This is a genomic window from Aquabacterium sp. (genome assembly GCF_049274795.1).
In the GTDB taxonomy this organism is placed as follows: Bacteria; Pseudomonadota; Gammaproteobacteria; order Burkholderiales; family Burkholderiaceae_C; genus Aquabacterium.
Genome location: NZ_JBASTH010000084.1, coordinates 1 through 84,480 on the forward strand (window position 1 = coordinate 1; position 84,480 = coordinate 84,480).

Below are 84,480 nucleotides of genomic sequence, written 5' to 3' on the forward strand. Positions count from 1 at the left end.
GAGCTACCGGCTCAAGGAGGCCGCCGCGCGGCTGGCCATCACGCCCGACCCCGCATAATCACCCCGTCCTGCCTGGAGCAGTTTGACTGGCCAACAGTGGAGCAGTTTGGGGTGGCCATCGGGGGCTTATTAAGCTAGGTAAGTTCAGTGAATCATGGGGGGCACTTCAAGATTGCTTGGACTACCTCAGCACCGTTCGACGCTTCTCTGAAATCGACATCTGCGCCTTCGAAGATCAACTCGTTGAGCTGGAAAAAACCTACCCCTACAACATCTTCTTAAGCGCGGGGCTCATCGTCGATGCTTACGAATGCACCCTATGCGGGCAGGACATCAACAGTCTCGACTGCATTCACAGGATGGGACACCTGTACCGCGGTCAGGTAGCACAAGCCAAGCCTCGAAAAATCCTTCAGTTAGACCACGTCGCCTTCGTTGAGCAGCCCCAAGACAGACGGTGTGTCCTGACGTACGAGGACTCTGATCGGGCGTTCAAGTGCATTCGCATGCTCGGCCAAGCCCTAAAAGCGAGGCAACTGAAGGTCTCTGACTTTGGAGTTCTTCGGTTCTCCCAACGCCAAATACCCAACCCTCACTATCGCAAGATGGGACGCAACGATCCCTGCTTTTGTGCAAGCGAGAAGAAGTTCAAGCACTGCTGCATCGACCAGCTAACCGTTCAAGGCGAGCACGTTGATATATGCGCGAGGCCGATGCTGGCCGAGCAGGCAGTCCTATAGCCTCTTAACTTTCCTCCTGCGAGAGGTCGACCACAAGGCCAAGAATGTGGCCCCGCTTCTCTGCGGGTATCAAGGCGCTGAAGATTTCCGCCATTTCCTGCGCCGACCTAGGCTTGCCCCCATCTGGCGCCCTCTTAGCGCCCTGTCCAGACCACAGAACGACATATAGGCCGATCCCTTCTGAGGCTGGGTTTCCCATGTAGCGCTTCTCCAGCTGATCTCGCCAAGCAGTCCACACTTGCGGATGACTGCTCTTTTTGACCTCCACGGGCACAATGATGCGCCCGCTTTTGAGCACCTTGCCTCCCTGCATGTCCGCGCGGCGCTCACCTCCATGATGGACTTCTTTGTCCACTGCGACGCCACGAGCCTCCATCTTGTCCCGTATGTAGCGCAAAAGAAGGTCTCGGCACCTGTTCTCCGGCTTAAGTACAGACATTCCATCGGCTCCGCGATCGTAGAAGTCAGCTAGCCCGTTGGTGTCGTCGTATCGAATCTTCTTGGCTGCAACCGCAAGCTGGTCACGGATGAGCTCCCCCATATCTTTGGCACTTACGGGTTCACCGTTGGCAAGCAGCTTGGCAACTGCCGTGGACGCAGCAGGGACGTAGCCAGCATTTCGGGCCAGTTCGGCCTGCTCATAGGTAAGAGCAAAAAGCGTAGATTCGATGTGAGTGCCCGCAAGCACACGGTTGAGGCGAGCGAAGACGTGGCTCGTCTCAACCGAAGGATTTTTCACCAACGCACGCGCCAGCTTGTATGAGCTATCCCTGAACCATCGCGTAGAGGAGCCATCCTCGAGCCGTTCTGAGCCAGAAGGCTCTGGAATACTGGCAAGTGCCTCGATGAAGCGGCCTGCGCACGTTGGCTGCTGAGCTAGCGCCTGGAAGGTCTCAAAGTCTTCATGAGCCAACGCCCTCTCCATTGCGCTAACAAGCGTTGGATCCCTGTCAATTAAGTCAACGAGCGCCGCACAGTGCTTAGCGGGTTCTAGCCTACATGCCCCGACATGAAGGGAAACAGCCAGTTTGTCACTGGTCCCCAACTGCAAAAGCTTCTCTTTCACAAGCTCATGAGCATACTCTTTGGGAAGGAACTCTAAGATGGCTGGAATAAGGACATGGTCAACAGCTCTAATCTGGGCATCGCTGGGCTCACTGGGCAAGGCCCGCAAAATAGCTGGCAACACCAACTCGGCAAGCTGCCTAGACATCAATCCTGATTTTGAGCTGAGCCACTTGTACCAATGTGGTTCCGGCAGTTGCTTCAACTGCGATATGCAAATAGGCACAAGCATGCCTGCAAGCAAACCCGGATTTTTCTTCAGCAACTCGGTGTACCACTGCGGAGTCTCTGCTCCACTGATGTATTGAAACCCGACTAACGTCTGCCTGAGTTCATCGGACCAACTTTCCCACACACGGGAGTTCTCTTCGAAAGCCAGCTGCGCTCCGAGGAGCGCGGGCCCCGCTAGATAGAACTCTTTTCTTTTCTGGTCATAGAGTTCAAGCACCTCTTGCGGCTTAGGCATATCCGCTCGAAACAGAACGAGCTTAAACCCCTCAATGGCCAAACGCGCATCTTCATCATCGACGACCAGATAGCTTTTTACCCGCTCGAGTGGGGTCTCACCTTCAATGTTGGAGAAGCGTTTTTGATAGGCCAAGACAACATCACTATGAAGCGATGGAGGGCCAATCCCGTCAAATAGGCGTGGCAGTTGGGGCGCGATTCCTCGTTGCCGCTCCATAGTTTGGACAGCATATTTCGCGTTTCTCTCTTTGACATTCGCATGGTGTCGCGCCTGAGGATCATCCAGTGAACAAGAGGTGATCTCACGCTTCCAGCTCTCTGCTGCAGGCCATTTCTGAGAGTTCTCATGAACCCACCGCTCTATTTCATCTAGCGTGATATCGAATCCGGCAGAGAGATGCATGGCTGTTCTTGTAGCTTCTTCAAAGCAATACCGTGCTATATCCTGCTCCTCGGTTGCAGCAGCCACACTCAAAAGCCAGACGTACCAATCTTGAGGAATTTTTGCGCGCAAGAGGCGCTCTTTAACCGTCCAGAAGCTACGGGCGCCAAATCTAGGATCCACGTCTAGGTGGTTTATGCCATATAGGTACAGTTCCTTCATTTTTTCAGGTCGACGCGAAAGCCACCGACGAACGATGGCCTCCTTGCCTGCCTCCAAGTGCTGAAATCCGTGTCTATCCAAGGCAATTCCAAGCCATCGATGCAGTTGCTCAACTGACACCTTGGCTCCGGCGCTAAGCACCGCTCTGGCCAACACCTCGGCAAGGAAGCTCTGCGTCTCGTAAGCATGCTCATCAGGCGGAATGTCTTCATCAATGTTTGTGTTGAAGGTTCTCCGCTCAACAATCAGGTCTGCAACACGAGGAAGACTTTCAAGCTCTGTTCTACGGCAGAACTCCAGCATCCAGAAAACGTACATCGCCCCTAAGAGCGAAGAATTTTTCCTTGGTCGCAGGTCTAAAAGGACCTCATCGACAGTCAGATGCTCCGGGTACAGGTGCCCCAGAAGCGTGCCGCATAGTTCATCTTCATCATCGATGACAGTGCCCCGCCGGATTCTGCCCAATATCAGCTTGGCTTCAGCTACACCTAGCAGGCTCTTCTCCAAGAGAAGGTTCAGCGCAGAAACTCGGATGTGGTCTCTGTACGTCCCATCGTGCACAACCCCCTCTATTGACACTCGAAGTTCAGGCATTGCCTGCCCATACCGAATCGCGTCAAGGATGCACAACAGCAAGAACTGGTGACTGGAGTCCCTCAATGGGCTCTCTAGGACTTCAGCAAAGGTATCGCGCATGTCTGGTGTCCCCAAGGCTCCAAACGCATGCGTCTCCCACTCACTGTTCTTGGTCCAGCGCACATGCTCACCGTCAATGCGCAGGCGTTCGAGCAGGAGAACTTTCTCACTTGAACTGAACTCGGAAACATCGCCATAGAGGACAAGCGCTACGGGATCCAACTCAATCAGAATAGATCTATGCGTTCTGCAGTAGATCGCCATCCATGCATAGAGGCCACGAAGGGAGTCCACGACTCTTCCATCGTGACCAGTCATTAAAGTAAGAACTCGACTCAATGGAAGGCCATCCTCCTCGATGAGTCGAGCCACCGCCTTCGCGGCAAGAAACTCTGCGATGGTCCGGTGGCGCGGACTGTATCGTTCACCCTCGACTGCGAACAGCTTGGACAGCGCCGCAACTTGGACAGCCTGGTTGAGTTGACTCAGGATCGCATCCCCGTCCTGCCAGTACATAACATCAGGCCCTGCTTCTGAAGGATCAAGCGTGAACGCTTGCCTGTCCGAAAGCAGCAGCAAAGCATCGATCAGGCCGGCCGCATGAAGTACTTGTGTCAAGGGCTGACCAATTCTCTCAACACTGCGATGCACCTTGTTGTGCTCTTGCGCCATCGACTGACATGCAAGTTCATACGTGGCTTTTCGGCTATCTGGCCAGCTGTCTCGATGAACGGCTTCGACCAGAAGCCGAAGCAGTAGCGGGTTTCCCAACAAAGCCGTCAGCCGCCTTTGCCGCACCTCCTCGAGAAAGCCTTCTGCGTCTTCAACCAAGCTGGGTGTCCAGTGGTCGATCATCTTGCGGACATCGCGCTCGGTCAATGAGTCCAGCCATAGCGCATCGACAGTTTCAGTTGGAGATGCGGCACGAAGGTCTTCGACCCCAGTGGCAGCCCAGTCGGCCTCACGGCACGACAAACGAAAACACGGGCGGCCAAGCTCAATGAGCTTTTTATGTACAGCCTCCAGGGATGCCCCAACACTGTTCGACGACGCGCGATGCTCATCCAGAGCGTCAATGAACAACACCTTCGACTTGTCCCATCCGGCTGGTGCACCGGAAAGCAAAAAGCTCTTAACCGTTACATAAGAAGCCCCGCCCCCCATGGCTGTCGCTTCTTCGGTGAAGGCTGTTGTCTTGCCACTGCCCGGCTCACCAAGCAACACATATGCAGGCGATTGCCGCCAGTCCCTAAGTGGGCGCGAGAACGTCGACTCTCCGCCCATTTTCCGCGTCGCGGAGCGTTCTAGGTAGATCCCTGCTGTGTCCATTCTTTTAGCCTCCACTAGAACGCCAAATCCTAGCAGCCAGCCACGCTCGCTTCACTGGAGCTAGCTGGAGCAAGAGTCCTCGATGAATCAAGCGCCACGTGTTGGTCCAAGCAAGGCTTGCTAACGACACCTCAAAAAATCAAGGACTTAGCGTATTCGGCAAGACTGCTTCCAGCTCCTCGTTGTTAACCTCGCTCGGAGTTCCAAGCTAATTCTGCAACGAGTTTTTGGACAAGAATCCCGGAAGTCTGTCTATACCAGCCCCGTCGCGACCACCCAGGCCGTTCGCCGAAATCTTCGCAGCCTTCTAGCAAAGCGTCAGCGTTGGGCCTCAGGCCCTGCGCTGGCCAGCAGGCCGGGTGCGAGTCCAGTGGGCGCAGTTGCCCAGAGGGCTTGCTCTGAGTTTTCTAGAAGTGCACTAGCTCCTGCAAGTCGTCCAGACGCATCTCAGACCTTCGAGGTACTGGAGGCAACGGCGCGCAAACGAGCTTCGGCAGAGGCTTGTGCCCTAGCTCTCCCGAGTTCAACGGCCTCACGCACATTCAGCTCGAGCGCTCCTTGGTCGTTTTCTGGTGCGGCCAACTGGCCGAGTGCACCATCACGCTGGATGAGCCACAACGCGCTGGCCATGATGCAGATGCTTACGCCCGGGTCCCCCCGATTCCAGCCGCTGCAGCGTAGAGACCGTGACGCCGAGGCGCTTAGCCCACGTGCGTAGGGATTCCTTTCTGCGCAGACGAGCGACGGCAAGGTCCGCACCGAGTTTCTCGATGACTGCTAGTGTGCTGGGCGGGAGTTGCCATATGGCTTGGGCGGCTTTCGGCATGCTGATAGATTGCCACAAAGCAGCCATGTTTGTACTGTTTTATTAGTACACCATGAGCATGCAGACGCGGTCAGCCGCCGCGGTGAATCTGAGTCGATGCTTGCTGCCTGCCGGGCTCAGGTCTTTGGCCGTCAAGCCAAAGGGGATACGCGAGCACGCCAAAAGACATGCGTGTGCGGGCGAGGGCAGCTGCGCCCCGGGCAAAGCCTGCTGCAACCCGGAAAGCCTTACGGTCCACAGCCGAGTTCCAGGACCCAGCACCAGTTGCTCAGCGTGGCCTACCCGCCGCCGCTCGGTCGAAACTAGCAACTCACTCCACGGGAGAACCTCGTTGGCAGGTTTAACTTGGGCCGTTGGCAACCTCAGCCTGGGCCAACATCCGCCTCTGTCCGGTCTAGTAGGTGATGCATTGGCCAGCAATGCATAAAGCAGGTTGCTAGACGTCCTATCAGGTCAACTGAACTAAGGACTAGCACCATGCCATTGAACAAAGAAGTACCTCACCAGCTCACCACTGAAGAAGTGTCCCAACTCGCCCCAGGCTTCCGCGCACTCGCAGATGACTACATCAAGCATGCCAAATCCATTGCTACGACCTCAACCTACGCCCAGTCGATGTTCCTCTTGGCCATGAGTTTCTCGGGACCGTTTCCGGAACTTGAAGGCAGCACGGCCCCCGTGTTGTTTGTCCAGTTGCCGGCAGAGGCTGCACACGAGGTATCGAACTTCCTAGCGTCTCGTCCTTACGCCCAAACACATGAGTCGGAGGACCAAAAGGCATTCGCATCCTGCTTGGTGTTTCCAGGTGAAAGTCAGGACTTGCTGGTGTGGGCGGGGCATTGGCACATGCCCCCCGCCATGATGTATGCACTCAGGCGTGATTGGCTGCTGATGGTTGTGCAGGCGGGTGACAGCTACTGGGCTCACATCCTGTCCGAGAAGTCCGGATTCGACGGAGAGTTCTTTGAGCTTCTGAGCGAGTCCATCGGGTTTGCTGAGCGGCGTTACAGCTACACCGAGGGGGCACGCCCCTTCTATCCGGCGGCGTCCCGTCCGTGCCCGGTCGGCCCAAACAAAGGCCGGATGCATTGGATAGCCAACCCTACGAGCCTTGGCCAATCCGCTGGGGAGGACATCACCGCATAAAGGCTGCCTCAGGCTTTTTTGATTTAGAAGCGCCACCCGTTCTGTACGGAGTGGCGTTTTCTTTGACACCAACGCATTGTCCGAAATTGCGCTTATTTCAGTGGCAAGTTATACAGATTTGTCTAACTTGTCTAACGACTGGCTCTTGGGGGAAGATCATCTGTCGCTACCCCGGTGAGCCGCCTGCGACAAGCCGGTCGGCAAGAACTGCCGCTGGTGCAGCCACGTGCGGTACATCAATCAGAGAGTTGCTACAAATGTCAACAATTAAAAATAGTTGTCATTTTTGGACGATCTATCCTTAGAAATACCAACAATCGTTGTCATCTCATGGCCTCTAGGCAGGCACGGCATACGGCACCCGCACTGATTGATGACACGCCACGTCCTATAAGGCAAACTTTTTTGTTGATTCCCCTAGCGCCTCGGTTGAAGCACCAAACAATTGTCACTAATGTCCTCAACAAAAAATAATTGTCACTTCATAGATCTACCGGGCTGAAAATGTCCTCAATCATTGTCATCCAATGAAAGCTGTTCTTTGCCATTAATGTCTGAGACAACAGGCAGAGAGACGACATCTCAACTAACCGCAAGCCACGCGCATCAAAGTCTGAGACAACTACTGCTCCAACAACCCAACTTGATCTGCTTCGCGCAATAAAGTCTGAGACGAGCCTCCTGAGGCCACAAAGCATTTTACGGAGTTCAAGTGTTGCCTCGAATCTCGCCGCCTTACTTTAGTGATTCACTGCCAACTACGTTCCTCGTCCTCAACAAGTCGACTCATAGCTGTGATGTCGGGAGTCTTTGCAGCGATCCTACGTGCCTCCACGAGTTCTGAAGACATCTGGGCCTTTGCCTTATCACTCCAACATTCACCTAGCGCCACCTGGAACTCTCGTTCGTTAGCTCTACCAAACAAGATGCTCTTGCCACCGTCATCGACGAGCATTACCCGAATCGGGTTTAGCCGCAGCAGGTTTCGCCACCGTGCGTCAAGAGATACAAAGTATGGAATGAAGAAGGAGCCAAGCGTACTTTGACTAGCCATTTTCTCCAAGATCCGCAAGTGAGCCATGTCCCAGGCCATCCCTTTGATCTCCGCCAGCATGGTCTTGGACTTGCCTGTGATGGGCCCGAAAAACGGTGCAGGATCCTTTGTAGACATGCCGCACCAAATAAGGGCCAGTTCGGTCATTGGCAGGGAACCCAATTCAAAAATGCAGAAATCGACAAGTTCACTCCACATACGCGCTTTGTCTCGCTTGTGTGCATGCCATAGCGTGGCAAAACGCAGCAAGAGTGCTTGCACTCCCAGCACACGTGCTTCATGTCTCGCAATTTCCTCTGTAGCGTATTGTTCCTTCAGGAATTGCTCCTCTTTTGGCATGAGTGACTTTTTGAGGATGTCGGCGTCTCCGTTGAGAACCAACTTCGTTGGGTCTGCGCGAAAGGCATCCCAATTCAGATGATCAAGCATGCGAAAGGCAACTAGGGTATTCAACGGGCGTTTGTTCTTATCGTTATCACGGGCTAGTCGAACGTTCTCGAATAGAAATGGCATGCAATCAAATTGCACCTTTTGGTTGTTCGCCTTCAACTTGAGTACCGACATCACCCTGTCTCTATCAGCTGGTTGAATGGACTCGCCATTCATTAACGCTCTCAGCTTTTCGGCAAAGTTTGAATCAAAGCCAATTGAGTAGTCGATCATCACATTCGACTTGCCGCCGGTAAGTCTCGATTGGACGATGGTGTGCCTAGAAATGAAATGTCCTCGCGGCCCCTCGAAGATTGGAGTGACGTACTCACAAGAGCTCAAGCCAAGATTGAGATCAAGATCGATATCTTCTGGATTCAAGGTGCACAGCAGCATACGCACATCTGCGACTTCGGCTGCTCGGCTCCCTTCGATCTTTGTCAGCGAATCGAAGTCACCATTGAGGATTGCCTCAAGTAGGGCATCTATGATGGGGCGTTGAGTCATGTTATGAATATGTAGTTACAAACAAGGGGGGCGGATGCGTGATCCGTTAGAGAACATTGTTATTGGCAACTTCCTCTACGGGCTTGGACTCAGCATGGGCACCCGAGCCGGGGAAAGCGCCCCTCGCGGCTGCGTCAACCTACTGCAACAGACTCCCTTGGACAGACCGCTTGGCGACGTCATGATTCGCTATCCCGGCACAGTTGTTCGTCTCTACGAGTTCAAACGCCAATCAGCCGACATAACCAAGGAAAAACGCAAACTGACCGTGCTGCAAGCCGCAATCCGACGGCGACAGGACCTGCGAGCAATCTCGCAAGAGATTCATTGGTATGTTGAGACAAAGAAGGGGCATCCTGATTTCAGCTTTGAAGCAAGGCCGTATCTGGACATGCTAGATCGCTCCCACGCGCATGTAGGACTTACAGAAACCATCGATCAAGTGGTGAGCCATGCGCTCAATGCGGAGCCCAAACATGACATGGCACTCGTTCAGGAGTATCTCGATGCAGTATCACTGTTCGCAGGCAAGCGGGGCGGCACGTCTTCCGGAATGCTGGTGACCGTCGACTCGAAAGGTGGCGTTAGCTATGTTGGTGTCGAAGACATACGAGACCTTCGTGAAACACCACATCACTTACTTGAGCGCACGAGGTTAGAAGGCATACGAGAGCGATCTATTCAGCTCGAACTAGAACGCGCGCAAAAACCAAGTAGAGGGCGCGGGCTCACGCTTGGCTAAATAAATCACTTTGAAGACAGGGGGCGAATGTGGGAACTGCAAACCAAGAAGCTGAACGCATGGCTGACATGCTGTCTGATGTAGCTGAACAGGCGATTCGATTACAGGAGCAGGCGCAGACAGCGGTACAAGCACTTCAAAAAAGCATTAGTACATTGGACACCACCTCGGCAAAAGCAGTTCTGGGGCTTAATTCCGTGGCGCAAGCTTTACCCAGCCGGATCGAAGGTGCACTGGAAACTCAACTCAGCTCAGCAGCAAGAGGTGCTGCGCAGACGATGACTGAGCATTGGGGCAAGGCAAATAGAGCGGCGGACCGTGCTACACAGGCATATAAAGCAAGCCTCAATCAGGTATTTTTGTTGTCAGGCATAGCGCTTGGTAGCGGGGTAATTTTGGGCTCTTTGCTCACCGCATGGTTGCTTGGCCGACTCTGAGTACATTAGCGCAGGCACACAGCAAGCGGAGCTCATGCAGTGCGGCGTCAAGCAGAACAGTTCTCACTGCGCATGTCTGGCCCATATCCTCTGCCGGAGTGGCTCCCCGATGAGACGTTTTTCAGCTGGGCAAGCCGCCACCATCGAATTTCTGGCGCCAGGCTTCCTGCGCAAACCTGCTTGGCGCTGTTTGGACGGCCAAGGCAGGGATATCAGCACGACTTCCCTTCTCCATTGAGCGCATTCGTCGAGGCAACACAAGGCGGCTTCGGGAACGCTAGGCTCATCGCACAAACAAGAACAGTTCTGCCCTTCTACCTTGTTCACCGAGATCAGGCCACAGCCGAGGACGCCTATTCAGCCATTGCCGAGCCAAATACGGGCATGCTCAAGTACCGGCTTGGCATCCTGACCAGCAGATTTCGCGCAAACCATCCGCTCAAGGCCTGCCCCCAATGCATGTCAGAAGATGAACACCGACACGGTACACCCTACTGGCACTTGCGGCATCAACTGCCAGGAGTTTGGGTATGCCCTCGCCACGGGCTATCGCTACTGACCTGCATCACCAAATCGACAGGTCTTGGGCGCTTCTCCTGGGTGCTCCCCAAGAAAGACCAATTGGTCTCACCGCATGACCAGGGGGTGGCCATCAGCTCGCGTCAAGCACTATGGCGCCTGGCAAACCTATGCACGGCATGGTCATCCATGTCTGAGGCCAGCTTCAATGATGCGGCACTCGCCATAACCTATCGCGCTCAACTCACTCGAGCCCATGGACTCAAAAATCGAACAGCCGCTGCCCATGCCTACTGTGCGTCGGTCGCACCGCTACAGAGCATAGATGAGCTTCATGCCCTGATCACATCGCCGACGCAGGCATCTCACGTTCTGAACAGGTGGGTTTTCGCGCCACGTGGAAGCACGCACCCATTGCGACATCTGTCCCTGATTCATTGGCTCTTTGAAGATTGGGGGAGCTTTCTGTCCAGCTATCGGTCAGCGACTGAGCAACAAGACGAGGACACCACTTATGAGTCAGCTGATGTTTGCTCAGGCCATCGACTTGACCCACGCAAAGAAGAGGCGCTCGCCAGACTGCGCTCACTTGAAGCCCCCACCAGCATTGCCAAGAATTTGCATCTGGCCACCCAAACCGTGATCGCATGGGGTGCAGCAGCGGGAATCAGAACATCGCGACGCCCCAAACAGCTTAAGGGTGAGACCCACCCGCAGCTCGTGGAAGCTTTGCGAGGTGGAATCAGCAAGGCAGATGCGGCCGGCCGATTCGGGATATCCATTCAATCGGTGACCCGTATCCTGCGCTCGGAAATTGGACTGTCCGGTGCATGGCATCAAGCGAGATTCGAGGCCACCCAGCTGGCGGCAAGATCGACTTGGGGTGCCTTGGTCACAAAGCATGGTGGCCTGGGCATCAAGCACCTGCGCCAACACGAGCCATCGGTCTACGCATGGCTCTACCGTAACGACCGAGTCTGGCTGAAGGACGAATGCCAACGAGCAGAGTCCGTACGAACCAACAACAGCCGCGTCCTTTGGGATGAGCGGGACAGGCAACTGTCGTACATGGTGCATCAGGTCATCTTGACGCTCTCAGAGCAAGGCCACAAACGTCTACGTCTCGTGGACTTGCTTGCAGCCATTCCTGAATTGAAGGCCAAGCTGGGGACCTTGGACCGTCTTCCATTGACGGCTAAGGCGATCAATCAGGCAATCACCCCTCGAAAAAGTAGCAGGCGCCACAACACACTCCTCTGAAGATCTGCATTTTTCATGCATACTTTATGCATGAGTGATTTGAGCGACTTCAACACCGAGGCAAAGCTTGCAGCCGCTCAGGCCAGACAGCGTGGACTCACTCAAGAACATATAGCCCAAGCCATCGGCGCCAGCCAGTCTCAAGTCAGTCGCGTGCTTTCAGGCCGTTCAAAGCGGCGATCCAAGCTACTGGACTCAGTATGCAAATATGTGTTTTCTAGTGGCAGATCAAGCAAGAAAAGTGCGCCACCTGCAGAACTCACTCAGGCTCTGCGCGCGGTATGGGATGGCACACCGGAACACGCCCACGCACTGGCGCTGGTGATCCGAAGTCTCGGCGCGCTGGGCGCCAACCCACCGGATGGCTACGTCGCCTCCAATAGGGAACGAAAGTGATACACGCCCCTAGCCTCTTGCCTGATGAAGACGCGCGGGGATATTGGGGCAGGGTCATGCGACTGAATGGTGTGCCTGTTGCACCTCACAACGAAGCCACGTTCACATCGGCCACCCGCAATAGGCTAGTCACAGACCACGGCGTCAAGCCAGGCATGGCAGAAGTTCTATGCGCTGTTGCCAGCATCCCGATGACCACCCTCGTCCATGCACACACCCTCATTCCATTTAGCGGCGCCATCCTGGCCGTGGTGAACGGAGATTGGTGTGGCAACAGCCATACCTCCAAGGAGTTGCGGCGTGTGGCAACGCACCCAAATGCAAGGAGCCGATCCCTATGCCGAGAGTGCGTGGGTGAGGATCTCGATTTCTGGGGATTCTCATACTGGCGCAGATCGCATCAACTTCACGGCGTTGTTTGGTGCACCAAGCACGGCTGCGCACTGCTTCGCGCTCAAGCACATGACACCTGGCAAACCATGCCGAGCGAGGCACTACCAAACGCCCAATCGGTGTCGGATGCCGTTGTGGAACAAGCCTTGGCTCATCCTGTGCTTCTACGCTATGCAGAGACGTGCAACGAACTGTTGAACTTGAAACGGCCACTCTCAACGTTTCAGGTGGTCCGTGCCATGACAAGGCGAGCACGTTCTCTGGGACTGATGCACGAGACTGAGACAACTGGTGGAAAGCTGAGCGAATATGCTGCCAGCTGCATTTCGGGCCCATGGCAGCGCGAGTTCTGGAGCAATGCGCCGGGTGCCCCGCTAGACAGTTGCTTTCACGCGCTTGACGCGACATTGTCCAGGCTACTTGGCACATGCGAAGCCGATGCGTACGCTCTTGCGATTGCTTTGCTGTACGACTCTGTGGACGACGCGCTCAATGAGCTGAGCACGCCGTTACCACTGCTCAGCGAATTTCTACCGTTGGCAAACGAAGAAGCCGATAAACGGCTACCCCACGAGCACCCTTGTGATGGGCAAGCCAATCTGCTGCGGCGAGCAAGGCTTCAGCAGTCGATCGAGCTGGTACTCAATGGACACCCACTGCACGACTCCGCTCGCATGCATGGCTGGTCGGTGCCGACATTGGAGAGAATGATGCATAGCTGCCTTACCCATAGCCAGTCCCGTGTTGATCAGTTGCTCCATCTCTGCTGACCAAGTTGACAGGGCACACGCTTACATTGCACGTCAGACGGGTAACGACTCGTTGCCGGCATTCGTGGTGCCAAGCCAAGCGTTCAGCAGCGGTTGCGTCAACCAAAGAAACTGTACTCATCGCCCGGTTGAAGGGCGGCAAACGGTCATGCGAAAACAATGGCCTTCATTAGATGAATCGCCATCCATAGGTGGCACTCTTCTCCACCGCATCACAACGTCACTCTCCACTGTCGACCTCTTGCGAGTGGTCCCTCACGACCTTTCAAAGAACGCCTAGCTGCCGGCAAGCGTCGAGAAACGGCATTCTGAGGAAATTGCAGTCCGCATACGGTCGGCTCTGTGCCTGCTGGGCACGCATAGCCAGGATGTCAGCGGGCTGCTTGTCATATGCCTTGCATTCATCCAGAACCTGCGTCAACCAGTACTTGCCGTCATTTTCCCCGCAGAGTTTGGCTTTGTAGCGTTCTTCAATGCCGTACACATCCTTCCAGGTGTCAATCTCCTGCGCGATCGCTACCGGGCCAAATTGGAGTGCGATATCGGCCGGGGTCAGCGTGGCAATGTCGGAATGCCGTAGGTCTATTTGAAGCTCAATGGTATGCGCAGCCCTTTTGTAAGGATAGAAAACAGCACGACGGTGAACAGCTCTGGCGGGATCTTTGGGTGTGTAGCTTGGATCCTTGCTGGTTTTGTAGCTGCTGTTGCAGTGATGACAGGCTGGGACAAGGTTGCAGAAGTTGATTGAATTGAATGGGTACAGTGCCTTGGGCAGGTAGTGGTCGTAGGCCTCGCGCTTGCTGTGATACTCGCCCAGCAAATCATTGATGCCACAGAACGGGCACTTTCCGGACTTGTTGGTCTGCACAAAGGTCTGGTAGTGATCGTCGATGTCGCCGCACTTTTTCCTCAGAGCGGCAACGTCCACATGCGAATACAACCCTTTGAAGAAGGACGCCAGCTGATCACGCAGGTCTTTAAGCTCCATGGGAAAGTCAGCGTATCGCTTCAGCGACATGGCGTAGTCGTTGGCACATACGCGCTCCACATCATTGTTCGCCCGGTACCACAGACGAAGCTGCTCAACCTGGCAAGCACTCAACGGCGCGAAGAGCCGATAGATACGTTGCACGTGCCCTGCGAAAAACTCAGCCCCTTTGCTGTCATCGTAGTGAAACGCCGTCATCACCTCAAACAGTTCAGGATTTGAAGCGAACAGCTCTAGACGGTAGGGACGCTTTAACGGTGCCTGGCACCACACCGCATAGAAGATGAAGTCGATGAAGGTCTGCATCTTCTCCATTTGATGCGGCACGTAGATGTACGGAAACAGCATCAGCCCTGCACCTCCCCATTGCCTGGCTGGTCACCGCCCAGGATGGCCTTGATCAACAGCAGCTTCTCCACCGAGTCACCAAGCTGCTGATGAATCTCCGTGATCAGGGCTTCCTTGTCTTCGATGCCCTGTTCAAAACGGGCACGTAACCCTTCAAGCAAGGCCTGCGCATGGCCGCCGATGGTTTCGCGCTTGCCGAAGGTGCTCATGGTGATCTTGTTGATCGAAGCGCCCAGCGTGTTGTAGTCCGGGTGGCTGATGCTGACCTTACCGCTGGCTTTGTCCTTGGCAAACACCAGCACCTTGTCCGGCTTGCTGTCGGAGATCAGAAATGGTGTGTGGGTAGTGATCAGCATTTCCTGCGCGAATTCACCTTCGCCCGGCAGGCATTGGCGCAAGCGGCTGATGAAGTTTGCGCGCCAGTCCGGGTTGAAGTGCGTTTCGGGCTCGTCGAGCAGGAACAGGCTGTTGGTGTCCCGAAACAGCAAACACAGCCCAAGGCTGTGAAGCAATTGATGCTCGCCGTCCGACAACTCTTTGAGAAGCATCGGTTTCTCAACGCCCTGCTTCGTGAAGTAGAAGTTTTTGATGCGCATGGCGCGCTCATCGGACGCCAAGGTCGGTACTGTTTCGCTGACGTAGTGACTGGTCGAAGTGTAGAGCTCCGACTTTTGCACCTCACTGACCGAGTACAGATTCAGTGTCAGAAGAACTTGCAGCGCTTGGAACAAGACAATGGGCTTGTCATCAAAGTTGGTGCGAAAGGCTTGCTTGGTCTGCTCATTGACCCAGTAATCTAAGGTTAGGGTGTCCGATGCCTCATCATGGAAATGCAGCGTGGCGCAACGCTTGAGCTTCTCGATGATCGAGGTGTGCTCATCGCCTTCCAGACCTCGCAGAAGCTTGAGCCGATAGTCTCCCGTGTCTGGATCCAGATAGATCGCACCAGTATCCACAAAGCGCCCATCCTCTGCCTCGGTGGGCAAGATGTAATCACCCGACGTGAACGCGGCCACCTGATGACGCGTGACGGGAATACTCCGCCGCATGATGATGCGAAATTCCTTCAATTCTCCTATACCCATGTCCTCACGGAAAGGCAGCAAGGTGGCCTTGTCCTGAAACAGGAGATTGCATAGCAAGATGGCCTGACTGAAGCCGTTGTCGAGATAAGCCAATCGAGTTTCAGGGTAGCCTGGATAACGGGACTGCTTGACGAGCGCGTTCCAGTACTCGTCGAACTGAACAAAACGCATCTTGAAAAAGGGGAGGCTCAGGATTTCGTTTTCGCCTGATGAGTAACCCAACACCTGCGGAATTAGATGATCAATGACTATCGTATTGAGCGCGTCATAGGGTTGATCTTTTGAGTCAAATACCCACCAAGTTATTTCCTTTGCGTCTGGCCTTTTATATACCTGCACCTTGAACCATGGGGAGGATCCAATGTGGGTGTACATGACTGGAACCTTGATTAAGTATTCCAACTCAAAACCGGATGGTGACGCCTGCAAATTGTCGTCCTGCAAGGCTTCGGGCAGAAAGCTACGGCGCACGCGAAGCACTTCCAGCTGAAAGAAAATTGCTGCCAGCGCTTCGAGCAGGTTGGATTTACCACTGCCATTGGGCCCAGCGCAAACGAAGGGCGCAAAGTCGTTCGCTTGTGCTAGCTCGTCCTGCAAGCTCCACTCGGTGCGGAAGTGGTGCTCGAAGCCACAGGGCAGGCTGCGAAAGCCGTCTGGGTCGGTGATCCTCAGGCGTAGCAGCTTCATCGTTGAACGTGCCTCCTGGCACGCAACAAAATCTGATTGCCGAACTGCCGCCTGCCATCGATAAAAATTATGTCTCGTGTTTGCTTGAGCTTTCGATTTTGAATTTCATCGAACACCCAGGCCTTGATCGCTTCGTAGTCGCTGGCACTAAGTGCGAAATCATTGTCCGGGTGCAGTTCCGCCAGCCGGGTTTGCGCGGCGGCGATGAAGCGTTCGAGGGAGAAGGCCGCACTTCCCAGCTGCGTGCAGTAGGCCTCCAGCCAGAAACGCAGCAACTGCGCAAGCTGTGTGCGGTCTTGCAGTGCGGGCAGCAGTAAATCTGTTTCGGGCAGCTCGATCACCCGCGTGGTAATGATGGGCGCGGGAACGGCAGCGGCCACAGCTGTTTCTCCTTCAATGCGGGCGGCGGGCAGGGCCACCCGCGACAAATCCAACTCGCCCTTGAAGGCCTGCTGGCTCAGGGCACCGTAGAAGGCTTCGAGGTCGGTAAGGCTTTGCAGGTAGCGGGATCTGAGGGCTTCGACTTTCTCGACGATGGTGGCAAATTCACTTTGAAGTTCAATGGGCGGCTTGGGAACTGAGAGCGCACGAAGAATTTCGAGGTTGATGTTTTTCTGTGCCGCAGCCGGTGCGTTTTTCTCCAGGATGGCTTGGAAAAACCAAAACAGGCCGAGTACGTATAGGGTGTTGCACTCGCCCTCGTGAGCAAGGAATCCGACCACGCTGTCAGGGAAGCATGCATCGAACGTCAGAATGCCAGTTTGCGCGATGTTGGCCGCGATGGTGATGCAGAGCGTTCCAGCAGGCCATCGCTTGCTTTGGGCAAATCCCAAGTCGGAGTACGTCTGCGTGTACGTCGTGATGTAGGTTCCGGCGTTTGATACTTCGCCGGTCTGGATGAGCGGATGCGGGCCATCAAGTAGTTTGGGATCGTTCCGTGGGCGATGTTTGGAGACGCCACGATTGATTGAGCCCAGTTGCCCAAGCGGTGCTGGCGTCCACCCCTTCTCATTCCGCACCGGGTCGCCAAACATCTCCAAAAACACGCTCTTGAGCAGGTCGTCGAGTTGTTGCAGGTGTTGTTTGCGCTGGGCGATCAGCCCTTCCACTTTGCCGAGCAGATGGGCAATGCGGATTTGGTCGTCGAAATCTGGGGCTCCGTCTTTGAAAGGGATTGGTATCTCAACCTCTTTGAGGAACTTGAAATGCCTGCTGTAACCCGCCTCCTTGATCTGAATGGAACGCAGGTAGTAATAAACATACCGAGCACTTGCCAAATCTGAATTAACCCATAGCGCTTTAGCACCATCGGCGCCAAGTGCAATTGGCTCGTCTACATACTTCAAGGCGCGCGTGTGGTCACCAAAAACCACGACCGGAAGCAAGTGTCCGTTGACGAGATTGGCGTCGTCTGTGTACCCAGCAACTGGCCCTTTGCCTTGGTCAATGATTTTGTATTGACCTTGTCCTTGATAGTCGGATGCTTTGATTTTCGTGAACTTGGCGGTAACGTCAATAACGACCTCGGAAAAGGGGAGCGATTTCATCCCACCATCCCCTTCAACTCCAGCAGCTCGCGCAGGATGCCACTTCGCACCTGGGCGAGATCCGCTTCATTCACATCGCCCACCTCGGCCTGAATCAGCCGATCCAGAATCACGCCCGGCGCGTCGTAGTGGACTTCCTCGAAGACATCCTGCTTGTAGCGCGAGAGCGAAAGGTCATAGTTGTTCTTCTCGTCGGCAATCTCGGTGCGCGGCACCATGAAGCACTTGGCGGTGCGGTCGATGTCAGAGGCGGCATCTCGGGCGTGATATCTGCCAATGATGTCTTGCAGGTCGCCGTAGCCTTCCTTCTTGCTGCGCTTGTCGTCCAGCGAATAGCCGTCGGCGGCCATTTCGTAAAACCATACGTATTCGGTAGCGGCTTTGCTGACCGTGTCTTTCGGCCCCCAGGCCTTTGTGAACAGCAGAATGGCGGTGCTGACGCCAGCATAGGGTTTGAACACGCCGCTGGGCAGGGTGATCACGGCCTTGAGGTCGCAACGTTCCACCAGCATCTGGCGCAGCGTCTTGAACGCCCCACCAGAGCCGAACAGCACGCCCTGCGGCACGATCACGCAGGCGGTGCCACCCTTCTTGAGCAGGCGGTAGATGTTCTCTACAAACAGCAACTCGGTCTTCGTGGTGGCCAGTTGCAGGTGCTCGTTGATGTCACCCTTGTCGATGCTGCCGGTGAAGGGCGGGTTCGCCATCACGATGTCGTATTCGGCTTCCTCGGTGTAGCTCTTGCTAAGGGTGTCTTTGTAGTCAATGTGCGGCTCGTCGATGCCATGCATCATCAGGTTCATCAGCCCCAGGCGCACCATGGTCTGGTCGATGTCGTAGCCCCATAGCGAGCTGGCCAGAATGGCCTGCGCCTTTTCGGTGAGCGCAGCGGCCACGGAGGTGCGGGTGAAGCCGTCTTCATCGGGCTTGAGATCTTGGGCGCCTGATTTTCTCGCCAGTTCGGTGACGATGTACTGATACGCGCCGAGCAGAAAGCCGCCTGAACCGCAGGCTGGGTCGGCAATCTTGTGGCCCAGTTGCGGCTGCACCAGATCGGCCATCAGCTTGATGATGTGGCGCGGAGTGCGGAACTGGCCGTTCTTGCCGGCGGTGGCGATCTCGGACAGCAGGAACTCGTAGACATCGCCCTGGATGTCCTGGAAGGACTGGCCTTTCTCCTTCGAGTCCTTCTCCATCACCTCGAAGAGGTCGTCGATGGTCTTCACCGCTTCCACCAGCAGGGCGGGCTTGGGGATGATGAAGACCGCGTTCTTCATGTGGTGGGTGAAGTTGGATTCGGCGCCGTTCAGGTCCTTGAGAAAAGGGAACACCTTGCCCTGCACGTGCTGCAGCATCTCTTCGGCCTGCATGCGCTTGAATTCGCTCCAGCGCAGGCTGCGCCTATCGATGGCGAATTTCTCTGGCTCCGACTGGCCGCGGTATTCGGGCGGAATCCACGTGCCCGTGAATTTGGATATGTAGTTCTCGCCGGTCCACTCGGCGTCGGCCTGGCGCTTCTGATCCAGCTCATCCAGCCGCTTCATGAACAGCAGGTAGGTAATCTGCTCGATGGCGGTGAGCGGGTTGCTGATGCCCCCGCTCCAGAATTTGTTCCAGAGCTGGTCGATCTTGCTTTTGAGTTCGGGGTTGTTTTGCAGCATGGTGTGCTCTGATATTTAGGCTGCCAACCGTTCGGTCAGCTGCAGGATCTCGTTGATTTCAAGTGGGCTGAACACGCCACGGATGCCTTGCGGATGGATGACCGTGAAGGGGGCATTGATCAGGTCTTTCTTCTCCACCTTTTCGCGCTCGATGATGAAGCCCTTCAGCAGACTGAGGAATTCCATCTGGCGGCTGCTGAGCGTGGTGTGGGCGCGGATGAATTGGTCAAAGGCGGCGCTGACCTCGTCCGGGAAGCTCCTGAGCACTTCAATGCCCAGGATGTGGCGGATGAACTGGATGAAGCGCGCCTTGCGGTTCTTGTAGACCTGACGCAGCAGGTCTTCGGTGATGTGCGGGTGCTCTTCGTGCAGCAGTTCGGCCAGTTCGTTGGCCTCTTCGCTGCTCACTGCCTCGCCGTTCTTGATCTTCTGCAGCACCAGGTTGTGCGCGGTGAGTTCAGCAATCAGGTTTTCCACCATTTCGCGGTAGCGGGTGATGCTGACCGCCTCGTGCTGTGGGCCGAACTCCACCCATTCCTTTTTGTGCAGTTCATCGGCCAGATCGAGGTGTGTTTGTTCCTGGCCGGTGGATCGCTCGCGGAACTTCATCAGCGGGCCGAGTTTGGCGACCAGTTCGTCGAAGGCATCTTCATCCGCCTTGGCCCAGTAGTGGCTGGTTTGCGCGGCGCGGATCAGGGCCTCTTCCTGCTTGACGAAGCTGACGGAGAGCGGCAGTTCGCTGATCTGCTCGACGATGCCTTCCTTGAGGGTATCGGCTTGTTCCTTTTCTTCGCTCAAAACGGCCAGCGAGTACTCCAGCAGGTCGCGCTCGAAGCGCATGGCCTTGAAGTCGGCCGCGGACACGGTGCGGAACAGCGGCTTGATCTCTGCGCGCAGGAACTCCAGCCGGTCGTGGCTGAGGCTGATCCAGAAGTTGTCGTCGTCCAGCCGCGCCAGGGCAGCGGCGGCTTCCTTGATCACCACCGACTCTTTGGGTAGCGCCACAATCTGCAGGCGGAGCTTGACGATTTCCCGCTCAGCGATGTCTGCATGGCCGCTGTCCCTGACCTTTTCGATCTTGTCGAGGCGCAGGCCCACCAGCCGCACCGGCAGCGGCAACTGGGCTTTCAGCTCCTTGCCCTTGGGGTTGAGCTTGAAGTATTCGAAGTTGTCCCAGCAGTCGAGGATCAGGAACACATCCTTCTCAAGACACCAGGGCTTGGGCTTGCTGGTTTCCAGCAGGCGTGTGCCGCGACCGACCATCTGCCAGAACTTGGTGTACGAGTAGACTGGCTTGGCGAACACGAGGTTGACGATTTCGCGCACGTCGATGCCGGTGTCGAGCATGTCCACGCTGATGGCGATGCGAGGCATGTCGTTGTTTGTGAATTGATCCAGCAGCCCACCTTTGCCGTAAACGCGCGGGTCATCCGACACCAGCACCTTGGCCAGCTCACCGTGGTGTTGCGGGTAGAGCTTGTCGAAGATTTCTTCCATGCGCCGGGCGTGGGCCTTGGTGGCGCAAAAGAAGATGGTCTTGCCTGGCAGCACACCGTTGGCGTCCTTAATGGCCTCTTCCATGAATTCGCGGACGATCAGGGTGTTGGTGCCCTTGTTGATCACCTGCTTTTCAAGCTGGGTGCCCTCGAAGTTGATGTCTTCAACTTCCTTGCCCTGGAGGATCAGCTTCTTCTGGTCTTCCAGCGAAATGGTTCGCTTGCTGATGCCTTCGATCTGGAACTTGGTCTGAATCTTCATGACCTGGAAGTTGCAGAGGTAAGGAGGCACGTTGTTCACGGCTTCTTCATAGGTGTAGGCAAACGTGGGTATGCCGTCTTCGCAATGGAAAAGCTGGAAAGTATTGTGATCAATGATGTCGGTCGGCGTGGCCGTCAGGCCCAGCGTGATGGCTTTAAAGTAGTCCAGCACTTCGCCAAAGGCGTTGTAAATGGAGCGATGGCTCTCATCGACGACGATGAAATCAAAAAAGTGCGGTGATAGGTGCTGCGCTTCCTCCCGGATGATGTTCAGCATCGTCGGGTAGGTGGCGACGTACACACGGCGGTCCGTGGCAATCAGCTTTTCGCCCACGTTGGGCCAACGCGGCTCATTCGGCATGTGCTCCTTGAAGGCGGCCAGTGCTTGCTCGCGCAACGCAATCCGGTCAACCAGGAACAGCACCCTTTCTGCGTGTCCAGCACGCATGAGTGCATCGACCATGGCGATGCAGGTACGCGTCTTTCCGGTGCCGGTGGCCATCACCAGCAGGAAGTCTCGCTTCTTCTTTTCGATGCCTTCAAGCACTGAACGAATCGCGCGGATCTGATAGTCGCGGCCGGCGATCGAGGTGTTTATGAACTCCTGCGTCAAAGGTTTACGATTACGACGGATGTAGGCAAAGCGCTCCAGATCGTCTCGCGAGGGAAAACCGACTACCCTCCGTGGCGGTGCGTTTTCCAGATCCCAGAAGTAAAGCTCGTGGCCGTTTGTGTAGAAGCAGAACGGTAGTTCACAACCCAGCTGCTTCTGGATGTAGTAGCAATACTGCTTTGCTTGCTCGCGCCCAATGGCGGCATCACGGCTAGTCTTCTTGGCCTCAATTACCGCCAGAGGTTTGCGGTCCTTGCCGAGCAAGACGTAATCACTGAATTGGTGGCCCTCGTAGGGGGGACGCGGTTCGGCCACACCCTCGGGTAATGCCGTGATGATGTCGAACTCCTCGATGACCTGCATGGGATCCTTGACATCCCAGCCTGCCTGCGCCAGCTGTCGATCAATCAGCTCCGACCGAGTTTGAGCTTCGGATTTTGTCATGCGTGCGTCCCTGTTATGTGTTCTCGACTATCACGTTGTTCACGCGGGCCATAGGCCTGAGAAATCAAACGACAGTTGCCGGTGATGCCGAATGGACAGCAGGTACACCATCTCATTCATCACCGCATAAAGCATCAGGTAGTTGCCATCCAGGTACACGCGCAGGCTGTCTGCTGCGCCAGCTGGCAACTTACTTAGTTGCTCCAGCGCTTCGACAGACTGCGGCGGCTGGTTGAGATAGCGGCGCCCCATCAGCGGGAAGCGTACAAGGTTCGGCACCACGGTTGCGCGCAGGCCTGTCAGCAGGTCTTCAAAGGCGAACGAGGCATCGGCCTCCGCTAGGAAGGCTTCAATGGAGTCGAGTCGCACGATGAAGCTGTCAGTTAGCTCGACGCGATACAAGGCCTCAGCCACGGCTCTTCACAGGCTTGGTTGCTGGCCGCGCAGCGGCACGACGCTTCTGAATGGTCGCCAAGGCCTGGTCGGCATCTTGAGTGCGCCCCGCGACGATGTCTTCCAAGCCTCTGCGGGCGTCGTCGATCAGCAGCAGGTGAATGCGCTCGCGCTCCAGGCGGTGGTAGTAGTCAAGCCGGTCCGCGTCGATCAGTGCCACATAGCTCTCACCGTTCTTGGTGATGATCTTTTCGGCACCTGCTTTCACTTGATCGGCCAGCTCAGAAAGATTTGAGCGCGCCTGAGTAAATGGCACCACATCACGGGCAGAGATCGACATGAGTGGCTCCATAAAGCTGACAGAATTCTGTGCAGTTTACCGGAAGGCCGCTACTGCTCCGACAGCGGGCTGAGTTTCTGCTGTTCTAAGTCCGGAACCAGCCTGATGCCGCCCTCCCAACCCGCTCAAGATCCGTTCATGGTCGTATGCGTCAGTTCAGAGCTCCTACAGAGACGCCCTGTACCCGAACAGTCTGGCTTACGAACGCATGAAATCGGTGCGCAGCACCGTGCTAAGACACAATGCCCGCGCTATTCAAAGCTCCCTTGCGGCGTACGGATCGCGCCCATCAAGTCCTCATAAACTTGAAGTCGACGAGGATCATCGCTGAGCAATGCCTCAACTGCAGGCCTCAGCGGTCCCATCTCATGCATGCGGACGTGCTGAAAATCCTCGAAGGAAAGCCCGCTGGCGTTGCGCCGAATCGCTCGTCTGCTGGCGAGAATCCATGCCGTGACCGCCATCCGTGGAACCCCAGCACTCACATCAAATAGCAGCCGACGCAACTCGTCTGACGCAGGCAGCTTGTCCGGCAGCCATTGGTACTGGCAGATCACAGGAAAAAAACGCTTGCGAAAGAAGTCATCGTCTGCAGACCGCGCTTGCGGCAAGGTGTAGCTACCTGCTGTCAGCATGCGTTGTGCTGTACTCATCCTCGTGTTGAGTGCGGCCATGCCATCCGGTGTCGAGCAATACAGGGTCGGGATTTTGGCGAAGTTATTCAACGTCAGAAGGAATTTGAGCGCCTCGTCGTCGGCGATACGCAAATCGGGGCGTTGCCCGCTTTGGCGCCTCGACGCCACTGTTCTTTCTGCCTTGGTAGCAATCTTGAAAAGGTTCTGCAACTCGTCAAGCACCAGTATCCCCAGAAAGTTGCAGGAAATCGTCTGCAGCCAACGGTGAGCCAATGCTGATCCACTCGGGCGTCGTCCAGTGAACAGGTTTGCCGTATGTGCGCTTCCCAATGCAGCATCAGTCGCCCGCGATAGGTTGTCCACCAGATCGATGATTTTTCCGGAGGCTGGCGCGTCGACCTTCAACCAAACCAGTTGGGGACTGGGCCTTGCCAGGCCCGGCAGGTGCTCGTGCACCACAACCTGAGGATAGAGGTTCAACGCTCGCTCAATGGCAGTCGATTTGCCCGCTCCAGAAATTCCAGTCACCGTCGCCCCTAACTGGATTGGACTGAACCCAGCTTGAGCGCCTATCGTGCTGTAGATACGGCGCCAGGTCGATGGATCTTTTGGGTTGCGATGCACATAACCTTGGACAAGCATGTCGCCGATCGTCTCTGCGATCTCGATCCCCGTGGCCGTCGGAATGTGCATGCGTTGGACGTCGGCAAGCAAATGCTTCATCTCTCCGCGCGAAACGTCGATGGATTGATCGGGTTGAGGTGGCAGGTAGATCAGCCGCTTGCCGATTTCAACAAGCTCCAGTGGTTTGCCGCATGCGGTGATCAACACGTTGTCGCGGTGCGAAGCGAGAATGGGACTATCGATCTCTCGGAGGACAGTCTTCATGGTGCCTCCCGGCGATTCAAGGTGGCGAACACCTCATCCATCAGTGCGTCATATCCAACATCAGACTCGCCGGAAGACGTGCCGCAATCCTCTAACCCATCAGCAGGCAAGAGCATTGCGTTGCTCTTGGCCATGGTTTCCAGCAGCCGTGCCTCGCGCGAGTTGGGCTTGGGACCTTCGTATGCGGCGTCTGCTACCGCCGTGCGCTCTATTGCTTGCTTGCGAAGCAGCGATTGCGCCTCCATGGTCTGCAGAGCAGCTTGCAAGCGACGGTACTCCCGGTCATCCTTCTGCATCTTGTCGAACATGACCGCGTCACGCCATTCCTCCATGCTGACGTTACCCGAGGCACGCGCGCTGGTGCGCAAAGAGAACTCGTGCATGCCACCCAAAGGGTCCGGCCACCAAAAGCGCGACGTAGAGCCCGGGAAGCTGAAAACGGTGTGCTCCATGACGCCGAAGTTCCTGGCCTTCGCGGTCCACTCTTGCACATTGGCAATCTCAGATTCGTATTGCAACGATTCATGAAAGATGCCATCTCGCCGAGCAACTGCTGAACCCCGCTTCAAAAGTCCAGTGATGAGCTTGTCCTGTGAAAGGCTCTTGCGATAACCAATACCCGACTCATGCCCAAAGCGCCACAAGCCAGCTGGATTTGGCTCCACGCCCGCTCCCATCATTTCAATGGTCAGTCGATAGCTGCGATCGGCAAAGAGGTTGTATTGACAGAAGATGCCGTGCAAGTACTGAACGTACTCGCGCAGTGTCAAGGCAGACTCCTTGGCGCTTGGCTTGTTCTCGATCTCTTCGCGTCGAGCGTTGATCGCTCCGGGTAGAAAGGAATACTGCTTGTCCTTGGCAATGCGGTGGAGCACCTCGACCAATCCTTTCATATCAGGTCGATATGGCGGATCCACCGCGAAATTTATGCCGAGATACAAGCACGTTTCGCGCGCCCCCGCGCTGACGTACTCACCACGGTCAGTCCAAACCTGAAAGGGCAACGTTGGAGATGGATTGAGTACCTCGACGTACTCAAGTCCCCAGAGATCGGCCATCAGCCGAGGACCACAGCATGTTGAAAACAATGCCAACTTGGCCATCTCCCAAGACGGGCCGGACAGGCAAACATAAAAGCCCACAATCGCTGTTGACCATATGTCGACCACAAGGTAGACGATGGGTCGGCCAATCGGCCAAGCTGGATTGGCCGAACTGCGAAGGTGAATGTCTCCGATGGTGGCATCGATGGCATACGCATGACCCGGTCCCGCAACGCTGTCATAAGCCTTGCCACGAAGGCCTCGTAAATTGCGTTGATAGTGCCCCAGCGTGGTAGCCCGCAACACTCGCTCAAGCCGTTTGGTGCCGCTTTCAATGATGTGGCGAACCTGTCGTCTATTGGGAAAGCTGCCTTGTGGTGGCGCTATGCCTCGACGGCCCGTGTCCGTCTGCTCATATTGGGTAACGTAGACCCGCTGAATGATTTGGTCATACAGCTCGACAAAGGGCAGCCCGCCCCTAGCAAGGATGCGCGCATGCTGCAGAATCTTGATGCGATCCGATTCCGTGGATGCGCGCTGAGGATGTGCGATGGGCTCACCCCGTTGCTCACGCAAGGTCTTCGGCCCAACTTTCTTTTTCCCAGCTTGATGAGGCCTTAGCGCTCCAGGCGCTCCGCATCGATCAAACCTGGGATGCAGTGAACTGGTGTCGAAGCCGTTTTGACACAGCAAGCGCCAAAGGCGATAGACAGTGGCCCGCGTACCATCTCCTGCGGCCAGAGCCTGCCGAACCACAGGCCCGATCCCTGAGGTTTGCACCAGCGCATCGGCAACTACCTCGTGGTTGAGAAAGGGCTCCATCAACAGGCGCCGACGTTCCCATAGAGACTTCTCGTCCTCACCGAGATCATCAGAGGGAAGCAGCATCTTTCCCTCTGGGCGAAGATCGATAGCTGCCAGACGGCCATCACTTTCCATGGCCAGCAGCGTTCCCCGCGCAACTTGGGTCAAGGATCCAATGACACTCTCGTGACCAGCGTCGCCGGGGCGCGCACTTGCGTCTGCCCATGGCCCGATATAGGCCAGCCATACGGTGGACGTTGCTAATGGCACAGCAACCACCCGAAAGAAGCCGTGAAGCCCTTCGCCATCGGCGCGCAGGACCTCATTGAAGATCAATGCGACCATGCTGTCCTCCTCGATGCAATGGGGTTTTGGCGCCAGAATTCCTCGAGCGTCAGCAATTCCAACGGCTCGTTCAATCGCAGCGGCCTAGACAGATTGATCGGCAAGCCACCACACCAGATGCACTGCCACATGACGCATTGCGCCGCGTGCCTGTCCATGCCGAACTTTTGTGACAGCAGGTTGAGAAACTGGAGAACGGTACGGCCTCTGATCTCATCGGCCATCGCCGAACAAGTGATCAGCACATCGGCTCTCACGTCTGGCTGGCCAACCGTCCAGGGCATGCCGATTCGGATGGCGTTGCCCACCAGTACCGTGTACAGCGTTGGCGTCAGCAACAACCAAAATACATCTTGACGACGCCAGTACTCACGCTCGATTCGCAGCAACTGCAGCTTGCGCTGGTCAGTGATTTCGTTGTCTCCCTTCACACTGATTGCCAGCAGCTCGGTTCGACCGATGCGGTTTTTGAGCGTCAAGAGGAGGTCAGTGGTCATCACCCACGGCTCGTGCACCTCCCCCTTTTTGACCGAAGGATGCCGATAGCCCAACTCGTCAGCAATTTGTTCTGTACCAGGAGCAAACCGCCCTGAATGATGAAGCTGATAGGTCGACAACTCAGGTTCATGCTCGTGATGCGCCAGCGGAAACTGCTCGCGCAGATCCACCAATCCTGGCAGCATGGAAGCAAAGCCAAAGGCCACCAATTCCTTGTCGGACAGTAGATGGTGCAAGCGCCCAAAGCGCCAGCTGATCAGATGAGATCGTCCGCGACTGCTGGGGTCGTCACGGGTAACCTGATGCCACGGTTGGTAGTCGGCACAGGTACCTGTACCCCGTCCGGTCTTATGCCACCTGGCCAGTTTGGCCGGTGTGAAGCGTTGGCCCTTGCGCATGGGCATTCCTTTCCGGCCACTTGATCGGTGGCCATCCATTGATCGGAAAGGAGATGCCCTTGACTCGTGCCAAAGGCACGAGTACAGTTCTTTTACCTGAGAAACCTGAGGCATCCCCTCAGTACAAAACGCCACCGGTTTGCCGACCTGTGGCGTTTTTGTTTGTGCGTTCGATAGCTATTCGATAGGCGGCCTCCTGGACTTCAGGTTCTTAGTCACGTGACGTCACGCTCTGTCTCTGTTGACTGATCCATATGGCCACGTCCCGAGCCAACGCGAAGCGGCCTCTGCGATTGGGAATCTGAAAGAGGGGGACAGGCACGGTTTCTCGCACCACGGCCTGGCGATAGGCCGCAGCCGACTTGTAGCCCAGCAACTTGACCAGGGTTTCTGAAGACAAGAGGGGGCCGAACTGCTGGACAAACTGTTCATTGAGTTCGCGCGCAAGTTCATCGGCAAGTGGCGGCATTAGGCTGTCCTTGTTCACGTCGCGTTCCGTCGCAGTTGGTCACTCAGATGCTAAGGTTCGCTCACGCGCCAGACAAGCCATACGATCTGGGCGAATCGTCACCCTATTTTTGCCCCACGGCCTCGGCTAAGTGATTGATTCAACGAACCAATCTCTCGCAGACTTTGTTTTCGCGTCCAAGACGCGAAAATTTACGACGGGCAAACAACGACACGTCACGGATGCATTTCGGACCGTTTGCTGGTTCCACTACCTGCGTCGGGCCACGGGTGCGAGGACGACGTACCAAATGGACACGCTTGTGGAGATCGCCGACGCTTCAGCCGCGCGTGATCCACAAGACAAGAAGAACAAATGGAGGGGCTATTCACATGGAAGGCACACGCCGTCACCACAGCTGGTTCAAGAGATTGATGGCAGGTTTCCCGAAGCTGCGCATCTGTTGAACCATCCCTTGTGGTCCGTGCTGCGAATGGATGGCAATACGGAGGAGCAAGTCAAAGCACTTCTGATTCAGGTGCATCCAGACGTCTTCGCCGTCATCCGCCCCAAGTCCTGGACTGGTCATACACCCTTAACACTCGACGGCTGGAACAAGCGCCGACTGCGAGGACTTGAGCAACAGGTGAGTCTGGACACATTGGCATCCCTTGTTCTTCTTCTCCGCTTGGCCGCCAACGCAAAAGAAAGCAAGCTGTCATTCGAATTCGGGGCTTCGGTGTGCAGAGTGCTACTCATGATGGGCCCCTGGCTGAAGGCACATGGTATCGCTCGGCCGTTGTCCGAGTACCTCACGGAGCACGTCTTGGTACTAGGCCACCACAACGGCCAGCATCACTGCTTCAGGGAAGAAGGTTTCGTCAGCGCTGCCCACCGACTGGCGTTGACGGCTTTGGTCGTTGAGAGCAATGAGAGCACGCCACTCACGGCACGAGAGAAAGCCAACCTGCTGCTAGATCTTTTAGACGACAAGTTCAGCGCGCCGTTCAGTGACTTGGTTGCCAGCCGTCCAGCTAACGCACCCATTGAGCCTGCGCTGAATAACTCCCAGCATCAGGTCACTTGATGGGATATCCGTGTTGCCTTGCAATGTGCCGGAGGTCTTGCACCTCATTGGCCGATGCCCCAGTTCCCAGCAGAGATTCGAGCGCATCCGCCATCGCCGCCAATTTGACGCCATGGCGAACGCTGGCCTCTTTCGGATCCTGCCCCGCTGACACCGGGAAGCTGAGGATCTCAGCCTCATCCATGGTGAAGAACCAGATTGCTCGGGCAGTTCGGTTCATCCCTTCAAACAGGTCACGATAGCTCGCAAGTGCAATCGCGTAGAACTGATGTTCCTCTGCTTCAGTCACTTTGCTTTTTCTCCTGCACGTTGCGCATGCCAAACAGTGTCGCCGATCGGCTAGCGGCGGCGCAAGAGCCCTTGGACCTTAGATAGAACCAGGCGATCATGTGGCCCGTTGAAGCTACGTGGGAACAGTTTGATCAAGCAATCAAACTGATGTCCAACGTCAGACAGGAAAGTGCAACCCTATATGTGCGCTTTCGACACGGAGCGGAAGCTTGGACGAAAGGTGAAGAGCCGCTGAGCAGCACGCGCCATATGGCGTTGTCTTCAGGTATCGATGGCGATGGGCGCACTGACGGGAGCGGCGATCATGTTAGCGATCGGCGTGTAGAGGTCGACGTCCGTTTCCGGCGTACGGATAGAGACGATCAGGCTGTACCAGGCAGGAAGGTTGTAGCGTTCCAGAGCGGGGCGTGTGCGCCACCAACCCTTCGATGGGTAGACGGCGATAAAGCCGCGATTTGCCAACTCGGCGGCGGTTCCGCGCCAGACATCCTGGTGCAGCGAACCGCGATGCCGCTGCCTGTCGCCAAGAATCCAATGCAGGTCCTTGGGATCAATAGGGACACCATCATCTTCCAACTCCGCTGCCGCGTTGATCCGAGCGACAAAGTCCGCTGTCGTCGCATCGAGCGGGCGCTGCACATCGAAGCGCAGCCGATGCGACGGGTAGTGGAACTTCGACGAGGTCCCCCGCGCGGATGGATTCGGCTCAATAAAGTATGACAAGGTGATGCACAACTCAACCTGGGTGTCCGGCGGCAATGCCAGTAGCTGTTCCTTCGGCCACGGCAGCGTATGCAAGTTCATGTCGCGGGTGACAATCCCTCGATCCTTCACTTTCTCGAATGGATGTATCTCATCTTCGACGATCAAGGTCAACGAATTGCCCGCACTCCAGAGTGCTTGGTCTAAATTCGGTACACCCCAGCCGCAATGGCGAATCAGGTTCACATAGTCAGACTTGGTTGGCGCGCCATGAGCTGGCAAGTAGCCTGCACGCATTGCTTCCGTCCACTCTGCTGAGTGCACGATGAGCGCTCGAATCGTTTCGGGTCGGAGCGACGGATATGCAGCCATTAACTGCGCGGCCATACGCGCTCCAAGCGCCGATGCAGCGCTGGTGGCGTTGGTCGTCGTGAAGAGACGCTCCTGAGGCAGGTTATGCGTGGTCAACAGGTGGAGACTGCTGATGCCGACGGAGCCAAGCGCGTTTCTCCCCGCATTGCCACCCTCGAAGACGACGTCGGGCTTCAGCGGCCAAGCTGAACTCCAGCCGTTCGAAGTCCGGGAATAAGGGCTGAGCCCGCCTTCTGGAGCAACGGGGACATAACCCTGGGCATCAGCTTCGGTGATGTTTACCTTTTCTGTATAGGCGCCTACCGTCAATGCATTCCACGCTTGACCGGGATCGCGAATCCCGCGCGTGCCCAAGCCCGCCGGATACGCGTCCCAGGTCTGCGCATCTTCCGTGTTGCCGGCACAAAGAACGAAAAGGCGCGGGAACTGACCATTACCATCGTAGTCGCTGGCAAGGCGATCGACGGTAGCGGACCAGGCCGAGGGCCGCCCCTTGTCGCGATCATCGCTAGAGGTGACAGCGGACGTGAACACGCGCGGGCGTGCGGGAGCCGCGACCTCCGGACGCGCCACGGCTTCGGCGAACAGGTAGCCGTGTTGCCGCGAATCGCCGGCATTTGCGCCCTGATGTGGCGTGAGCTTGACCGATTCCAGCCGATGTTCCACCTGCAATGGACCGTCCGACTCCAGGACCTTAGTCATGTCCCCCAAGGCGACAAGCCCGGCAAGGCCGGTCCCATGATTTGCCGTGTCGTCCACTCCCCAAGCAGGTTGGACCGCGTGCAAGTCGGCAGCTGCGATGAATGGCGATAGCAACGGGTGCCCTCGATTCACACCAGAATCGAGGAGACAAACGCGAGGGACAGAATCGTCCTCTGCCGCGACCGTCAGCCGGGCGAGCGTCTCGGCCGACCACTCCTGCTGTTCAGCTGGCGTCATGCCATCAAAGAACTCAGCCGTTTCCTTTGCGCGGCGAAGCTCGGCGACACAGTTGAGCGTCAAAACCGATGTCGCGAACTGCTGCTGAGATCCGTACATCAGAACGACGGACCGTTCCGGAAAGCTGATGTGGTGTTCGCTGACCTGACAATTGGCCAGAGCTGCGAGCTTGCGGAAATCCGCAAGCACCGCGTGTCGGTCGGCGCGAACGGGGAGCCAAACCTCCCACCAAATTGACTCCGCTGTGTCCTGAGGCAGAAGCGCCAGGTCGTCTGTCCACAGCGCACGAATCTCGGCGGTCCGAATGGCCAGGATCGTATCGATCAGTGCGCGATGGTCAAGCGCGTGACCATTGCTCTTCTTGCGTTCTGCAAGATAGTCGGCCACGTACTTCTCAAAGTGGGCCAGCTTCCCGTCGGGGACGAACACATTAGCGTAGGTCGTGTTGCCTTCGGTACGCACGCTGAGCACTTCGATCTTCTTGCGCGCGTCTTTCCCAAGCTCCGAGCCGAGGCTCTCGAAGGCCAGCGTAACGTCGGGTTGTCCGACGAATTGGACTTGTAGCCCAAGCCCACTTTCCAGCCCCTGCTCCTGCTGGACTTGACGCGCATGTTGGGCGACCGGCTTCAGCGCGTTCAGCTGAGCGCTGAGAGACGCCGAGTGTTGCGCGCGGTTCCGTTGCGGGACATCGTCATTTGACCCACCACCACCAGGCGCCGTGAACGCTTGAGGGGCTGAGGTATTCGATAGAACAAGGTGGGGGTACTTATCGTGGGTGTGATCCGACATGGTTGGACGAGTGCTTCGAGTTATTTGCCAGCTTTGCGTTGACTAGTCGGCGTTCCTCTAACGCCTTCCCCAGCTCAGCTAGTTGCACTTTCTCTTGGTCATGCAGGATCGCGTCCTTGATGGCAGCATCGACTGCACGACAAATCTCAGCATGGCTCAGCCCTTCGGCCTGCCCCCGAATTGCATCCTTTCGGAAAGGCTTGGGAGCAAAGCGGCCGAGACGTGACCGAATTAGTTCGCCGGCTTGCGTGGGCGACGGTAAGTGATATTCCACGACGTCGTCGAACCGGCGGAACAATGCGTAGTCCAGGATCTCAGCATGATTCGTTGCCGCAATGATTAGGCTGTTGGACGTATCCTGCTCAATCATTTGCAAGAAGCTGTTCAACACCCGGCGAATCTCCCCGACATCATTTGCCATGCCCCGCTGGGAGCCGATGGCATCAAACTCGTCGAAGAAGTAGACGCCACGGATATCAGTCACGGCGTCGAATACCTGCCGAAGCTTGGCTGCCGTTTCGCCCATGAACTTCGTAATGAGCGAATCCAAGCGGACTAGAAACAAGGGAATGCCCAGCTGTCCAGCCAGCGCAGCCGCTGTCATCGTCTTACCCGTACCCGGTGGTCCCACGAGCAGCAACTTCCGGCGAGGCGAGAGCCCATGCTCCTTTATGCGAGCAAGCTGTCGCTGTTCCTTGATCACTCGGAGTAGCTGAGTCGAAGCCACATCCTCCAACACCATATCCTCCAGCCGGTTCGCTGGATACGACACGGTGAGCAGATTGGCCAGTTCACTCTTCGGCTTAGCAGCACTGCCTATTGCGACCAGTTTGCCCGATTGGTCTTGGCTGACACGCGCCTTGGCCGCGTCAATCAGATCCCGCAGTTCCTCGGCCAACTTGACGCGCCCAAGCTTCGCCTCGTGTGCAGCCACCTGCATAGCGACCGACAAGAACTGTCCATCATCGCGACTGATGTGCGACTTAATGAGCGCCTTGAGTTGGTCAGAGCTAGCCACGGGGAAAGGTCCGATTGCGGTTACGGGTACGATTTTGGTCGATGCTACCGAGCATTGTGCATCCTAGGATGCCGTCGACAAGCGTGCTTCGGCCACTAGAAGAGTGAGTCATGGGCACGTTCCAGCGTATTGGCAACAAAAGGCCTGCTTCAGCGCCTACCCAATGCCGCCATCTTCAGCGATGTGCGCGATAACTGCGAGCTATTCACTGTAAAAGCGCCTGCGGGGAGTCCGGCCGCATCGTTCCAGGAAACTCCGAAAGTTCGTTCTTCACGCTAGGTGCCGACAGCGGCAGAAAGAGCAATGGGTCAATGCTGAACAAGGTCATTGACCGGCCAATCTGGTTGTCTCAGACTTTAATGCCATGTCTCAGACTTTAATGCGCTGTCTCAGACATTAATGGCAAAGAACAAAAGCGCGCCGTGGACTGAGCGGCTTACTCCACCGTCACGCTCTTGGCCAGATTCCGCGGCTTGTCCACATCCGTACCCCGCGCACACGCTGTGTGATACGCCAGCAACTGCAACGGCACCACGTGCAGGATGGATGACAGCGCGCCATAGTGCTCCGGCAGGCGGATCACGTGGATGCCCGGCTCGGCCTGGATGTGCGTGTCCGCATCGGCGCACACGTACAACTCGCCGCCGCGCGCACGCACTTCCTGCATGTTGCTTTTGAGCTTTTCCAGCAGCGTGTCATGCGGAGCCACCACCACCACCGGCATCTCGCTCGTCACCAGCGCCAGCGGGCCGTGCTTGAGCTCGCCGGCCGGGTAGGCCTCGGCGTGGATGTAGCTGATCTCTTTCAGCTTGAGCGCGCCTTCCAGCGCGATCGGGTAGTGCAGTCCACGGCCCAGGAACAGGGCATTGTCCTTGCGCGCGAAGGCCTCGGCCCAGGCCATCACCTGCGGCTCCAGCGCCAGCACGGATTGCAAAGCGGCGGGTAGATGGCGCATGGCCTTGAGGTGGCCGGCCTCCTGCTCTTCGCTCAGACGGCCCTTCACCTTGGCCAGGCTCAGCGTCAGCAGGAACAGGCCGGCCAGCTGCGTGGTGAAGGCCTTGGTGCTGGCCACGCCGATCTCCACGCCAGCGCGCGTCACGTAGGCCAGCTTGCACTCGCGCACCATGGCGCTGGTGGCCACGTTGCAGATGGTCAGTGTGTGCTGCATGCCCAGGCTGCGCGCGTGCTTGAGCGCAGCGATGGTGTCGGCCGTCTCGCCCGATTGGCTGATGGTGACGACCAGGGTGCTGGGCACGGGCACGCTGTCGCGGTAGCGGTACTCGCTGGCGATCTCGACCGTGGTGGGGATGCCGGCGATGGATTCGAGCCAGTAGCGCGCGGCGCTGCCCGAGTAGTAGCTGGTGCCGCAGGCCAGGATCAGCACGCGGTCGATCTGGCCGAACACGCTGGCGGCCTGCTCGCCGAACAGATCGGCGGTGATGCCCTGCACGCCTTCGAGCGTGTCGGCGATGGCGCGCGGTTGCTCGAAGATTTCCTTCTGCATATAGTGGCGGTAGGGCCCCAGTTCCACCGCGCCGCTATGGGCGGTGACAGTGCGCACCGGGCGTTCACCATCGGCCACGCGCTGATGCTGAGCACTGCCTTGCGCACGGTGCTCGATCCAGTGGTTGCCCGGTTGCAGATCGACCACGTCACCCTCTTCCAGGTAGACGATCTGGTCGGTCACGCCGGCCAGGGCCATGGCGTCCGACGCCAGGAAGCGCTCGGTCTGGTCCACACCACCCACGCCCAGCACCAGGGGCGAGCCCTGGCGGGCACCCACCACGCGCTGGGGTTCGTCGGCGCAGAACACGGCAATCGCGTAGGCGCCCGTCAGGCGCAGGGTGGCGGCCTTGACGGCGGCGAACAGGTCACCGTCGTACAGGTGCTCCACCAGGTGGGCGATCACCTCGGTGTCGGTCTGGCTCAGGAACTCATAGCCCTTGGCCTGCAGTTCGGCGCGCAGAGCCTCGTGGTTCTCAATGATGCCGTTGTGCACCAGGGCCACACGACCGGGACGGCTTTGGGACGCCCCGGTACCAGGGCCGTGCGAGAAGTGCGGGTGGGCGTTGTGCACGGCGGGCGCGCCATGCGTGGCCCAGCGGGTGTGGGCGATGCCCAGCGGGCTGTCCAGTCCATCGGTGGCGACCTGGGCCTGCAGTTCGGCCACGCGCGAGGTGCTGCGGGCGCGCAAGACCTGGCCCTGGCGCAGGATGGCCACGCCGCAGGAGTCATAGCCGCGGTATTCAAGCCGCTTCAGGCCCTCGACCAGGATGGGGGTGATGTTGCGCGAACCAACCGCGCCGACGATGCCGCACATGGACATTGCTCCTGTTGCCTCGCCACGCGGCGAGTGCAGCGGATCCTATCGCCTCACGAAAGAATAATTTCAGTCGATTTATTGCGCGATTTGATACAAAATTTCCACAAAACCATCAAATGAATAAAAGCCATCAAAAACAACAATCAAATGGAAATTGAATCCACCACTTTGGACGCCAGCGACCTGCGGCTGCTTGATCTGCTGCAGCGTGACGCCACCTTGTCCAACCAGGCACTGGCCGAGGCCGCGCACCTGTCGCCCGCCACCTGCCACCGGCGTGTCAAGCGTCTGCGCGAGGAAGGCTGGATCGAGCGCCAGGTGGCCATCGTGTCGGCCGACAAGCTGCGGCGCGCCAGGGCACCCGGCCTTCAGGCCTTGGTAGAGGTGTCACTGGACATCCAGACCGACGAAGCCATGACCCTGTTCGAGACCAGCGCCGTGGCCGATGCCGCCGTGCAGCAGTGTTGGCGGGTCTCGCCAGGGCCCGATTTCATGCTGGTGCTGGCCGTGGTCGACATGGACGACTACCAGCGGGTGGCCGCCCGCTTGTTCACCGCCACACTGGGGGTGCGCAATGTGCGGACCTTCTTCGCGGTCAAGCGCGCCAAGTTCGAGACGGCCCTGCCCCTTTGAGTCAAGGACGGGCGCCAGCAGCAGGCTCCGTGGCCAGCGGATCGACCAGATGGGTTTCCTGCCGCAAGCTCAGCGGGTTGCCATCAAGCACGTGGTTGCCCTGCGACGCCAGGCTGCCGGGCTGCCCCGGCATCGGGGGAGGCTCCGCCAGCAACTCCTCGTCGCTCATCGTCACCGATGTGGCCGCCGGTGCGCCCGTGGCGGGCAACCTGGCCGTGGTCGGTGATGCCGGTACGGCCCCCGCATGCTGCTGGCCACTGTAGTGCTGCGACAAGGTCTGCTCGGCCTCCATCTGCAGCAGCACCGCCCTCACCCACCAGATGCCGGCGATCAGCACGACCACGCCCATGCCACCCATCAACGGCAGCAGGCGCTTGCGGTTCATCCAGGGGTTGGGTATCACCGGCGGTGGGGGCTTCCAGTGCACATCCACGCGCGTGTCGTCGCGGTCAGCCTCGGCGGGCGGCTGCACGGGCGGGATGTTGTCGATGCCAGCGAAGCCCATGGTGGTGCGCCACAGGCTTTGAAAGCGCGAGGAGGCATGGCCTTCTGCGTCCTCGGGCGTCTGTTGCGCATCGCCCAGTTCGGCATCGTAGGCAGCACGGGTGTGCGGGTCGGTCAACACCTCATAGGCGGCATTCAGCGCCACCATGTCCGCATGCGCGGACTGTGATTGCGTGTGCCGATCAGGGTGGTATTTGGCCGCCAGCGCCCGGTAGGCTGCACGGATCACCTCCACCGGGGCGTCCGGGTTGACCTTCAATCGCTCGTAGTGGTTCACAACTGCATGGTCCAGGGGGCTTGATGCGGGTGCATTGATCTTACCGTCTTCCACCGCGTGTTCATCCCCCTACGTTGAGCATCACGTGGGTTGTTTGACCGGGCGTTTCCAGCCGGCCAGGCTAACTGGCTTGGTACGGGCGACGGTAAGCTGGCCTGCCGGCGCATCCTTCGATAGCGTGGAGCCGCCGCCGATGGTGGCACCTTCGCCCACCGTGATGGGCGCGATCAGCACGCAGTTGGAACCCACGTGCACGTCGTCACCGATCACGGTGCGGTGCTTGTTGGCACCATCGTAGTTGGCGGTGATGCTGCCGGCGCCGTAGTTCACGCGCTCGCCCACGGTGGCATCGCCCAGGTAGGCCAGGTGGTTGGCCTTGGCGCCACGGGCCAGGGTGGAGTTCTTGACCTCGACGAAGTTGCCGATGTGCACCTCGGGACCAAGTTGGGCACCGGGGCGCAGCCGGGCGAAAGGTCCGATCAGGGCGCACTCGCCCACAGTCGCGCCATCCTTGTCGCCATCGATGTGGGTGAAGGGGTGGATCACGGCGCCAGCCTTGATGCGGGCATTGCGGATCACACAGTTGGCGCCGATGCGGACCTCATCGCCCAGGCTCACATCGCCTTCGAAGATGCAGTTGACGTCGATGTCCACGTCGCGGCCGCAGGTGAGCGTGCCGCGCAGGTCGAAGCGGGCCGGATCGGCCAGGCGCACGCCCTGCTCCATCAGGCGCTCAGCCTGGGCACGTTGGTGGCGGCGCTCCAGGTCAGACAACTGCGCGGGGCTGTTAACGCCCAGCACCTCGGTCTCGTCACGCGGGTGGGCGGCCACCACGGGCACGCCGTCAAGCACGGCGCGGGCGACCACGTCGGTCAGGTAGTACTCGCCTTGCGCGTTGTCGTTGCGCAGGCCGGCCAGGGCCTGCTTGAGCCAGCGCGTGGGCGCGGCCATCATGCCGGTGTAGACCTCGCGGATGGCGCGCTGGGATTCGCTCGCGTCCTTGTGCTCGACGATGGCCTTGACGGTGGGCTGCGCATCCTCGGTGGCCTGGTCGCGCACGATGCGGCCGTAGCCGGTGGGGTCCTGCAGCACCACGGTGAGCAGGGCCAGGCGCTCGCCACCGCAGGCATCGACCAAAGCCTTGGCCGTGGCAGCCTCGATCAGGGGCACATCGCCATTGAGGATCAACGTGGTGCCTTCATCGGGCAACTGCGGCACGGCCTGCTGCACGGCGTGGCCGGTGCCCAGTTGCGGCTCCTGGCGGGCAAAGGCCAGCGGTGCCTGGACGAAGGCCTTGCGCATGGTCTGCTCCACCTCGTCCGCGCCGTGCCCGGTGATCACGATCAGCTTGTCTGCGCCCAGGGTCTGCGTGGTGCCGATCACGTGCGACAGCATGGGGCGCCCGGCCAGCTTGTGCAGCACCTTGGGCCGCGAGGACTTCATGCGGGTGCCTTTACCGGCGGCCATGATGACGATGGACAGGGTCATGGGATGCGATCGATGCGAACTTGAGAGGAAGACGGAAGTTACTTGACGGCAGCCGGGGCCGGTGCTGCGGGCGTTGCCGGCTTGGCCACCTCGGGGATGGGCACCGTCACCACGCGCGGACTGATGGCCTGGGCCGGGAAGTCCTTGAGCGCGGCGTCGAACATGGCCGGCATCAGGCTTTCCACCACGCCGCCGGCACGCCGGTGGGTGGCATGGGTTTCGTACAGCGTCTGGCTGGAGGCCTTGTCACGGATCAGCACGTCCACCTGCATCTGCGTGACAGGGGGCTCGAAGCTCATGCCGAAGCCGAGGCCGCCACGCCCGCCCCACAGGCCGCCGAAACCGCCGAAGAAGTGGCCATCCCAGCGGTCGAAGGGGTGGTAGCCCGAATACATGGTGCGGGCCTGGGCGGCCACCTGCACCAGCACATCGGCCTTCTGGGGGGAGTCGGCCTCGACGAAGCCCTTGCGTGTCAGCACGGGGCGGGCAGCGGCTTCGACGCGCGCCTGGAAATCAGGCTGGGTCTGCTGCGAGGGCAGGCGCTCGAAGGCGTAGCGCGGCAGCGGGCGTGTGGGCGGCCATTGGCCGAAGCTGGAGACATCGGCCGTGAGCGAGGTCATGGTGCCGCAACCGGCCAGGCTGAGGGTGACCGCAGCGGCCAGGCACAGGGATCCAAATTTCATCGCTGTCTCCTTTTGGGAATGATTGGATGGAGTCGATGTGAACAGGTCGATTCAATGAGCCGGCCTCGCCCGCCGAGGTTCTTGGCGCCGTGTTGGGTGCTTTCTGGCTCAGTCGTCCAACTGCTCGTCGTCCGTGCTGGGGCGCCGCTTGATCACCGAGACGGGGATGCTGGCCAGCGTGGACGACGAGGCGCCATCGGCCGGCGTGCCGCAGCCTTCGTCTTCATCGAAGGCGATGTCGCCGCCGGCTTCGGGGCGCCCGGAAGCTTTGATGGTCTGGAAGGGATAGAGGTTCCGGTCCATCAGGTGCGAGGGCACGATGCTCGACAGGGAGGTGAACAGGTTGTCGACGCGGCCGGGGAAGCGGCGATCCCAGTCGTTGATCATCTCGCGCATCTGCTGGCGTTGCAGGCCGTCCTGGCTGCCGCACAGGTTGCACGGGATGATGGGGAACTCGCGGTGCTCGGCGAAGGCGGCCAGGTCTTTCTCGGCGCAGTAGGCCATGGGGCGGATCACCACGTGCTCGCCGTTGTCGGTCACCAGTTTGGGCGGCATGCCCTTGAGCTTGGAGCCGAAGAACATGTTCATGAACAGGGTCTGCAGGATGTCGTCGCGGTGGTGGCCCAGGGCGATCTTGGTGCAGCCCAGCTCATTGGCCACGCGGTAGAGGATGCCCCGGCGCAGACGCGAGCACAGGCTGCAGGTGGTCTTGCCTTCGGGGATGACTTTCTTGACGACGCTGTAGGTGTCCTGCTCTTCGATGCGGAAGGGCACGCCGACCTTGGTGAGGTACTCGGGCAGCACGTGCTCGGGGAAGCCGGGCTGCTTCTGGTCCAGGTTGACGGCGACGATCTCGAACTTGATGGGCGCCCGCTTCTGCAAGTTCATCAGGATGTCGAGCATGCCGTAGCTGTCCTTGCCGCCGGACATGCAGACCATGACTTTGTCGCCGTCTTCGATCATGTTGAAGTCGGCGATGGCCTGGCCGACCTGGCGGTGCAGGCGCTTGCTGAGCTTGTTCATCTCGAAGGCGTGGCGTTTGGCCTGGGCGGCCAGCGCGGCTTCGTCTTCGGGGGTGGACAGGATCTGGGGGGAGACGGCGTCGTTCATCCCGTGATTTTCGCCGATCTGCCAGGAAAACGGGCGGCGAGGTGATTGCGCGGTGAAAACGGACCAGGAAGCAGGGGTACACGACTGCGCTCATGTCCTCCGTCCAGGCTACGCCTGGCCTCCCCCTTTACTTCGCTACGCCGTGCACCCCTGCTTCCTGTTCCTCGCACCGCGCGGTGTTGTGGCAAGAGGGGAATTGGCTGCGGCCAACGCCGCAGCCAATTCCCTGGCCTTCGCAAAGCGAAGGCACTGCCAGAGCGCGGCTAAGCCGCTTGCCTAGGGTGGCCGGCGGAGCGAAGTAAAGGGGGAGCCCAGGCAAAGCCTGGGCGGAGGACATGAGCGGCGCCGGCCACCCACACCAAGCGGCCCACTCAAGCGGCGGCAGCCCCAAAAAGAGCCCCAATCACCACTGCCCAGCCTCCATGCGAATAGCCACTTCGCAGTCCTCGAAGATCTCTAGCTTGGCGATCTTCACCCGAACCCCCTGCACCCCCGGCAGATCCATCAGCCGCTTGCTGACCTTCCCGATCAGCGTTTCCAGCAAGTTCACGTGCACCGCCGTGCACTCCTCGATGATGATCGCGCGCACCTTGCGGTAGTCCAGCACGTTCATGATCTCGTCGTCATGCGGCAGCAAGGGCTGGCTGCCCATGTTCAGTTCGGCATCGACCTGGATGGGCTGGGGGGCGTTGATTTCCTGGGCCAGCACGCCCAGGCTGGCATTGAAGCGCAGCCCGGTGAGGGTGAGGGTCTGATCGCCTTTGGTGAGGGACATGGTCGGGCTCCGGTGATGCCAACAGGCATCACATCATGGAAAAATCGCGGGGGAAACGATGCAGATGCTGGCCGCCATCGACCATCAAGGTGGTGCCCGTGATCGAGCGGTTGGCCAGCGCGAAAGCCACCGTCGTAGCCACATCCCCCGGCGTGGACGAGCGCCCCAGCGGCGAGGCCTTGTGCAACTGATCGAAGCGATCGCCCTGCAGCCAGTCGCTGGTCAGCGTCAGGCCGGGCGCCACGCCCACCACGCGCACGCGGGGCGCCAACGCCAGCGCCAACAGGCTGGTGGCCGATTCCAGCGCGGCCTTGGACAGCGTATAGCTCAGAAAATCCGGGTTGGGGTTCCACAGCTTCTGGTCAAGCAAATTGACCACCGCCGCGTCGACATCGTCGGGCAATGCCGCACCAGGGCCGGCCTGACCGGTGCCGGTGGGCGCCGCCAGCCCTTCGCGCGCGGCCACGTGGGCGGCCAGTGCCTGCGCCAGCACGATGGCCGGCGCGGTGTTGGCGCGCAGATGGTGCTCCAGCATCGCGTAAGTGAAGGTGGCCGCCGTGTCGTATTCGAAGGCTGAGGCGTTGTTGACCACGGCATCGAGCCGGCCCAGAGCCTGCACCACCTGCGGCACCACGGCATGGCAGGCGGCTTCATCGGCCAGATCCGCCTGGATCACGCAGGCATGGCGGCCCATGGCGCGGATATCGTCGGCGGTGGCCTCGGCCTCCTCGCGCGAGGCGCGGCAGTGCACGGCCACGTCCCAGCCCTGCACGGCCAGCATCAGCGCGATCTCGCGCCCAAGGCGGCGGCCGGCGCCCGTGACGAGGGCCGTGCGGGCATGCCCCGTGGCCGCCGGCAAGGCGGGCTGCAGCGGCTGGCCGCGCGCGGCGGTGTCGGTGTCATCCGGCTCGGCGATGTCGCCGGGGCCGAGGGATTTGGTGTTCTCGATGTCTGGCATGGCAGCGCACGGGTGATGGGTGCGTTCCTACAATACGGCATGGACCGCCCCGATGCTTCGAGCCACAGTGTAGTGGCCGCCCCTTTACCCCGTCATCCGCTGGCCCGCCTGATCGCCGACGAGATCCGTCAGCGCGGCGGCTGGATGCGCTTTGAGCGCTACATGGAACTGGCCCTCTACGCCCCGGGGCTGGGCTATTACAGCGGCGGCCACCGCGTGATCGGCCAAGACCCTGCGGACGGCAGCGATTTCGTCACCGCGCCGGAACTCACGCCGCTGTTCGGCCAGGCGCTGGCCCGGCAGATCGAGCAGGCGCTGGACGCCACCGGCACCGACCAGGTGTGGGAGTTCGGCGCCGGCACCGGAGCCCTGGCCGAGCAGTTGCTGGGCGAACTGGGTGATCGCATCCAGCGCTACACCATCGTCGACCTGTCAGGCACCCTGCGCGAGCGCCAGCACGCGCGCCTGGCAGCTTCGCACCCGGAGCAGGTGCGCAAGGTGGTGTGGGCCGACAACCTGCCCGATGACCTGCAGGGCGTGATCGTGGGCAACGAGGTGCTGGACGCCATGCCCGTGCACCTGATGACCTGGGATGGCGCCAGCTGGAAAGAGCGTGGCGTGACGCTGGCCTCAGCGTCCGACCAGCAGCCGGCCGATGCCGATCCCGTGTTCACCTGGGCCGACCGCCCCGCCCCGGACGGCGTGCGCCCGCCCACCGAACGCCCCGACAGCGAGTTCGTGCCCGACACCGTCACCGAGACCCACGGCCAGGCCGAGGCCTTCGTGGCCACCCTGGCCGAACGCATGAGCCGGGGCGCCGCCTTCTTCCTGGACTACGGCTTCCCCGAGCGCGAGTACTACCACCCCCAGCGCACCGGCGGCACCCTGATGTGCCACCAGGGCCACCGCAGCGATCCGGATCCGCTGGCAGCCGTGGGCGACAAGGACATCACCACCCACGTGAACTTCACCGGCATCGCCCTGGCCGGCCAGGAGGGCGGCTGGGAGGTGCTGGGCTACACCAGCCAGGGGCGCTTCCTGACCAACTGCGGCCTGCTGCGCCGCCTGCCCCCGGAAGTGCAGACCCAGCAGGAGGCCCGCGAGCGCGCCGCCGTGCAGATGCTGCTGGCCGAGCACGAGATGGGCGAGTTGTTCAAGGTGATCGGCTTCGTCAAGGGCGACTGGTTCGATGCCCTGGGCTTCGGTCAGGGCGACCGCACCCACATGCTGTGATGCCCCTCAATAGCCCAGCCCTATCACCCCACTAGGCACGCCCTGCTGCAGGTCGCGCCCGAACGGCGGATAATTGCACCCATGCTGCAACAACGCACCATCAAATCGCTGACCCGCGCCGTGGGCGTGGGCCTGCACAGCGGCCAGCGCGTCGAGCTGACCCTGCGCCCAGCCCCGCCGGACACGGGCATCGTGTTCCGTCGCGTGGACCTGCCCCAGCCGGTGGACATCCCCGTCAAGGCCGAGGCGGTGTGCGACACGCGGCTGGCCTCCACCCTGTCGCCCGGCGGCGATCCCGGTGCGCCCAAGGTGCACACCGTCGAGCACCTGATGTCGGCCTGCGCCGGCCTGGGCCTGGACAACCTCTACATCGACATCACGGCCGAGGAAGTGCCCATCCTCGATGGCTCCGCGGCCGCGTTTGTCTACCTGCTGCAAAGCGCCGGCATCGAGCTGCAGAAGGCGCCCAAGCGCTTCCTGCGCGTGCTCAAGCCCGTCGAGGTGCGCGAGGGCGAAGGCCCCAACCTCAAGTGGGCCCGGCTGGAGCCCTTCCACGGCTACAAGCTGGCCTTCGAGATCGATTTCCACCACCCCGCGGTCGACCAGACCGGCCAGCGCGTGGAGTTCGACTTCTCCACCGGCCAGTACAAGCGCGACATCTCGCGCGCCCGCACCTTCGGCTTCACCAAGGATGTGGAAATGATGCGTTCGCGCGGCCTGGGCCTGGGCGGCAGCATGGACAACGCCATCGTGGTCGATGACTACCGCGTGCTCAATGGCGACGGCCTGCGCTACGACGACGAGTTCGTCAAGCACAAGATCCTGGACGCCATCGGCGACCTCTACGTGGTGGGCCACCCGCTGCTGGCGGCCTACAGCGCCTATAAGTCGGGCCATGCGCTCAACAACAAGCTGCTGCGCGCCCTGATGGCCGATGCCTCCACCTGGGAGATCGCCACCTTCGAAGACAAGGCTCAGGCGCCCAAGGGCATGGCCGAGCTGGCCCCGGCCTGGTAAAGCATCATGGTGTTGTTCCGCTGGATGGTGCTGCTGATGGCCCTGGCCTTCGTGCTGTGCATGGCCGCCTTCACCGTGACCCGCCAGCCCGTGTGGCGCGCCCGGGCCATGAACGTGCTGCGCTGGGGCGTTGTGCTGGGCCTTGGATTTTTCGGACTGCTGATCCTGCGGCGCGCCGCTGTCTTCATCTGACACAGGCCGGAAGCGGGCAAGCACCCCTTGTTCGCGGGGGTGGCACTGGCTAGCATGGGGCATGGATTACGCCGCCCTGCATCAACGCTCACTCGACGAACGCGACGCCTACTGGCGCGAACAATCGGCCCGCATCGACTGGCGCCGCCGCCCTGAACAGATCTGCGACACCAGCGAGCCGCCCTTCGCGCGCTGGTTCGTCGGCGGCCAGACCAACCTGTGCCACAACGCGGTGGACCGCCACCTGCCCCACCGTGCCGACCAGCCCGCGCTGATCCACGTCTCCACCGAAACCGACACCGAGCAGGTGTTCACCTACGCGCAGTTGCACCGCGAGGTGCAGGCCATGGCCTCGATGCTGCAGAGCCTGGGGGTGCGCCAGGACGACCGCGTGCTGCTCTACATGCCCATGGTGCCGCAGGCCGTGATCGCCATGCTGGCCACGGTGCGCCTGGGCGCCATCCACTCCGTGGTGTTCGGCGGCTTCGCCAGCAGCTCGCTGGCCAGTCGCATCGACGACGCGAAACCCAAGGTCATCGTCACGGCCGATGCGGGCTCGCGCGGCGGCAAGGTCATCGCCTACAAGCCGCTGCTGGACGAGGCGCTGCGCCTGTCATCGCACCAGGTGGACCATGTGCTGCTGGTCGATCGCGGCCTGGCCCCGGCTGACCGCCTGCCTCCGCGCGATGTCGATTTCGCCAAGCTGCGCGAGCAGCACCTGGGCCGGCCCGACATCCCCTGCGCCTGGGTCGATGCCACGCACCCCAGCTACATCCTCTACACCAGCGGCACCACCGGCAAGCCCAAGGGCGTGCAGCGCGACACCGGCGGCTACGCCGTGGCCCTGGCCGCCTCGATGGAGCAGCTTTACCAGGGCCGCCCCGGCGAGACCTTCTTCTGCGCCAGCGACATCGGCTGGGTGGTGGGGCACAGCTACATCGTGTACGGCCCGCTCATCACCGGCATGGCCACCATCGTCTACGAAGGCCTGCCGATCCGGCCGGATGCGGCCATCTGGTGGTCGCTGGTCGAGAAGTACAAGGTCAGCGTGATGTTCTCCGCCCCCACGGCCATCCGCGTGCTCAAGAAGCAGGATCCGGGCTGCCTGACACGACACGATGTCTCCAGCCTGAAGCAGCTCTTCCTGGCCGGCGAGCCGCTGGACGAGCCCACCGCCCGCTGGATCACCGATGCGATCGGCAAGCCCGTGGTCGACAACTACTGGCAGACCGAGACTGGCTGGCCCATCCTGAGCGTGCCGCGCGGCGTGCAGCCGGATCTGGTCGCCAAGTTCGGCTCACCCGGTATGGCGATGCCCGGCTACGACGTGCGCCTGCTGAGCGAAGCCACCGGCGAGGAACTGACTGCCCCCAACCAGAAGGGCGTGGTCGCCATCCGCTACCCGCTGCCGCCCGGCTGCCTGCAGACCATCTGGGGCGACGACCAGCGCTTCATCAAGACCTACTGGCGCAGCTTCGGTCCGCAACCTCAGTACTACAACACCTTCGACTGGGGCATCCGCGACGAGGACGGCTACCACTTCATCCTGGGCCGCACGGATGACGTGATCAACGTGGCTGGCCACCGCCTGGGCACGCGTGAGATCGAAGAGGCCATCAGCAGCCATGCCGCCGTGGCCGAGGTGGCCGTGGTGGGTGTGCACGATGAGGTCAAGGGCCAGGTGCCGATGGCGTTCGCAGTGCTCAAGAACGCCGATGCCGCGGCCACGGCAGACGCCGCCAAGGCACTGGAGGCCGATGTGCTGCGCACCGTCGATCAGCACCTGGGCGCCGTGGGCCGGCCCGCGCGTGTGGTGTTCGTGGGCGCCCTGCCCAAGACGCGCTCGGGCAAGCTGCTGCGCCGCGCCATCCAGGCGGTGTGCGAAGGCCGTGATGCGGGCGATCTGACCACCATCGAAGATCCGGCGGCGCTGACGAGCCTGCAGCAACAGTTGAAGCAGGCATGAGCCCCCGCACCTTGATGGTTTAAACCAACTGATGCACGCGGAACAGTTAACAAAACATTAGACCCCCGGACGTTTTCAATAAACATCTCCAGGGAGAGATCATGCAGTTTGCTCGTGCAGTGCGCGGCATTGCGTCAGCGTGCCTTGCTTCGATGCTCGCCGCCTGTGGTGGCGGTGGTGATATTGACGGCGCGGCCAAGAGTTACAAGCAAACAAGTGGGCGTCCGCAACCGAGTCGACCGACATCGGCCTGGGCGAATACATCGAATTCGAGTTCGGCGATTTCGTGGCGGGCGTCATCGTCAGCACGGTCGATCCGACGCTGTACATGGTGTTCCTGGATGACGCAGCAGGTGACTTTGTCTGCATCAGCGACGCAACGGTCGCCAGCGCAGTCGGGGTCAAGCAATGCACTGGCGCAACACTGAACTACACCGCCAAAACCCTGGCGCTGAGCAACACCACGCTGTCCGACTATGACACCCCGTCGATAGAAACGCGTGTGAGCGGATCCTTCAACTGGAAATGATCCGCAAGGGCCGGGCAGACATCGGCCGGCCTCAAGCCGCCACTTGGTGGATCACCTCCCGCACACGCGGGTAGATCTCGTTCTGCCAGCGGCGGCCGCTGAAAACGCCGTAGTGCCCCACGCCGGTCTGCACATGGTGGTTGCGCAGGTAGGGGCGCACGCTGGCGCACAGGTCCTGCGCCGCCACCGTCTGCCCCACTGAGCAGATGTCGTCACGCTCGCCTTCGACCGTGAACAGCGCGGTCTTGCGGATGGCGCGCGGCTCCACGATCTGGTCCTGCCAGCTCAAGGCGCCACGCGGCAGGTCGTAGGTCTGGAAGACCTTGCCCACCGTTTCCAGGTAGAACTCGGCCGGCAGGTCGGCCACCGCGAAATACTCTTCATAGAAGGCCTTGGCGTGCGCGGCCTTGTCGCCCTCGCCATTGGCAATGTGATCGCGCATGGCCTGGAAGGCCGCCAGGTGGCGGTCGATGTTCATGCTCATGAAGGCCGTGAGCTGCACGAAACCCGGGTACACCTTGCGGCCGGCGCCGCGCTGCGTCCACGGCACGGTGTGGATCATGTTGCTCTCGAACCAGCTCATGGGCTTGCTCACGGCCAGCTCGTTCACCGAGGTCGGGTTCACACGGCAATCGATCGGGCCGGCCATCAGTGTCAGGCTGCGCGGCTGGGCGGGGTGGTTGTCCTGCGCCATCAGGGCCGTGGCGGCCAGCGAGGCCACGCAGGGCTGACAGATGGCCATCAGGTGGGCGCCCGGGCCCATCTTGTCCAGGAAACGGATCAGGTGGTGGGTGTAGTCGTCCAGCCCGAACACGCCGTGCTTGAGCGGCACGTCGCGCGCGTTGTGCCAGTCGGTGATGAAGACATCGTGGTCCTGCAGCAGCGTGCGCACGGTGTCGCGCAGCAGCGTGGCGAAGTGGCCCGACATGGGCGCCACCAGCAGCACGGGGGGCTGCTCCAGATCGCGGTCCTTGCGGAAATGCAGCAGCGTGCCGAAGGGTGTGACCATCACCGGCTCTTCGGTGATGCCGCAGGTCAGGCCGTTGCTCTGCACCGATTCGATGCCGAAAGAGGGGCGCGCATGCGTGACGCGCCAGCGCCAGAACACCTCGCTGGCCGCGTGCAGGCTGCGCGTGAGCATGCCGCCGGCGGCCAGATCGCGCCAGGTGGCCGTAGGCTCGCCCGGCGGCAGCACGTGGGTGGCCCAGTCGGTGATGTTCTGCGCCATCGCATGGAAAGGGGCCATCAGGCGCTGATGGCTGTCAAAGGCGGCATAGAGCATCGTGTCCCCAGAAGCGGTGTTGAACCAGGAACCTGCAAGTTGCGAGCCATGGCATCCATATGCCGCCCTGCGGAACTTCTTGCGCACGCTTGGCACGGCCCCTGCTAGCGCCCTCCTGGCGGGATCGGAGGAGCGACGTTCGTCGCACGGCGACGGGCGTGCTTGGCTGTCCTGCGGCTTTTTGAACCCCCACGAACCAGGCAGCCCATGGCCACCACCACCCTCGCCCCGCGCAAGACTTCCTCCACCAAGACTGCTGCCGCCAAGAAGGCGCCCAAGGCCACCGCGGCCCCGGCTGCCGGCAAAGCCGCCAAGGCTGATGTCACCTCGGCGGTGCTGACGATCACCAGCAAGAACTACTCATCGTGGTCGCTGCGCGGCTGGCTGCTGGCGCGCTTCTCCGGGTTGCCGTTCACCGAACACGTGCTGCCGCCGGACGATCCCTCCACCCGCGCCGAGATCCTGCTGCTGTCGTCCTCGATCCGCGTGCCCAGTCTGGAGCATGACGGCGTGCTGGTCTGGGACACGCTCGCCATCGCCGAATACCTCAACGAGGTCATGCCCAATGCCGGCCTGCTGCCCAAGGACGCCCGGGCCCGCGCCCATTGCCGCGCCATCAGCGGCGAGATGCACTCGGGCTTCACCGCGCTGCGCTCGGCCCTGCCGATGAACCTGCGCGCCCACTTCCCGAAATTCAAGGTGTGGTCGCGCGCGCAGGCGGATGTCCAGCGCATCACCACCATCTGGCGTGAATGCCTGGAAACCTACGGCGGCCCCTACCTGTTCGGCGAGCACCGCACCATCGCCGATGCGATGTACGCGCCCGTGTGCACGCGCTTCGCCACCTACGACGTCAAGGTCGATCCAGCCTGCCAGGCCTATTGCGATCTGATGATCGGCCAGCCCGAGATGCAGGAGTGGATCACGGCGGCCAAGCAGGAGCCCATCGACATCGACGAGCTCGACGTCGAGTTCTGAGCCCCTTCACTTCCAGGGCGTCGGATCAGGCACCGCGCACACCGGCTCGACATCCACCGTGCCGAAATCGGCCGGCCCGACGATCTCCAGGTACTCCATGTCCGGCGAGTAATCGAACAGGTAGTGCCGCACGCCCGGGCGCTGGTGCACGCAGTCGCCGGCATTGACCAGCGTTTCCTGATCCTCGTACATGAAGCGGGCCCAGCCCTTGGTCATGATGACGATCTGGAAATCGGCCACGTGGCGGTGCCAGCCGGTGCCCGTTTCGGGCGGCAGATCCGGGTTGGCCTTGACCAGGTGGGCGACCACCTTGCCGTTGGTGGCGTCACGCACGCCCAGGTCGCGGTACAGGAAGAAATCCCGCAAACCGCCGCCCGAAAACTGCGTGTCCTGCTCGCGAATGTGGGAGAACTTGGTCGAGGTGGTGTCCAGCATGGTGCGTCCTTTCCAAAGCATCGTGGCCACGCTGTGCGCTGAACGCATCAACCATGCCGCCCCAGCGCGGGTCAGGGCTGTCACTGCGCCGGTGCATGCGGAAGCCGCCAGCACAGGCACAATCACGCTTTGCACACCACACCGATGCGCCGGCCAGGCGCATGCACCACCATGAGCGCTGCCGCCACCCTGACCGACAAAGAGATCCACGAGCTTGACGAGCTGCTGGCCCTCGTGCCCGAACCGCACGAAACGCTGGACGCCGTCATCCTGGACGGCTACCTGTGCGGCGTGCTGGTGCAGCCCGTGCAGATCACGCAGGAAGAGTGGCTGGGCCCCATCTTCGGCACCGAAGGCCTGCCCGAGCCCGGCAAGGGCGAATGGACGGAAGCGCGCCACAACCGCCTGCTGACACTGATCCAGCGCCGCTACGACGAGTTGCTGCGCGGCGTGCTCGAAGAAGGCTGGTTCGACCCGCTGGTGCCCATGATCGAAGACGACGACGGCAAGCCCCTGGAAGGCAAGGACGCCTTCGAAGGCCTGGGCTACTGGGTGGCCGGCTTCGAATGGGCGCTGGCCAACTTCCCGCAGCTGGAAGAAGCCGGCCTGTCGGGCGTGCCCGACCTGCTCGACTCGCTGTGGCGCCACCTGCCCGAGCAGGACGAGGTGCAGCAACAGATGACCAAGGCGCTGGACCAGGAGCACCCGCTCAAGAACCTGGACGCGGCCATCGAGGCCCTGGTGTTCGACGTGGTCGATCTGGCCGAGATCGGCATCGCCGAGCGCCACAAGGTGCAGACGGTGGTGCGCACCGAGCCCAAGCTGGGCCGCAATGATCCCTGCTCCTGCGGCAGCGGCAAGAAGTACAAGAACTGCCACGGCGCCAACTGAGGCCGGGCTGAACTGAGGGCTGAGCGCTTTTGAAACTCCAGATCCTGTCCGACCTGCACCTGGAGACAGAAGCCTTCACGCCCGAACCTGCCCCCGGTGCCGAACTGCTGGTGCTGGCCGGCGACATAGACAGCACCTGGGCCGGCCTGTCGCTGTTCAAGGACTGGCCCGTGCCCGTGCTCTATGTGCCCGGCAACCACGAGTTCGACCAGCGCGACATCCACGAGGCCCTGGCCACCCTGCGCCAACGTTGCACCGAGCTAGGCTTGCACATGCTGGAGCGCGAGAGCTGCGTGATCCAAGGGCGTGATGGCCGGCGCATCCGCTTCGTGGGCACCGTGCGCTGGAGCGATTTCGACCTGTTCGGCGAAGCCCAGCGCGCCAAGTCACAACGGGCCGCAGGCTACTTCGTGAAGGTGATGCGGGCCACGCGCCATGGCCAGCCCTTCGACCCCGAGGCCGTGCGCGAAGAGGCCCTGGCCTGCCGTGCCTGGCTGGCTGACACCCTGGCCCTGCGCCCCACGTCCGATGCCCACTGGGACGCCACCGTGGCCATCACCCACTTCGGGCCCAGCCTGCGCAGCGCCGACCCGCGCTATGGCCGCCAGCCCGGCACCGCCAGTTTCTGCAACGCCGACGATGCGCTGCTGCCGCTGGCCGACCTGTGGGTGCACGGCCACCTCCACTGCAGGCACGACTACACCGTGGCGCATGATCACGGTATAACGCGCGTGATCAGCAACGCCAGGGGCCACGGCTACAAGGGCGAATCGACCGGCTACGACGGCCTGCTCACGGTCGATGTCTGATCTGCGTCAATCCGGCAACACTGAATCCAAGGTGAATGCGGATAGACTGCAGAATGAAGACCTGACCTAGGAGTTCGACACCCATGAAGATCCTGCTCGCCGTGGACGGCAGTCCCTACACCCGCAAGATGCTGGCCTGGCTTTCGGCCAATGATGACTTCCTGGCCGGCTCGCACCACTACACGGTGCTGACGGTGACGCCGGCCATCCCGCCGCACGCCGCGCGTCTGTTCCAGGCGTCCGAGCTCAAGGCCTACTACGATGAAACGGCCGAAGCCGTGTTCAAGCCCATCCGCAAGTTCACCGCGCGCCACGACCTGGCCACGCAGTATGTGGGCAAGACGGGGAACGCTGGCGAGATCATCGCCAAGGTGGCCGACAAGGAAAAGTTCGACCTGATCATCATGGGCTCGCACGGCCAGAGCAGCCTGATGAACCTGGTCACCGGCTCGGTGGCCACCAAGGTGCTGGCCAACAGCAAGGTGCCCGTGCTGCTGGTGCGCTGAGCGCTTTTCCAGCCCCCCGGATGCGACAACGGCATCCTCTTCTCGCGAAGGGGATGCCGTTTTGCTTGGGGACGACGCCCGGCCGCCAGGGCCAGGCGCTGCAGAAGCAATGATCAGGCGCGGCGGCGACGGGCGGCGATGAAGCCCACCACGCCCAGGCCGGCCAGGGTCATGGCGACCGACGAAGCCTCGGGCACCGGCGTGACCGAGCCGAACTTCAGGCTGTCGATGAAGTAGGCGTCACCCTTGTAGCCGAAGGTGAAGGTTTTGCCGCTCAGGATCGGGCTGCTGCCATGGCTGAACGTCGACAGCGTCAGGGGGGATGCGCCATCCACAGACAGGGAGAACTTGTTGGTAGACAGGAAGAAGTCGTCCAGATCCCACGACAGGAGCTTCACCGACTTCTCGAAGCTGAAGGTGATCGACTCACCGCTGTTGATCCGGTAGTCGGCATCCAGCCAGCGCTTGGCCACACCCAATTCGCCGGCGAAGCTGACGAGCTTGCCGCCGTTGGCGGACACGGTCAGGTCGCCACCGACGGTGTTGCCGTACTCCAGGGTCTGCTCCAGGAACGGCAGGGTGAAATTAAGGGTGGTGGTAGCAGCCTGTGCCGAAACGGCGGCAGCGGCCAGCGCGGTTGCAGCAACAACGGCGCGGATGGCATGTTTCATGGATCAATCTCCCTATGGGTTGAAAACGGGTGTCACAAACTGTAGGCAGACGTGATTTGCTTCACAACCATCTGAAAGGGGGGATGCCCGGGAAACCCGCTCAAACAGGGGGGAGGTGAAACGTGAATTCATCACGGATCATGAAAAATCGCCGCCACGGATAAAACGCATTACGCTTAATCGACGTGCAAAAGCGGGCAATTTGCACCCATCTCCAGCACATCTGCCGACATTGATGGCGCGCATGCGCCATGGGCCGCGGCGTCTTGTGGTTGTCCGCGCCGGCCCCATGTGCATAGGCCAATCCCTCCCTAGAATATTTGCGCTCCAGCCTGGACATCCCTCCAGGTGAGCAGCATCCGCCGCACGCCGGCGCAAGGTGATTCATGTCCGACATCCGCATCCGCGGTGCCCGCCAGCACAACCTCAAGAACCTCGACCTCGACATCCGCACGGGTGAACTCACCGTGGTGACCGGGCCCAGCGGCTCGGGCAAGTCGTCGCTGGTGTTCGACACGCTGTACGCCGAGGGCCAGCGCCGCTACGTGGAGACCTTCAGCGCCTACGCGCGCCAGTTCCTGGACCGCATGGACCGCCCGGCCGTGGACCGCGTGGAAGGTGTGCCACCGGCCATCGCCATCGACCAGACCAACCCGGTACGCACCTCGCGCTCCACCGTGGGCACGATGACGGAGCTGAACGACCACCTGAAGCTGCTGTTCGCCCGCGGGGCACGGCTGTTCGACCAGGACACAGGCCAGGAGGTGCGCGAGGACACGCCGCAGTCGGTGTTCGACGAGTTGGTGCGCCGTGGTGCGCAAACGCCTGGCGGCCGCCGCGTGGTGATCACCTTCGGCGCCGAACTGCCAGCCAACACCTCGCCCGAGCAGATGCAGGAATGGCTGTCGGCCAGCGGCTTCTCGCGGATCCAGGCGCAGAGGGTGGTGGCGGCCCCTGCCGCGTCTTCTAAGGCGTCTGCCGACGAGGGCAAGGCCAAGCCCAAACCCGCCGCCAAGAAGGCCGCGAAGAAGGCCAAGGGCGCCGACGATCTCGCGTCGAACGAACGCCTGGTGCTCGACGTGGTGGCCGACCGCTTCCGCATCGGCGCCGATCCCACGGGCTCTGATCTGGACCGCCCCCGCGTGATGGAAGCGCTGGAGGTGGCCTTCAAGCGCGGCAGCGGCCACATCACCGTCTACGCGCTGCCGGAATCCAGCGATGCACTGCCTGATGGCAGCGAACCGCAACCCGAACTGTGGCGCTTCTCCAGCGGCCTGCACTGCCCTGACACGCATCGCCGCTACACCGCGCCCACGCCCGGGCTGTTCTCGTTCAACTCGGCGGCCGGCGCCTGCCCGCACTGCCGTGGCTTCGGCCGCGTGATCGGCGTCGACTACGGCCTGGTCATCCCCGATGGCCGCAAGACACTGCGCTCCGGTGCGATCAAGCCCATGCAGACGCCCGCCTGGTCCGAGAGCCAGGCCGACCTGCTCAAGTACGCGGGCGATGCGGGCATACCGCGCGACACCGCCTGGTCGCAGCTCAGCCCCGAGCACAAGGCCTGGGTGATCGATGGCGACCCGGCCTGGAAAGGCAACTGGAACAAGCAGTGGTACGGCATCAAGCGCTTCTTCGAGTACCTGGAAAGCAAGGCCTACAAGATGCACATCCGGGTGCTGCTGTCCAAGTACCGCAGCTACACGACCTGCCCGGTATGCGATGGCGCGCGCCTGCAGATCGAATCGCTGCTGTGGCGCCTGGGCAGCCGCGAGGATGCCGATGCCGTGCTCGCGCCCGCGCGCCGCATGTCGCCCAAGGGCGCCGCCATGCCACGCGAGGTGCTCGAAGCCCTGCCCGGCCTGAACCTGCACGATGTGATGCTGCTGCCGCTCAAGCAGCTGCAGCGCTTCTTCTCCTTCGTGACCCTGCCCAGCCAGGTGCATGACGAGGCCCTGCAGCTGCTGCTCGACGAGATCCGGACGCGCCTGAAATACCTGGTCGATGTCGGCCTGGGTTACCTCACGCTAGACCGCCAGAGCCGCACCCTGTCCGGCGGCGAGGTGCAGCGCATCAACCTGACCACGGCCCTGGGCACCTCGCTGGTGAACACCCTGTTCGTGCTGGACGAGCCCAGCATCGGCCTGCACCCGCGCGACATGGACCGCATCAACGTGGCCATGCAACGCCTGGTCGATGCGGGCAATACGCTGGTGGTGGTCGAGCACGACCCCGCTGTGATGCTGGCCGCCGACCGCGTGATCGATCTGGGCCCCGGCCCCGGCCACCAGGGCGGGCGCATCGTGTTCGACGGCACGCCCGATGAACTCAAGCAGGCCGAGACGCTGACCGGCGCTTACCTGGGCGCACGCCGCACCATCGGCATGGGCACGCGCCGCAAGGTGGAAGCGGGCACGCCCAAGCTGCTGCTGCAGGGCGCCCGCCAGCACAACCTCAAGAACCTGGACATCGAGATCCCGCTGCAACGCCTGGTGGGCATCACCGGCGTGAGCGGCTCGGGCAAATCCACGCTGGTGCAGGACATCCTGCACCCTGCCCTGCTGCGCCACTTCGGCCAGGCCACCGACAGCCCCGGCGAGCACGACGAGCTGCTGGGCGCCGACTGGCTCAGTGCCGTCAACTTCGTCGACCAATCCCCCATCGGCAAGACGGCACGCTCGAACCCCGCGAGCTACGTGGGCGCCTTCGACGCGGTGCGCACGCTGTTCGCCGTGACACCGCTGGCGCGCGAGCGCAAGTACACCGCCGGCACCTTCAGCTTCAACGCAGGCAACGGGCGCTGCCCCACCTGCGGCGGCTCGGGCTTCGAGCACGTGGAGATGCAGTTCCTGTCCGACGTGTACCTGCGTTGCCCCGATTGCGACGGCACACGCTTCCGTGCCGAGGTGCGCGAGGTCACCATCGAGCGCCTGAACCGCAAGCTCAGCATTTCCGATGTGCTGGAGCTGACCGTGGCCGAGGCCGTGCGCCTGTTCGGCCACGATGTGGACGTGGTGCGCGCCCTGCAGCCGCTGGCCGACGTGGGTCTGGACTACGTGAAGCTGGGCCAGCCCGTGCCGACGCTGTCGGGCGGCGAGGCACAGCGCCTCAAGCTGGCCGGCCACCTGGTCGAAACCGCCCAGCAGGCCAGCAAGACCGGGCAGAAGGTGGCGCGCAAGGGCACGCTCTTCATGTTCGACGAACCGACCACCGGCCTGCACTTCGACGACATCGCCAAGCTGATGCGCGCCTTCGCGCGGCTGCTGGATGCCGGCCACTCCATCGTGCTGATCGAGCACAACCTGGATGTGATCCGATCCTGCGACTGGCTGATCGAGTTGGGTCCCGAAGGCGGTGACGAAGGCGGCCAGCTGGTGGCCTTCGGTGCGCCCGAGCAGGTGCGACTGGGCGGTACGGCCACCGGCGTGGCATTGCGCGAGTACGAAGATGCGCTGGGCCTGCACGAGGCGGGCGGAGCCTCTTTGAAGGCCGCGGAGCGCACGGCCACCTATGCCTTGAAAAACACGGCATCCACCGACGCACAGGACGAAAGCTCATCCCTGCAAGCCCTGATCAAGGCCCGCCGCGAGCGCCGCCGCGAACTGGCCAACCAGGCTCCGGGCCACGATGCCATCGAGGTCGTGAACGCCCACGAGAACAACCTCAAGGGCCTGAGCGTGCACATCCCGCGCGGCAAGTTCAACGTGGTCACGGGCGTGTCGGGCTCGGGCAAATCGACGCTGGCGTTCGACATCCTCTTCAACGAGGGCCAGCGCCGCTACCTTGAATCGCTCAACGCCTACGCGCGCAGCCTGGTGCAGCCCGCCGGCCGCCCAGAGGTCGATGCCGTCTACGGCATCCCGCCCACGGTGGCCATCGAGCAGCGCCTGTCGCGCGGCGGGCGCAAGAGCACGGTGGGCACCACCACCGAGGTGCACCACTTCCTGCGCCTGCTGTATGTGAAGCTGGGCGTGCAGCACTGCCCGCACTGTGTCGATGGCGAAGGCCACCACATCCCCGTGCTGCCGCAGACACCCGAGGCCATCGTGGCGCAATGGATGCGTGATTTCCGCGGGCAGCACATCGGCCTGATGGCGCCGCTGGTGGTCAATCGCAAGGGCATCTACACCGAGCTGGCCAAGTGGGCCGGCCAGCGCGGCTTCACGCACCTGCGCGTGGACGGCGAGTTCCTGGCCGTGGCGGGCTGGGGCCAAGCCGGCGGCGCCAAGCTGGACCGCTACCGCGAGCACACCATCGAGTTGCCCGTGGGCGATGTGCTGGTGGCGCCCGAGAACGAAGCCCGCCTGCGCGAGCTGCTGACCACCGCGTTGGAGCACGGCAAGAGCGTGGTGCACATCCTCACGCCGCTGGACGGCCTGGCGCATGCGCTGGAGAACGGCCACTCCACGCTGCACATCGGACGTGTGAAGGTGTTCTCCACCGAGCGCTCATGCCCCAGCTGCGGCACCAGCTTCCCGGAGCTGGACCCGCGCCTGTTCAGCTACAACAGCAAGCACGGCTGGTGTCCCGACTGCGTGGGCACGGGGCTGGCGCTCACGCGTGATCAGCGCAAGACGCTGGACGACTCGCAGCAGGACGATGACAAGGGCCGCGAGCAGACCTTCGCCGAGCCCGATGTCGAAGATCTGGAGGACACCGCCTGCAGCACCTGCCACGGCGCCCGCCTGAACCCCACCGCCCTGGCCGTGCGCCTCGTAGGCCCGGGCCGTGGCCAGAACATCGCCGAGCTGTCGGCGCTGGCCGTGAAGGACGCCCGTCGTTGGGGTGAACAACTCAAGCTGGATGGCCGCGAGGCCACCATCGCGCGTGACATCGTCAGCGAGATCAAATCCCGCCTGAGCTTCATGGAGCAGGTGGGCCTGGGCTACCTCAGCCTGGACCGCGCCGCGCCCACGCTCTCGGGGGGCGAGGCCCAGCGCATCCGCCTGTCGGCACAACTGGGCTCGAACCTGCAGGGCGTGTGCTACGTGCTCGACGAGCCCACCATCGGCCTGCACCCACGTGACAACCAATTGCTGCTCGAAGCCCTGCACACGCTGGGCAAGGAAGGCAACACGCTGGTGGTGGTCGAGCACGACGAGGACACCATCCGCCGCGCCGAGCACATCATCGACATCGGCCCGGGCGCCGGGCAGCGCGGCGGCACCGTCGTCGCGCAAGGCACGGTGCAGGACATCATGGCCAGCGAGAACTCCGTCACCGGCCGCTGCCTGCGCCAGCCCATCGCGCACCCGCTGGTCGAGCGGCGCCAGCTCGCGGCCGACACACCGCGCCTGACGGTGAACGGCGCGCGCCTGCACAACCTCGACAAGGTGACCGTGCAGGTGCCGCTGCACCGACTGGTGGCCGTGACCGGCGTGTCCGGCTCGGGCAAGTCGACACTCGCGCGCGACGTGCTGCTGGCCAACGTGCAGACCGCCGTCGCGATCCCGCCCAAAGACCGCGCCAAGACCACCCCGCTGTGGGTGGGCTGCGATGGCGTCGAAGGCTGGGGCGCGGTCGACCGCGTGCTGGAGGTCGACCAGACCCCGATCGGCAAGACACCGCGTTCGTGCCCGGCCACCTACATCGGCTTCTGGGACACCATCCGCAAGCTCTTCGCCGACACGCTCGAAGCCCGTGCGCGTGGCTGGGGCCCGGGCCGCTTCAGCTTCAACACCGGCGAAGGCCGCTGCCCCGAGTGCGAAGGCCAGGGCGTGCGCACCATCGAGATGGCGTTCCTGCCCGATGTGAAGGTGCACTGCGACACCTGCGATGGCATGCGCTTCAACGCCGAGACGCTCAGCGCCACCTGGCGCGGCAAGCACATCGGCGACGTGCTCAAGATGGAAGTGGACGAGGCCGTCGAGTTCTTCGGCACGATGCCGTCGATCGCACACCCGCTCAAGCTGCTGCAGGACGTGGGCCTGGGCTACCTGACGCTGGGTCAGCCCTCGCCCACCCTGTCGGGCGGTGAAGCGCAGCGCATCAAGCTGGTGACCGAACTCAGCAAGGTGCGTGACGACATCGGCCGCCGTGGCCAGAAGGCACCGCACACGCTGTATGTGCTGGACGAACCCACCGTGGGCCTGCACCTGGCCGACGTCGAGAAGCTGATCCACGTGCTGCACCGCCTGGTCGAGGGCGGCCACAGCGTGGTCGTCATCGAGCACGATCTGGACGTGATCGCCGAGGCCGACTGGGTGATCGACATGGGCCCGGAGGGCGGCACCGGTGGCGGACGCGTTGCGGCGGCCGGCACGCCGGAAACGCTGGTCAAGGCCGGCACGCACACGGGCGTGGCGCTCAAGGGCGTGCTCAAACGCACGGTGCGCAAGGACGAGGTGTCCGCTTAACAAGGCCCTACACGCCGGAAACAGTCCGGCAACACGGCGTCCTTAAGGTGCGGTTCAGTGACGCGATGTCACAGCCCACCCGAAGGACGCCCCTTGACCGCCCACCGACCCAACGATCAGCACGACGATCACGACCACGCCCAGCCTCAGCTGCTCCATGACCTGAACGCCATGGCGCGGGGCGGCGATCGCCGCCAGATGCTGCGCTGGCTGAGTGCGCTGAGCGCCGTCGGCGCCCTGCCGCTGATGGGCTGCGGGGGCGGGGGCAGCAGTGGCACGAACCTGTACAACGACACCTCGTCAACCTCAGGTGGCAGCACCACGACGACGACCACCTCGGGCAGTTGCACCGTGGTGCCCGAAGAAACCGCCGGCCCCTATCCCGGCGACGGCTCCAACACCGCCAACGGCAGCGTGGCCAACGCGCTGGCCTTGAGCGGCATCGTGCGCAGTGACATCCGCACCAGCGTGGGCAGTGCCTCAGGCACGGCAGCGGGCGTGCCGCTCACGCTCACCATCACGCTGACCAACACAAACAACAGCTGCGCCTCGCTCGACGGCTACGCCATCTACCTGTGGCACTGCACGCGCGATGGCAAGTACTCGATGTACTCCAGCGGCGTCACCGGCGAGAACTACCTGCGCGGCGTGCAGGAGACCGACAGCAACGGCCAGGCCACCTTTGTGACCATCTTCCCGGGTTGCTACTCGGGCCGCATGCCGCACATCCACTTCGAGGTCTACCGCGACGCCAACACGGCCACCAGCTTCTCCAACAAGCTCAAGACCTCGCAACTGGCCTTCCCCACCGCCACCTGCCAGACGGTCTACAACAACGCCAGCGGCTACAGCGCCAGCGTGAGCAATCTGGCCTCGATCAGCTTCGCCTCGGACAATGTGTTCAGCGATGGCGTGGATCTGCAGATGGTCAGCATCACGGGCGATGTGACCAATGGCTACCAGGCCAACATCACCGTGTCGATCTCGGTATAAGGCCGGGCACAAGGCTCAGCCCGCGGGCCGCACGTTCAGCAGGTGGGCCCACAGCGCCAGCGTCAGCAGCGACGCCGCCGTGGTCCACAGGATGATGCGGGCCACCAGCCCCGTGTCGGCGCCCTCCCGTTCGGCCAGCATGGACACATTGCTCGCCGAAGGCAAGGCCGCCGCCATCGTCAGCACCAGCAGGCCGGCCGTGGGCACGGCCAGGCCCAACACCGTGCCCAGCAGCTGCCCTGCACCCCACACCAGGGCCGGATGCAGGCCCAGCTTGAGCAGCGTGGGCAGCCACACGGCTGGCGCTGCCGCACGGGCCTTGGCCGTGCTGGTGCCAGCCACGGCCGTTGCTTTGTCAGCGGACTCGCCAACATCGCTCTCGCTGTCCACATCCCGATGCGCCGCCGTCATACGCGCCAGCTGTGAGCGGGCCAGCATGGCCCCCAGCGTGAACAGCGCCACCGGCGTGGCGGACTGGGCCAGCAGGCGCAGCACTTCGTCCACGGGGTGCGGCAGGCTCAGGTGCAGCTCGGCCGCCGCCATGCCCAGCCCCATCGACCACAGCAGCGGATTGCGCAGCGCGCCCTTGAGCGAGGTCTGGATGGCACGCCGCTCTTCGCTGGCTTGGTAGCGGTCTGAATGGGCCCACGCCAGGCACAGCGAGCTGAGCAGCAGCACGTCCACCAGCACCGTGGCCGCCACAGGCCCCACGGCCTGGGGCCCGAGCAGGCCCGTCAACAAAGGCAGGCCCAGGAAGCCGGTGTTCGGAAAAGCGGTCGTCAGCGCGGCCAGGCCGCCATCACGGCGCGACAGCCCCTGCCGCGCGGCCCAGGTCAGCGCCAGGGCCGTGATCACGCTGCCGGCCACGCCATAGGCCAGCAGCAGGCCCAGCAGGCCGGTCTGATGCAAGGCACCGCTGGCCGCCAGGCGGAACACCATGGCCGACAGCCCGAAATACAGCACGAAGCTGTTCATCGCCCCGATGCCCACCAGGGGCAGCACGCCGGTCCGGGCCGCGCCCCAGCCCATCAGCACCAGCGCAAAGAACGGCACGAACAACAGCAGCAGATCGATCATGGGCAGGGATTGTCCTCCCTTTGCCCGCGGGCCGCTCAGCGAATGGTGGCTCTCAGCGCCTGCGACAGCCGGCTGCGGTCCATGTCATCGCTGATCTTGCGGGCGTTGACCATCAGCGCACAGTTGTCCAGCACCTTGATGGCTTCGTCAGCCTCGGTGTTGATCTCGCGGATCTGCTTGTTGAGGTAACCGTTGAGGCCGTTCTGCACCTGGTCGCGGATGTCCAGCGGCAGGCCCAGGAAGGCGTTCTGGACCTGGTCGAACGCGTCCTTGGGGCCGCCGTTGATCACGGTCACGCGCTCGCGCCACTCACGCAGTTTCGTGTCCAGCCCCACAGCCACGATGCCGTTGGTGGTGACGAGCCACTTGTCGGGCTCCAGCAAGGTGCGCTCGGTGTCGGTGCTCAGGCCGCCCAGGAAGCGGCCATCGTTGGCGCGGTAGAAATCGTCGAAGGCCTTCTCGGCCGTGGTGCGGCGCGCATCGAAGGCGTCCTTGAGCATGCGCCGCAGATCCGACCAGTCGCGCTTCATGCCATCGGTGCCCAATGAGGACTCGATGCCATCCATGGCCGACACCGCGGCGGCATGCGTGGCGCGCAGGCTGTCCAGATTGCAATCACGCAGGAACTGGTCCACCTGCTGACGAATGCCACCGTAGGACACGATGATCACGCCCTCGTTGTCCAGCTGGGCCTTGAAGGCCGTCATGTGCGTGTTGTAGGCGCCTTCGATCAAGGGCTTGAGGCCCTTGCAAGCCATGTCGAGGTAGTCGACCACCTGCTTGGTTTCCTTGTCCAGCAAGGTGCCCACGCGGTACTGCACCAGCCCGCCCACGTTGATGGAGCGGATGCGGTTGATCCAGTCCATCAGCTCACCCACCTCCATGCCCAGCTTGGCGGCCATCTGGGCCATGTTGGCCGCGCTGTTGGCCCACGAGGCGATGGTGAGCAAGGCATCGACCACATTGCGCGGCACACCTGCGCCCACCAGCGTCTCCTTGACATGGTCGGTGATGGACGAGAACACGCTCTTCCAGGCATCGCGCAGCACCACGACGCCGGCGCCCGCCTGCACCCAGTAGGGCATGGCCTCGGCCAGGGCACGCTCCAGCAGGTCCTTCAGATCCTGGGCGGCGCGCTGCTCGGCCTCCTCTACCTTCAGGTCTTCTTCGCTCAGGTTCTGCCACTTGCGATCGAGCACGGTGATCAGCTCGCGCACCTTGCCGCCATCACGCACCATGGCGTCGCGCGCCTCGGCCAGCTTCAGACCACCCAGGTGGCCCCAGAAGATGAACTCCGAGAAGCTGAGCTGCTCGCTCCAGCGCACGGCCAGCTCGCTGGGCGTGGACAGCCCGTCCAGCATGGCATCGAGCTTGTCGGTGGCCGTGCGCGACATGTCGCGGAACTTGCCGGCGTACTCGTCGGCCAGCATCTCCGTGCCGTCGTCGGCGATGTAGGTCCACATCATCGTGAGCGCCACATCGCGCGCGGTCAGGTAGTCCTCCAGCACGCCGGCCAGGCGCATGGACTCGCTGGCGCTCAGTTGCGACTGGACGGCGGCGAGGGAGTCGCGCAGTTCGCGGCGACGGGCATCAAAGGCTGGCATCTCGTGGCCTCTTTCCTGATCAGACGGCCTGAAGGCTGGTGATGCGCCACGGCCCCAGCGGCATGCCCGGCAGGCCGATGCGCTGCAGCGTCCACCAGCGCTTGACGGTGACATCGCTGAAGGGCCGGTAGACGCCATCGAACAGGCCGATGTGCTGCATCTCCACCTGCACCTCTTCCAGCCGCAACTGGCCCGGGTAAGCATCGCCCGGGAAGATCACGCGCACATCGTCCACCCACACGGGGCGCAGGTCGTGCACGCGCTCCATGATGCGGCGGCGGGCTTCTTCGAAATAGCGCGCGGGCTGCTCCACCGCATTGGCCTTGAACAAGGGCCGCCCATCGGGCAAGGCGCCCACCGACCACGTGGCGAACAGCGAGATCCACAGGTCCTGGTCGGCGGCCTTGAGCGCCTTGACCATGGCCTCCAGCACCTCGGTCGGGCTGGCGGTGTCGGCAGGCAGGACGCCCCCCTGGTCACGCAAGGCCTCTTCACCGGCGAAGCGAGCCACGCCCTTGCCATCAACCTGGCGCAAATCGACAAATACCGCCCCGCCGATCAGCGCCGCCACCGGCACCAGGTTCAGGCCGAAATAGGCACGATCGCCCACCACCAACTGGCCCGGCTGTGCCTGCACCTCGCCCACCAGTTCATAGCGCTCGTCGATGCTGGGCACCACCAGGCGGCGGTAGCGCGCCAGCGCATCCATCATCCACACGGCCTGCGGGCTCTCCGCATCGGCGAAGTACCAGCCATCACGCGCGCTGCCGGCCACGAACCAGGTGCGGCCGGCCTCGCCCACCCAGTCACGGTTGCGCAGCGGTGGCAAGGTGGCATAGCGGCCCACGATGGCCTCACGCCGTCCGTGGATGGGGTGCTCGGCCGGGAACAGCGGCGTGATCGCGCGGTCGGCCAGTTCGGCCTGCAGCGCGTCCCAGGCGGCCTGGGCCTTCTGGCGGATCTCGTCGGCGCGCTGCTCGCCTTGTTCGCGGTAGTCCATCGCGCCATCGGGCAAGGTGATGGCCGGGCCTTCCAGGCGTTCGCGCATCGCCTCGACATCCTGCTGCACGGCATCGGCAAAGGGGCCTGGGTACTTCTGGGCCAGCAGGCGTACGCGGGGGGCCTGCTCCAGCAAGTTGCGCAGCTCATAGGTCGATGTCAGCGCCAAGGCGTAGAGCGTGTCGTCCAGCACGGCGCTGGTGGTCTTGGCAAAGGCTTCGGCCCATGCCCCCCAGCTGCGGTCGAAGCCATCGTTCTCGTACATCTCTGGCGGGCCGCCAGGGCCCAGCAGGATGCGGTTGTCGGCGCTGCGCACATGGGGCCTGGGGCGCAGCGCGCCGGTCACGTCCAGCGTCTGCCAGCCTCGGCCGGATACAGCGCGCCGCATCACCGTCAGCGTCACGGGGGTGCCATCTCGCGCACCGGCCTTGGCCCAGCGCTGGGCTTCGCCATAGGTGCCGATGGCCTGTTGAAGTTCGGCGGGCGTGGCCTTGGCATCGATGGGTGCGCCCTCCACGGCCACGATGCGGTCACCCACACGCAGGCCGCTGCCGCGCAAACCGCTGAACCAGCCGATCTGGGTCACCCGCAGCGAGGCCGGCGCGGCCTGCAGCATGGGCGTGGTCAGCAGGCCAGTGCTGAGCTCCACCGGCGCGGCGCCGGTCGTGTCGGACGAGGCAGGCTCCATGGCGTTGTCATTCGGTGAACGTGCGGCAATGCACGATCCGAATGGTAGAGGCCCGCCAGGCGCTTGGGATCACCCGGTGTCGCGGCCATGCCGACAGACACGCACCTAGGCTTTGGGATTGACCTGGACCGGCTTACTGGGCCTTCTGCTTCTTTTCTTTCTCGAACTGCTGCTCCACGCGGGCCTTGGCGCGGTTCTGGACAGCGTAGCGCTCGACGAAGCTCACCTCGTCCATCAGCTTGCCTGCGCGTTCGGTGCAAGAGACCAGCCGCCTGGTCTGCTCGGCCCTGGGCAGCTTGGCCCAGCGCTGCTCGGCCTGGGCCAGCAGCTCGTCGGCCTCGGCCTTGCGCAGGCCCTGCTTGTAGGCCACGCCGATGAAGACGAAGCTGTTCTCGGTGTCGGCCAGGATGGCCTTGTCACGCGCTTCGGTCTTGGGCTGGGCCAGACGCGCGGTGACCTCGGCCTTGTAGGCCGCGGAGCACTCTGCCGCCTCGACAAAGAAGGGAGAAGGTTCGGCATTGACCGCCGGAGCCTGGGCCATCACAGCACCGGCCCACAGCAGCATGCAGGGAAGGAACGGTCGAATTGAAGGCATGGATCAAGTGGGGTTGACGCCGCGGATCGGGCCACGGCTGGTCATCACTCTGTCATAACGTCGGCCATGGCGTGAAGGTTGACCAGAACAACCCCAGGCTCGACCCGCTCAAGCCCATGCCTGCCAGCGTGATCACCATGGCATTCCGACAGGTGTCTCAAGCCGGCCGCAGCTTCTGACGCCGACGCCAGAGGCGCCACCCCAGCAGCGCCGCCAGGATCACCGCGTAAACCAGCACCTCGGCCACATCGTTCTTGCCCGACTTTTTCCAGTAGAAGTGCAGCAGCCCCAGCAAGGCCACCGCATAGACCAGCCGATGCAACGCCTGCCAGCGCTTGCCGCCCAGCGCCTTGATCGCGCGGTTGAAGGAGGTCAACGCCAGAGGCGTCATCAGGATCAGCGCCAGCAGTCCCACCAGGATGAAGTTGCGCTTGAGCACATCGCGTACGATGTCATCCAGCACCAGGCCCTTGTCCAGCCAGGCATAGGCCAGGAAGTGCAGCAGCCCGTAGATGAAGGCCGTGACGCCCAACGCGCGCCGGTGGCGCAGCAGGCCAGGCAGGCCGAACACATCGCGCAGCGGAGAGATCGCCAGGGTCAGCCACAGCCAGCGGATCGTCCAGAGGCCGGTGACATGGATCAGCGCCTCGGCCGGGTTCGCGCCCAGTTGATCCGTGGCCGCACGCACGAACAGCCAGGCCAGCGGCAAGGCGCACAGCAGCCACACCAGGGGCTTGGCCCAGGGCTTCAACAGAGCCCGGTTGACGGCCTCGCGCACGCGCATCAATAGAACTTCTTGAGGTCCATGCCGGCGTACATCTGACCGACCTGGGGCCCGTAGCCATTGAACATCAGCGTGGTCTTGCGCGGCGAGAAGAGGCCACCTTCGCCGATGCGGCGCTCGCTGGCCTGGCTCCAGCGTGGGTGGTCCACCTGCGGGTTCACGTTGGAGTAGAAGCCGTACTCCTGCCGATTGGCCTTGGTCCAGGAGGACACCGGCTCCCTCTCGACCAGGCGGATCCTGACGATCGACTTGGCGCTCTTGAAGCCGTACTTCCAGGGCACGACCAGGCGCAGCGGCGCGCCGTTCTGGTTGGGCAGTACCTCGCCGTACAGGCCGAAGGCCATCAGCGTCAACGGGTGCATGGCCTCGTCGATGCGCAGGCCTTCCACGTAAGGCCAGTCGAGCACGCCGGAGCGCACGCCTGGCATCTGCTTCGGGTCGGCCAGGGTGATGAATTCGACATATTTGGCGCGGCTGTTGGGCTCGGCGCGCTTGATCAGCGTCGACAGCGAATACCCCACCCACGGGATCACCATGGACCAGCCCTCCACGCAGCGCAGGCGGTAGATGCGCTCCTCCATCACGGCCAGCTTGAGCAGATCGTCGATGCCCAGTGTCAGCGGCTTGCCCACCTCACCCTCGATGCTGACCGTCCACGGGCGCGTGCGCAGCGTGTGGGCGTTGTCGGCCGGGTCATCCTTGCCGGTGCCGAACTCGTAGAAGTTGTTGTAGGTGGTGATGTCCTGGTAGCTGGTGACCTTGTCCATCGCGATGGCGCCGGGCACCGTGCTGCGCACGCCGGGCAAGGCTGCCAGCTTGCCAGGGCGCTTGACCAGGCTGCCCGAGGCGCCTTGGGCCAGCGCCTGTGCCGGGTTCAGCAAGGCGCCCAGGCCGCCGCCCGCCACCACGGCCGAGCCCAGCGCGGCCTGCGCCATCCAGGTACGTCGCGAGGCGTACACGGCCTGCGGTGTGATCTCGCTGGCCGGGAGTTGCATGCCACTGTCAGGGTGCCAGGGGCTGCGGGAAGGTCTGATGAAAGCCATGGTCGAACTCCGTGACCTGCATTGGTCGCACGACGAGCGCCCACATTACACCGAAGCGCCCAAGGCCGCCGATGCAAGGGCGATCCACAGGCAGATACCCGCGGATGCCCCGGAGTTCCGCAATTGGCTCAGGCCGCCTTCTTGGCTGCAGCCTTCTTCGCGGCCGTTTTCGCAGGGGCCTTGGCCGCACGAGGTTCGAACTCGAAGCCCACCTTGCCTGCCTTGGCGTCCCAGCTCAGGAAGGCCTTGAACTTGCGGCGCGTCTTGTTGGACACGAAGCCATCGAGCAGATCGGTCTTGCCGGTGGCCAGCAGCTTCTCCACCTGCTCGGGCGCGATCGGCTGCTGCAGGATGATCTTGCCGCTCTTGAAGTTGCAACTGGCCTGGCCCACCGAGTTCTCGCACACGTAGTTGGCGCCGTACTCGAAGACCTTGCCGCCGCACTTGGGGCAGGCACCCAGGCTGGTCTGGCCGCTGAAGTCCACGGCCTCACCGGCTTCTTCGTCCTTCTTGGCGTCTTCGCCGAAGTCGAACTCCATCTTCCAGTTGTTCGCTTCGTCGTCGCGCACCAGGCGCAGCTCGGCCGTGAAGGGCCAGCCCGCCTTGGAGCGGAAGCCTTCCAGCGGGCCCACCTTGTGCTGGCTCAGCAACTGCTCCACCTCGGGCAGCTCGAAGCTGCGGCCGGCCGGGATCTTGGTCATCGAGAAACCGCAGCCCGTGCCTTCGTCTGAGCCACCGTGCTTGCCGGTGCAGGTGAAGCGGCGGTAGTTCTCTTTCACCACGCCGCCGCAGTTGGGGCACGGCGTGCCCAGGGTGGCGTAATCACCCGGGATGGTGTCGCGGTCGTATTCCTTGGCCTTCTGCACCACGCGCTGCGTCATCGCGGCGATCTCGGCCATGAAGGCCTCTCGGCTGAGCTGGCCCTTTTCCATCTCCGAGAGCTTGAACTCCCAGTTGCCGGTCAGCTCGGGCTTGGTCAGGTCTTCCACGCCCAGGCCGCGCAGCAGCGTCATCAGCTGGAAAGCCTTGGCCGTAGGGATCAGTTCGCGGCCCTCGCGGTACATGTACTTTTCCAGGATCAGGCCTTCGATGATGGCCGCGCGCGTGGCGGGCGTGCCCAGGCCCTTCTCCTGCATCGCAGCCTTGAGCTCTTCGTCGTCGACCAGCTTGCCGGCGCCTTCCATCGCGCTCAGCAGCGTCGCTTCGGAATAGCGCGCGGGCGGCTTGGTCTTGAGCGCGCTGACGGTAATGTCTTCATTGACCACCTGCTCGCCCGGCTGCACGGCCACCAGGTTGGTGTCGCCGTCTTCACCTTGCGCTTCCTTGCCGTACACCGCCATCCAGCCCGGCTTGACCAGCACCTTGCCGTTGGTCTGGAAGTGGTGATCTACCCCATTGGCCGGCACCTTGGTGATGCGCGTGGTGACCATGAACTCGGCCGACGGGTAGAACACCGCCAGGAAGCGCTTGACGACCATGTCGTAGAGCTTGGCCTCGGCCTCGGTCAGGCTGGTGGGCGCCTGCAGCGTGGGGATGATGGCAAAGTGATCCGACACCTTGGCGTTGTCGAACACGCGCTTGGTAGGCTTGATGTAGCCCTCTTTCAGGGCCTTGGCGGCATGCGGCCCCAGCTCGCGCAGCGGCCCAGGCAGGTTGCCTTCGGCGATCATGCCGACAGTCTGCTGCACCACGCCCAGGTAATCCTCGGGCAGTGCGCGCGAGTCGGTACGCGGGTAGGTCAGGGCCTTGTGCTTTTCGTACAGGGCCTGGGCCAGGCCCAGCGTGGTCTTGGCGCTGAAGCCGAAGCGCGAGTTGGCCTCGCGCTGCAGCGTGGTCAGGTCGTACAGCAGCGGGCTGGCCTGCGTGCTGGGCTTGGCCTCTTCGGTGACGGTGCCGCTCTTGTTGCGCACGGCATCGGCGATGGCCTGGGCCTCATCAGCACTCCAGACACGGTCGGCCTTGAACTCGGCCTCGGCCGAGCCTTCGGGCGCGTTCTTGTCCTTCTTGAAGTTCGGGTTGAACCACTTGCCGTCGTAGCTGCCGGCATCGACGCCGAAGGTGCCCTTGATTTCCCAGTAGTCGCGGAAGATGTGCTTGCGGATCTTCTCTTCGCGCTCGACCACGATGGACAGCGTCGGCGTCTGCACACGGCCCACGGTGGTCAGGAAGAAACCGCCATCGCGCGAGTTGAAGGCCGTCATCGCGCGCGTGCCGTTGATGCCCACCAGCCAATCGGCCTCGGAGCGGCAGCGCGCGGCATCGGCCAGCGGCAGCATCTGCTCGTTGCTGCGCAGCTTGTCGAAACCGTCGCGGATGGCCTGTGGCGTCATGCTCTGCAGCCACAGGCGGCGCACGTCCTTGCCCAGGCCCTTGGCACGCGTGGTGGCGGTGCTGTCCTGCGCGTACTGCGCGATCAGGCGGAAGATCAGCTCACCTTCGCGTCCCGCGTCACACGCGTTGATCAGGGTGTCGACATCCTTGCGCTTGATCAGCTTGACCAGGGCATTGAGGCGGCCCTTGCTCTTGTCGATCGGATTGAGATCGAAGTGCGGCGGGATCACGGGCAGGTGCGTGAAGCTCCACTTGCCGCGCTTGACGTCGAACTCCTCCGGGGCCTTGATCTCGACCAGGTGGCCCACGGCGGAGCTCACCACGTAGTGTTCGCTCTCGAAATACTCTTCGTGCTTCTCGAACTTGCCGTCCACCGGCGTCAATGCGCGCACGATGTCTTGCGCGACGGAAGGCTTTTCTGCGATGACCAGGGCTTTGCTCATGGGCGTGTTTATAGCGTCTGCGCCGGCCTCCGCATGGCCGGGGGGAAATACGTTCTTACAATCAAGGCTCTCGCGTGTATATGCATGCATGTATACGCGTACGTACACGTGCGCACACACGCACACGCGCGCCCACCAATTCAATGTACCCAATCTTGCCCATGTCGCAAGCCAACCCGAAAAATCTGCCTGCCGCCCGGACGGCCTCCGCCAGCGCCGATATCCCCAAGGGCGGGCGCCGCACCCAGGTGCGCGATTCCGGCGTGCACGGCAAGGGCGTCTACGCCATCCGCCCGCTGCACCAGGGCGACACGGTGCTGGAGTACCGCGGCGAGATCATCACCTGGCAGGAGGCACTGGACCGCCACCCGCACGATCCCAGCCAGCCCAACCACACCTTCTACTTCCACCTGGATGACGGCCATGTCATCGACGGCAAGTACCAGGGCAATTCGGCCAAGTGGATCAACCACTCCTGCGCGCCCAACCTGGAGGCCGAGCAGGATGGCAACCGCGTCTTCCTCAAAGCCCTGCGCGACATCGCCCCGGGCGAGGAACTGTTCTTCGACTATGGCCTGGTGATCGACTCGCGCATCACGCCCAGCCTCAAGAAGGACTACGCCTGCTGGTGTGGCTCGCCCGATTGCCGCGGCACCATGCTGGCCATCCGCCGCCGCAAGAAGAAGGCCTGAGCCCCGATGGACGCCGGCATCGCTGACCTGAACCACGCCGCAGAGCAGCTGTGGCTGGCCGCCCAGCCCGACTGGCCCACCTTGTCTGTCGAGGTTCTGCCCGAAGTGGGCTCCACCAATGCCCACGCCCTGGCCCTGGGCCGCGACGGCGCGCGCGACCCTGTGGTGGTGACCGCCTGGCGCCAGACGGCCGGCCGGGGGCGTGCGGGCCGCCAGTGGGACGCCCAGCCTGGCCAGGCCCTCACGCTGACCCTGGCCCTGCCCCTGGCCCTGGCGGACGTGCCTGGTGGCGGCAGCGCCCTGTCGCTGGCCGTGGGCCTGTGGACGGCCCAGGCGCTCGATGCGCTGCGCCCGGCGGCCAGCGCCCCCGCCGTGCAGCTCAAATGGCCCAACGACCTGTGGATCGACGACCGCAAGCTGGCCGGCATCCTGATCGAGGCCATCCAGGGCCCCGGCCTGGCCCCGGAGCAACGCTGGGTGGTGATCGGCCTGGGCCTGAACCTGGCCGGGACCCCGGAAGCCCTGCGCAGTGAGCGCACCGACACCGCCACAGGCTTGGGCCTGCCCCTCACCCCAGGCCAGGCCATGGCCGCCGTGGTGCCCGCCTGGCTGGCCGGCCTGCGCCGCTTCGAACACGAAGGCTTTGCGCCACTGCGCACGGCCTACGATGCCCGGGACACGCTGCGGGGGCGCCCGGTGGCCCTGTGGCGCCACATGCAGGGCGGTGCGGCCGGGAGCGCGGCACCCGATGCCCAAGGCATCGCCCAGGGCGTGGATGAGCAAGGCGCGTTGCTCGTGGACGACGGCCTGGGCGCCCTGCAGCCCTGGAGCATCGGCGAAGTCAGTGTGCGCCCACGTTCCGGGGCCTAGCCCGGCCAACAGCGCCACGGCATCCCCTATGATCCGGGGATCCTCCTGTCCACCGCCTCTGAGGTGACGTTCTCCGTATGCTGCGCGCGCTTGTTGTGGTGTTGATCCTGGCCAACATGGGCTTTTTCGCGTGGCGAGAAGGCTGGCTGGGCGGCCCCTTGAGCCACGCACATGCCGGCCGCGAGCCCGAACGCCTCAAGGCCCAGGTACACCCGGAGCGGCTGGTCGTCGAGCCCCCTGCGGCCGCCAGTGGCCCCGCCACGGGCAAAGATGCAGGCGCCCCTGACGACGCCCCTGCGGCCTCTGAAGCAGGCAGCGCGCCGGCCTCGGGCACGGACGCATCGGCTCGCCCTGCCAACGGTGTCACCACCGGAGGCGCCAGCGCGGTGGCCGTGGCCGCCGGGCCCGTGTGCATGGAAGCTGGTCCCTTCACCCCCGCCGAACAGCGCCAGGTGACGCCGCAACTGGCTCAACTGGCCTCGGGCAGCTGGGCCTTGCAGAACGTGGCCGTGCAGGGCCTGTGGCTGGTCTACATGGGCCCCTATGGCGATGCCGAAGCCCTGAGCCGCAAGCAGGATGAACTGCGCCGCATCCGCGGGCTCAATTTCGAGGAAGTGCGCTCACCGGCCAACCTGGCGATGGGCGTGTCCCTGGGTCGCTACAACCAGGAGGCCCAGGCCCACAACGCCCTGGAAACACTGCGCCAGCGCGGCATCCGCACGGCCCGGGTCGTCACCGTGCGGCCTGCGCAGGACGTGGCCGTGGTGCGCGTGCCCCAGGCCAGCCTGGCGATTCAGCGGGTACTGGCGGGCATGACCCTGCCGGCGGGCAAGGGGTTCGGGGCCTGCAAAGGGTAAACGGCCCATCAGCGGCCATCAAGCAGCAGCCTCAGCGTGACGCACGACGGCGCATGAAGCGCCTTCCCGCCAGCACCGTCATCAGCGCCGCGCCAGCCAGCAGAATGGTTTCATCAAGGGACCCGCCACCACCACCGCCGCCGCCTCCCGTGTTGGACACGGAGCTCGTCGCCACGGGGTTGGCCGGCCGGTCGGCGGCGGCAAACGCCACGGCCTGCACGACCTCGGCGGCGTCGATGTTCTCCGTGGCCACCCCTGGCGCCACATAGCTGGAGGGGGCCGCTGCATAGACCAGGGCTTGCTCCGCATCCAGCATGCCGTGGCCGCAGGTGCTGGTCGAGCACACACAGCGCCCAGGATTGCTGCTGCTGCATGCCCCGATCAGGGACGACACCACATGCGGACGCGCGCTCAAGCGCAGCCCCTGCTCCAGTTGTGCAACGGTCAGGCTTGGATTGACATCCAGCATCAGGCTGAGCACCCCCGCCACCACGGGCGCGGAATAGCTGCTGCCCGCGTGATAGGCGTAGCCGCTGCCACCGGCAGACGTCTGGCCATCGTTGTACACGCCCAGCATGCCGGTATCGGCCACATAGGGCGCCCAGGCACCCGCATCCGACGAGAAGCTGGGATCTCCACCGATCGTCGAGATGAAGACCTCGGCGCCGAAATTCGAATAGGTCGCCTTGAAGCCTTCCCGGTTCAAAGCGGCCACGGTCACCACGCCACTGCAGTTGCCCGGGCGGGAAACCCCATGGTGCTCATTGCCAGCAGCGGCCACCACGATCACACCCAACGCCCTCACCTCGTTGATGGCGTTCTGGTAAGCCTGACCGCAAGCCCCATTGCCGCCAAAGCTGATGTTGATGATCTTGGCAGGGTTGGTGTTGTTGGGCACACCGCTCACGGACAAGCCTGCGGCCCAGCGCATGCCATCGACGATATCGGAAACCGTCGCGCCGCATTTGCCCGCCACCCGCACCGGCAGGATCCGGGCGTTCCAGTTGATGCCCGCGACACCCGTGCCATTGTTGCTGCGCGCCGCCAGGAAGCCCTGAATCACCAGGCCATGCCAGGAGCTACGCTGAACATCACAGCCGGAGAACTCCGCCTGCTGAACCTCCGATGAGGTCACCCAGTCACCCGGATCGGTCGGATCGGCATCACGCCCTCCCCCATCGTTGGCCGAGGCCACCTCGGACACGAAGTCATACCCGGGAAGCACGCGTGCGTTGTCGATGTCGGGATGGTTGAGCTTGCCCGTGTCCAGCACCGCGATGACCGTGCCGTTGGTCTGGAGCTGCCCCGTCGAGGTCTGCCAGGCCAGATCGATGTTCGGCACACCCCGCTGGCGAAGCGTCTTGCTCTGCGCATTGCCGGTAGTCGCACCCTGCAGCCACCATTGCCCCTCGTCGAACAATGACGCGTCGTTGTAATACGGGTCATTCGGTGTCACGACCGCCTGGAGTTTTTCGCGTACATTGGGCTCGACCCACTCGATCTCACCAGAGGCCAGGGCCCGCGCCATGAGGCGTTCCGCCGTCTCCTTCTTGACCCGGGTCGGGAACTGCATCACCGCCGTGTCCGGCCCCATGCTCCGCCAAGGCATCAAGGAGGTGTAGCCCGCGGCGTAGGCCACCCGCCCCAACCGCTTCTGAGGCGTGACAAGCGCTTGAGCCTGCGCCCCTTGCTGCTTCTTGAGTTTGACGATCAGCCCAGACACAGGACGTCCCTCCTGCGCCATCACAGGCAGGGTAAGCCATCCCATCAACACCATCACAGCCAGGCCCTTGCGCGTCACTCGGATCTCCTTGAATTCGGTCGCGCCAGATTATCGGCGGGCGCCCCTTGCCGTGAAGTAGGCGTTACAGGGTGTTCGGCCGTTTGACGGGAAAGTTCAACGCTAAAAACAACAAACGGCCCCGTGGGGCCGTTCGCGTTCAGTGTGGTAACTGATTACTTCGTGGTCACTTGGCCACGACGCGTGCCATTTCCAGCACCTTGTTGGAGTAGCCCCACTCGTTGTCGTACCAGGACACGACCTTCACGAAGGTTTTGTCCAAAGCAATACCGGCTTCGGCATCGAACACCGAGGTGCACGATTCGCCGCGGAAGTCGGTGGCCACCACCTTGTCTTCCGTGTAGCCCAGCACGCCCTTGAGGGCGCCTTGCGACTGGGCCTTCATCTCGGCGGCGATCTCTTCGTAGGTGGCTTCCTTGTTCAGCTCGACCGTCAGGTCCACCACCGACACGTCGGAGGTGGGCACGCGGAAGGCCATGCCGGTCAGCTTCTTGTTCAGCTCGGGGATCACCACGCCCACGGCCTTGGCGGCGCCCGTGCTGGAGGGGATGATGTTCTCCAGGATGCCACGGCCGCCGCGCCAGTCTTTGTTGGAGGGGCCGTCAACCGTCTTCTGCGTGGCGGTGGCAGCGTGCACGGTGGTCATCAGGCCGCGCTTGATGCCCCACTTGTCGTTCAGCACCTTGGCGATCGGGGCCAGGCAGTTGGTGGTGCACGAAGCGTTGGAGATGATGGCCTCGCCCTTGTAGGTGCCATGGTTCACACCGTAGACGAACATCGGGGTGTCGTCCTTCGAAGGGGCCGACAGGATCACCTTCTTGGCGCCGGCCTTCAGATGGGCCTCGGCGGTTTCCTTGGTCAGGAACAGACCAGTCGATTCGACCACCACGTCGGCGCCGACTTCGTCCCATTTCAGATCGGCGGGGTTCTTCACGGCGGTCAGGCGGATGCGCTTGCCGTTGACGATCAGGGTGTTGCCATCGACCGAGACTTCGCCCTTGAAGCGGCCGTGCACGCTGTCGTACTTCAGCATGTAGGCCAGATAGTCGGGCTCGAGCAGGTCGTTGATGCCGACGACTTCGATGTCGCTGAAGTTCTGGACAGCGGCGCGGAACACCATGCGGCCAATGCGGCCGAACCCGTTGATACCGATCTTGATGGTCATGTCAGTTCTCTCTTGAAGAATTGAAATTGCAGGAAAACGAATGCGTTGGCAGGATCAGCGCGAGGCCTTGCGACGGGCCAGGCCCAGCGCCACCTTGACGGTGTCCACCACGTTCTGGGTGGTGAAGCCGAAGTGCTTGAACAGCACGTTGGCCGGGGCCGATTCGCCATAGGTGTCGAGGCCGACCACGGCGGCGCAGCCGTACTTCCACCAGCCGTCGGTCACGCCGGCTTCGACGGCGATGCGGGGCAGGCCGGCGGGCAGCACGGACTTCTTGTAGGCCTCGGGCTGGCGGTCGAACACGGTGGTCGAGGGCATGGACACCACGCGCACGGCGATGCCCTCCTTGGCCAGCTCGGCCTGGGCATGCAGGGCCAGTTGCACTTCGGAGCCGGTGGCGATGATCACGCCCTGGGCCTTCTTGCGCAGGCCCACCTCGGCGGGCTCTGCCAGCACGTAGCCACCCTGGGTGATCACGTCGGCGTCGGTCTTGGGCGCATAGGGCAGGTTCTGACGCGACAGCAGCAAAGCGCTGGGGCGGTGCTTGTTGGCCAGGGCGATGGTCCAGGCCACGGCGGTTTCGGCCGTGTCGGCAGGACGCCAGACGTCCAGGCCAGGGATCAGGCGCAGGCTGGCGGCGTGCTCCACCGATTGGTGGGTGGGGCCATCCTCGCCCAGGCCGATGGAATCGTGCGTGAACACGTGGATCACGCGCTGCTTCATCAGCGCGGCCATGCGGATGGCGTTGCGGCTGTAGTCGCTGAAGGTCAGGAAGGTGCCGCCGTAGGGGATGAAGCCACCGTGCAGGGCCACGCCGTTCATGATGGCAGCCATGCCGAACTCGCGCACACCGTAGTTGATGTGGCGGCCAGGCTTGCCGTCTTCGGTCAGCACCACGGCGCCTTGCTCATCGAAGCGCAGGGGCGGCGTGCTCTTGGTGTTGGTGAGGTTCGAGCCGGTCAGGTCGGCGCTGCCGCCCAGCAGTTCGGGCAGCGCGGCGGTGAAGAACTCCAGCGCGATCTGGCTGGCCTTGCGGCTGGCGACCGTCTCGGCCTTGTCGTGCGCGGCACCCACGGCGTTCACGGCGATCTCGGCGAAGTTGGCGGGCAGCTCGCCAGCCATGCGGCGCGTGAACTCAGCGGCCAGACTGGGGTGCGCGGCCTGGTAGGCAGCGAAGCGCTGGTTCCAGTCGTCGACCAGCAGTTGGCCTTCGGCCTTGGCATTCCAGTCGGCATAGACCTCTTCGGGGAACACGAAGGGCTCATGCGCCCAGCCGATGGCTTCGCGGGTCAGGGCGATTTCTTCGGCACCCAGCGGCTCGCCGTGGGCCTTGGCCGTGTTGGCGCGGTTGGGTGAGCCCTTGCCGATGGCCGTCTTGCAGACGATCAGCGTGGGCTTGGTGGCGCTCTGCTTGGCCTGGGCGATAGCGGCGTCCACCTCGTCGGCGTCATGGCCGTCGATCAGGTCGATCACGTCCCAGCCGTAGGCCTCGAAGCGCTTGGGCGTGTCGTCGATGAACCAGGGCGCGACCTTGCCGTCGATCGAGATGCCGTTGTCGTCGTACAGCGCGATCAGCTTGTTGAGCTTCCAGGCGCCGGCCAGGGCGGCGGCCTCGTGGCTGATGCCTTCCATCAGGCAGCCGTCGCCCAGGAAGACATAGGTGTGGTGGTTGACGACGGCGTGGCCATCGCGGTTGAACTCGGCGGCCAGCAGCTTCTCGGCCAGCGCGAAGCCCACGGCGTTGGTGACGCCCTGGCCCAGCGGGCCGGTGGTGGTCTCGACGCCAGGCGTGTAGCCGACTTCAGGGTGGCCCGGGGTCTTGCTGTGCAGCTGGCGGAAGTTTTTCAGCTCATCAACCGACAGGTCGTAGCCGGTCAGGTGCAGCAGCGCGTACAGCAGCATCGAGCCGTGGCCGTTGGACAGCACGAAGCGGTCACGGTCGGCCCATTGCGGCTGAGAGGGGTGGTGGCGCAGGTGGCGGCCCCACAGAGCCACAGCGATGTCGGCCATGCCCATCGGGGCGCCGGGGTGACCAGAGTTGGCTTGCTGGACGGCGTCCATCGCCAGCGCGCGGATGGCGTGGGCCATGGCGGCGGCGTTCTTGGTGGTGTCGGGCATGATAAGGAAGCTAGCAGGCGGCCAAATCCGAATAGTTTAACCGGTTGTCCGTCTTAGCTCCCTTCAGCACTTCGCGGCCCTTACTCAGCCATACACATTGACAAGGCAACCTTGTTGGATCCAGCCTTCTTGCCGCCTAAGAACTATTGTTCCTTCAAAAGCAATAGGGGCCCATAGGCCCCTATATCGAAGTATAAGATCAGAGCTTACGGGCAAGCAGCAGCGTTATTCTTTTTGATTGCCAAAATAGCGGCAGCATTTGTGATCGTCGTGCTATTGCACCAGGAAACACTACCGTCATTCATAGTAGGCGTCATCACGATATTCAAACCATCTACGCCCGTACCGATCCCAGTTCCCATGGTCAAGGTAACCACACCGTTTGCGCCAGCAGAGGCAGAAGCAACTTCTTTGGTCGCAGTGAAAGTAGGAATATTCGCTGCTGCCGTTGCCGTCGTACAAGCAGTCAGCACACCTCCAGCCTCCTGCCCACACAAGCCCACGGCCTGTTTGACGGGATCAACAGAAGACATGGCCACGCCGAGCTTAGACTTGATTGTGTAGTTTTGGTACTGCGGAATAGCCACAGCAGCCAGGATACCGATGATCGCCACGACGATCATCAGTTCAATCAGCGTGAAGCCTTGCTGCAGGTTCTTGCGGTCGCGTTGCATGTTCATTTGAAACTCCTTCAATGGCCGCGAGGCCAGGATTGTGAGGTGCTTGGTCTACCCGGGGCCGGATTGACCGCCGTGCTTTCCTTAGAGCAGCCCCTGTGCCAACCCCGCATTCGCGGGAAGGGCGAGAAATTCATCACGTTTACCCGAAAATCAATGCCCTAAAAGTGACATCTGTTTACGCACCTGCCCGATCGGGTCGACATTTTTTGTCGCTTCGGTCGCTGCGGGCCTGACAAGCTTTGTCAGTGCGACGGAATTTGCAACTGGTTAAGTCGACCCCGTTGGGGCGCCAAACCGCTGCCCTTCCCGCAGAGGTTCGATCCGGTGCTGACTGTCCAGCGCACGGATCTGCGACAACACGGCCGGCACTTCACCCGGTTTGGGATGCGTGATGTAGACACTCACCTGACCATCCAGCTGCACAAGTTCCTTGGCCAGAGACTGGGGCGACAGGTGCCCACTGATGTCCGCCAGGTGGGCTTCGTCATTGCCGAACGCGGTCTCGATCACTAGCTGCGCGATCCGCTCGCCCGCCAGCACTTTCCACAATTCGGGATTCGGCCCCGTGTCACCACTGTAGACCCACAGGCCTTGCGGCGTCTCAACCCCGAAACCCACGCCGGGCACCGTGTGCTTGGCCGGCAATACGCGCACCTTGCGTTGCGACTGCCCGCCACGCGCCGGGAACTTCAGCACGTCGCCGATGTTGAACGGGTGCAGGCTGAGGATGGGGTGCGCCGCGCTCGGCAGCCGCGAAAAATCCGGCCAGATCACGCCATTGAGGATGTGCGCCTTGATGGCCTCCAGCGTCTGCGGCAGGCCATGCACCTGGATCGGCCTCAGGCTGCTCAGATCACCCTGCGCCATGCGCAGCTTGATCACGCTGTCGGCCAGCAAGGGCACACTCAGGATGTGGTCCAGGTGGCTGTGGCTGAGCAAGATGTGGTCGATGCGGGCGAGTTCGTCCAGCCGCAACTCACCCACGCCGCTGCCGGCGTCGATCAGGATGTCGTCGTCCAGCAGGAAGGAGGTGGTGTGGCAACGGGCCGCGATCGACCCATGGCAACCAAGAACGCGGATCATGAGGCGACTCCTGCGGCCGTGATGCGGTGGCCGCGCGAGGTTCAGGCCTGGACGAACTGCATCTGCGTGCCGGCCAGCTCGATGACGTCGCCGTTCTTGAGCTGCACCGGATCACCGGCCACGGAAGATCCATTCACCGACGGGCGCGCCGAACCTTCCACATGGGCGAACACGTAGCCACCCGGTCGTTTGGTGATGGAGGCCACCTGCACGCCAGGCTTGCCCACCGTCGTCACCACCTTGGTCAGTTGCACTTCCCGGCCAGCCGCGGCGCCATTGAGCACCTTGATGGACGCTGGCGTCTGCGCACCCAGGGCACCGAAACCCGTGCCGAAACCCGTGGGCGATGCGGAAGGCGGCGCGGCCACGGGTGCCACCACTGCCGCAGCCTGGTAACTCGCCACGGGGCTGGCCGCCACCGGCGCCAGCGCGGCCAGCATGGACGGCGCGGCGCCGACAGGCGCGCCCAAACCACCTGGCATGGTCATCGGAGAAGGCGCTGCCGGTCGTTGCCCGGCGCCGACGCCAGCGAAACCGCCACCGCCCGGCCGCATGACCATGGTCTTCTCGAACTCGTCGCTCGTCTCGACCAGGTACTTGATCTTGTACTTGCCGATCTCGACCGTGTCGTTGTGCTGCAGCAGCTGCTTCTTGACGGCCTTGCCGTTGATGTACGTGCCGTTGGTGGAGTTCAGGTCTTCGATGAAGACGTCCTGCCCCACCAACTGCATGATGGCGTGCTCACCGCTGACCGCCAGGTTGTCGATCACGATGTCGTTGTAGGGACGGCGGCCGAGGGAGGTCTTGTCCTTCGTGATCTGGACTTCCTTGATGACGACCCCGTCGAGCGAGACGACCAGCTTTCCCATGCGGAACCTCTTGGGTATTGGGTTTTGATTCGGGTTTTGGAAATGGGAGACGTGAAACGCTAGGCGCCACCACCCAACCGTCGGAACGGCCACCATGCCTTGGGCGGCTGTTCGACGGCTCCCTGGGCGCGGGTCAGCGTCACGGCAATATTATCCCGCCCGCCGGCGGCGTTGGCGGCTTCTATCAGCGCCGCGCCCGCCTGCATCAGGTTGGTGTGGTGACTTGTCAGCACTTCTGCGATCTGGCGGTCGTCCAGCATGTCGGACAGCCCGTCGGAGCACATCAGGATGATGTCGCCACTTTGCAACTCGTGCACACGGGTTTCGAGCAAGACGTAGTCCTCCACCCCCACGGCGCGCGTGACCAGGTTCTTGTTGGCGGACACGGCGGCTTGTTCGGGGGTCAGGATACCTGCGTCGATTTGTTCCTGCAGTAACGAATGGTCTCGGGTGATCTGCTGCAGTTCACCCTGGCGCCAGCGGTACGCCCGCGAATCCCCGATATGGCCGACCAGCACACGCCCGGGCCGGAACACCGACAGGACCAGTGTGGTGCCCATGCCCGCATAGGTGGGGTTGGAGTGGGCGGCACTGAAGATGGCGCGGTTGGCGTTGTCCACGCAGATGTCCATCGCGCGCTTGACGTCCACGTCGGACGCCGTGGTCGAGGCCTGGGCCAGCCAGCGCACCAGCTCGGCGCTGATGAACTCGCAGGCCATCTGGCTGGCCACCTCGCCGGCGTTGTAGCCACCCATGCCGTCGGCCAGCACGACAACGCCCCCCGGGGCGTCCACCGCCACCGAATCCTCGTTGTTCGTCCTGACGCGTCCCGTGTCGGTTTGACTGAAGAACTCGAAGTCCATGGCTGCGATTGTCCCCGGTTTCCGATCAGCTCAGGTCCAGATCGACCGACTGCGACTGCATCGCCTGGGCCACGGCCCGCAGGTCTTCGGCCATCTGCTGCCCGTCGGCATAGCGGGTGTTGGGGTGCTTCTGCAATGCCAGCGCCACCACATCGCCCAGCGCGCGGGGCACCTCGGGGCGGATATCGCTCACGTGGGGCACGGGATCCTGGGCGATGGCCCGCATCAGCACGGCCATGGAGTCATTGCGGTAGGGCAACTGGCCCGTGAGCAGCTGGAAGAAGGTGACGCCCAGCGAGTACAGGTCCGATCGGCCGTCGATGTTCTGGCCGGCCAGTTGCTCCGGCGACATGAAGGTGGGCGTGCCCAGGACCACGCCGGTGCGGGTGCGGGCGGCATCGGCCACACGCGCCACGCCGAAATCCATCACCTTCACCACGTCGCGGTTCAGGTCGACCATGATGTTGCCGGGTTTGATGTCGCGGTGGGTGACGCCACGGGTGTGGGCGTAGGCCAGTGCCGCCGCCACCCGGGCCATGATGGGAATCAGGTGCGCCAGCGGCAGCAGGCGGTCGGGCGAGGTGTAGTCACTGAGGTCGGTGCCCTCGACCAGCTCCATCGCGATGAAGGCCAGGCCGTTTTCCTCACCGGCATCGATGATGCTGACGATGTCCGGGTACTCCAGGCGCCCGGCCATCTCGGCTTCGCGCAGGAAACGCGCGCGCGCATCGACCAGGTCGCTGCCGCTGAACTCCTGGGCCAGGGCCATGGTCTTGAGCGCCACGCGGTGGTCGGTGGCCGGGTCGTAGCCCAGGTAGACCGCGCCCATGGCGCCTCGGCCGATCTCCTTGTCGACCAGGTACTTGCCCAGTTGCCGCTTGGTGACCTGCGGCATGGGCTGGGCCGGCACCGTTCCCCAGGTGTTCACGGTGGCGTTCTGCGCCAGGCCGCGGGCGCGCATCAGGCGCAATTTGACGTCCCGCCAGTGCGGATCGATGTCGGCCATGTGCTCGTACACGTCGCGGGCGGCGTCGAAACGCTGGTCGCGCTCGAAGGCCAGGGCAATGCGTTCGAGCGTTTCCAGGCAGGCAGCCTGGTGCTCCGGCTCGGGGCGGAAGCCCTTGAGCGTCTCCCAGGCCTTGTCGGCCGGGCCGTCCTGCAGATCGCGCAGGGCGCGCTCCAGGCGCTGACGGTCCGGCGATTCAGGCGGCAGTGACGAGGGCCCGAAATCGCTGCCGATCTCGGACGGGTAGTCGGACACGGGCGCGCTGTTCTGGAAGTGCAGGTAGGACAGCACCGTTTCGGGGCCTGTGTCCTCCGTGCGCGGCCGCGCCGGGCGGATCGGCTGGGTGGACACGCCGGAGGCGGTGGTGCCCGCGTTGCGCGAAACCATGGGCCGGGTGGCGGCCGGGCGGGTGGACGCGGCAAAGCCCGATGAGCGGCTGCGCACGGGCGGTCGCCGGTTGTTCCGAACCATCCACAGGGCCAGCATCACCGCGACACCGACCAGCAACAGCACCACCCACCAGATCATGAGCGCCCCCTTGCCCTTGGATTACGTTCCGGCAGCCTGGCGCCGGGCCAGCATGGCCCCCACCAGGTACACCAGGATCGCGCCGGCTGCCCCCCACACATAACGCATGGTGTCGGACACCGCCACATAAGGTGCCAGCACCGGATCGGACACGGCCAGCGTGCCAGCGATCCAGCCCAGCAGCATGCCACCGGCGGTGATGATCACCGGGAAGCGGTCCATCATCTTGAGCACCAGGCTGCTGCCCCACACGATGATCGGAATGCTCACGATCAGGCCGAAGACGACCAGGGCCATCTGGTGGCCCTCATGGCCGCCCGAACCCTGGGCTGCGCCCGCGATGCCGATGACGTTGTCCACGCTCATCACGAAGTCGGCAATGATGATGGTCTTGACAGCGCCCCACAGGCGGTCGCTGCCCTTGATGTCGCCATGCCCGTCATCCTCGGGGATGAGCAGTTTGACGCCGATCCACAGCAGCAGGGCCGCGCCCACCAGCTTGAGGTAGGGCAACGCCAGCAGCGACATGGCGAAGAAGATCAGAATGACGCGCAGGCCGATGGCGCCCAGCGTGCCCCACAGGATGCCCCGGCGGCGCAGTTCCGGCGGCAGATTGCGGCAGGCCAGCGCGATGACCACGGCGTTGTCGCCACCCAGCAGGATGTCGATCATGATGATCTGGCCAACGGCGAGCCAGAAATCGGGCGTCAGTAAGGCGTCCATGTCTCAAAACAACAAACAAAAAAGCAGCCCCGGAAGTGTAGGGGCTGCTTGTGAGGAACGATGAGATTAATTGCGGGGGCTTACAGCAGGCCCTTGAGCAATTTGCCCATCTCAGACGGGTTGCGGGTGACGGTGAAACCACAGTCTTCCATGATGGCGAGCTTGGCATCGGCCGTGTCGGCACCACCGGAGATCAGCGCACCGGCGTGGCCCATGCGCTTGCCCGGGGGGGCGGTGACACCAGCGATGAAGCCGACGATGGGCTTCTTCATGTTGGCCTTGCACCACTGGGCGGCTTCGGCCTCGTCAGGGCCACCGATCTCGCCGATCATGATCACGGCGTCCGTGTCCGGATCGTCGTTGAAGGCCTTCATCACGTCGATGTGCTTGAGGCCGTTGATCGGGTCGCCACCGATGCCGACGGCGCTGGATTGACCCAGGCCGAGCTCAGTCAGCTGCGCCACGGCTTCATAGGTCAGCGTGCCGGAGCGGCTGACCACGCCGATGCGGCCCTTGCGATGGATGTGGCCGGGCATGATGCCGATCTTGATCTCGTCGGGCGTGATCAGGCCGGGGCAGTTGGGGCCCAGCAGCAGCGTCTTCTTGCCGCCGGCGGCTTCCTTGGCCTTCATCTTGTTGCGCACTTCCAGCATGTCGCGCACGGGGATGCCTTCGGTGATGGCGATCACCAGGTCCAGGTCGGCCTCGACGGCTTCCCAGATGGCAGCGGCAGCGCCTGCGGGCGGCACGTAGATCACGGACACGGTGGCGCCGGTCTGCGTGGACGCTTCCTTGACGGAGGCGAAGATGGGGATGTCGGAGAACTTCTCGCCGGCCTTCTTGGGGTTCACGCCGGCGACGAAAGCGTTCTTGCCGTTGGCATAGGCCTGGCAACCGAGGGTGTGGAACTGACCGGTCTTGCCCGTGATGCCCTGGGTGATGACCTTGGTGTCCTTGTTGATGAGAATGCTCATGATGGTCTCGATTCCTTGGGCGATTACTTGACGGCGGCCACGATCTTGGTGGCTGCTTCAGCCATCGTGTCCACGCTGATGATGGGCAGACCGGAGTCCGCCAGCATCTTCTTGCCCAACTCTTCGTTGGTGCCCTTCATGCGCACCACCAGGGGCACGTTCAGGTTCACGGCCTTGCAGGCGGTGATGACGCCATCGGCGATGGTGTCGCACTTCATGATGCCGCCGAAGATGTTGACCAGGATGCCCTTGACCTTGGGGCTCTTGAGCATGATCTTGAAGGCTTCGGTGACCTTCTCGGCCGTGGCGCCACCGCCCACATCGAGGAAGTTGGCCGGCTCGCCGCCGAACAGCTTGATGGTGTCCATGGTGGCCATGGCCAGGCCGGCGCCGTTGACCAGGCAGCCGATGTTGCCGTCGAGCTGGATGTAGGCCAGGTCGAACTTGGAGGCCTCGACTTCGGCCGGGTCTTCTTCGTCCAGGTCGCGGTAGGCCACGATCTCGGGGTGGCGGAACAGCGCGTTGCTGTCGAAGTTGAACTTGGCGTCCAGGGCGATCACGTTGCCCTTGCCGTCGCGGTTCAGCGGGTTGATTTCAACCAGCGACGCGTCGGTTTCCATGTAGCACTGGTACAGCTTCT

At 62.3% G+C, this 84,480-nt stretch carries 66 protein-coding genes and 1 pseudogene; 23 read left to right on the forward strand and 44 right to left on the reverse strand.

Going from position 1 to position 84,480, the window contains the following annotated elements; genetic code table 11:
- Positions 1–176: 176 nt before the first annotated feature.
- Positions 177–740, forward strand: a complete 564-nt coding sequence (locus tag WAQ08_RS13385) for an SEC-C metal-binding domain-containing protein (protein ID WP_422192079.1) — start codon at positions 177–179, stop codon at positions 738–740.
- Between the two features lie 4 nt (positions 741–744).
- Here the strand turns inward: WAQ08_RS13385 and WAQ08_RS13390 are convergent, their stop codons facing one another.
- A complete protein-coding gene (locus WAQ08_RS13390) occupies positions 745–4,737 on the reverse strand; it encodes a hypothetical protein (RefSeq protein WP_422192080.1) in 3,993 nt (1,330 codons plus the stop codon).
- A 1,408-nt stretch (positions 4,738–6,145) separates the two neighbouring features.
- Between WAQ08_RS13390 and WAQ08_RS13395 the strand changes: the two genes are divergently transcribed.
- The gene (locus WAQ08_RS13395) at positions 6,146–6,814 is read left to right on the forward strand and encodes a hypothetical protein (RefSeq protein WP_422192081.1); all 669 of its coding nucleotides are present in this window, start codon (positions 6,146–6,148) and stop codon (positions 6,812–6,814) included.
- A gap of 748 nt (positions 6,815–7,562) precedes the next feature.
- Here the strand turns inward: WAQ08_RS13395 and WAQ08_RS13400 are convergent.
- Positions 7,563–8,804 carry a hypothetical protein gene (locus tag WAQ08_RS13400; RefSeq protein ID WP_422192082.1) on the reverse strand — a complete coding sequence of 414 codons (1,242 nt, stop codon included), beginning with the start codon at positions 8,802–8,804 and terminating at the stop codon, positions 7,563–7,565.
- A 181-nt stretch (positions 8,805–8,985) separates the two neighbouring features.
- On the opposite strand from WAQ08_RS13400, the gene WAQ08_RS13405 reads away from it, so the two are divergent.
- The 5 genes from WAQ08_RS13405 to WAQ08_RS13425 all read left to right on the forward strand — a co-directional run bounded on the left by WAQ08_RS13405 (position 8,986) and on the right by WAQ08_RS13425 (position 13,321).
- On the forward strand, positions 8,986–9,546 hold the full coding sequence (locus WAQ08_RS13405) for a hypothetical protein (protein WP_422192083.1): 561 nt from the start codon (positions 8,986–8,988) through the stop codon (positions 9,544–9,546).
- A gap of 59 nt (positions 9,547–9,605) precedes the next feature.
- Positions 9,606–9,983, forward strand: coding sequence for a hypothetical protein (locus WAQ08_RS13410; RefSeq protein WP_422192084.1), 378 nt, complete (start codon positions 9,606–9,608; stop codon positions 9,981–9,983).
- A gap of 72 nt (positions 9,984–10,055) precedes the next feature.
- Positions 10,056–11,762, forward strand: a complete 1,707-nt coding sequence (locus WAQ08_RS13415) for a TnsD family Tn7-like transposition protein (RefSeq protein ID WP_422192158.1) — start codon at positions 10,056–10,058, stop codon at positions 11,760–11,762.
- 30 nt (positions 11,763–11,792) lie between these two features.
- Positions 11,793–12,158: a helix-turn-helix domain-containing protein gene (locus WAQ08_RS13420; protein WP_422192085.1), complete on the forward strand. Its 366-nt coding sequence runs from the start codon at positions 11,793–11,795 to the stop codon at positions 12,156–12,158.
- Entirely contained in the window at positions 12,155–13,321 is a 1,167-nt protein-coding gene (locus WAQ08_RS13425; protein ID WP_422192086.1) for a TniQ family protein, read from the forward strand. Before WAQ08_RS13420 ends, WAQ08_RS13425 begins: the two co-directional genes overlap by 4 nt.
- A gap of 265 nt (positions 13,322–13,586) precedes the next feature.
- On the opposite strand, the gene WAQ08_RS13430 is transcribed toward WAQ08_RS13425, so the two are convergent.
- The 11 genes from WAQ08_RS13430 to WAQ08_RS13480 all read right to left on the reverse strand — a co-directional run bounded on the left by WAQ08_RS13430 (position 13,587) and on the right by WAQ08_RS13480 (position 28,282).
- Positions 13,587–14,657: an HNH endonuclease gene (locus WAQ08_RS13430; protein ID WP_422192087.1), complete on the reverse strand. Its 1,071-nt coding sequence runs from the start codon at positions 14,655–14,657 to the stop codon at positions 13,587–13,589.
- Positions 14,657–16,429: a restriction system-associated AAA family ATPase gene (locus WAQ08_RS13435; RefSeq protein ID WP_422192088.1), complete on the reverse strand. Its 1,773-nt coding sequence runs from the start codon at positions 16,427–16,429 to the stop codon at positions 14,657–14,659. Before WAQ08_RS13435 ends, WAQ08_RS13430 begins: the two co-directional genes overlap by 1 nt.
- A complete protein-coding gene (locus tag WAQ08_RS13440) occupies positions 16,426–17,976 on the reverse strand; it encodes a restriction endonuclease subunit S (RefSeq protein WP_422192089.1) in 1,551 nt (516 codons plus the stop codon). The genes WAQ08_RS13435 and WAQ08_RS13440 overlap by 4 nt, the downstream gene beginning before the upstream one ends.
- Entirely contained in the window at positions 17,973–19,637 is a 1,665-nt protein-coding gene (locus WAQ08_RS13445) for a type I restriction-modification system subunit M (RefSeq protein ID WP_422192090.1), read from the reverse strand. Before WAQ08_RS13445 ends, WAQ08_RS13440 begins: the two co-directional genes overlap by 4 nt.
- Positions 19,638–19,652: 15 nt before the next feature.
- On the reverse strand, positions 19,653–22,451 hold the full coding sequence (locus tag WAQ08_RS13450; RefSeq protein WP_422192091.1) for a DEAD/DEAH box helicase family protein: 2,799 nt from the start codon (positions 22,449–22,451) through the stop codon (positions 19,653–19,655).
- Positions 22,452–22,490: 39 nt separating this feature from the next.
- The gene (locus WAQ08_RS13455; RefSeq protein WP_422192092.1) at positions 22,491–22,865 is read right to left on the reverse strand and encodes a type II toxin-antitoxin system RelE/ParE family toxin; all 375 of its coding nucleotides are present in this window, start codon (positions 22,863–22,865) and stop codon (positions 22,491–22,493) included.
- Positions 22,858–23,184 carry a type II toxin-antitoxin system Phd/YefM family antitoxin gene (locus WAQ08_RS13460; protein ID WP_422192093.1) on the reverse strand — a complete coding sequence of 109 codons (327 nt, stop codon included), beginning with the start codon at positions 23,182–23,184 and terminating at the stop codon, positions 22,858–22,860. Before WAQ08_RS13460 ends, WAQ08_RS13455 begins: the two co-directional genes overlap by 8 nt.
- A gap of 251 nt (positions 23,185–23,435) precedes the next feature.
- Positions 23,436–24,707, reverse strand: a complete 1,272-nt coding sequence (locus tag WAQ08_RS13465; RefSeq protein ID WP_422192094.1) for an ATP-binding protein — start codon at positions 24,705–24,707, stop codon at positions 23,436–23,438.
- Positions 24,704–26,899, reverse strand: a complete 2,196-nt coding sequence (locus WAQ08_RS13470) for a hypothetical protein (RefSeq protein ID WP_422192095.1) — start codon at positions 26,897–26,899, stop codon at positions 24,704–24,706. Before WAQ08_RS13470 ends, WAQ08_RS13465 begins: the two co-directional genes overlap by 4 nt.
- Positions 26,887–27,795 carry a TnsA endonuclease N-terminal domain-containing protein gene (locus WAQ08_RS13475; protein ID WP_422192096.1) on the reverse strand — a complete coding sequence of 303 codons (909 nt, stop codon included), beginning with the start codon at positions 27,793–27,795 and terminating at the stop codon, positions 26,887–26,889. Before WAQ08_RS13475 ends, WAQ08_RS13470 begins: the two co-directional genes overlap by 13 nt.
- Before the next feature lie 211 nt (positions 27,796–28,006).
- Positions 28,007–28,282, reverse strand: a complete 276-nt coding sequence (locus WAQ08_RS13480) for a hypothetical protein (RefSeq protein ID WP_422192097.1) — start codon at positions 28,280–28,282, stop codon at positions 28,007–28,009.
- 271 nt (positions 28,283–28,553) lie between these two features.
- Between WAQ08_RS13480 and WAQ08_RS13485 the strand changes: the two genes are divergently transcribed.
- Positions 28,554–29,330, forward strand: coding sequence for a hypothetical protein (locus WAQ08_RS13485; protein ID WP_422192098.1), 777 nt, complete (start codon positions 28,554–28,556; stop codon positions 29,328–29,330).
- Here the strand turns inward: WAQ08_RS13485 and WAQ08_RS13490 are convergent.
- The 4 genes from WAQ08_RS13490 to glmS form a co-directional block, all read right to left on the reverse strand.
- A complete protein-coding gene (locus WAQ08_RS13490) occupies positions 29,323–29,619 on the reverse strand; it encodes a hypothetical protein (protein ID WP_422192099.1) in 297 nt (98 codons plus the stop codon). The two genes, WAQ08_RS13485 and WAQ08_RS13490, sit on opposite strands and share 8 nt — an antisense overlap.
- A 263-nt stretch (positions 29,620–29,882) precedes the next feature.
- Positions 29,883–32,423 carry a S8 family peptidase gene (locus tag WAQ08_RS13495; protein WP_422192100.1) on the reverse strand — a complete coding sequence of 847 codons (2,541 nt, stop codon included), beginning with the start codon at positions 32,421–32,423 and terminating at the stop codon, positions 29,883–29,885.
- Positions 32,401–33,441 carry an AAA family ATPase gene (locus WAQ08_RS13500; RefSeq protein WP_422192101.1) on the reverse strand — a complete coding sequence of 347 codons (1,041 nt, stop codon included), beginning with the start codon at positions 33,439–33,441 and terminating at the stop codon, positions 32,401–32,403. The genes WAQ08_RS13495 and WAQ08_RS13500 overlap by 23 nt, the downstream gene beginning before the upstream one ends.
- Before the next feature lie 436 nt (positions 33,442–33,877).
- On the reverse strand, positions 33,878–35,761 hold the full coding sequence (gene glmS / locus WAQ08_RS13505) for a glutamine--fructose-6-phosphate transaminase (isomerizing) (RefSeq protein ID WP_422192102.1): 1,884 nt from the start codon (positions 35,759–35,761) through the stop codon (positions 33,878–33,880).
- Positions 35,762–35,917: 156 nt separating this feature from the next.
- Between glmS and WAQ08_RS13510 the strand changes: the two genes are divergently transcribed.
- The gene (locus WAQ08_RS13510; protein ID WP_422192160.1) at positions 35,918–36,397 is read left to right on the forward strand and encodes an Lrp/AsnC family transcriptional regulator; all 480 of its coding nucleotides are present in this window, start codon (positions 35,918–35,920) and stop codon (positions 36,395–36,397) included.
- Between the two features lies 1 nt (position 36,398).
- Here the strand turns inward: WAQ08_RS13510 and WAQ08_RS13515 are convergent, their stop codons facing one another.
- The 6 genes from WAQ08_RS13515 to WAQ08_RS13540 form a co-directional block, all read right to left on the reverse strand.
- Positions 36,399–37,178 (reverse strand): DnaJ domain-containing protein, encoded by a 780-nt coding sequence (locus WAQ08_RS13515; RefSeq protein WP_422192103.1) that lies wholly within the window; start codon positions 37,176–37,178, stop codon positions 36,399–36,401.
- 81 nt (positions 37,179–37,259) lie between these two features.
- Positions 37,260–38,666 (reverse strand): bifunctional UDP-N-acetylglucosamine diphosphorylase/glucosamine-1-phosphate N-acetyltransferase GlmU, encoded by a 1,407-nt coding sequence (gene glmU / locus WAQ08_RS13520; RefSeq protein ID WP_422192104.1) that lies wholly within the window; start codon positions 38,664–38,666, stop codon positions 37,260–37,262.
- A gap of 38 nt (positions 38,667–38,704) precedes the next feature.
- On the reverse strand, positions 38,705–39,349 hold the full coding sequence (locus WAQ08_RS13525) for a DUF4136 domain-containing protein (protein WP_422192105.1): 645 nt from the start codon (positions 39,347–39,349) through the stop codon (positions 38,705–38,707).
- A gap of 108 nt (positions 39,350–39,457) precedes the next feature.
- On the reverse strand, positions 39,458–40,459 hold the full coding sequence (gene ttcA, locus WAQ08_RS13530) for a tRNA 2-thiocytidine(32) synthetase TtcA (RefSeq protein ID WP_422192106.1): 1,002 nt from the start codon (positions 40,457–40,459) through the stop codon (positions 39,458–39,460).
- A 403-nt stretch (positions 40,460–40,862) separates the two neighbouring features.
- Entirely contained in the window at positions 40,863–41,234 is a 372-nt protein-coding gene (locus tag WAQ08_RS13535; RefSeq protein ID WP_422192107.1) for a dihydroneopterin aldolase, read from the reverse strand.
- A 28-nt stretch (positions 41,235–41,262) separates the two neighbouring features.
- Complete coding sequence (locus tag WAQ08_RS13540; RefSeq protein WP_422192108.1) at positions 41,263–42,192, reverse strand: SDR family oxidoreductase; 930 nt, start codon at positions 42,190–42,192, stop codon at positions 41,263–41,265.
- A 39-nt stretch (positions 42,193–42,231) separates the two neighbouring features.
- On the opposite strand from WAQ08_RS13540, the gene WAQ08_RS13545 reads away from it, so the two are divergent.
- From WAQ08_RS13545 to WAQ08_RS13565, 5 genes are all read left to right on the forward strand, one after another.
- Positions 42,232–43,425: a class I SAM-dependent methyltransferase gene (locus tag WAQ08_RS13545; RefSeq protein ID WP_422192163.1), complete on the forward strand. Its 1,194-nt coding sequence runs from the start codon at positions 42,232–42,234 to the stop codon at positions 43,423–43,425.
- A gap of 81 nt (positions 43,426–43,506) precedes the next feature.
- On the forward strand, positions 43,507–44,442 hold the full coding sequence (lpxC, locus tag WAQ08_RS13550; protein ID WP_422192109.1) for a UDP-3-O-acyl-N-acetylglucosamine deacetylase: 936 nt from the start codon (positions 43,507–43,509) through the stop codon (positions 44,440–44,442).
- A gap of 6 nt (positions 44,443–44,448) precedes the next feature.
- Positions 44,449–44,634: a hypothetical protein gene (locus WAQ08_RS13555; RefSeq protein WP_422192110.1), complete on the forward strand. Its 186-nt coding sequence runs from the start codon at positions 44,449–44,451 to the stop codon at positions 44,632–44,634.
- A gap of 61 nt (positions 44,635–44,695) precedes the next feature.
- Positions 44,696–46,600 (forward strand): propionate--CoA ligase, encoded by a 1,905-nt coding sequence (locus WAQ08_RS13560; RefSeq protein WP_422192111.1) that lies wholly within the window; start codon positions 44,696–44,698, stop codon positions 46,598–46,600.
- Positions 46,601–46,886: 286 nt separating this feature from the next.
- Positions 46,887–47,129 (forward strand): hypothetical protein, encoded by a 243-nt coding sequence (locus tag WAQ08_RS13565; protein ID WP_422192112.1) that lies wholly within the window; start codon positions 46,887–46,889, stop codon positions 47,127–47,129.
- Positions 47,130–47,160: 31 nt separating this feature from the next.
- Here WAQ08_RS13565 and WAQ08_RS13570 read toward each other — a convergent pair whose 3' ends face one another.
- The gene (locus tag WAQ08_RS13570; RefSeq protein ID WP_422192113.1) at positions 47,161–48,411 is read right to left on the reverse strand and encodes a polyhydroxyalkanoate depolymerase; all 1,251 of its coding nucleotides are present in this window, start codon (positions 48,409–48,411) and stop codon (positions 47,161–47,163) included.
- Between the two features lie 207 nt (positions 48,412–48,618).
- Here WAQ08_RS13570 and WAQ08_RS13575 point away from each other — a divergent pair, with 207 nt between their 5' ends.
- Complete coding sequence (locus WAQ08_RS13575) at positions 48,619–49,389, forward strand: glutathione S-transferase family protein (RefSeq protein WP_422192115.1); 771 nt, start codon at positions 48,619–48,621, stop codon at positions 49,387–49,389.
- 6 nt (positions 49,390–49,395) lie between these two features.
- On the opposite strand, the gene WAQ08_RS13580 is transcribed toward WAQ08_RS13575, so the two are convergent.
- Positions 49,396–49,824 (reverse strand): cupin domain-containing protein, encoded by a 429-nt coding sequence (locus WAQ08_RS13580; RefSeq protein WP_422192116.1) that lies wholly within the window; start codon positions 49,822–49,824, stop codon positions 49,396–49,398.
- A 171-nt stretch (positions 49,825–49,995) separates the two neighbouring features.
- Between WAQ08_RS13580 and WAQ08_RS13585 the strand changes: the two genes are divergently transcribed.
- The 3 genes from WAQ08_RS13585 to WAQ08_RS13595 all read left to right on the forward strand — a co-directional run bounded on the left by WAQ08_RS13585 (position 49,996) and on the right by WAQ08_RS13595 (position 52,030).
- Positions 49,996–50,715: a UPF0149 family protein gene (locus WAQ08_RS13585; protein WP_422192117.1), complete on the forward strand. Its 720-nt coding sequence runs from the start codon at positions 49,996–49,998 to the stop codon at positions 50,713–50,715.
- 29 nt (positions 50,716–50,744) lie between these two features.
- On the forward strand, positions 50,745–51,524 hold the full coding sequence (locus tag WAQ08_RS13590; RefSeq protein ID WP_422192118.1) for a metallophosphoesterase: 780 nt from the start codon (positions 50,745–50,747) through the stop codon (positions 51,522–51,524).
- Between the two features lie 83 nt (positions 51,525–51,607).
- Positions 51,608–52,030 carry a universal stress protein gene (locus tag WAQ08_RS13595; RefSeq protein ID WP_422192120.1) on the forward strand — a complete coding sequence of 141 codons (423 nt, stop codon included), beginning with the start codon at positions 51,608–51,610 and terminating at the stop codon, positions 52,028–52,030.
- Between the two features lie 113 nt (positions 52,031–52,143).
- On the opposite strand, the gene WAQ08_RS13600 is transcribed toward WAQ08_RS13595, so the two are convergent.
- Positions 52,144–52,701 (reverse strand): PEP-CTERM sorting domain-containing protein, encoded by a 558-nt coding sequence (locus WAQ08_RS13600; RefSeq protein ID WP_422192122.1) that lies wholly within the window; start codon positions 52,699–52,701, stop codon positions 52,144–52,146.
- Positions 52,702–53,087: 386 nt separating this feature from the next.
- Here WAQ08_RS13600 and WAQ08_RS13605 point away from each other — a divergent pair, with 386 nt between their 5' ends.
- Positions 53,088–59,054 carry an excinuclease ABC subunit UvrA gene (locus tag WAQ08_RS13605; RefSeq protein WP_422192124.1) on the forward strand — a complete coding sequence of 1,989 codons (5,967 nt, stop codon included), beginning with the start codon at positions 53,088–53,090 and terminating at the stop codon, positions 59,052–59,054.
- A 171-nt stretch (positions 59,055–59,225) separates the two neighbouring features.
- Positions 59,226–60,047, forward strand: a complete 822-nt coding sequence (locus tag WAQ08_RS13610) for an intradiol ring-cleavage dioxygenase (RefSeq protein WP_422192164.1) — start codon at positions 59,226–59,228, stop codon at positions 60,045–60,047.
- 15 nt (positions 60,048–60,062) lie between these two features.
- On the opposite strand, the gene WAQ08_RS13615 is transcribed toward WAQ08_RS13610, so the two are convergent.
- The 7 genes from WAQ08_RS13615 to WAQ08_RS13645 all read right to left on the reverse strand — a co-directional run bounded on the left by WAQ08_RS13615 (position 60,063) and on the right by WAQ08_RS13645 (position 69,611).
- A complete protein-coding gene (locus tag WAQ08_RS13615; RefSeq protein ID WP_422192125.1) occupies positions 60,063–61,124 on the reverse strand; it encodes an AEC family transporter in 1,062 nt (353 codons plus the stop codon).
- 35 nt (positions 61,125–61,159) lie between these two features.
- A complete protein-coding gene (locus tag WAQ08_RS13620; RefSeq protein WP_422192127.1) occupies positions 61,160–62,728 on the reverse strand; it encodes a hypothetical protein in 1,569 nt (522 codons plus the stop codon).
- A gap of 19 nt (positions 62,729–62,747) precedes the next feature.
- Positions 62,748–64,415, reverse strand: coding sequence for a hypothetical protein (locus tag WAQ08_RS13625; RefSeq protein WP_422192129.1), 1,668 nt, complete (start codon positions 64,413–64,415; stop codon positions 62,748–62,750).
- 133 nt (positions 64,416–64,548) lie between these two features.
- Positions 64,549–64,980, reverse strand: coding sequence for a hypothetical protein (locus WAQ08_RS13630; RefSeq protein ID WP_422192130.1), 432 nt, complete (start codon positions 64,978–64,980; stop codon positions 64,549–64,551).
- Between the two features lie 187 nt (positions 64,981–65,167).
- A complete protein-coding gene (locus WAQ08_RS13635; protein ID WP_422192131.1) occupies positions 65,168–65,794 on the reverse strand; it encodes a sulfite oxidase heme-binding subunit YedZ in 627 nt (208 codons plus the stop codon).
- Entirely contained in the window at positions 65,794–66,789 is a 996-nt protein-coding gene (gene msrP, locus WAQ08_RS13640) for a protein-methionine-sulfoxide reductase catalytic subunit MsrP (RefSeq protein WP_422192133.1), read from the reverse strand. Before msrP ends, WAQ08_RS13635 begins: the two co-directional genes overlap by 1 nt.
- A gap of 176 nt (positions 66,790–66,965) precedes the next feature.
- Complete coding sequence (locus WAQ08_RS13645) at positions 66,966–69,611, reverse strand: DNA topoisomerase III (protein ID WP_422192134.1); 2,646 nt, start codon at positions 69,609–69,611, stop codon at positions 66,966–66,968.
- A 161-nt stretch (positions 69,612–69,772) separates the two neighbouring features.
- Here WAQ08_RS13645 and WAQ08_RS13650 point away from each other — a divergent pair, with 161 nt between their 5' ends.
- From WAQ08_RS13650 to WAQ08_RS13660, 3 genes are all read left to right on the forward strand, one after another.
- Positions 69,773–70,303, forward strand: a complete 531-nt coding sequence (locus tag WAQ08_RS13650) for an SET domain-containing protein (protein ID WP_422192136.1) — start codon at positions 69,773–69,775, stop codon at positions 70,301–70,303.
- A gap of 6 nt (positions 70,304–70,309) precedes the next feature.
- Complete coding sequence (locus WAQ08_RS13655; RefSeq protein ID WP_422192138.1) at positions 70,310–71,173, forward strand: biotin--[acetyl-CoA-carboxylase] ligase; 864 nt, start codon at positions 70,310–70,312, stop codon at positions 71,171–71,173.
- 77 nt (positions 71,174–71,250) lie between these two features.
- On the forward strand, positions 71,251–72,030 hold the full coding sequence (locus WAQ08_RS13660; RefSeq protein WP_422192140.1) for a hypothetical protein: 780 nt from the start codon (positions 71,251–71,253) through the stop codon (positions 72,028–72,030).
- Positions 72,031–72,061: 31 nt separating this feature from the next.
- Here the strand turns inward: WAQ08_RS13660 and WAQ08_RS13665 are convergent, their stop codons facing one another.
- The 11 genes and pseudogenes from WAQ08_RS13665 to sucC all read right to left on the reverse strand — a co-directional run.
- Positions 72,062–73,831 carry a S8 family peptidase gene (locus tag WAQ08_RS13665; protein ID WP_422192142.1) on the reverse strand — a complete coding sequence of 590 codons (1,770 nt, stop codon included), beginning with the start codon at positions 73,829–73,831 and terminating at the stop codon, positions 72,062–72,064.
- Between the two features lie 166 nt (positions 73,832–73,997).
- Entirely contained in the window at positions 73,998–74,996 is a 999-nt protein-coding gene (gene gap / locus WAQ08_RS13670; RefSeq protein WP_422192143.1) for a type I glyceraldehyde-3-phosphate dehydrogenase, read from the reverse strand.
- A 54-nt stretch (positions 74,997–75,050) separates the two neighbouring features.
- Positions 75,051–77,114 (reverse strand): transketolase, encoded by a 2,064-nt coding sequence (gene tkt / locus WAQ08_RS13675; protein ID WP_422192145.1) that lies wholly within the window; start codon positions 77,112–77,114, stop codon positions 75,051–75,053.
- Positions 77,115–77,320: 206 nt separating this feature from the next.
- Entirely contained in the window at positions 77,321–77,788 is a 468-nt protein-coding gene (locus WAQ08_RS13680; protein ID WP_422192166.1) for a pilin, read from the reverse strand.
- Between the two features lie 273 nt (positions 77,789–78,061).
- Entirely contained in the window at positions 78,062–78,877 is an 816-nt protein-coding gene (locus WAQ08_RS13685) for an MBL fold metallo-hydrolase (RefSeq protein ID WP_422192147.1), read from the reverse strand.
- Between the two features lie 41 nt (positions 78,878–78,918).
- On the reverse strand, positions 78,919–79,746 hold the full coding sequence (locus tag WAQ08_RS13690) for an FHA domain-containing protein (RefSeq protein WP_422192148.1): 828 nt from the start codon (positions 79,744–79,746) through the stop codon (positions 78,919–78,921).
- Positions 79,747–79,805: 59 nt separating this feature from the next.
- Entirely contained in the window at positions 79,806–80,609 is an 804-nt protein-coding gene (locus tag WAQ08_RS13695; RefSeq protein WP_422192150.1) for a Stp1/IreP family PP2C-type Ser/Thr phosphatase, read from the reverse strand.
- A gap of 25 nt (positions 80,610–80,634) precedes the next feature.
- Positions 80,635–82,143, reverse strand: a complete 1,509-nt coding sequence (locus tag WAQ08_RS13700) for a serine/threonine-protein kinase (RefSeq protein ID WP_422192152.1) — start codon at positions 82,141–82,143, stop codon at positions 80,635–80,637.
- 21 nt (positions 82,144–82,164) lie between these two features.
- Complete coding sequence (locus WAQ08_RS13705; RefSeq protein WP_422192154.1) at positions 82,165–82,866, reverse strand: TerC family protein; 702 nt, start codon at positions 82,864–82,866, stop codon at positions 82,165–82,167.
- 80 nt (positions 82,867–82,946) lie between these two features.
- Positions 82,947–83,840 (reverse strand): succinate--CoA ligase subunit alpha, encoded by an 894-nt coding sequence (gene sucD / locus WAQ08_RS13710; protein ID WP_422192156.1) that lies wholly within the window; start codon positions 83,838–83,840, stop codon positions 82,947–82,949.
- 23 nt (positions 83,841–83,863) lie between these two features.
- Positions 83,864–84,480 (reverse strand): annotated as a pseudogene (gene sucC / locus WAQ08_RS13715) (succinate--CoA ligase subunit beta); the annotation flags it as partial.

Excerpts from the sequence above, each read along its gene's own strand:
- WAQ08_RS13615 (WP_422192125.1), bottom strand. The coding sequence starts at position 61,124 with ATGATCGATCTGCTGCTGTTGTTCGTGCCGTTCTTTGCGCTGGTGCTG.
- WAQ08_RS13585 (WP_422192117.1), top strand. The coding sequence starts at position 49,996 with ATGAGCGCTGCCGCCACCCTGACCGACAAAGAGATCCACGAGCTTGAC.
- WAQ08_RS13535 (WP_422192107.1), bottom strand. The coding sequence starts at position 41,234 with ATGTCCCTCACCAAAGGCGATCAGACCCTCACCCTCACCGGGCTGCGC.
- WAQ08_RS13580 (WP_422192116.1), bottom strand. The coding sequence starts at position 49,824 with ATGCTGGACACCACCTCGACCAAGTTCTCCCACATTCGCGAGCAGGAC.
- WAQ08_RS13690 (WP_422192148.1), bottom strand. The coding sequence starts at position 79,746 with ATGGGAAAGCTGGTCGTCTCGCTCGACGGGGTCGTCATCAAGGAAGTC.
- WAQ08_RS13700 (WP_422192152.1), bottom strand. The coding sequence starts at position 82,143 with ATGATCTGGTGGGTGGTGCTGTTGCTGGTCGGTGTCGCGGTGATGCTG.
- WAQ08_RS13605 (WP_422192124.1), top strand. The coding sequence starts at position 53,088 with ATGTCCGACATCCGCATCCGCGGTGCCCGCCAGCACAACCTCAAGAAC.
- WAQ08_RS13450 (WP_422192091.1), bottom strand. The coding sequence starts at position 22,451 with ATGACAAAATCCGAAGCTCAAACTCGGTCGGAGCTGATTGATCGACAG.
- WAQ08_RS13440 (WP_422192089.1), bottom strand. The coding sequence starts at position 17,976 with ATGAAATCGCTCCCCTTTTCCGAGGTCGTTATTGACGTTACCGCCAAG.
- WAQ08_RS13415 (WP_422192158.1), top strand. The coding sequence starts at position 10,056 with ATGTCTGGCCCATATCCTCTGCCGGAGTGGCTCCCCGATGAGACGTTT.
- lpxC (WP_422192109.1), top strand. The coding sequence starts at position 43,507 with ATGCTGCAACAACGCACCATCAAATCGCTGACCCGCGCCGTGGGCGTG.
- WAQ08_RS13625 (WP_422192129.1), bottom strand. The coding sequence starts at position 64,415 with ATGGAGCCTGCCTCGTCCGACACGACCGGCGCCGCGCCGGTGGAGCTC.
- WAQ08_RS13460 (WP_422192093.1), bottom strand. The coding sequence starts at position 23,184 with ATGTCGATCTCTGCCCGTGATGTGGTGCCATTTACTCAGGCGCGCTCA.
- WAQ08_RS13485 (WP_422192098.1), top strand. The coding sequence starts at position 28,554 with ATGGACACGCTTGTGGAGATCGCCGACGCTTCAGCCGCGCGTGATCCA.
- WAQ08_RS13525 (WP_422192105.1), bottom strand. The coding sequence starts at position 39,349 with ATGAAATTTGGATCCCTGTGCCTGGCCGCTGCGGTCACCCTCAGCCTG.
- WAQ08_RS13620 (WP_422192127.1), bottom strand. The coding sequence starts at position 62,728 with ATGCCAGCCTTTGATGCCCGTCGCCGCGAACTGCGCGACTCCCTCGCC.
- WAQ08_RS13420 (WP_422192085.1), top strand. The coding sequence starts at position 11,793 with ATGAGTGATTTGAGCGACTTCAACACCGAGGCAAAGCTTGCAGCCGCT.
- WAQ08_RS13610 (WP_422192164.1), top strand. The coding sequence starts at position 59,226 with ATGGCGCGGGGCGGCGATCGCCGCCAGATGCTGCGCTGGCTGAGTGCG.
- WAQ08_RS13595 (WP_422192120.1), top strand. The coding sequence starts at position 51,608 with ATGAAGATCCTGCTCGCCGTGGACGGCAGTCCCTACACCCGCAAGATG.
- sucD (WP_422192156.1), bottom strand. The coding sequence starts at position 83,840 with ATGAGCATTCTCATCAACAAGGACACCAAGGTCATCACCCAGGGCATC.
- WAQ08_RS13645 (WP_422192134.1), bottom strand. The coding sequence starts at position 69,611 with ATGAGCAAAGCCCTGGTCATCGCAGAAAAGCCTTCCGTCGCGCAAGAC.
- WAQ08_RS13430 (WP_422192087.1), bottom strand. The coding sequence starts at position 14,657 with ATGCTGTTTCCGTACATCTACGTGCCGCATCAAATGGAGAAGATGCAG.
- WAQ08_RS13465 (WP_422192094.1), bottom strand. The coding sequence starts at position 24,707 with ATGAAGACTGTCCTCCGAGAGATCGATAGTCCCATTCTCGCTTCGCAC.
- gap (WP_422192143.1), bottom strand. The coding sequence starts at position 74,996 with ATGACCATCAAGATCGGTATCAACGGGTTCGGCCGCATTGGCCGCATG.
- WAQ08_RS13475 (WP_422192096.1), bottom strand. The coding sequence starts at position 27,795 with ATGCGCAAGGGCCAACGCTTCACACCGGCCAAACTGGCCAGGTGGCAT.
- tkt (WP_422192145.1), bottom strand. The coding sequence starts at position 77,114 with ATGCCCGACACCACCAAGAACGCCGCCGCCATGGCCCACGCCATCCGC.
- WAQ08_RS13680 (WP_422192166.1), bottom strand. The coding sequence starts at position 77,788 with ATGCAACGCGACCGCAAGAACCTGCAGCAAGGCTTCACGCTGATTGAA.
- WAQ08_RS13555 (WP_422192110.1), top strand. The coding sequence starts at position 44,449 with ATGGTGTTGTTCCGCTGGATGGTGCTGCTGATGGCCCTGGCCTTCGTG.
- WAQ08_RS13685 (WP_422192147.1), bottom strand. The coding sequence starts at position 78,877 with ATGATCCGCGTTCTTGGTTGCCATGGGTCGATCGCGGCCCGTTGCCAC.
- glmS (WP_422192102.1), bottom strand. The coding sequence starts at position 35,761 with ATGTGCGGCATCGTCGGCGCGGTTGGTTCGCGCAACATCACCCCCATC.
- WAQ08_RS13655 (WP_422192138.1), top strand. The coding sequence starts at position 70,310 with ATGGACGCCGGCATCGCTGACCTGAACCACGCCGCAGAGCAGCTGTGG.
- WAQ08_RS13395 (WP_422192081.1), top strand. The coding sequence starts at position 6,146 with ATGCCATTGAACAAAGAAGTACCTCACCAGCTCACCACTGAAGAAGTG.
- WAQ08_RS13540 (WP_422192108.1), bottom strand. The coding sequence starts at position 42,192 with ATGCCAGACATCGAGAACACCAAATCCCTCGGCCCCGGCGACATCGCC.
- WAQ08_RS13695 (WP_422192150.1), bottom strand. The coding sequence starts at position 80,609 with ATGGACTTCGAGTTCTTCAGTCAAACCGACACGGGACGCGTCAGGACG.
- glmU (WP_422192104.1), bottom strand. The coding sequence starts at position 38,666 with ATGACCCTGTCCATCGTCATCATGGCCGCCGGTAAAGGCACCCGCATG.
- WAQ08_RS13470 (WP_422192095.1), bottom strand. The coding sequence starts at position 26,899 with ATGGTCGCATTGATCTTCAATGAGGTCCTGCGCGCCGATGGCGAAGGG.
- WAQ08_RS13575 (WP_422192115.1), top strand. The coding sequence starts at position 48,619 with ATGGCCACCACCACCCTCGCCCCGCGCAAGACTTCCTCCACCAAGACT.
- WAQ08_RS13630 (WP_422192130.1), bottom strand. The coding sequence starts at position 64,980 with ATGCTGCTGTGGGCCGGTGCTGTGATGGCCCAGGCTCCGGCGGTCAAT.
- WAQ08_RS13410 (WP_422192084.1), top strand. The coding sequence starts at position 9,606 with ATGGCTGACATGCTGTCTGATGTAGCTGAACAGGCGATTCGATTACAG.
- WAQ08_RS13560 (WP_422192111.1), top strand. The coding sequence starts at position 44,696 with ATGGATTACGCCGCCCTGCATCAACGCTCACTCGACGAACGCGACGCC.
- WAQ08_RS13705 (WP_422192154.1), bottom strand. The coding sequence starts at position 82,866 with ATGGACGCCTTACTGACGCCCGATTTCTGGCTCGCCGTTGGCCAGATC.
- WAQ08_RS13650 (WP_422192136.1), top strand. The coding sequence starts at position 69,773 with ATGTCGCAAGCCAACCCGAAAAATCTGCCTGCCGCCCGGACGGCCTCC.
- ttcA (WP_422192106.1), bottom strand. The coding sequence starts at position 40,459 with ATGAACGACGCCGTCTCCCCCCAGATCCTGTCCACCCCCGAAGACGAA.
- WAQ08_RS13545 (WP_422192163.1), top strand. The coding sequence starts at position 42,232 with ATGGACCGCCCCGATGCTTCGAGCCACAGTGTAGTGGCCGCCCCTTTA.
- WAQ08_RS13445 (WP_422192090.1), bottom strand. The coding sequence starts at position 19,637 with ATGCTGCAAAACAACCCCGAACTCAAAAGCAAGATCGACCAGCTCTGG.
- WAQ08_RS13570 (WP_422192113.1), bottom strand. The coding sequence starts at position 48,411 with ATGCTCTATGCCGCCTTTGACAGCCATCAGCGCCTGATGGCCCCTTTC.
- WAQ08_RS13435 (WP_422192088.1), bottom strand. The coding sequence starts at position 16,429 with ATGAAGCTGCTACGCCTGAGGATCACCGACCCAGACGGCTTTCGCAGC.
- msrP (WP_422192133.1), bottom strand. The coding sequence starts at position 66,789 with ATGCAACTCCCGGCCAGCGAGATCACACCGCAGGCCGTGTACGCCTCG.
- WAQ08_RS13635 (WP_422192131.1), bottom strand. The coding sequence starts at position 65,794 with ATGCGCGTGCGCGAGGCCGTCAACCGGGCTCTGTTGAAGCCCTGGGCC.
- WAQ08_RS13660 (WP_422192140.1), top strand. The coding sequence starts at position 71,251 with ATGCTGCGCGCGCTTGTTGTGGTGTTGATCCTGGCCAACATGGGCTTT.
- WAQ08_RS13405 (WP_422192083.1), top strand. The coding sequence starts at position 8,986 with ATGATTCGCTATCCCGGCACAGTTGTTCGTCTCTACGAGTTCAAACGC.
- WAQ08_RS13600 (WP_422192122.1), bottom strand. The coding sequence starts at position 52,701 with ATGAAACATGCCATCCGCGCCGTTGTTGCTGCAACCGCGCTGGCCGCT.
- WAQ08_RS13400 (WP_422192082.1), bottom strand. The coding sequence starts at position 8,804 with ATGACTCAACGCCCCATCATAGATGCCCTACTTGAGGCAATCCTCAAT.
- WAQ08_RS13495 (WP_422192100.1), bottom strand. The coding sequence starts at position 32,423 with ATGTCGGATCACACCCACGATAAGTACCCCCACCTTGTTCTATCGAAT.